110 protein-coding genes, 3 rRNA genes and 1 pseudogene (2 of these 114 only partly in view) are annotated in these 111,959 nt (G+C 64.9%); 60 read left to right on the top strand and 54 right to left on the bottom strand.

The window, feature by feature from the left end; genetic code table 11:
• The 4 genes in view from FBY30_RS01770 to FBY30_RS01755 are tightly spaced (at most 57 nt apart) and all read left to right on the top strand, a layout consistent with a single transcriptional unit that may run on beyond the window.
• Window positions 1-365: the final stretch of an ABC transporter substrate-binding protein gene (locus FBY30_RS01770; RefSeq protein WP_235009300.1), read on the top strand. Its footprint begins 889 nt before the window's first position; the window shows 365 of its 1,254 coding nt (coding positions 890-1,254); the start codon falls outside the window, past its left edge; it ends in the stop codon at window positions 363-365.
• 57 nt (window positions 366-422) lie between these two features.
• Window positions 423-1,343, top strand: coding sequence for a carbohydrate ABC transporter permease (locus FBY30_RS01765; protein ID WP_235009299.1), 921 nt, complete (start codon window positions 423-425; stop codon window positions 1,341-1,343).
• Window positions 1,333-2,229, top strand: a complete 897-nt coding sequence (locus FBY30_RS01760; RefSeq protein WP_142130900.1) for a carbohydrate ABC transporter permease — start codon at window positions 1,333-1,335, stop codon at window positions 2,227-2,229. Before FBY30_RS01765 ends, FBY30_RS01760 begins: the two co-directional genes overlap by 11 nt.
• 54 nt (window positions 2,230-2,283) lie before the next feature.
• On the top strand, window positions 2,284-3,630 hold the full coding sequence (locus FBY30_RS01755; protein WP_142130899.1) for an alpha-L-fucosidase: 1,347 nt from the start codon (window positions 2,284-2,286) through the stop codon (window positions 3,628-3,630).
• Window positions 3,631-3,709: 79 nt separating this feature from the next.
• On the opposite strand, the gene FBY30_RS01750 is transcribed toward FBY30_RS01755, so the two are convergent.
• The 3 genes from FBY30_RS01750 to FBY30_RS01740 all read right to left on the bottom strand — a co-directional run bounded on the left by FBY30_RS01750 (window position 3,710) and on the right by FBY30_RS01740 (window position 6,247).
• Complete coding sequence (locus FBY30_RS01750; RefSeq protein ID WP_142130898.1) at window positions 3,710-4,462, bottom strand: ArsR/SmtB family transcription factor; 753 nt, start codon at window positions 4,460-4,462, stop codon at window positions 3,710-3,712.
• A gap of 56 nt (window positions 4,463-4,518) precedes the next feature.
• Entirely contained in the window at window positions 4,519-5,766 is a 1,248-nt protein-coding gene (locus FBY30_RS01745; RefSeq protein WP_235009298.1) for a mechanosensitive ion channel family protein, read from the bottom strand.
• 73 nt (window positions 5,767-5,839) lie between these two features.
• On the bottom strand, window positions 5,840-6,247 hold the full coding sequence (locus FBY30_RS01740) for a DUF1304 family protein (protein ID WP_142130897.1): 408 nt from the start codon (window positions 6,245-6,247) through the stop codon (window positions 5,840-5,842).
• Window positions 6,248-6,386: 139 nt separating this feature from the next.
• Here FBY30_RS01740 and FBY30_RS01735 point away from each other — a divergent pair, with 139 nt between their 5' ends.
• A complete protein-coding gene (locus tag FBY30_RS01735; protein ID WP_142130896.1) occupies window positions 6,387-6,722 on the top strand; it encodes a cupin domain-containing protein in 336 nt (111 codons plus the stop codon).
• 72 nt (window positions 6,723-6,794) lie between these two features.
• Here FBY30_RS01735 and FBY30_RS01730 read toward each other — a convergent pair whose 3' ends face one another.
• The 12 genes from FBY30_RS01730 to FBY30_RS01675 all read right to left on the bottom strand — a co-directional run bounded on the left by FBY30_RS01730 (window position 6,795) and on the right by FBY30_RS01675 (window position 18,237).
• Window positions 6,795-7,094: a hypothetical protein gene (locus FBY30_RS01730; protein ID WP_142130895.1), complete on the bottom strand. Its 300-nt coding sequence runs from the start codon at window positions 7,092-7,094 to the stop codon at window positions 6,795-6,797.
• 200 nt (window positions 7,095-7,294) lie between these two features.
• Window positions 7,295-7,945, bottom strand: coding sequence for a hypothetical protein (locus FBY30_RS01725; RefSeq protein ID WP_142130894.1), 651 nt, complete (start codon window positions 7,943-7,945; stop codon window positions 7,295-7,297).
• Between the two features lie 166 nt (window positions 7,946-8,111).
• Complete coding sequence (locus FBY30_RS01720; RefSeq protein ID WP_142130893.1) at window positions 8,112-9,353, bottom strand: MFS transporter; 1,242 nt, start codon at window positions 9,351-9,353, stop codon at window positions 8,112-8,114.
• 166 nt (window positions 9,354-9,519) lie between these two features.
• Window positions 9,520-9,705, bottom strand: coding sequence for a hypothetical protein (locus tag FBY30_RS01715; protein ID WP_142130892.1), 186 nt, complete (start codon window positions 9,703-9,705; stop codon window positions 9,520-9,522).
• A 15-nt stretch (window positions 9,706-9,720) separates the two neighbouring features.
• Window positions 9,721-10,974 (bottom strand): AGE family epimerase/isomerase, encoded by a 1,254-nt coding sequence (locus FBY30_RS01710; RefSeq protein WP_142130891.1) that lies wholly within the window; start codon window positions 10,972-10,974, stop codon window positions 9,721-9,723.
• A gap of 37 nt (window positions 10,975-11,011) precedes the next feature.
• Window positions 11,012-11,755 (bottom strand): sulfite exporter TauE/SafE family protein, encoded by a 744-nt coding sequence (locus FBY30_RS01705; RefSeq protein WP_142130890.1) that lies wholly within the window; start codon window positions 11,753-11,755, stop codon window positions 11,012-11,014.
• Window positions 11,756-13,195: an NAD-dependent succinate-semialdehyde dehydrogenase gene (locus tag FBY30_RS01700; RefSeq protein WP_142130889.1), complete on the bottom strand. Its 1,440-nt coding sequence runs from the start codon at window positions 13,193-13,195 to the stop codon at window positions 11,756-11,758. It abuts the gene before it with no gap.
• Between the two features lie 64 nt (window positions 13,196-13,259).
• Entirely contained in the window at window positions 13,260-14,075 is an 816-nt protein-coding gene (locus tag FBY30_RS01695; protein ID WP_142130888.1) for a carbohydrate ABC transporter permease, read from the bottom strand.
• 4 nt (window positions 14,076-14,079) lie between these two features.
• Entirely contained in the window at window positions 14,080-15,036 is a 957-nt protein-coding gene (locus FBY30_RS01690; RefSeq protein ID WP_142130887.1) for a carbohydrate ABC transporter permease, read from the bottom strand.
• Window positions 15,033-16,322, bottom strand: coding sequence for an ABC transporter substrate-binding protein (locus FBY30_RS01685; RefSeq protein ID WP_142130886.1), 1,290 nt, complete (start codon window positions 16,320-16,322; stop codon window positions 15,033-15,035). The genes FBY30_RS01690 and FBY30_RS01685 overlap by 4 nt, the downstream gene beginning before the upstream one ends.
• 103 nt (window positions 16,323-16,425) lie before the next feature.
• Window positions 16,426-17,313, bottom strand: coding sequence for an aldolase (locus tag FBY30_RS01680; RefSeq protein WP_142130885.1), 888 nt, complete (start codon window positions 17,311-17,313; stop codon window positions 16,426-16,428).
• A 21-nt stretch (window positions 17,314-17,334) separates the two neighbouring features.
• Window positions 17,335-18,237 carry a PfkB family carbohydrate kinase gene (locus tag FBY30_RS01675; RefSeq protein ID WP_142130884.1) on the bottom strand — a complete coding sequence of 301 codons (903 nt, stop codon included), beginning with the start codon at window positions 18,235-18,237 and terminating at the stop codon, window positions 17,335-17,337.
• 138 nt (window positions 18,238-18,375) lie between these two features.
• Between FBY30_RS01675 and FBY30_RS01670 the strand changes: the two genes are divergently transcribed.
• From FBY30_RS01670 to FBY30_RS01625, 9 genes are all read left to right on the top strand, one after another.
• On the top strand, window positions 18,376-19,518 hold the full coding sequence (locus FBY30_RS01670; RefSeq protein ID WP_142130883.1) for a Gfo/Idh/MocA family protein: 1,143 nt from the start codon (window positions 18,376-18,378) through the stop codon (window positions 19,516-19,518).
• Window positions 19,519-19,590: 72 nt separating this feature from the next.
• Window positions 19,591-20,373, top strand: coding sequence for a DeoR/GlpR family DNA-binding transcription regulator (locus FBY30_RS01665; protein ID WP_142130882.1), 783 nt, complete (start codon window positions 19,591-19,593; stop codon window positions 20,371-20,373).
• Window positions 20,370-21,287, top strand: a complete 918-nt coding sequence (locus FBY30_RS01660) for a 2-hydroxyacid dehydrogenase (RefSeq protein ID WP_142130881.1) — start codon at window positions 20,370-20,372, stop codon at window positions 21,285-21,287. Before FBY30_RS01665 ends, FBY30_RS01660 begins: the two co-directional genes overlap by 4 nt.
• A 44-nt stretch (window positions 21,288-21,331) precedes the next feature.
• On the top strand, window positions 21,332-21,799 hold the full coding sequence (locus tag FBY30_RS01655) for an SRPBCC family protein (RefSeq protein ID WP_142130880.1): 468 nt from the start codon (window positions 21,332-21,334) through the stop codon (window positions 21,797-21,799).
• A gap of 8 nt (window positions 21,800-21,807) precedes the next feature.
• Entirely contained in the window at window positions 21,808-22,152 is a 345-nt protein-coding gene (locus tag FBY30_RS01650) for an iron chaperone (protein ID WP_142130879.1), read from the top strand.
• Between the two features lie 72 nt (window positions 22,153-22,224).
• Window positions 22,225-22,548 carry a hypothetical protein gene (locus FBY30_RS01645; protein ID WP_142130878.1) on the top strand — a complete coding sequence of 108 codons (324 nt, stop codon included), beginning with the start codon at window positions 22,225-22,227 and terminating at the stop codon, window positions 22,546-22,548.
• Window positions 22,549-22,786: 238 nt separating this feature from the next.
• Window positions 22,787-23,173, top strand: coding sequence for a VOC family protein (locus FBY30_RS01635; RefSeq protein ID WP_142130876.1), 387 nt, complete (start codon window positions 22,787-22,789; stop codon window positions 23,171-23,173).
• A gap of 154 nt (window positions 23,174-23,327) precedes the next feature.
• A complete protein-coding gene (locus tag FBY30_RS01630) occupies window positions 23,328-23,678 on the top strand; it encodes a cupin domain-containing protein (RefSeq protein WP_142130875.1) in 351 nt (116 codons plus the stop codon).
• A 107-nt stretch (window positions 23,679-23,785) separates the two neighbouring features.
• Complete coding sequence (locus tag FBY30_RS01625; protein ID WP_142130874.1) at window positions 23,786-24,052, top strand: hypothetical protein; 267 nt, start codon at window positions 23,786-23,788, stop codon at window positions 24,050-24,052.
• Window positions 24,053-24,169: 117 nt separating this feature from the next.
• On the opposite strand, the gene FBY30_RS01620 is transcribed toward FBY30_RS01625, so the two are convergent.
• Window positions 24,170-25,429, bottom strand: coding sequence for an MFS transporter (locus tag FBY30_RS01620; RefSeq protein ID WP_142130873.1), 1,260 nt, complete (start codon window positions 25,427-25,429; stop codon window positions 24,170-24,172).
• A complete protein-coding gene (locus FBY30_RS01615; protein WP_142130872.1) occupies window positions 25,426-25,887 on the bottom strand; it encodes a MarR family winged helix-turn-helix transcriptional regulator in 462 nt (153 codons plus the stop codon). Before FBY30_RS01615 ends, FBY30_RS01620 begins: the two co-directional genes overlap by 4 nt.
• Before the next feature lie 207 nt (window positions 25,888-26,094).
• Here FBY30_RS01615 and FBY30_RS01610 point away from each other — a divergent pair, with 207 nt between their 5' ends.
• Complete coding sequence (locus tag FBY30_RS01610; RefSeq protein ID WP_142130871.1) at window positions 26,095-26,691, top strand: SOUL family heme-binding protein; 597 nt, start codon at window positions 26,095-26,097, stop codon at window positions 26,689-26,691.
• On the opposite strand, the gene FBY30_RS01605 is transcribed toward FBY30_RS01610, so the two are convergent.
• Window positions 26,688-27,080 (bottom strand): VOC family protein, encoded by a 393-nt coding sequence (locus tag FBY30_RS01605; RefSeq protein WP_142130870.1) that lies wholly within the window; start codon window positions 27,078-27,080, stop codon window positions 26,688-26,690. The two genes, FBY30_RS01610 and FBY30_RS01605, sit on opposite strands and share 4 nt — an antisense overlap.
• A gap of 381 nt (window positions 27,081-27,461) precedes the next feature.
• Here FBY30_RS01605 and FBY30_RS01600 point away from each other — a divergent pair, with 381 nt between their 5' ends.
• From FBY30_RS01600 to FBY30_RS01590, 3 genes and pseudogenes are all read left to right on the top strand, one after another.
• Window positions 27,462-28,736, top strand: coding sequence for a GmrSD restriction endonuclease domain-containing protein (locus FBY30_RS01600; RefSeq protein ID WP_235009297.1), 1,275 nt, complete (start codon window positions 27,462-27,464; stop codon window positions 28,734-28,736).
• A gap of 12 nt (window positions 28,737-28,748) precedes the next feature.
• Window positions 28,749-28,808 (top strand): annotated as a pseudogene (locus FBY30_RS21215) (excalibur calcium-binding domain-containing protein); the annotation flags it as partial.
• A gap of 60 nt (window positions 28,809-28,868) precedes the next feature.
• The gene (locus tag FBY30_RS01590) at window positions 28,869-29,585 is read left to right on the top strand and encodes a PASTA domain-containing protein (protein ID WP_235009296.1); all 717 of its coding nucleotides are present in this window, start codon (window positions 28,869-28,871) and stop codon (window positions 29,583-29,585) included.
• 234 nt (window positions 29,586-29,819) lie between these two features.
• Here FBY30_RS01590 and FBY30_RS01585 read toward each other — a convergent pair whose 3' ends face one another.
• Window positions 29,820-30,290, bottom strand: coding sequence for a hypothetical protein (locus FBY30_RS01585; RefSeq protein WP_142130869.1), 471 nt, complete (start codon window positions 30,288-30,290; stop codon window positions 29,820-29,822).
• A 1,247-nt stretch (window positions 30,291-31,537) separates the two neighbouring features.
• Here FBY30_RS01585 and FBY30_RS01580 point away from each other — a divergent pair.
• The 6 genes from FBY30_RS01580 to FBY30_RS01555 all read left to right on the top strand — a co-directional run bounded on the left by FBY30_RS01580 (window position 31,538) and on the right by FBY30_RS01555 (window position 41,478).
• Window positions 31,538-33,060: ribosomal RNA gene (locus FBY30_RS01580) — 16S ribosomal RNA — on the top strand.
• Window positions 33,061-33,553: 493 nt separating this feature from the next.
• Window positions 33,554-36,679: ribosomal RNA gene (locus tag FBY30_RS01575) — 23S ribosomal RNA — on the top strand.
• Between the two features lie 159 nt (window positions 36,680-36,838).
• Window positions 36,839-36,955: ribosomal RNA gene (gene rrf, locus FBY30_RS01570) — 5S ribosomal RNA — on the top strand.
• The 16S, 23S and 5S rRNA genes sit together here, the layout of an rRNA operon.
• 335 nt (window positions 36,956-37,290) lie before the next feature.
• Window positions 37,291-38,049 carry a LamB/YcsF family protein gene (locus tag FBY30_RS01565; protein WP_142130868.1) on the top strand — a complete coding sequence of 253 codons (759 nt, stop codon included), beginning with the start codon at window positions 37,291-37,293 and terminating at the stop codon, window positions 38,047-38,049.
• Window positions 38,050-38,051: 2 nt separating this feature from the next.
• Complete coding sequence (locus FBY30_RS01560) at window positions 38,052-39,737, top strand: 5-oxoprolinase/urea amidolyase family protein (protein WP_142130867.1); 1,686 nt, start codon at window positions 38,052-38,054, stop codon at window positions 39,735-39,737.
• A complete protein-coding gene (locus FBY30_RS01555; protein WP_142130866.1) occupies window positions 39,730-41,478 on the top strand; it encodes an acetyl/propionyl/methylcrotonyl-CoA carboxylase subunit alpha in 1,749 nt (582 codons plus the stop codon). The genes FBY30_RS01560 and FBY30_RS01555 overlap by 8 nt, the downstream gene beginning before the upstream one ends.
• 6 nt (window positions 41,479-41,484) lie before the next feature.
• Here the strand turns inward: FBY30_RS01555 and FBY30_RS01550 are convergent, their stop codons facing one another.
• Window positions 41,485-42,468 (bottom strand): prenyltransferase/squalene oxidase repeat-containing protein, encoded by a 984-nt coding sequence (locus FBY30_RS01550; RefSeq protein WP_235009295.1) that lies wholly within the window; start codon window positions 42,466-42,468, stop codon window positions 41,485-41,487.
• Between the two features lie 70 nt (window positions 42,469-42,538).
• On the opposite strand from FBY30_RS01550, the gene FBY30_RS01545 reads away from it, so the two are divergent.
• The 5 genes from FBY30_RS01545 to FBY30_RS01525 all read left to right on the top strand — a co-directional run bounded on the left by FBY30_RS01545 (window position 42,539) and on the right by FBY30_RS01525 (window position 46,720).
• Window positions 42,539-43,216: a GntR family transcriptional regulator gene (locus FBY30_RS01545; RefSeq protein WP_142130865.1), complete on the top strand. Its 678-nt coding sequence runs from the start codon at window positions 42,539-42,541 to the stop codon at window positions 43,214-43,216.
• 212 nt (window positions 43,217-43,428) lie between these two features.
• A complete protein-coding gene (locus FBY30_RS01540; RefSeq protein WP_142130864.1) occupies window positions 43,429-44,142 on the top strand; it encodes a DUF969 domain-containing protein in 714 nt (237 codons plus the stop codon).
• Window positions 44,139-45,110 carry a DUF979 domain-containing protein gene (locus FBY30_RS01535; RefSeq protein ID WP_142130863.1) on the top strand — a complete coding sequence of 324 codons (972 nt, stop codon included), beginning with the start codon at window positions 44,139-44,141 and terminating at the stop codon, window positions 45,108-45,110. Before FBY30_RS01540 ends, FBY30_RS01535 begins: the two co-directional genes overlap by 4 nt.
• 22 nt (window positions 45,111-45,132) lie before the next feature.
• Entirely contained in the window at window positions 45,133-46,230 is a 1,098-nt protein-coding gene (locus tag FBY30_RS01530; protein WP_235009294.1) for a DUF2891 family protein, read from the top strand.
• Between the two features lie 187 nt (window positions 46,231-46,417).
• The gene (locus FBY30_RS01525) at window positions 46,418-46,720 is read left to right on the top strand and encodes a hypothetical protein (protein WP_142130861.1); all 303 of its coding nucleotides are present in this window, start codon (window positions 46,418-46,420) and stop codon (window positions 46,718-46,720) included.
• Between the two features lie 3 nt (window positions 46,721-46,723).
• Here FBY30_RS01525 and FBY30_RS20775 read toward each other — a convergent pair whose 3' ends face one another.
• The 5 genes from FBY30_RS20775 to FBY30_RS01505 form a co-directional block, all read right to left on the bottom strand.
• Window positions 46,724-46,885 carry a hypothetical protein gene (locus FBY30_RS20775; protein WP_200830615.1) on the bottom strand — a complete coding sequence of 54 codons (162 nt, stop codon included), beginning with the start codon at window positions 46,883-46,885 and terminating at the stop codon, window positions 46,724-46,726.
• Window positions 46,878-47,390, bottom strand: coding sequence for a hypothetical protein (locus tag FBY30_RS01520; RefSeq protein WP_235009293.1), 513 nt, complete (start codon window positions 47,388-47,390; stop codon window positions 46,878-46,880). The genes FBY30_RS20775 and FBY30_RS01520 overlap by 8 nt, the downstream gene beginning before the upstream one ends.
• A gap of 232 nt (window positions 47,391-47,622) precedes the next feature.
• Complete coding sequence (locus FBY30_RS01515) at window positions 47,623-50,451, bottom strand: FAD-binding and (Fe-S)-binding domain-containing protein (RefSeq protein ID WP_142130860.1); 2,829 nt, start codon at window positions 50,449-50,451, stop codon at window positions 47,623-47,625.
• 18 nt (window positions 50,452-50,469) lie between these two features.
• Entirely contained in the window at window positions 50,470-51,222 is a 753-nt protein-coding gene (locus tag FBY30_RS01510) for a FadR/GntR family transcriptional regulator (protein WP_142130859.1), read from the bottom strand.
• 82 nt (window positions 51,223-51,304) lie between these two features.
• Window positions 51,305-53,050, bottom strand: a complete 1,746-nt coding sequence (locus FBY30_RS01505) for an L-lactate permease (RefSeq protein WP_200830613.1) — start codon at window positions 53,048-53,050, stop codon at window positions 51,305-51,307.
• A 195-nt stretch (window positions 53,051-53,245) separates the two neighbouring features.
• Here FBY30_RS01505 and FBY30_RS01500 point away from each other — a divergent pair, with 195 nt between their 5' ends.
• The 5 genes from FBY30_RS01500 (at window position 53,246) to ppsA (ending at window position 59,622) form a co-directional block, all read left to right on the top strand.
• Entirely contained in the window at window positions 53,246-54,049 is an 804-nt protein-coding gene (locus tag FBY30_RS01500; RefSeq protein ID WP_142130857.1) for a (Fe-S)-binding protein, read from the top strand.
• Window positions 54,046-55,572, top strand: a complete 1,527-nt coding sequence (locus FBY30_RS01495; protein ID WP_142130856.1) for a LutB/LldF family L-lactate oxidation iron-sulfur protein — start codon at window positions 54,046-54,048, stop codon at window positions 55,570-55,572. The genes FBY30_RS01500 and FBY30_RS01495 overlap by 4 nt, the downstream gene beginning before the upstream one ends.
• Entirely contained in the window at window positions 55,569-56,207 is a 639-nt protein-coding gene (locus FBY30_RS01490; RefSeq protein WP_142130855.1) for a LutC/YkgG family protein, read from the top strand. The genes FBY30_RS01495 and FBY30_RS01490 overlap by 4 nt, the downstream gene beginning before the upstream one ends.
• Before the next feature lie 9 nt (window positions 56,208-56,216).
• Window positions 56,217-57,050 (top strand): pyruvate, water dikinase regulatory protein, encoded by an 834-nt coding sequence (locus FBY30_RS01485; protein WP_142130854.1) that lies wholly within the window; start codon window positions 56,217-56,219, stop codon window positions 57,048-57,050.
• A gap of 145 nt (window positions 57,051-57,195) precedes the next feature.
• Window positions 57,196-59,622 carry a phosphoenolpyruvate synthase gene (ppsA, locus tag FBY30_RS01480; RefSeq protein WP_142130853.1) on the top strand — a complete coding sequence of 809 codons (2,427 nt, stop codon included), beginning with the start codon at window positions 57,196-57,198 and terminating at the stop codon, window positions 59,620-59,622.
• A 77-nt stretch (window positions 59,623-59,699) separates the two neighbouring features.
• Here ppsA and FBY30_RS01475 read toward each other — a convergent pair whose 3' ends face one another.
• Window positions 59,700-59,972 carry an ester cyclase gene (locus FBY30_RS01475; protein ID WP_142130852.1) on the bottom strand — a complete coding sequence of 91 codons (273 nt, stop codon included), beginning with the start codon at window positions 59,970-59,972 and terminating at the stop codon, window positions 59,700-59,702.
• Between the two features lie 169 nt (window positions 59,973-60,141).
• Here FBY30_RS01475 and FBY30_RS01470 point away from each other — a divergent pair, with 169 nt between their 5' ends.
• Window positions 60,142-61,191: a helix-turn-helix transcriptional regulator gene (locus FBY30_RS01470; protein ID WP_142130851.1), complete on the top strand. Its 1,050-nt coding sequence runs from the start codon at window positions 60,142-60,144 to the stop codon at window positions 61,189-61,191.
• 17 nt (window positions 61,192-61,208) lie between these two features.
• The gene (locus FBY30_RS01465) at window positions 61,209-62,126 is read left to right on the top strand and encodes a CPBP family glutamic-type intramembrane protease (RefSeq protein ID WP_142130850.1); all 918 of its coding nucleotides are present in this window, start codon (window positions 61,209-61,211) and stop codon (window positions 62,124-62,126) included.
• A gap of 26 nt (window positions 62,127-62,152) precedes the next feature.
• Here the strand turns inward: FBY30_RS01465 and FBY30_RS01460 are convergent, their stop codons facing one another.
• Together FBY30_RS01460 and FBY30_RS01455 are read right to left on the bottom strand one after the other, a co-directional pair.
• Window positions 62,153-62,644, bottom strand: coding sequence for a DinB family protein (locus tag FBY30_RS01460; RefSeq protein WP_142130849.1), 492 nt, complete (start codon window positions 62,642-62,644; stop codon window positions 62,153-62,155).
• A gap of 41 nt (window positions 62,645-62,685) precedes the next feature.
• Window positions 62,686-63,576: a potassium channel family protein gene (locus tag FBY30_RS01455; protein WP_142130848.1), complete on the bottom strand. Its 891-nt coding sequence runs from the start codon at window positions 63,574-63,576 to the stop codon at window positions 62,686-62,688.
• 61 nt (window positions 63,577-63,637) lie between these two features.
• On the opposite strand from FBY30_RS01455, the gene FBY30_RS01450 reads away from it, so the two are divergent.
• Window positions 63,638-64,138, top strand: coding sequence for a GNAT family N-acetyltransferase (locus tag FBY30_RS01450; protein ID WP_142130847.1), 501 nt, complete (start codon window positions 63,638-63,640; stop codon window positions 64,136-64,138).
• 93 nt (window positions 64,139-64,231) lie between these two features.
• Here the strand turns inward: FBY30_RS01450 and FBY30_RS01445 are convergent, their stop codons facing one another.
• Window positions 64,232-65,908, bottom strand: a complete 1,677-nt coding sequence (locus FBY30_RS01445) for an FAD-binding dehydrogenase (protein WP_142130846.1) — start codon at window positions 65,906-65,908, stop codon at window positions 64,232-64,234.
• A 162-nt stretch (window positions 65,909-66,070) separates the two neighbouring features.
• On the opposite strand from FBY30_RS01445, the gene FBY30_RS01440 reads away from it, so the two are divergent.
• The 3 genes from FBY30_RS01440 (at window position 66,071) to FBY30_RS20770 (ending at window position 68,584) form a co-directional block, all read left to right on the top strand.
• Entirely contained in the window at window positions 66,071-66,880 is an 810-nt protein-coding gene (locus FBY30_RS01440; RefSeq protein WP_142130845.1) for a slipin family protein, read from the top strand.
• A gap of 173 nt (window positions 66,881-67,053) precedes the next feature.
• On the top strand, window positions 67,054-68,439 hold the full coding sequence (locus FBY30_RS01435) for an OFA family MFS transporter (protein ID WP_142130844.1): 1,386 nt from the start codon (window positions 67,054-67,056) through the stop codon (window positions 68,437-68,439).
• Between the two features lies 1 nt (window position 68,440).
• The gene (locus FBY30_RS20770; RefSeq protein ID WP_200830612.1) at window positions 68,441-68,584 is read left to right on the top strand and encodes an MFS transporter small subunit; all 144 of its coding nucleotides are present in this window, start codon (window positions 68,441-68,443) and stop codon (window positions 68,582-68,584) included.
• A gap of 227 nt (window positions 68,585-68,811) precedes the next feature.
• Here FBY30_RS20770 and FBY30_RS01430 read toward each other — a convergent pair whose 3' ends face one another.
• The 3 genes from FBY30_RS01430 to FBY30_RS01420 are packed head-to-tail and all read right to left on the bottom strand — an operon-like array spanning window position 68,812 to window position 71,563.
• Window positions 68,812-69,243, bottom strand: coding sequence for a DUF2177 family protein (locus FBY30_RS01430; protein ID WP_142130843.1), 432 nt, complete (start codon window positions 69,241-69,243; stop codon window positions 68,812-68,814).
• Window positions 69,240-71,108: an AMP-dependent synthetase/ligase gene (locus FBY30_RS01425; RefSeq protein WP_235009292.1), complete on the bottom strand. Its 1,869-nt coding sequence runs from the start codon at window positions 71,106-71,108 to the stop codon at window positions 69,240-69,242. The genes FBY30_RS01430 and FBY30_RS01425 overlap by 4 nt, the downstream gene beginning before the upstream one ends.
• Window positions 71,105-71,563, bottom strand: a complete 459-nt coding sequence (locus FBY30_RS01420) for a MarR family winged helix-turn-helix transcriptional regulator (protein WP_142130842.1) — start codon at window positions 71,561-71,563, stop codon at window positions 71,105-71,107. The genes FBY30_RS01425 and FBY30_RS01420 overlap by 4 nt, the downstream gene beginning before the upstream one ends.
• Window positions 71,564-71,699: 136 nt before the next feature.
• Between FBY30_RS01420 and FBY30_RS01415 the strand changes: the two genes are divergently transcribed.
• Both FBY30_RS01415 and FBY30_RS01410 read left to right on the top strand, forming a co-directional pair.
• Entirely contained in the window at window positions 71,700-72,569 is an 870-nt protein-coding gene (locus tag FBY30_RS01415) for a DUF1295 domain-containing protein (RefSeq protein ID WP_142130841.1), read from the top strand.
• 217 nt (window positions 72,570-72,786) lie between these two features.
• Window positions 72,787-73,821 (top strand): TerC family protein, encoded by a 1,035-nt coding sequence (locus FBY30_RS01410; RefSeq protein WP_142130840.1) that lies wholly within the window; start codon window positions 72,787-72,789, stop codon window positions 73,819-73,821.
• Between the two features lie 68 nt (window positions 73,822-73,889).
• On the opposite strand, the gene FBY30_RS01405 is transcribed toward FBY30_RS01410, so the two are convergent.
• On the bottom strand, window positions 73,890-74,333 hold the full coding sequence (locus tag FBY30_RS01405; protein WP_142130839.1) for a hypothetical protein: 444 nt from the start codon (window positions 74,331-74,333) through the stop codon (window positions 73,890-73,892).
• 23 nt (window positions 74,334-74,356) lie between these two features.
• Entirely contained in the window at window positions 74,357-74,836 is a 480-nt protein-coding gene (locus FBY30_RS01400; protein WP_160141444.1) for a DUF3592 domain-containing protein, read from the bottom strand.
• Window positions 74,837-75,052: 216 nt separating this feature from the next.
• Here FBY30_RS01400 and FBY30_RS01395 point away from each other — a divergent pair, with 216 nt between their 5' ends.
• The gene (locus FBY30_RS01395) at window positions 75,053-75,910 is read left to right on the top strand and encodes a GmrSD restriction endonuclease domain-containing protein (RefSeq protein WP_142130837.1); all 858 of its coding nucleotides are present in this window, start codon (window positions 75,053-75,055) and stop codon (window positions 75,908-75,910) included.
• Window positions 75,911-75,921: 11 nt separating this feature from the next.
• Here FBY30_RS01395 and FBY30_RS01390 read toward each other — a convergent pair whose 3' ends face one another.
• From FBY30_RS01390 to FBY30_RS01380, 3 genes are all read right to left on the bottom strand, one after another.
• On the bottom strand, window positions 75,922-76,692 hold the full coding sequence (locus FBY30_RS01390; RefSeq protein WP_142130836.1) for a YoaK family protein: 771 nt from the start codon (window positions 76,690-76,692) through the stop codon (window positions 75,922-75,924).
• A 157-nt stretch (window positions 76,693-76,849) separates the two neighbouring features.
• A complete protein-coding gene (locus tag FBY30_RS01385; RefSeq protein ID WP_142130835.1) occupies window positions 76,850-77,911 on the bottom strand; it encodes a glycerophosphodiester phosphodiesterase family protein in 1,062 nt (353 codons plus the stop codon).
• Between the two features lie 105 nt (window positions 77,912-78,016).
• A complete protein-coding gene (locus FBY30_RS01380; protein WP_142130834.1) occupies window positions 78,017-78,481 on the bottom strand; it encodes a hypothetical protein in 465 nt (154 codons plus the stop codon).
• A gap of 92 nt (window positions 78,482-78,573) precedes the next feature.
• On the opposite strand from FBY30_RS01380, the gene FBY30_RS01375 reads away from it, so the two are divergent.
• On the top strand, window positions 78,574-78,840 hold the full coding sequence (locus FBY30_RS01375) for a hypothetical protein (RefSeq protein ID WP_142130833.1): 267 nt from the start codon (window positions 78,574-78,576) through the stop codon (window positions 78,838-78,840).
• A 45-nt stretch (window positions 78,841-78,885) separates the two neighbouring features.
• Here FBY30_RS01375 and FBY30_RS01370 read toward each other — a convergent pair whose 3' ends face one another.
• Both FBY30_RS01370 and FBY30_RS21115 read right to left on the bottom strand, forming a co-directional pair.
• The gene (locus FBY30_RS01370) at window positions 78,886-79,167 is read right to left on the bottom strand and encodes a nuclear transport factor 2 family protein (RefSeq protein WP_235009291.1); all 282 of its coding nucleotides are present in this window, start codon (window positions 79,165-79,167) and stop codon (window positions 78,886-78,888) included.
• The gene (locus FBY30_RS21115) at window positions 79,164-79,286 is read right to left on the bottom strand and encodes a hypothetical protein (RefSeq protein WP_268815682.1); all 123 of its coding nucleotides are present in this window, start codon (window positions 79,284-79,286) and stop codon (window positions 79,164-79,166) included. The genes FBY30_RS01370 and FBY30_RS21115 overlap by 4 nt, the downstream gene beginning before the upstream one ends.
• Before the next feature lie 211 nt (window positions 79,287-79,497).
• Between FBY30_RS21115 and FBY30_RS01365 the strand changes: the two genes are divergently transcribed.
• Together FBY30_RS01365 and FBY30_RS01360 are read left to right on the top strand one after the other, a co-directional pair.
• Complete coding sequence (locus FBY30_RS01365; RefSeq protein WP_142130832.1) at window positions 79,498-79,890, top strand: nuclear transport factor 2 family protein; 393 nt, start codon at window positions 79,498-79,500, stop codon at window positions 79,888-79,890.
• 119 nt (window positions 79,891-80,009) lie between these two features.
• The gene (locus FBY30_RS01360) at window positions 80,010-80,306 is read left to right on the top strand and encodes a hypothetical protein (RefSeq protein WP_142130831.1); all 297 of its coding nucleotides are present in this window, start codon (window positions 80,010-80,012) and stop codon (window positions 80,304-80,306) included.
• Between the two features lie 28 nt (window positions 80,307-80,334).
• Here the strand turns inward: FBY30_RS01360 and FBY30_RS01355 are convergent, their stop codons facing one another.
• The 5 genes from FBY30_RS01355 to FBY30_RS01335 all read right to left on the bottom strand — a co-directional run bounded on the left by FBY30_RS01355 (window position 80,335) and on the right by FBY30_RS01335 (window position 85,334).
• Window positions 80,335-80,931, bottom strand: a complete 597-nt coding sequence (locus tag FBY30_RS01355; protein WP_142130830.1) for a TMEM175 family protein — start codon at window positions 80,929-80,931, stop codon at window positions 80,335-80,337.
• A gap of 52 nt (window positions 80,932-80,983) precedes the next feature.
• Window positions 80,984-83,617 (bottom strand): PEP/pyruvate-binding domain-containing protein, encoded by a 2,634-nt coding sequence (locus FBY30_RS01350; protein WP_142130829.1) that lies wholly within the window; start codon window positions 83,615-83,617, stop codon window positions 80,984-80,986.
• A complete protein-coding gene (locus FBY30_RS01345) occupies window positions 83,614-84,300 on the bottom strand; it encodes a DUF998 domain-containing protein (protein WP_142130828.1) in 687 nt (228 codons plus the stop codon). Before FBY30_RS01345 ends, FBY30_RS01350 begins: the two co-directional genes overlap by 4 nt.
• Before the next feature lie 345 nt (window positions 84,301-84,645).
• Complete coding sequence (locus tag FBY30_RS21110; protein ID WP_268815681.1) at window positions 84,646-85,053, bottom strand: PEP/pyruvate-binding domain-containing protein; 408 nt, start codon at window positions 85,051-85,053, stop codon at window positions 84,646-84,648.
• Entirely contained in the window at window positions 85,017-85,334 is a 318-nt protein-coding gene (locus FBY30_RS01335) for a hypothetical protein (RefSeq protein WP_142130826.1), read from the bottom strand. Before FBY30_RS01335 ends, FBY30_RS21110 begins: the two co-directional genes overlap by 37 nt.
• 204 nt (window positions 85,335-85,538) lie before the next feature.
• Here FBY30_RS01335 and FBY30_RS01330 point away from each other — a divergent pair, with 204 nt between their 5' ends.
• Window positions 85,539-85,859: a GYD domain-containing protein gene (locus FBY30_RS01330; RefSeq protein WP_142130825.1), complete on the top strand. Its 321-nt coding sequence runs from the start codon at window positions 85,539-85,541 to the stop codon at window positions 85,857-85,859.
• A 230-nt stretch (window positions 85,860-86,089) separates the two neighbouring features.
• Window positions 86,090-87,307, top strand: a complete 1,218-nt coding sequence (locus tag FBY30_RS01325) for a YncE family protein (protein WP_142130824.1) — start codon at window positions 86,090-86,092, stop codon at window positions 87,305-87,307.
• Window positions 87,308-87,394: 87 nt separating this feature from the next.
• On the opposite strand, the gene FBY30_RS01320 is transcribed toward FBY30_RS01325, so the two are convergent.
• The 3 genes from FBY30_RS01320 to FBY30_RS01310 form a co-directional block, all read right to left on the bottom strand.
• Complete coding sequence (locus FBY30_RS01320; RefSeq protein WP_142130823.1) at window positions 87,395-88,324, bottom strand: NADP-dependent oxidoreductase; 930 nt, start codon at window positions 88,322-88,324, stop codon at window positions 87,395-87,397.
• Window positions 88,325-88,654: 330 nt separating this feature from the next.
• Window positions 88,655-89,713, bottom strand: a complete 1,059-nt coding sequence (locus FBY30_RS20895) for a hypothetical protein (protein WP_235009290.1) — start codon at window positions 89,711-89,713, stop codon at window positions 88,655-88,657.
• Window positions 89,714-90,043: 330 nt separating this feature from the next.
• The gene (locus tag FBY30_RS01310; protein ID WP_142130822.1) at window positions 90,044-90,649 is read right to left on the bottom strand and encodes a DUF4190 domain-containing protein; all 606 of its coding nucleotides are present in this window, start codon (window positions 90,647-90,649) and stop codon (window positions 90,044-90,046) included.
• Between the two features lie 497 nt (window positions 90,650-91,146).
• Between FBY30_RS01310 and FBY30_RS01305 the strand changes: the two genes are divergently transcribed.
• Window positions 91,147-91,887, top strand: a complete 741-nt coding sequence (locus FBY30_RS01305; RefSeq protein WP_142130821.1) for a hypothetical protein — start codon at window positions 91,147-91,149, stop codon at window positions 91,885-91,887.
• 18 nt (window positions 91,888-91,905) lie between these two features.
• Window positions 91,906-92,484, top strand: a complete 579-nt coding sequence (locus FBY30_RS01300) for a hypothetical protein (RefSeq protein ID WP_142130820.1) — start codon at window positions 91,906-91,908, stop codon at window positions 92,482-92,484.
• A gap of 75 nt (window positions 92,485-92,559) precedes the next feature.
• Here the strand turns inward: FBY30_RS01300 and FBY30_RS01295 are convergent, their stop codons facing one another.
• The 6 genes from FBY30_RS01295 to FBY30_RS01270 form a co-directional block, all read right to left on the bottom strand.
• Window positions 92,560-94,107: an HD domain-containing phosphohydrolase gene (locus FBY30_RS01295; RefSeq protein ID WP_235009289.1), complete on the bottom strand. Its 1,548-nt coding sequence runs from the start codon at window positions 94,105-94,107 to the stop codon at window positions 92,560-92,562.
• Between the two features lie 72 nt (window positions 94,108-94,179).
• Window positions 94,180-94,935 (bottom strand): hypothetical protein, encoded by a 756-nt coding sequence (locus FBY30_RS01290; protein ID WP_142130818.1) that lies wholly within the window; start codon window positions 94,933-94,935, stop codon window positions 94,180-94,182.
• An 83-nt stretch (window positions 94,936-95,018) separates the two neighbouring features.
• Window positions 95,019-95,768, bottom strand: coding sequence for an SDR family oxidoreductase (locus FBY30_RS01285; protein WP_142130817.1), 750 nt, complete (start codon window positions 95,766-95,768; stop codon window positions 95,019-95,021).
• A gap of 61 nt (window positions 95,769-95,829) precedes the next feature.
• Window positions 95,830-96,717: a hypothetical protein gene (locus FBY30_RS01280; RefSeq protein WP_160141443.1), complete on the bottom strand. Its 888-nt coding sequence runs from the start codon at window positions 96,715-96,717 to the stop codon at window positions 95,830-95,832.
• A gap of 166 nt (window positions 96,718-96,883) precedes the next feature.
• Window positions 96,884-98,542: a thiamine pyrophosphate-binding protein gene (locus FBY30_RS01275; RefSeq protein ID WP_142130815.1), complete on the bottom strand. Its 1,659-nt coding sequence runs from the start codon at window positions 98,540-98,542 to the stop codon at window positions 96,884-96,886.
• A 120-nt stretch (window positions 98,543-98,662) separates the two neighbouring features.
• Complete coding sequence (locus FBY30_RS01270; protein ID WP_142130814.1) at window positions 98,663-99,166, bottom strand: Lrp/AsnC family transcriptional regulator; 504 nt, start codon at window positions 99,164-99,166, stop codon at window positions 98,663-98,665.
• A 93-nt stretch (window positions 99,167-99,259) separates the two neighbouring features.
• Here FBY30_RS01270 and hisC point away from each other — a divergent pair, with 93 nt between their 5' ends.
• The 5 genes from hisC (at window position 99,260) to FBY30_RS01245 (ending at window position 103,883) form a co-directional block, all read left to right on the top strand.
• Window positions 99,260-100,369, top strand: a complete 1,110-nt coding sequence (hisC, locus tag FBY30_RS01265; RefSeq protein ID WP_142130813.1) for a histidinol-phosphate transaminase — start codon at window positions 99,260-99,262, stop codon at window positions 100,367-100,369.
• 43 nt (window positions 100,370-100,412) lie between these two features.
• Window positions 100,413-101,825, top strand: a complete 1,413-nt coding sequence (locus FBY30_RS01260) for an amino acid permease (RefSeq protein ID WP_142130812.1) — start codon at window positions 100,413-100,415, stop codon at window positions 101,823-101,825.
• A 570-nt stretch (window positions 101,826-102,395) separates the two neighbouring features.
• The gene (locus tag FBY30_RS20760) at window positions 102,396-102,710 is read left to right on the top strand and encodes a hypothetical protein (RefSeq protein ID WP_200830611.1); all 315 of its coding nucleotides are present in this window, start codon (window positions 102,396-102,398) and stop codon (window positions 102,708-102,710) included.
• 70 nt (window positions 102,711-102,780) lie between these two features.
• The gene (locus FBY30_RS21150) at window positions 102,781-103,095 is read left to right on the top strand and encodes a DUF4230 domain-containing protein (protein WP_142130811.1); all 315 of its coding nucleotides are present in this window, start codon (window positions 102,781-102,783) and stop codon (window positions 103,093-103,095) included.
• A gap of 263 nt (window positions 103,096-103,358) precedes the next feature.
• On the top strand, window positions 103,359-103,883 hold the full coding sequence (locus FBY30_RS01245; RefSeq protein WP_142130810.1) for a hypothetical protein: 525 nt from the start codon (window positions 103,359-103,361) through the stop codon (window positions 103,881-103,883).
• Between the two features lie 6 nt (window positions 103,884-103,889).
• Here FBY30_RS01245 and FBY30_RS01240 read toward each other — a convergent pair whose 3' ends face one another.
• The gene (locus FBY30_RS01240; RefSeq protein WP_160141442.1) at window positions 103,890-104,363 is read right to left on the bottom strand and encodes a GNAT family N-acetyltransferase; all 474 of its coding nucleotides are present in this window, start codon (window positions 104,361-104,363) and stop codon (window positions 103,890-103,892) included.
• 683 nt (window positions 104,364-105,046) lie between these two features.
• Between FBY30_RS01240 and FBY30_RS01235 the strand changes: the two genes are divergently transcribed.
• The 5 genes from FBY30_RS01235 to FBY30_RS01215 all read left to right on the top strand — a co-directional run.
• Entirely contained in the window at window positions 105,047-105,463 is a 417-nt protein-coding gene (locus tag FBY30_RS01235) for a hypothetical protein (RefSeq protein ID WP_142130808.1), read from the top strand.
• A gap of 1,528 nt (window positions 105,464-106,991) precedes the next feature.
• A complete protein-coding gene (locus FBY30_RS01230) occupies window positions 106,992-107,192 on the top strand; it encodes an Lsr2 dimerization domain-containing protein (protein ID WP_142130807.1) in 201 nt (66 codons plus the stop codon).
• 88 nt (window positions 107,193-107,280) lie between these two features.
• A complete protein-coding gene (locus FBY30_RS01225; RefSeq protein ID WP_142130806.1) occupies window positions 107,281-108,468 on the top strand; it encodes a cysteine desulfurase family protein in 1,188 nt (395 codons plus the stop codon).
• Window positions 108,465-109,415, top strand: coding sequence for a DUF4007 family protein (locus FBY30_RS01220; RefSeq protein WP_142130805.1), 951 nt, complete (start codon window positions 108,465-108,467; stop codon window positions 109,413-109,415). Before FBY30_RS01225 ends, FBY30_RS01220 begins: the two co-directional genes overlap by 4 nt.
• Window positions 109,412-111,959, top strand: the 5' portion of a protein-coding gene (locus tag FBY30_RS01215) for a hypothetical protein (protein WP_142130804.1). The gene runs 989 nt beyond the window's last position; the window shows 2,548 of its 3,537 coding nt (coding positions 1-2,548); the start codon lies at window positions 109,412-109,414; its stop codon lies off the right edge, out of view. Before FBY30_RS01220 ends, FBY30_RS01215 begins: the two co-directional genes overlap by 4 nt.

Here is a 111,959-nt window from a genome sequence, read left to right as displayed (position 1 = left end):
CCACTTCGGGAAAGAGCGTCGGCATGATCCAGGGATCCGCCTTCGCCATCGCAGCGTCCTGCAAGGACAAGGAAGCGGCCTTCAAGAACATCATGAAGATTACGACGCCTGAGGTGGTTGGAGCCGTTGGGGCAGCCCGCGGGACGGTGCCGTCCGTGGAGTCCGCGGTCAAGGACTGGGCCGGCAACAAGCCTGCTGCCGACGTCGCCGTAGTTGAAGCATTGCTGAAGTCCGGGCGCCCCTTGGTTACTACGCCCACCTGGAACCAGGTGGAAACAAACTTCACTCAGTACTCCGGTGACGGGTTCCGCGGCAGCAAGTCCGCCCAGGAAATCCTCTCCACCATCGCGAACTCCGCCAAGTAATCCTCCCGGGGCAGGTTCCCCGCCCGGAGCCTGCCCCGCTCATGGAATAGGTCAACGATGACTGCTCTACCGACGCTCACCGTAAAGAACGCAAAGAAGCCTGCCAGGGTGACTGGCCACGGAAAGCTCGCCGCGGTTTACCTCGCTCCCGGCATGCTCGGGTTCCTGATCTTTATTGTGGTGCCGCTCGTCGCCTCCCTGGTGATCAGCCTGTTCGATTGGCCGTTGTTCGGCGCAGCAAAGTTCGTGGGGTTGGACAACTACGTCCGCATGCTTAGTGGGGACCCCGTTTTTTGGACCGTGTTGGGCAACACCCTGTTCTTCGCTGTCTGTTACACCGTGTTGAACCTGGTCCTGGCGCTGGCGTTGTCCACATGGCTGCACAACCTCGGCAGCTGGGGACCGTTCTTTCGTGTGCTGTTCTTCATCCCGGTAGTCACGCCAATGGTCGCCAACGCGCTCGTGTGGCGGCTGATGCTCACCGATGACGGTGTGGTCAACAGCTTCCTGGCAAACTTCGGCATCCACGGACCGTCCTGGCTCAGCAACAGCCAGCTGGCCATGGGCTCGCTGATCGCCATGTCCGTATGGCAGGGCATTGGCTACAACATCATCGTCCTGGGCGCGGGGCTCAACGGGATTTCACCAAACCTGCTGGAAGCAGCCCGCATTGACGGCGCCGGGGCGTGGCAGCGCTTCTTCCGGGTTGTGCTGCCGATGCTGTCGCCGTCGCTGTTCTTCTGCACGGTGATGACCATCATCGGATCCTTCAAGGTCTTCACCCAGCCGTACCTGCTCACGCTGGGCGGGCCCGGTGAATCCACCAACACCATCGTGCTCTACCTGTACCGCAACGGATTTTCCTTCGACAAGCTCGGCTACGCATCAGCGCTGGCTTGGGCGCTGTTTGTGATCGTCATGCTCATCACGGCACTTCAGTTCTCCCAGCAGAAGAGGTTGGTCAACTATGACAACTGAAACCATGGCCAAGGGCACCCTGAACACTGGAGTCCAGAAACGGCAACCCCTTGCCCGTCGCAGGAAGAAGCGGCCCGGTACATACATCAGCAGGGCAGCCATCATCCTTGCCGGTCTCATTTTCTTCTTCCCTTTCCTCTGGATGGTGGCCACTTCCCTGAAGCCGACCTCCGAAGTTTTCTCCACGGGTTCAAACTTCCTGGCTTCCCGCGTGGAATGGTCAAACTACGTCACCGCCTGGACTGCCATACCGTTCGCACAGGTGATCTTTAACAGCTTCCTGGTGTCCATTGCAGGAGCGGCCTTGACCACCGTGGTGTCGCTGCTGTCCGCATACGCTTTCGCGCGGTTGCAGTTCAAGCACCGCGACAAACTGTTCCTTGTCTTCCTTGGAACTTTGGTGCTGCCGCAGGAGGTCCTGGTGATCCCGCTGTACATCATGATGAACAAGCTGGATCTGGTGAATTCAATCCCAGCGCTCATCGTGCCGTTCGCTTTCGGTGCATTCGGAGCGTTCCTCATCCGACAATTCCTGCTTTCCCTCCCGGTCGAATTCGAGGAAGCTGCCCGGATAGACGGTGCGGGATCCATCCGGATCCTGTGGAGCGTCATACTGCCGCTGGTTCGCGCACCGCTAGCAGTAGTGGCTGTGTTCAGCTTCATCGATTACTGGAGCAGCTTCCTCTGGCCTCTGATCGTCATCAATGACGTTTCAAGGGCCACCATTCCGCTCGGCCTGTCAATGTTCTCCGGCGAGCGCGGGACGGACTGGGGACCCTTGATGGCCGCGGCCACCACGGCCGTGATTCCCAGCCTGCTCGTAGTGATCCTCCTGCAGCGTCAGCTGGTCAAAGGTGTCAGCATGGGCGGCTTCGGTGGCCGTTAGGCAACACCCCTTACGACTTTCAAAAAACAAATCCCAAAAGAACTGGAGTGAAGCATGACTGACAGTACGGCCACGCCTGAAGAATGGAACAAGTTGTCCCGGCCTGTGCCGGATTGGTTCCAGCACGCCCCGTTCGGCATCTTCATCCACTGGGGCGCCTACTCCGTCCCCGCCTGGGCAGAGCCGATCGGCGCGCTCGGCACAATAGACGACCACGAATGGTTCAAGCACAACCCCTACGCGGAGTGGTACTACAACACCATCCGCATTGACGGCAGCCCTGCCCAGCAGCACCACAAGGAAGAGTACGGCGGGGAGGACTATGACGCGTTCCTGGACCAATGGAAAGCCGAGCAGTTCGATCCGGCGGACTGGGTGGAGCTGTTCAAATCCGCCGGAGCGGATTACGTGGTTCCCACCACGAAACACCATGACGGCATCGCCCTCTGGGACGCCCCGGGTACGGGGGAGCGGAACACGGTCCACCGCGGACCGCGCAGGGACCTGATCGGTGAAATCGCGCGTGCCGTTGAGGACAAGGGGCTGAAGCTGGGCCTGTACTACTCGGGAGGTCTGGACTGGCACGTACGTCCCTTCCCGCCCCATACCACCAGCGAAAGCGTCCACGACACCTCCCGCCCCAAGGATGCCGGCTACGCTGAATACGCCTACAACCACGTGGTGGACCTGGTGGACAAGTACCGCCCCCACGTCCTGTGGAACGACATCGAATGGCCCGACGCCGGCAAGCACTTTGGCGAGCATGGGCTGGGAACGTTGTTCCAGCACTTCTACTCAGCAGTCCCGGACGGTGTGGTCAACGACCGCTGGGGCGCCACCCACCAGGATTACGGCACCAGCGAGTACGAAGCCGCCAGGGAAAACGAGTCCGAATCCGAGTGGGAGAACTGCAGGGGCATCGGGTTCTCCTTCGGATACAACCAGGTGGAAGGTCCGGAGCAGTCCTTGACCGGACAACAGTTGGCCCGCCACCTTACGGACGTCGTCTCGCGCGGCGGCCACTTCCTCCTGAATGTCGGTCCGCGGGCTGACGGGACCATCCCTGAAATCCAGCGGCAGGCCCTGACCGGCCTCGGGAAGTGGATGGCCGCCGCAAAGCAGTACCTCGTGGGGGCACGTCCTCTCCAGGACGGTACCGCGGCAAGCGGCGACGACCCCTGGATCCGCTGGGTTGACCGCGGAACGGAGATCGTGGCCTTTGTTGACTCGCTGGGCGATGGAGCGGAGGCCGCCTTGAAGCTGGACGCGGTTGGGTTCGACTTGGCGCAAGCATCGGTGGAGGGGCCCGGCGGAACTGTCGAGGCCGCCGCGGAAGGACTAAAAGTCACGCTGTCACCCGACCGGCCAGGCCCCGCCATCGTCCGCATCCCCCGGACGTAATCCCGCAAAGTACCTCAACGGCGGCGGCCGTGCCACCAAGGGCGGCCGCCGCCGTCGTGCCTTGCCTCCCGGCGGATGACTACGTGTACATCAGCGAACCCGGCGTGGTGAGCTTCTCGCCGGTTTCCAGCCACGTCTTGAGGCCGGACAGAATCATCGGCCAGCCGCCGTAGAGCTGTTCGTTGGCGCCTTCGCGCAGGTCGCTGTGGGTGACGGTGAGGTGGCAGGAGTCGCCCACCGGCTCAATTTCCCAGGTGATTTTGGATGTGCCCTCGGCCTTGACGTCCTCGCCCCACAGTGCGCGCATGGTCTGAACCAGCCGGCGGGGTGGGTCCACCTCCACATTTTCACCTTCGCCCAGCGGTGCCCCCGCCTTCGGGTTGCCCATGACAAACCGACCGCCGGGGGACCAGTCGGCCTCGAGGGTATTGCCGAACTGGTACTTGCTGCGGATGTCGCTGTCCGTGATGGCTTCCCAGAGCCGTTCGGGCGTGGTCTTGATGTAAATCTCGAAGATCTTTTCCATGGGACTTTCCAATCTGGATTTGAGGTCGCTTAGGGCAGCGGCCCATGGTTCTGCGTATTTGCTGACCCAGCGGTCGTGGACCAGCCGGATGGGAACCGGATTCAGGAAGTGCAGCTTTTCCCGTCCGCGACGACGGGTGACCACCAGGCCGGCGTCCTCCAGGATGCGGAGGTGCTTGGCGATCCCGAACCGGGTCATGTCGAACCGTGCCTCAAGTGCGCTCAGGGTCTGCCCGTCCTCGCGGAACAGCTCATCGAGCAGGTCCCGCCGGGTGGGGTCGGAGAGTGCCTTGAACACGTCGTCCATGGCAGCAATGATAGGTGACTAAATGGTCACCTATCAAGGGGTTTTTGCAGCAGGGTTCAGTTCCGGGACGCCAGGTTCCTGTCGCGCTCCTCGAACACCTCATCACCCGGGCCTGAGAAGGCGCGAGACCGCTCAACGGCCTCAATGGATCCCGTGAACAGCTGCGACTCATGCGGATCCGCGGCATGCGGGCCGGCGGCAGCGGGCGAACCCAGCCCCCGCAGTGGTGTCCGGCGCCGGGTGCCCATGCCGCCGTCGTCCGCTTGATTGCTGTCCGCCGCCTGCTCCCAGCGCTGGTGCGGAAGGGCCTCCGGGTGGTTCTGCTGGAGGAAGGTGACCATGGTTTCGCGCACCAGGCAGCGCAGGTCGAAGAGCGCGGCGCTGTCCGCAGCGCTCACCAGGATCCGGACCCGGACAAAGCCGCCGGTCGCGTCGGTGATCTGCAGGACTCCCACGCGTTCGTCCCACAGCTCGGTGCCGGCCAGGGCCCGGCGGAGCTCGGTGCGCATGTCCTCCACGGGGGCGCGCCAGTCGAGGTCGAACTCCACGGTGCCCATCACCTCCGACTGGCGGCGGGTCCAGTTCTCGAAGGGCGTGGTGGTGAAGTAGGTGGAGGGCAGGATCAGCCGGCGGTCGTCCCAAAGGTGCACCACCACATAGGTCAGGGTGATCTCCTCGATCCGGCCCCACTCCTTCTGCACCACCACCACGTCATCCACGCGGATGGCATCCGTGAACGCCAGCTGCATGCCCGCGAAGACGTTCACCAGGGACGTCTGCGCGGCCAGGCCGGCGACGATGGAGATCACGCCGGCGGACGCCAGCAGTCCGGCACCGAGGGCTTGGATGGCGGGGAAGGTCAGCATGGCAGTGCCGACGGCGAGCACCACCACCAGCGCCACCGCGATCCGGCGTGCCAGAATCATCTGCGTGCGCAGCCGCCGTGCCCTCCGGTTGTCCGCCACGTCCACGCTGTGCCTGTTCAGCACCACGGCCTCAATGATCAGCAGCACCGCAATCACCAGCCAGGCCACCGCACCGATGAGGGCAATCAGGAGGAAATGGTCGACGCCGGCATGCCAGCTTTCGCTGCCCGCCGTCAGCCCCAGCGCGGCGCGGACGCCCACCAGGCACAGTGCCAGCCGCAGCGGCTGGCGGGCCACTCGGGAGGTGGCCTGCAGCTCGGGCCGTTTCCGGTTCAGGCGGAGGACCACCTTGCGGAGCAGCCAGGACAGTGCGAGGCCGGCTACCACCGCCAGGGCCATGGCGATAAAGGGCAGGGCAGGATTCAGGACATCTAGCATCCTTTAAGGTTTATCAACCGGTGGCGGGGCCTTCGAAATCGGGCCGCCGGCCGTGGCGTGTCCGCACCCGCGCCTACGGCCCCAGGGGAAGGAGGAGCAGGGCCAGCAAGGCTGGAACCGTGGCTGCGAGGGTCCCTGGCACGCTCTCCCACTTCCTGGGGTAATGCCCCTGGAGGTCTGCCAGCAGCATGGTGGGGGCGGTGAGGACCATGTTGGCGCAGCAGTAGACCACCAGCGTGTAGCCAACCACAAGCTGTCCCGAGTTGGCGGTGACTACCCCGGCGAGCACGCCCAGCGCAATCACCAGGTTTTTGTACCCGGTGGGAATGGCCCACATCATCACGGCGGACACATTCTCAGGCGGTGTGCTCAGGAACTTCTGCGCCCACAGGTTGCGGCGAAGTAGGAAGCTCTCCAGCGGAAACACGAAGATATAGATGACCGCGGCAAGTACCGCGAAGACCTGCGATACAGCATTCATGCTTCGAAGATTAGGAGCGTCACGGCAGTTGCTCCATCCCCACGTAAGGGGATTGCGGAGCCGGGCCACCCGACGGCACCACCCAACTGCGCCACCCAGTCCGGTCCCCTGCGGGAAGAACGCGGGTAGCCTTGGGCGCATGCAGAAGATATCGATCGACGCGCTGGCCCGGCAGCAGCTCGAGGCTGCCCTTACCTCCACCAACGGCCGTGCTGCCGACACCGTCTACGGCGGCCATGAGAAGATCCTCCGGCAGACGGTCATGGCCATGAAGGCCGGAACGCAGCTGAGCGAGCACCAGAACCCGGGTGACGCCACGGTCTTCGTGGTCCAGGGCTGCGTGAGCCTCAAGGCCGGCGGGGAGACCTGGCAGGGCAAGACCGGCGACCTGCTGATTGTCCCGCCCGGCCTGCACAGCCTGCACGCCGAAGAGGACTCCACCTTCCTGTTCACGGTGGCCAAGTACCGCAACTGAGCCCGTGCTGACGGCGGTCAGCGCACTGTCAACGGGCAGGGACGCCGGGTGCTGGACCTGCAAACCATTCCGCTATCGTGCGGATGCGATACCGAACGAAGCGGCCACCGCCAGCATGGTGAACACCGTCTGCGTCTTTTTCAGGGGTGTGGCCGGCGCCACTCGAATGGCGCCGGCCGCCTCCGGCTCAGCCAACAGTGCCCTCAGCCGCGGCGACGGCGCCGGGATGTCGACCGTCCTGAGCTCCCGGACCTGCAGCAACAGATCCCAAAGAACTGGATCGTCCGTGCGGGCGGCCCCTTCCAGCAGTTCCTGGACAGCGCGCTCGTCATCCAGAATGCGTTCCTGCAGGGCCTTGTCTTCGCCTGTCATGAAAGTCCTCCAGTGATGAGGTGCGGAGCATGTGCAGCCGGCAGGGCGCGCAGTGCTGCAGTTGCTTAACAGCCCCGGGATCCGGCGCACGATCTCTCCCTTCAACTCCACCGAAAGGGTCCGACAATCTCCGGATGGTCGGCAGGTAGGCGCTGCGCCGGAACATTGGATGTCCCGGCGCAACCGCACGTCGCTGGCCGCTACCGCTGTCCGCCGTGCTTGGCGCCGTTGCCGGCGCCCTGGTGGGCGCCGCCATTGGAGGCGGGTGCACCCTGGCGCTGCTCCTTTACCTGCTGCTGTTGCACATGCCCCTGTTCGGAGGTGGCAGGGGCATCGCTGCCGTCGCCGCCTCCGGGTGCAGCAACAGTGGCGCAATAGGCGTCAACGCCGTCTTCCCCGCCGGCTGCGCGAACCAGGGCCGCGTAGGCAGTGGACGTGGTACCCAGGCCGCCATTGCTGAACGCGTTGCACAGTCCAAAGGCGGCAGGGCCGAATGCGTCTGGTCCTGCCGGAGTGGAAGTCTGCGATGGTTCAGGATCAGCCGTTTCCGTGGGCACGGGCTCCGGTGATTCGGTTTCCGTCGCCGTTGGTGTCGGATCCGGAGCCTCCGTCTCGGTTTCCGTGGGCACGGGCTCCGGTGATTCGGTTTCGGTCGCAGTGGGGCTTGGCGACGGTGACTCAGTTTCGGTTGCCGTGGGGCTCGGCGACGGCGATTCCGTTTCCGCAAGGACCGGTGGCGTGTCCGGCGATGACTCTGCCATTGCGGCAACGCCTGTGCCGCCGACCGCCAAGGCGCCTGCCGCGAGCACTGTCATGGCCAGCTTGTTACCTGAGAACGTGAAGAAAGACATGAGACCCTCCGTTGACGAATTTTCTCGATTGCGTTCAACATCCGCGGAGTTGCCCCCGCACTTAGTGAATCGAAATCCGGGTCACGGAGGTTACGGGTTTCCAAGAATCTTGTGACTGATTTGTCATATGTTCATCTCCGCCCGAGCTATTCGACGATGCCGTCGGCTAGGCGGGATCCTCCACCTTGTCGCTGACAGGGCGGGGCTCCAGCCAGATCCGCTCGCGCGGGCCCGGCGGGTAGGCGTACCTCTTCCCGGCCAGGGTGATGACGAACGCGGCGATCACCGGGATGGCCGCGGCGGCCGGAACCAGCAGCGGGCCGCCAACCACCAGGGCGGCGGAACCGTAGAGGGCGCCGACGGTGATGCCCAGCTGGATGGTGAGGACGGTGAGCCCGTTGGCCGCCTCGCTGTATTCGCCGCCGGCACGGAGGATCGCGGACTGGTTGTAGATGCCGATGGCACCCAGGCCGGCTCCCCAAACGGTCATCAGGACCAACGCGACGGGAAGGTTCCCCACCGCGAAGGGAAGGAGGAACATGGATGCGGCGATGGCCGCCGTCGTAATCAAGAGCGAACGCCGGGGCCGCGAATCCACGGTCATGCCGGCGATCCAGATGCCCAGCAGGCCGGAACCGCCCAGCACGGTGAGGGAGAGGCTGGTGGCGTAGTCCGGCAGGTTCGCTTCACGGATGAACGGCGCGATGTACGTGAACAGTGCGAAGTGGGCCAGAACCAGGAGCGGCCAGGCAATCGCCACCGACTTCACGCCGGGCTGGCCGATCGCCTTGCGCAGGGACGGACGGGCGGCGTCACTGATGCGCTGGACCCGGGGGAGCAGCCAGAACGCGAGAACGGTAAGCACCACACCAAATCCGGCGAGCACCATGAACGCGGCACGCCAGCCCAGGAACCCTCCCAGGGCCGTTCCCACCGGGGCCCCGATGGCCAGGCCCAGGCTGTTGCCGCTGAACACGATGGCCAGGGCCTTGCCCACCTTGTCCGCGGGCACCACCCGCGACACGAACGGCGCCATGGTGGTCCAGAGCAGGCCGTGGGCCAGGCCGCCCACCAGCCTGGCGATCATGGCGGAGGTGAAGTCCGGGGCCAGTCCCACCAAGGCGTTGCTGAGCGCAAATGTCAGGACCAGGCCCACCAGCAAGGCGTGCCGCGGGATCTTCCCCAGCAGCCGGGCCGCCGGAACCACCGTGACCACAATGACCGCGGCATAGGCTGCCGCCAGGTATCCGGCAACCGGCTCGGACACGCCCAGGCCGGTGCTGATCTGCGGCAGCAGCCCGGACGGGAGGAGCTCGGTGGTGATGGCAGTAAACGCGATGGTGGCCAGGACCACCATCGCGGCGTAGGGAAAACGGGTAGGGGACGGCGCGGAAATCGCGGAAGACATGGGGGTGCGGTCCATTCAAGGGGAGGGCTTGGAATGCGGCTCGGCTCGCCGGACAATTCCTCCATTAAATTTACCGGACCAAAGTGACTGTCACAGACGTGACACGGTCACCCGCGCACCCGCCCGCGGCGACCTGCCTTGCGCTTCATAACCGGCCCGAACATGGCTACCGGGTACCGAAATCGGTGTCCGTGTAGGCCCCGGGCCGGCGGGCGGCGCCTTGGCAGGTGCAGCTGCCCTGCACTTCGATGCGCACCGCGGCCGGTACACCCGCTTCGACACGCAGGTTCAGCGGTTCAGCATCAGCAGCGGCGATGCGCAGCACTGGTTCGTGGGAGGAGATGGCAGTCATGCGGTTGTCCTTTTCCTAGGTGAGGTTTTGGTTGAGGCGGGAATCGAGCAGGCCTGCTGCCAGTGCCGGAGCCAGCCCGGGGGCAAGCGGAAGGCGCGGGACCACCAGGCAGTGCCACAAGTGGTAGATGTCTGCCTTCCCGGACCAGACAGTCGAGCTGACGTTGCCGTTCTCGTCCAGTTCCTGCTTCCAGGATCCGTGCTCGTAATCGATGAACCAGTCGCGGGCATGGTCCCAGATCCGCTCATACCAGTCCGCGTACTTCTTCTCGCCGGTGGCAATGTAAAGCGCTGCCGCGCCTCCAATGGCCTCCGCGGGAACCCAGCGGATGCGGGTGGTGACAACAGGCTTGCCTTCCCAGTCCACTGTGTACACAAACCCCCGGTGGCCGTCCGGTTCCCACGCGTCGCGGATGGCGGCATCGAACAGGCCCCGGGCATCGTCGAGGAGCCAGGCCGGGACGTCCAGGCCGCGGGCCTCGAGCCCGGCGCGGAGGTGCAGGAGCAACCGCGCCCACTCCACCCAGTGGCCCGGGGTTCCGCCGTAGGCCCGGAACTGGCTGGCCTGGTCATCGGTGTTGTACTCCGGCATCGGGTTCCACTCCGGGTCGAAGTGCTCAAACACCCGGTAATTGTTGTTGCGCGCAAAATCGTGGATGAGCACCTCGGCGATGTGCAGCGCCCGCTCGATCCAGCGGTTCTCCCCGGTTACGTCCGCGACGATCAGATAGGCCTCCACGGAGTGCATGCTCGCGTTGCCGCCGCGGTAGGCCTCCGTTTCGGTGAAATCCCGGTTCCAGGAGTCGAAGCACATGTTGGCTTTGCGGTCCCAGAATTTCGTGTCGGCTATCCGGAGCGCTTCGTCGAGCAGTTCCCGGGCCCCCGGGCGTCCGGCGGCAACGGCGCTGGCGGCAGCCAGGAGCACGAAGGAGTGCTGGTAGCCGGACTTGGTGTCGTTGACCGGGCCGTTGGTGTCCACCTCGGCGTACCAGCCGCCGAATTCGTCATCGTGGAGGACCCCGTTGAGTGCGTTGATGCCGTGGTCCACGAGGGTGGCAGCACCCGGCCGTCCCATCAGTGCGGCGACCGCGAAGCTGTGCGTCATTCTGGCGGTGATCCACAGATGGGTCGGCTTGTCGGCGAACACCTTGCCATAGTTGTCCAGCCAGCCGAAGCCGGTGGATACCTTTGACGCCTCTGCGAAACGGATCAGCCGGTCGGTTTCCGCCTCAAGCCATCGTGCGTGGGCGGCACTGTCGAGCCAGGTCATGTCATGTCCTCTTTCTGGTGAGAATGTGAATGTCGGGTCAGGCGGCGGCGTCAAGCACGCCGCGGATGATGGTGGCCGCCGCTCCCAGGTAGGCCAGGATGATCAGCAGTATCTGTGCGGCGCGGGCGGGGACGAACTTCGAGGCGAGGTCGCCCAGCACCAGCCCGGCCAGGCACGCCACGGCGACAGCCGCCCACATGGCCAACGGCATCACGGGGAACGTCGCCGGGGCGGTAATTGCTTTGGAGATGAGCGAGAACGTGCCGATGGTGAAAAAGTACGGCTGCATGGTGGCCGCGAAGGACTTGTGCTGCCACCGGGTGGCGATGGAGTACATGCTGACCGCCGGACCGCCCACCCCAGCCGCCGTGTTCATGAACCCGCTGAGGCCGCCGGCAGTGAAGAGATAGCGGCGGCGCTCCGGCAGGGTGGCGGACTTCAGGACCAGCAGGACAGTCAGCCCGGCGGCCAGGAGCACGCCGATGGAGATTTCCAGGACCGGCGCCGGAATGAGGCGGATCAGGAACGCCGCCGGGATGATGCCCAGCAGTGCCGAGGCCGCGAGCAGCAGGTAGCGCTTCCAGTCGATGTCCTTGACCACCCGGAAGATGATGGCCCCCGCCGTCACGGCGCCGCATACGTTCACCAGCACCACGCCTTCCACCGGCCCCAGCAACAGGACCAGGAAGGGGGCGGCCACCAGGGCGAAGCCCATTCCGGTGATCCGTTGCATCCCTGCTCCCATGACGACGGCGCCCAGCACCAGCCCGGTGGTCAGCATTTACGGCCTCCAGGCCACGTACTGGACCTCCTCGAACTCCTCCAGGCCGAGGCTTGATCCTTCCCGGCCCAGGCCGGACTGTTTGGCACCGCCCATGGGGGCGAAGGCTACGGAGGGGAGGGGGTCGTTCACGCCGACGATTCCTGCTTCGAGCTGCTCCGGGATGTCCCAGCCGCGCTTGGGGCTGCCGCTCCAGACGTAGGCGGCCAGGCCCATCTCGGTGGCGTTGGCCTTCCGGACGGCTTCTTCCTCCGAGGAGAAGGTGACGACGCCGGCTGCCGGGCCAAAGACTTCCTCGGTCACCAGGAGTGCGTCGTCGGGGACGTCGGCCAGCAGCGTGGGTGCCATGAAGGCACCTTCGCCGGGTACGGAAGTGCGCTGGGTGACCTGGCGGGCGCCGCGCTCCAAGGCATCGTCCACCATGGCCTGTACCGCGGACACACGTTCGGCGTCGATGACCGGACCCAGGTCCGGGACCGGTGCGCCGCCGTCGGGAACGCCGTGGCCGATGCTCATGGCGTCAAAGCGTGCGCCCAGCTTCTGCGCGAACTCCTCCGCGATGCTGTCCTGGACCAGGAAGCGGTTGGCGGCCACGCAGGACTGGCCGGTGTTGCGGAGCCGCCCCAGGACGGCACCCTCCACGGCGGCGTCCAGGTCGGCGTCCTCGAACACGATGAACGGCGCGTTGCCGCCCAGCTCCAGCAGCGGCCGGACCACACGCTCCGAGGCGGATGCCATGATCTGCCGGCCCACCCCGGTGGACCCGGTGAAGCTGACGGCGCGGACCGCCGGGTGGGACATCAGGGCGCCGGTGATTTCGCGGGAGGGGCCGTGGACCAGGTTGACCACGCCGGCTGGGAAGCCGGCGTCGTGCAGGACTTCGAACAGTCCGGTGGCAGCCAGCGGGGCTTTCTCGGACACCCTGCCCACCACGGTGCAGCCGGCCGCCAGCATGGCGGCGAGCTTGCGGGCCTGGATGGAGACCGGGAAATTCCACGGCGTCAGGCTGAGGGCCACGCCGATGGGTTTCCTGGTGCTGAGGTGCCGCCGGCCCTGCAGCTCAGGCGGGCTGACGGTGCCGGTGGCCCGGCGGGCTTCCTCGGCGAACCAGCGGAAGTACTCCACCGAAAAGTCCACCTCGCCCTGTGCCTCCGGGAGCCGCTTGCCGGCTTCCAGCGCCAGGGTGTGAGCGAGTTCGTCCCGGCGTTCGGCCAGGAGCTCGGCTGCGTTGCGCAGCAGGTCCGCCCGCTGCCGCACCGTGGAGCGGGACCAGGAACCGAAGGCTTCCGCGGCGGCATCCGCGGCCTTGGTGGCGTCCCCGGCGGTTCCCCAGGCCACCTCGCCCACGGTGCTGCCGTTGCCCGGGTCAGTCACGTCCTTGGCGCTTCCGGCGGTGTGCCAGCTGCCGTTCACAAGGTGCCTGGCCGATTTGAGGTTCATCAGTGTTGCCTTTCGTTGGCTGGAAGGGGACTGCCGCCCGTGGAGCCGCGTGTCGTCGTCGTACTCATCCCTTGCTGGCTCCCGCCGTGATGCCGGCCACGAAGTAGCGCTGCAGGAAGACGTAGGCCACCACCACGGGCAGCGACGCCAGGATCACGCCGGCGAACAGGAGCGGGTAGTTGGTCTGGAACTCACCCTGGAAGCTCAGCAGTGCCAGCGGCAGGGTGCGGTTGCCGGGGGTCTGGATGAACAGCAGCGGGTACAGCAGCTCGTTCCAGTGGATGACGAACAGGAAGATCGCAGCAGCGGCGATGGAGGGTGCGGAGAGCGGCAGGGCGATGGAGGAGTAGGTCTTCCAGGGTCCGCTGCCGTCGATGGAGGATGCTTCGTAGAGTTCCTTGGGCAGCGTCCGCATGAACCCGCCCAGGATGAAGACGGCGATGGGCAGAGTGGACACGACGTTGGCCAGGATGAGCCCGGCCAGGTTGTCCAGCAGTCCGAGGCGGCCGAAGAGCACGTAGAGCGGCACCATGTTGGCCTGCGCGGGGATGGCCATGCCCAGGACCAGGAAACCGAAGATGGCCCAGGCCATGAAGCCCTTCAGGCGTGACACTGCGTAGCCTGCCAGGCTTGCCAGGAACAGGGTGAGCGGAACGGAGATGCCGGTGACGATCACGCTGTTCATGAAGGACGAGCCCAGGTTCTGGCCGCCCACCACCTCGGCGAAGTTGTCCGGGGCGAGGGAGCGCGGAAGGCTGAACGGCCCGGCGAAGAGTTCCTGCGTGGACTTGAAGCTGCCGAAGGCCACCACGGTCAGGGGAATGATGATGATGACCGCGTAGATGGCCAGGATGGCGCGGCGGCTGAGTGAGGCGAGCATGCTGCTAGTCCCCCTTCGGGGTCAGCCGGAGCAGGCGGCGCTGGAGCCAGGTGACCAGGGCGATCATCGCCATGAAGATGATCGACTGGGCGGCGGCGTAGCCGAACTCCGAGTTGGCAAAGGTGCTGTAAATACGGGTGGACAGGATGTCCAGGGAGCTCTTGGGCGGGTTGCCCGCGATGCCCAGGATCAGGTCGAAGGCCTTGAAGGACTGCACGGTGGTGTAAGCCACCACGATGGAGGTGGCCGGGGCCACGAACGGCCAGGTGATGGACTTGAACTGCTGCCACTTGTTGGCGCCGTCCATTTCCGCCGCTTCGTAGAGTTCCTTGGGGATGGCCTGCAGCCCCGCGATGTAGACCACCATCATCTGGCCGGAGTGGAACCACACCTGGGTGACGGCCACCCAGTACAGGGCCTGGGCGTCGTTGCCGAGGTAGGCGCCCCCGTCCACCCCAACGGTGCGGAGGACTGAATTGGCCAGCCCGAAGTTGGGGTCGTAGATGAACTTCCAGATGAAGGCCACCGACACCGAGGACAGGATGGTGGGGAAGAAGAACAGGGCGCGGAGCAGGATGCTGCCGCGAGAATTCTTCGTCAGGAGCAGTGCCAGCACCAGTGAGAACACGGTCTGGGCGATCACCACCAGCAGAACGAACTTCAGGTTGTTGGTCAGGGCGTTGGTGAACAGTGAGTCCTTGGTGAACGCCCGGATGAAGTTGTCAAGGCCCACGTAGTTGAACGCCGCGGAAAAACCGTTCCAGTCCGTGATGGCGTACTGGAACGCCTGCAGCGTGGGCATCACCAGGAAGAAGGCGACGACGGCGACGGCGGGCAGCGGGAAAAGGTACAGTGCCGGATTCACCCGGGTGGGGGAGCGGCGGCGGACCTTGGCAGGGTTTGCTGGTGCCGGGCTGTCCGTCGCTTTGCGTTTGGCAGCCGTTCCGGGATGGATGCTCATAGCCGTTCGTCAACAACCTTCTGGGCGGCAGCGGCTGCCTGCTCCGGGCTGGTGCCGGAGATGACGGCCGTGGCGCTGGCCTCCACCGCGTTGCGGACATCCAGGTTGTTGAACTGGAACCTGGCGGCGAGCGCGGTCTTCTTCTGCAGCCAGGGGCTCAGGCGCTTCAGGTCCGGGTTGGTGTACTCCACCTTGTCCACGGACACGTGCTGGGCCGTCTGGTTGGCGTAGTAGCCGGCGTTCTCCGGCTCGGAGAGGAAATCGATCCAGGCTGCCGCGGCCGCCTGGTTCTTGCTGGCCGAGTTGACGCCCAGGATGAACGTGGCGTTGTAGGCCCCCTCATACTTGCCCTTGCCGTCGGAGGTGGTGTTGGGGAACACCAGGTCGATGGGGAACTTGGCGCCCAGTCCGCGGACCGCGGCGAGGTGGTAGGAACCGGTGGCCAGCATGGCCGCCTTGCCCTGGGAGAACAGGTTCTGGGCCGGCTCCACCGCGGTGCCGGTGGCGTTGGGCTGCACGAACGGCTTCAGGTCCTTGTACTGGTTGAGCATCTTGATGAACCAGTCGTCGGTGCACTTGAGCTTGCCCTGCTCGATCTGGGCGCACATGTCGTCCACGGGGGCGTTGTTGGCAATCATGCAGTTGAAGAGCTGGCCGCCGTTTCCAACGTCGCCGCCGGGCCAGGAGATGGGGATGACACCGGCGGAAGCGAGTTTTTCACACATGGCAAGGAAGGCGTCCCAGTTCTTGGGGGCGATTTCCGCGCCGGCTTTGTCGAAGAGGTCCAGGTTGGCCATGGGCATGGGGAACACCACCTGGTAGGGCAGGCCCAGCTGGCTGTCACCGTTCTGGCCCGCCGAGAGCAGGCCCTTTTGGTAGTTCTTTACCGCCTGGCTGTCCTTCAGATCGGTGTAGATTCCTGCCTCGGTGAAGTTCTTGAACTGTGCGCCGCGGAAGGTGGCAAACGCGTCGCCAATGGAGCCGCCGCGCAGCTTCTGCAGTGCCTGGGCGTTGTAGTCGTTGGAGGTGGAGATGTCCTGGGCAACCTCAACGCCGTCGTGCTTTGCCGCAAAGCGCTTGATCAGCTCGTCAAACACGGCCTTGTCCTCGCCGCGCCAGTGCGCGAAGGACACCTTGCCGGTGACGGCACCGGCGGAGGGGGCCGCCGGTCCGGACGCGCCGGCCGGCTTGGTGGAACCGCCGGGGCCGGCGCACGCTGCCGCGCTGGCGCCCAAGCCGAGGGCTCCGAGAAGGGCCATGGCCTGCCTGCGTGAAATCTGACTCACAATAATCTCCTCGTTGAGTGTTTGCTATGCCTTGTTGCTTGACTGCAAAAATTGCTTGACTGCGAAAGGGTCACCGTCCGGTGACAGGAACTCCGGTGGCGGGCTAGGCGTGGCTCCTTTGGCTGGAGACGACGTCATCCACTACGGCACAAAGGCGCTGCAGCCGCCGGACGGCGTCAGTAGACAGGGATTCGACGACGTCGGGCGCGCCGATGCAGGACGCCCAGACGGCGCGTCCGGAGAGGAAGCCGCTGGCACCTTCCAGGCAGGCCCACCGGACGGCGTCCGGGAAGACATCCTCGGGAACACCGGAGGAAAGGACCACCCAGGGGCAGCCGTCGATGGCTTGGGTCAGTTCGGCGCAGGCCGCGCGGACCTCGTCTTCGGAAGCCTGCCCCTTGAAGGGGACCTCGGCCTTGTAAAGGTCGGCGCCAAGGCTGCCCAGTTCCTTGGCTGCGGCCAGGATTCCGGCGTTCCAGTCGAAGTCTCCGCCGGCGAGGGGCTTGCGGGAGACGGGTTCGATAATGCTGATCAGTCCGGCGGACCGGCAGCTTTCGACGAATTCCCGGACCATCGCCACGCGGCCCTCGGCGGGCTCATCCGGACGGTAGAGGACCAGGAGTTTCAGGGCCTTCGCACCCAGGGCCTTGTACTTGTGCGGGTCCACCAGTTTGTCGATGGTTACCTCGCCCACCAGCTCACCGTGCGCGGACTCGAAGTGGTCGGCGGAGGCGATGAGCCCGCAGCTGGGGTCGACCACACCCGCGTCGATGGCCTGGTCCAGGGCGAACTGGCGGTCGATCAGGATGCCTGACGCGTAGGGGCTGAGGATCCGGGCGGCTTCGAGCTTGAAGTTGCGCAGGTCCTCGTCGGTGACGGGCTGGTCGGTGTGCTCGGCGAACATGTTGCGCATTGCTTCACGCTGGTCCACGGCGAGCATCGCGAAGGCGCCTGACGGGCGCTGGAGGGGGGAAAGGTCTGTGGAGGTCATGGGCTGCTTCTTTCAGCTGGTTCAGATGGATGCTGGGACGGAATCGATGGTCTGGTGGGGGATGGCGGAGCGGCCGTCGAGTCCGCCGCAGGAGGCGGAAGCGGTGCGGCCGGCGAATGCTGCGGCCTCCACGAGGGGAAGTCCGGCGGCGACGGCGGCGAGCAGGGCGCCGTGGTACACATCTCCGGCGCCGAGGGTGGAGACGATGGTTGCTGGGGTGGCCGGGACGTGGACGGGTTCGCCGCCGCGTTCCAAGACCCAGGCACCGTCGGAGCCGGCGGTGGCGACGACGGCGGAGGCGCCGCCGTCGAGCGCTTTCTGCAGGAGCGCTGCAGGGGAGAGGTCTTCGCCGTACTCTGCACGGAGCCTTTCAATGGTTGGGACGTAGAGTGCGACGCCGCGGGGACTGAAGTCCGGAATCGGATTGCCGGCGTCGACACTGATGTTCAGTGTCCCGGGGCGGCCGGACGCGTTGGCCACGGCGTTCCAGCCCAGGTGGTCGGTGTGCACCCACGCCGCGGACCGCAGCAGGTCGGAGAAGCGGCTGCCTGCGGGGAAGCTGACCGGCGGTACCGGGCGGGTGACGATGGCCCGGCTCTCCGTGGCCCTGCTGACCACGATCACGCTGGCACCGGTCTTGACGCCGGCGTCCCGGATCACGGCGGACGTGTCCACGCCCTCGGCCTCCAGGCCGTGGATGATGCGGTCACCTTCCTCGTCGGTGCCCAGGACTCCCGCGAAGGCTGTCCGTGCCCCTGCCCGGGCTGCCGCCACAGCTGCGGTGGCCGCCGGGCCACCCCCTGCAGTCGCGAAGTCCATGGCGACCGTGCGGCTGTCCGCGGCCGGGTAATCCTGCACCAAGGCAATGGAGTCAAGAGTGGCGCATCCTACGAAGAGCAGGGTTCCAGTTGTCGGTTGGGGCACGATCCACCTCGTTGTAGTTCCGGCTGGTACTGAAGAAATATACACACGCTATGTTGGAAAAACAACACTTTCTGTATAGTTGTGTTTGGGATGCAACGCCGCGGTCCCCCCACTCAACGTAGAGAAACGGAGCAGCTCATGTCAGTGCCTACTGCGGAATCAGTACGGACTATCCGGTACGGCCTCATCGGAGCCGGCCACATGGCCCGCGAACACGTCAGGAATCTTGCCCTGATCCCGGGAAGCAAGATCACCGCAGTCTCGGATCCCACGCCGTCTTCCTTGGAGGAGACGGCCAGGGAGATCGGCTATGAGGTGCAGACCTTTCCCACCCACAACGAGCTGCTGGCCTCAGGGCTGGTGGATGCGCTGGTCATCGCCAGCCCCAACGACACGCACCTGGGAATCCTGAAGGACATCTTCGCCAGCGGAACCAACCTGCCCGTGCTCGTGGAGAAGCCCGTCTGCACCAGCGCCGAGCAGGCCGACGAACTGGAGGCGCTCGCCGCCAACTACCCCGCGCCGGTCTGGGTGGCCATGGAGTACCGCTACATGCCCCCGGTGCAGGAAATCATCCAGGCAGCGCACGGCGGCAAGTTGGGCAACATCCACATGCTCTCCATCGTGGAGCACCGGTTCCCGTTCCTGCACAAGGTGGACGCATGGAACCGCTTCGCCGAACGGACCGGCGGCACCCTGGTGGAAAAGTGCTGCCACTTCTTCGACCTGATGCGGCTCATCCTGCAGGACGAACCTGTCCGCGTTTACGCCAGCGGCGGGCACGACGTGAACCATATGGACGAGGTCTATGACGGCCGGGTCTCCGACATGGTGGACAATGCGTACGTCATCGTGGACTTCAAGGGCGGCCGCCGGGCCATGCTGGAGCTGTCGATGTTCGCTGAGGGGTCCAAGTTCCAGGAGCGGATCTCCATCGTGGGGGACGCCGCCAAGATCGAGACCCTGATCCCGGTTGCGGCCAACCACTGGATCCCCGGTGACGAGGCGGAAGCAACCGTTGAGTTCAGCCCGCGGTCCCCGCTGGGTCCGGAAAAGCATGAGGTTCCGGTGGATGAGGCCGTCCTCGCAGCGGGTGCCCACCACGGCTCCACCTACTATGAGCACCTGGGCTACCGGAAGGCCATCCTGGGCGAAGGGCCCGTGGAAGTCACCGTGGCGGACGGGCTCCAGTCCGTGCGGATGGGCCTGGCGGCCGAACGCTCTATTACGGAAGGACGCCCCGTGGAGCTTGGCAATGCCGCCGTCGGGGTACGTTCATAAGAAGATACCTGTTGGAATTGCAACATCCCGCCAGGCTGCGGCCCGGCACATTGGGGAAGGGAAGAAGGGGTTATGAGCACCGCACGGAAAGAGGGTGCGCTGACGCCCCGCCAGCGCACCATCCTGGACGAACTGGGCAGGCGCGGGTTCATTTCCACGACCGACCTGGCGGAGACGTTTGCAGTTTCGGACATGACGGTCCGGCGGGACACCCGCGTGTTGTCCAAACTGGGCCTGGCCAGGGTGGTCCATGGCGGCGTCAGCGCCGTTGACGGCCACGGCCAGAACGCGGACTTCGCGGCCCGCGTCCGGGAGGACTCGGACGCGAAGCTGAGGGTGGCGCGGGCCTGCGTGTCTTTGATCGGGGAGCGGGACGCGATCATCCTCGACGCCGGCACCACCACCTACCAGATCGCGCAGCAGCTCCCCACGGCCTTCACCGGCACCATCATCACGCACTCCGCGCCGGCCATCCAGCGCTGCCTGCAGCTGACGGCGGCACGTACCATCTGCCTGGGCGGGGAGTTGCTGCTGGACAGCCAGGCCTTCAACGGGCCCATGACAGTGAGCGCGGCGGCCGGCCTGCGCGCCAAGACAGCTTTCATCGGCGTATCCGGGATCCATGACGAGGCGTTTTATATTGAGCGGGACGTGGAGCGGGCTACTAAGATCGCCCTTATGAATTCGGCGGAACAGGTAGTGGTGGTGGCCACCCACCAGAAGATGCTGCGGTACGCGCTGGCACGGCTGGCAGCGTTCGATGCGGTGGACATACTGGTGACCGATGCGCCGCCGCCCCAGGAAATCGAGAACGCGCTGAGCGCCGCCAACGTGAAGCTGATGGTCGCCGCATGAGCGCCCGGCTGCGGGTGTGCCTGCCGGACCAAAGGCTCATCGATGCGCTCGAGCCGATGGACGGCGTCGAGTTTGTCCGCTGGGACCTGACGGGGCCCGCGCCGGAAGGGCGGTTTGACCTGTTGGTGCCCGCCTACATGGGCAAGCCAACGGCGCTCGCCGCGCTGGAGGGCGTTGAGGTCGGCCTGGTGCAGAGCCAGTCCATTGGGTACGACGGCGTTGCCTCGGTTTTGCCGGCGGGCGTCACCTTCGCCAACGCGGCGGGGGTCCATGAAACGTCGACGGCGGAACTCGCCGTGGGCATGATGGTGGCCTCCCAGCGCGGGATCCCGGACTTCGTCCGGAACCAGGAGGCCGGGACCTGGGACAACAGCCAGCGCCCCAGCCTGGCCGACCGGCGCGTGCTGCTGGTGGGCTATGGGGGAGTGGGCAAGGCCATCGAGGCGCGGCTCCTGCCGTTCGAAACGGAAGTCACCCGCATGGCCAACCGTGCCCGGGAAGACGAACGCGGCACCATCTACGGGATCGACTCGCTCTATGAACAGCTGCCGCTGCACGAGATCGTGGTGGTCAGCGTTCCCCTGAGTGAGCAGACCGAAAAGCTGGTGGATGCGAAGTTCCTGGCGGCCATGCCGGACGGGGCCTTGCTGGTCAACGTGGCCCGGGGCCCGGTGGCTGACACCGACGCGCTGCTCGCCGAGGCCTCATCCGGCCGCCTCCGGGTTGCCTTGGACGTGACCGATCCGGAACCGCTGCCTGCCGGCCATCCGTTGTGGACCACCCCCGGCGTGCTCATCACCCCGCACGTGGGCGGCGCCAGCTCCGCCATGTTCCCCCGGATGGTCCGGCTGCTCAGGAAGCAGATCGGGCTCCTGCTCGAGGGCAGGGACCCGGTGAACGTCGTCCTCCCGTAACCACGGCCCTTAACCCCGGCGGCTCCTGCCTCTATGCTGGGCGCATGTCCACATTCGAGGTCCGCCGCAGCGCCGTCATCCCTGCCACTCCGGAAGAAGTCTTTCCCTTGGTCAACGATTTCCACCAGTGGACAGCTTGGTCGCCGTGGGAGCAGATCGATCCCGGCATGAGCCGCCGTTACTTCGGCAGCGAATCCGGAGCAGGGGCGGGTTATGAGTGGAGCGGCAACCGGAAAGCCGGAAGCGGCACCATGGAGATCACCGAATCCGTACCCGCCAGCCTGATCCGGATCCGGCTCCAGTTCACCAGGCCGTTCAAGGCACTGAACCCCACCACGTTCAGTTTCACCCCGGTAGACACCGGTACGGAGGTGACCTGGCGGATGACAGGGGAAAACAAGGGCCTGGGCCGGGTCTTCGCGCTGTTCATGAACATGGACAAGATGGTGGGCGCCGACTTCGAGCGGGGGCTGGCAGCATTGGCATCCACCGTGGCGGCCAGGAAGAGCTGACGCTGTCCATGGGCGTCGTCGACGAAGCGCTGGCCGCGCTGCACGAACCGGACCGCGATTGCCTGCAGCATGTAGTTGAGCTTGCCCGGTCCCTGGCACCGGACGCCACGGAGGGCATGAGTTACGGAATGCCGGCACTGAAGCTGGACGGCAAACCCCTGATCGCCGCCGTGGCCGCTGCCAAGCATCTTTCCATTTTCCCGTTCTCCTCCGCAGTGGTCGAAGCGGTGGCCGGTCGCCTGGAAGGTTATTCGCTGTCCAAGGGAACCATCCGCTTTACGGCAGACCACCCGGTGCCTGAGGACGTGGTGAAGGACATCGTCCGGCTTCGGATGACGGAGATCCGCAAGTAAGGGTTCAAGCTACGGCGCCGGCGGGACTTATGGACCTTCTTCCCGCACCATGCCGTTGCCTAAGGTAAGGCCATGGCTGACACTTTCGCATCCCTTGCCGACACCTTCAAGAACATGGGCGTCGCCCGCGCCTACGGAAGCCCGGTGAACCTGGGCGGGGAGGACATCGTGCCCGTTGCGCTGGTGTCGTTTGGATTCGGCGGCGGCACGGAATCGGAAGACGGGGCGTCCGGCGGAGGAGGCGGCGGCTTCGTTGTCCCGCTCGGCATCTACCGGACGGTGAACGGCAGGCCGGCCTTTCGCCCCAACACCATCGCTGCCCTGGTATGCCTGGTACCCCTCGTCTCTGTCGCTGGTGCCGCTCTGCGTAAAGCAATCTGGGTAGCACGTAAGTAGCAGGCGGAAGCTGCTTCAGGGGTTTAAATCCCCTATTTCGCCGCGGGATTTTCAGTTCCATAATGGCCTCGTAGACTTCGGGGACCCCGCGTCGATGGCTGCTCCACACGGGCAAGCGGGATCCCAGGTGGCCGCCCCGGCAGTCGGCGGGAAGGACGGCCACATGGCCCGGCGGGGGACGGCCGGACCGGTTCGGGGGAGAGCGTCGCCATCACAATCGCACAGAGAGTTGTTCGTCATGCTCAAAGATTCGGAACTCATGGCCGTGCTGCCTGCCAAGGACATGGACCGCGCCAAGGAGTTCTACCGCGACAAGCTGGGCCTCGAACCGGCCCAGACCATCGAAAATGAGAACCTGATCTACCGGTGCGGCAAGGGAACCGGGTTCCTGCTCTACCGGACGGACAATGCCGGTTCCGCCAAGAACACCCAAATGTCCTGGGGCGTGGACGACGTCGAGAAGGAAGTGGAGGAACTCCGGGCCCGCGGCGTGGTTTTCGAAGAGTACGACATGCCGGGACTTAAGACTGAAAACGGCATCGCCACCATGGAAGGCATGGGCAAGGGTGCCTGGTTCCTGGATAGTGAGGGCAACATCCTCAACATCTCCTCGATCCCGTCCTGACGGCCAGGGCCCGGTACGCAGCCCAGCGAGTAAACGGGCTCAGCCAGTAGAAGTACGACGCCGGCACCTGCCGCCCGAAGCACCCGCACCCGGGTGCGTCGGCAGCGGCAGCCCGGCGCCGCCGTCGTACGTGGTCCAAAGGGAAGGAAAGGCGATGGGCAAGGAAGAAGCGGTGCCTGGGACGAAGGGCGTTTCAGTGGAGTTGTTGGCAACCGTCGATCTCGCCGGCGAGATCGATGGCATGCAAGGGCTGCAGATGCGGATGAGGATGGTGACCATCGAGCCCGGCGGCGTCTTCGGCCCACTCCATGACCACAAAGGCCGGCCCGGCACCGTGTACATCCTGCAGGGGACCATCACCGACCACCGTGACGGGGTGGCCACTGACTACGGGCCGGGAGTGGGATGGCCCGAGGACCGGACCACCAACCACTGGCTGGAGAACCGGGGGACGGTACCGGCGGTGGAAGTCTCGGTGGACATCGTCCGCAAAGCGCCGTCATAAATCCAAGCGCTATAGAAACCCGATGGCATACGGGCCCTGTTCTGGTTACCTTTTTCCTTACCGTGTTGAGCAGTCAGCTGGCTAGGCAGTCATGAGAGCCCGCCCTGATGAAATTCACAGCTCAGCAATTCACAACCCAAGAAGTTAGAGATCAAGGACCGCATTCCTGGTTCTATCGGCCCGGCGCTACGGCCCCGGGCCGGGTTTTCCATGCCTTCGACGGCTGGGACCTGGTTCCAGCCGCCGATCTGCTCATGCTGCGCCACGCCATCGAACGCTCCGGTGCCGATCTTCGCGATGCTGATGCCATCCTGCAGTTTGTGGAACAGGAGCTGCTGCGCCGGTCCGCAGTCCTGCCCCCGCCGGAGGCCTGATACCGTCTGCCGCCGTACCTCAAGTTGCAGCGGCAGATAGCGGCGGCCCATCACTGGCCGCCGCCACCGTGGGCCGGTGCCGGTATTGGGGGACCGGCCCACGGGTTAGCTGTCGTCTCAGCTAACGGCAGGCTCGCGGCGGCCCAGGGCAAGACGGATCGCGCCGCGAAGGGTGAGCCGGTTCCGCCTGGTGACCGCGACCACGGCGGCGATGCTCGCGAGCAGCACCACGATTCCGCCCACGGCGACGGACCACCGGGCGCCGAACTGGCTGCCGATCCAGCCCACCAGCGGTGAACCTATGGCGGTGCCGCCCTGGAGGATGGCCAGGTACAGGGCCAGCACCCGGCCACGGAACCGCGGCTCCACCGAAAGCTGGATGCTGGTGTTGCAGCTGTTCAGGAAGGTGATGGACGCCAGGCCCACCGGAATCAGGACGGCGGCGTAGACCCAGAACGTTGGCGCAATGCTGCCCAGGATGGTGGAGATTCCCAGTCCCAGTGCCCCGCCCAGCAGGAATCGCAGCCGGGGTCCGGAGCGCCGTGCCGCCAGGAGTGCACCGGCGAGCGTGCCTACGGCCATGATCGAGCCGAGGAGCCCGAATTCACTGGGTCCCATGCTGAATTCGGTGGTGGCCATCAGTGAGTTGATAACGGGAAAGTTCATTCCGAACGCGCCCAGAATGCCCACCAGGACCATGATCAGCATCAGGTCCGGCCTGCGGCGCACATACCTGATGCCTTCGGCCACCTGGTGCTTGTTCCGCTCGCCCTTTGCGGCGGGGGCGGGTTGGGTGACGCGGATCCGGAACAGCGAAATCAGGACGGCGGCGAAGCTGGCGGCGTTGAGCAGGAACACCGGGCCGGTGCCCACCCATGCGATGAGCACCCCGGCGATGGCCGGCCCGGTGAGCCTGGCGCTGTTGAAGGACGCCGAGTTCAGGGCCACTGCGTTGGAGATGTTTTCCTGGCCCACCAGCTCTGAAACGAACGCCTGCCGCGCCGGCGCGTCCACCGCGCTGGCCAGGCCGAGGCAGAACGCCGCCACATAGGCATGCCACAGCTGGGCGGTGCCGGTAACCACCAGGAGTCCGATGGCAAGGCCGGTGAGTCCCATAGCCAGCTGCGTCCACATGAGGATGATGCGCTTGCGGTAACGGTCCGCCAGCACGCCGCCGTAGGGGCCGAACAGCAGCATGGGCAGGAACTGCAGGCCCGTGGTGAGGCCGACGGCGGCACCCGAGTGATCAGTGAGGACGGTCAGGACCAGCCAGTCCTGTGCCACCCGCTGCATCCAGGTGCCGATGTTGGAGACGATCGCACCGCTTGCCCAAATGCGGTAGTTGGGGTTTTCGAGGGCCCGGAACATTGCGCTCATTTGCCGCTCATTTCCTGCATGATGCGGGCCGCGCGGCTGAGGATGAGCCGGTCTTCCTCGCTGAGGCCTGCCACGCGTTGGGCCAGCCAGGCAGTCCGCTGGCTCCGCGCCTCTGCCAAAACCGTCCTGCCGGCGTCGGTGATGTCCACGCGGACCTGCCGGCCGTCGTCGGGATCTGCGCTCCTGTTCACGAAGCCCTGGTCCGCCAGCGCGTTGACGATCCTGGTCATGGAAGGTGCCTGGACGTGCTCACTCTTGGCGAGATCCCGCAAGGTGCTGGGGCCGCTGCCATTCAGCAGGGCGAGGACCGTGTACTGGCCGGGGGTGATGGCGTCGCCGGTGGCCTCGACGCGGAGCCGGCGCGAAGTGCGCATCACGGCGGTGCGGAGATCGATGGCGAGGGTGTCGGGGGCTGCGGGGTCGGCAGTTGCCGTCTTTTTGGTTTGGGTGGCTGACATAAAAGCGGGTGCGCCTCCTGCTGGCATTCCTTAGCAGTGCTAATTAGTTCTGCTAACTATTATGCTTCGCTTGCTTATCAAAGGGCAATAGCGGGCAACGTGGGCTTGGCAACATGCTCGGGCCACGAAGCAAGTGGTGTGACCGCGGCGCGGTAGAGTCCTTCGGTCTGGCCGCGCCCGTCCGGCCGGCGTAGGCTCTGCTTCACCATGACCGAGCAGCAGCCTTATGAGTTGGTCCGGCGCTACCCGCACTTCGAATTGCGCCGGTATCCGGACTATGTCGTCGCCGAAGTGACGGTGACAGCCGGCTTTGACCGCGCGGGGAATGCCGCCTTCCGGTATCTCTTCAACTACATCAGCGGCAACAACATTGCCCGTCGGAAACTGGCCATGACCGCGCCCGTGCTCCAGGAGCCGCAGTCGGGCCCGCAGAAGTTGGCCATGACCGCCCCGGTGCTGCAAAGGGGTCCGCTGCCCGGTTCCAAACAGCCCGCTGAATTTACGGTGGCCTTTGTGCTCCCGGCTGACGTGACGGCTGAAACCGCCCCCGTACCCGCCGACCGCAAGGTCAGGGTGCGGGCGGTGCCGGGTTCGCTCGCCGCGGTAGTGGGATTTTCGGGCGGCGGTTCCGACTCTGCATTTGAGAAGCGCAACAACGGTTTGCAGGCCGCCCTCACGCTGGCCGGACTGACGCCCGTGGGCCCGCCCCGGTTCGCCCGCTTCGACCCGCCGTTCAAGCCGTGGTTCCTGCGGCACAACGAAGTCGTTCAGGACGTGCGGGAGCTTGGGGCAGGTTCTTCCTAGGGCTTGTGGGCGTCCCGGACGTGCTGCTGCGTCTGGCCCTGCATCACCCAGCGGTTGCCGTCCGGATCGCTGAAGTAGGCGAACAGCACACCGCCGAGGTCCTGGATCTCGCTGATGTCTGCCCCACGCCGGACCAGCTCGCTGCGGACCTCCGTGATGTCCGGGACCACCAGTTGCAGTCCCTCGAGGCTGCCAGGTGCCATGGTGGTCATCCCGGTGCCGATGACCACGGAAGCGGCGGAACCGGGAGGAGTCAGTTGGACCACGCGCATGCCGGGGAGGTGCTCCACATCATGGTCCAGGATGAAGCCCAGCTTTTCTGTGTAAAAGGCTTTCGACCTGTCGACGTCGGACACCGGGACCTGGACAACTTCAAGGCGCATCTGCATGCGGGCCACTTTATCCCTGGCATTTGCTTATGGGGAGTGGCAGCCACACAGACGGGTTGCCGTGTTGGTTCGCGGTGAATTGTGAAGCGCCGAATGCCCTTTGCGACGCCTTTTCCTCAAGGTCGCATCAAGACTGGCTGAATGTTCGCCGGGGATCACCGCGGCGCAGCTTTCCAGCCTCGCACCACGTTTAGGCTCCTCAATGATGAGTTTTGCCGGGCTTAGCAGCAGGCCTGGCAAATGCGGGGGCATCGGCAATCGGCGCCCCTTGTAAATGGGGAAAGAATGTCCGATTACGAAACCCTTCCCGGGTTTTCCTCTTTCGCGCCGGCACCGAAGCCGCCGCGGAAACCCCGCGCTTCAACGTTCATTGTTGGCGCAATGACCGTCCTGCTTATGCTCCTTGGTGCAGCAAGCGGCGGATTCGGCGGTGCCCTGGTCGTCCTGGCCATTTCACTTGCCCTCACCGGACTGTACGTCCTCCTGACGGGACGGCGCTCCTGGGCTTGGCTTCCTGCGAACCGGAAGGCCGGCGCCGTCGCTGTCGTTGCGTCGCTGGCCCTTTTCATTGGTGGTGCTGTCGCCCTGCCGCGTGTTGCAAGCGCGGACCTCAAGGCGGCCTCCTCGGAGAGCACTGCCAAGGCAACGCCCACGACGGCGAGCCCCACAGCAAAACCCAAGGTGTCGCCGTCGTCCACGCCAACTCCCACTGCGCAGGAAACCGGGGAACCGCTGGATCCGGAGAACCCGTACGTTCTTGCCGCCGGCGTCACTGCCACTGCGCCGAACGCGCAGCCTGCCTACGCCACCAAGGCGCTGGACCTGCTGGCAACCCTCCCCATCAAGGGCCGGGCGCCAAAGACGGGGTACGACAGGGCGCGGTTCGGCCAGGCGTGGGCGGACGTGGACCGGAACGGCTGCGATACCCGCAACGACATCCTCAAGCGCGACCTCACCGGCATCACCTACACGAACAGTGTGCCGTGCAAGGTGCAGTCGGGCACTCTCGCGGATCCTTACACGGGTACCACCATCAGCTTTGTGCGGGGCTCCGGCACCAGCACTGCTGTGCAGATTGATCATGTGGTGGCGCTCAGCGATGCGTGGCAGAAGGGCGCGCAGCAGCTCACCCCGGAACAGCGGACGGCGTTTGCGAATGACCCGCTGAACCTGCAGGCCACCGATGGGCCCACCAATATCAAGAAGGGCGACGGCGACGCGGCCACCTGGTTGCCGCCGAACAAGGCCTTCCGGTGCGAGTACGTCGCGCGCCAGATCTCCGTGAAGGCGACGTACTCGCTGTGGGTCACGCAGGCCGAACACGACGCAATGGCCGGGATCCTGGGCGACTGCGCAGGGCAGTTGGCCCCCACAAACCAGCAGGCTCCGGCTCCTGCGCCTGCCGCGGCTGAACCGGCACCAGCAGCAGTTGCTCCTGCTCCTGCTCCCGTTGCCCCGGCTCCGGCTCCGGCGCCGGGGGTCGTTGCTCCTGTCCCGGCCCCGGCGCCGGTTGCCCCCGCACCTGCTGCACCCGCTCCCGCACCTGCCGCTGGAGGAGGGGCTACGGCACTGTGTGTGGACGGCACGTTGTCCTATTCGGCTACACACCAAGGCACATGCTCACACCATAAGGGCGTAGCTGTCTGGTACAAGTGACCCTCCGTCGGGGGCCAACCCGGCTACCGCCCCGCGCTGGACCGCGACTCCGACGGCGTCGCCTGCGAGTAAGCCTTTTGCCCGCGGTCCGGGCAATTCCTACCACCATCACACGCATTCCTAGGGGGAAAAGTGAAAGAAAGTACAGTTCCTGCAGTTGGCAGGTTGAAGAAGACGCTGGCCCTGGCCGTGTTGGCCGGCCTCATGCTGACCGGTTGCGGCGGCAAGCAGGCAGCCACGCAGCCGACAGCAACGGCAACCGCAACGGCTGTTTCGCAAACAACGGAGACAGTCGTGGTCCCGGCCGTTGTGAACCTAACCCTGGACAAGGCCAAGGACCAGTTGGAAAAGCTGGGTTTCAAGGTTGAGGCCGTGGACAGCGCCAAGGGCAAGTCGATCATCGTCAAGAGCAATTGGCAGGTGGTCTCCCAGGACCCGGCCAACGGTGCACAGGCGGAGAAGGGATCCACGGTGCGTCTCGGCGTCAGGAACCTCGACGACGTTGCAGCGGAGAAGGCCGCCGCCGAAAAAGCAGCGGCTGATAAGGCTGCTGCAGAACAGGCCGCAGCCGCGAAGGCTGCAGCTGACAAGGCAGCTGCAGACAAGGCTGTTGCAGACAAGGCTGCGGCCGATCAGGCTGCGGCCGATCAGGCTGCCGCTGACAAGGCTGCGGCCGACCAGGCCGCGGCTGCAAAAGCTGCAGCGGATCAGGCGGCGCGGAATGCTGCGCAACCCCCCGCTGCCACTGTGCCCAACAGCGGGGGCGCGATTATTTGCAGTGACGGCTATGTCTGGCCTAGCACGACAAGGCAGGGCGCCTGCAGCAGGCATGGCGGCATCGCGAAGTAATGCCTTCACCACCAGAGAAGCTCTGGTATGTAACTCCTGAAAGGCGCTGCATAAGCCCCAAGTTGTATTCGTGAACAAATAAAGACGAGCCGCGGCTTCCAACGTAGAGGAATCCGCGGCTCGTCTGGTTTGAGTGATCATCGCCGGGATCGCTCGCTAAGTAACCCGTCGTCGGTGGTCTTTGTACCCATTCCGCGGGCCGCAGAGGTCCCCCGGCCGCCTCCGCAACCGCTTCTACATTCGTCCTGCGGTGAGGTCAGCGTCGACATTAGGATCCTTGCCGCCGCCTTCCTGTTCACTCGGTGGGGTCGGCTTCTGCTTCGACGCCTGTGTGGAGCGCCAGACGACTGCACCAGCGGCGAGGGCTGCGAGCCCGAGAATCCACAACCACACCTTGGGTGCGGCCCGACGGGCCTGGACGGGGGTCGGTGCGGTCACTTTCGGCCCGACGCGCTTCAGCTGTTCCTGGACCCGGGGCGTAAGGGTCTCTACGCCGCCGGCCAGTTCATCCGCCAACCGCCGCAACAAGGCTTGGAGGCGCGGGGAGGCAGTCTCAATGCCAGTATCCAGCCCGGCCACTGCTCTCTGGAGCGCAGCCTGGACACCCGGCGTGGCCCATTCCCTGCCCCTGGATAGTTGAGTCAGGAGGTTCTCGGAGAGACGGTGGATCCGTTCGGTCTCGGTCATTGGTTCTGCTGTGCGCATGAATGCCTCCTTGATGTGATCGGTGAGGCCAGACTAGGGCGGGCCAAAGTGCGGAAACAGGGTCTTTAGAACCGGGACACCGTGGACTGGAATGGCTTAGTACCTGCCCGGGCACCCAGCAGTTCCGGAACCGCGGTACTGGAACGGCTTTATGGAGTCTGGGGACGACGGGAGGCGGCAAGGGCCGCCAGGTCACGGATCAGGCGCTGCACCTCATGTTCCCTGCGCATGGAAGCCGAATTTTGCTGAATCACGCGGGGTCTTGCCAAGGGCTTCCTGGGCGGGGCAGGAACAGGAACGACACCCCTCACAGGCGCCGCGCTGGATACGTCCGCGTTGGCGTGCGAGATACCTGCGCCCATTTGTCCCCCTTGGCTTGGTCCTTCTAGGGGCGGTCCCCTAGCCATTGCCGTAGGGACACTCTAGGAACGCCAAGGATGGTGCGAAAGGCACTTTGTCCAATATCGGGACTAATTGCTGCAATCTTGAGGTTCGATCCGCGGAAAATTGTCCGGCTGCCACCTTGGGTGCGGAGCTGGCGGCGGCTGGGGGAGGCATTCGTGGTCTCGGGCGAACACCTTCGCCGCCAGCTCCGGTTCTGACTCTAGGGCCGAACAGTTTCCCTGAGCCCGAGTAATCGATACGCGTTTCCCACAGGACGGCTACTTGTTGGTGGGCACCGACGAAGGGGTAGTGCCGCCTGTGCCGGAGACCACACAGGGGAATTACGACGGCGTCAGCCGGCCTGGGTGCCTCAATGACCCGTCCTACCTCTAGATTCAGCGGATTCTGCCGATGAAACGTCCGATTTGCGGTGGGGGTTGTGTGCGGGTATTGTTTTCTGAGTCGCCGCCGCTGAAGCGGAAAAATAGCGGCCAACCCCCTTTGATGACAGCCTGGAAAATGGTTCGCTTTCGTGGCGTGCTGGTGATGGGTGGGGCCGGTTCTTTTGAAGTTTTGCCCGCTGGAAGGCGGATTTGCGAAGCTGTGGGGGATCGGGTAAGTTTGAAAAGTTGCTCCGGAGCGATCCTGAACGTTGGTTTGGGTGGTGCCGGGTGTGTCTGTTGTTTGAGAACTCAATAGTGTGCCAAGTTTGTTGATACCGATTATGTATGTAATTGGTTGATTGTGCCGAATCGTGCCGCCCCTGTGGTATTGGTTTGGTGTTTTTAGCTGGTTTCAAATTTTGTGCAGCCATTATGACCGTTATTTCCGGTGGTTTTGGTTGTGTCTGTTTTTGTTTTACTTCAACGGAGAGTTTGATCCTGGCTCAGGATGAACGCTGGCGGCGTGCTTAACACATGCAAGTCGAACGATGAAGCCCACTTGTGGGTGGATTAGTGGCGAACGGGTGAGTAACACGTGAGTAACCTGCCCTTGACTCTGGGATAAGCCTGGGAAACTGGGTCTAATACCGGATATGACCTTCCATCGCATGGTGGTTGGTGGAAAGCTTTTGTGGTTTTGGATGGACTCGCGGCCTATCAGCTTGTTGGTGGGGTAATGGCCTACCAAGGCGACGACGGGTAGCCGGCCTGAGAGGGTGACCGGCCACACTGGGACTGAGACACGGCCCAGACTCCTACGGGAGGCAGCAGTGGGGAATATTGCACAATGGGCGCAAGCCTGATGCAGCGACGCCGCGTGAGGGATGACGGCCTTCGGGTTGTAAACCTCTTTCAGTAGGGAAGAAGCGTAAGTGACGGTACCTGCAGAAGAAGCGCCGGCTAACTACGTGCCAGCAGCCGCGGTAATACGTAGGGCGCAAGCGTTATCCGGAATTATTGGGCGTAAAGAGCTCGTAGGCGGTTTGTCGCGTCTGCCGTGAAAGTCCGGGGCTCAACTCCGGATCTGCGGTGGGTACGGGCAGACTAGAGTGATGTAGGGGAGACTGGAATTCCTGGTGTAGCGGTGAAATGCGCAGATATCAGGAGGAACACCGATGGCGAAGGCAGGTCTCTGGGCATTAACTGACGCTGAGGAGCGAAAGCATGGGGAGCGAACAGGATTAGATACCCTGGTAGTCCATGCCGTAAACGTTGGGCACTAGGTGTGGGGGACATTCCACGTTTTCCGCGCCGTAGCTAACGCATTAAGTGCCCCGCCTGGGGAGTACGGCCGCAAGGCTAAAACTCAAAGGAATTGACGGGGGCCCGCACAAGCGGCGGAGCATGCGGATTAATTCGATGCAACGCGAAGAACCTTACCAAGGCTTGACATGAACCAGACCGGGCTGGAAACAGTTCTTCCCCTTTGGGGTTGGTTTACAGGTGGTGCATGGTTGTCGTCAGCTCGTGTCGTGAGATGTTGGGTTAAGTCCCGCAACGAGCGCAACCCTCGTTCCATGTTGCCAGCGGGTAGTGCCGGGGACTCATGGGAGACTGCCGGGGTCAACTCGGAGGAAGGTGGGGACGACGTCAAATCATCATGCCCCTTATGTCTTGGGCTTCACGCATGCTACAATGGCCGGTACAAAGGGTTGCGATACTGTGAGGTGGAGCTAATCCCAAAAAGCCGGTCTCAGTTCGGATTGGGGTCTGCAACTCGACCCCATGAAGTCGGAGTCGCTAGTAATCGCAGATCAGCAACGCTGCGGTGAATACGTTCCCGGGCCTTGTACACACCGCCCGTCAAGTCACGAAAGTTGGTAACACCCGAAGCCGGTGGCCTAACCCCTTGTGGGAGGGAGCTGTCGAAGGTGGGACTGGCGATTGGGACTAAGTCGTAACAAGGTAGCCGTACCGGAAGGTGCGGCTGGATCACCTCCTTTCTAAGGAGCACCTACAACAACCACCCGCTCAACGCATGTTGGTGGTGTGGTGTTGTCAGGAGTAAAGGCCCGTTGCACGGACGAATGTTCCGTGGCGGGTGCTCAAGGGTGGAATATCAACAAATAGCGGCTGTTTCTTCCTGCGCTCTGTCCTAGTACGAACCTTTGGTTCTGGAACGGTGGGTGCGGGGTGGGGATGGTTTAGTGTTTGGCACACTGTTGGGTCCTGAGGCAACAGGACCATGTGGTGGCTCTCCGTTTGTGGGGGTTGCCGGGTGGGTTTTGTTTGTTTCTGGTTTCCCTGCCATGACGGTTCACGCGCTTTGTGTGTGTGTGGTGTGGGGTTGTTGTTTGAGAACTACATAGTGGACGCGAGCATCTTGTATAAGAAGCAATTTCCAAGATATTTGAACCTGGATCTGGTTCGTGTGCCTTTTGGGTGTGCGGGACAGTTTCTGTGGTTCTCTCGAGTGAGCTTGTTTTTGATCTTTGTGGTCAAGTTTTTAAGAGCACATGGTGGATGCCTTGGCATTAGGAGCCGAAGAAGGACGTAGGAATCTGCGATAAGCCTGGGGGAGTCGATAACCGGACTGTGATCCCAGGGTGTCCGAATGGGGAAACCCCGCCAAGCGCGCGAGTGACTTGGTGACCCGTACCTGAACACATAGGGTGCGTGGGGGGAACGCGGGGAAGTGAAACATCTCAGTACCCGCAGGAAGAGAAAACAATAGTGATTCCGTTAGTAGTGGCGAGCGAACGCGGATCAGGCTAAACCGTTCCATGTGTGATAGCCGGCGGGCGTTGCATGGTCGGGGTTGTGGGACTTTCCATACCAGTTCTGCCGGGCTGGTGGGGTGTGATGTGCGCGCATAGGTGAACGGTTTTGAAAGGCCGGCCAGAGAGGGTGTTAGTCCCGTAACCGTAATGTGTTTGTACCGCCTGTGAGAGTATCCCAAGTAGTACGGGGCCCGAGAAATCCCGTGCGAATCTGTCAGGACCACCTGATAAGCCTAAATACTCCCTAATGACCGATAGCGGACCAGTACCGTGAGGGAAAGGTGAAAAGTACCCCGGGAGGGGAGTGAAACAGTACCTGAAACCGTGTGCTTACAATCCGTCGGAGCAGCCTTGTAGTTGTGACGGCGTGCCTTTTGAAGAATGAGCCTGCGAGTTAGTGTTACGTCGCGAGGTTAACCCGTGTGGGGCAGCCGTAGCGAAAGCGAGTCTGAATAGGGCGTGTGAGTGGCGTGATCTAGACCCGAAGCGAAGTGATCTACCCATGGCCAGGTTGAAGCGACGGTAAGACGTCGTGGAGGACCGAACCCACTTCAGTTGAAAATGGAGGGGATGAGCTGTGGGTAGGGGTGAAAGGCCAATCAAACTTCGTGATAGCTGGTTCTCCCCGAAATGCATTTAGGTGCAGCGTTGCGTGTTTCTTGCTGGAGGTAGAGCTACTGGATGGCTAATGGGCCCTACAAGGTTACTGACGTCAGCCAAACTCCGAATGCCGGTAAGTGAGAGCGCAGCAGTGAGACTGTGGGGGATAAGCTTCATAGTCGAGAGGGAAACAGCCCAGACCACCAACTAAGGCCCCTAAGCGTGTGCTAAGTGGGAAAGGATGTGGAGTTGCCCAGACAACCAGGAGGTTGGCTTAGAAGCAGCCACCCTTAAAAGAGTGCGTAATAGCTCACTGGTCAAGTGATTCCGCGCCGACAATGTAGCGGGGCTCAAGTACACCGCCGAAGTTGTGGCATTCACACATGTTCTAAGCCGTCATGGTTCAGGAGTGTGGATGGGTAGGGGAGCGTCGTGTGGGCGGTGAAGCTGCGGTGTAAACCAGTGGTGGAGCCTACACGAGTGAGAATGCAGGCATGAGTAGCGAAAGACGGGTGAGAAACCCGTCCGCCGAATGATCAAGGGTTCCAGGGTCAAGCTAATCTGCCCTGGGTAAGTCGGGACCTAAGGCGAGGCCGACAGGCGTAGTCGATGGACAACGGGTTGATATTCCCGTACCGGCGAAAAACCGCCCATGCTGAGCGGGGGATACTAACTGCCCGAAACCTGCCCGACACCCCTTGTGGGTGAAGGGTTTTGGTGGAGCGCAGGACCTGATCCCGGGAGGCAAGCGTATTAACAGGTGTGACGCAGGAAGGTAGCCGAGCCGGGCGATGGTTGTCCCGGTCTAAGGATGTAGGGCGAATGGTAGGCAAATCCGCCGTTCATGTGCCTGAGATCTGATGGGACCCCCGTTTGGGGGGATTTGGTGATCCTATGCTGCCGAGAAAAGCATCGACGCGAGGTTTTAGCCGCCCGTACCCCAAACCGACACAGGTGATCAGGTAGAGAATACCAAGGCGATCGAGAGAATTATGGTTAAGGAACTCGGCAAAATGCCCCCGTAACTTCGGGAGAAGGGGGGCCCCAACCTTGAACACCACTTGCTGGTGGGAGGGGATCGGGGCCGCAGAGACCAGGGGGAAGCGACTGTTTACTAAAAACACAGGTCCGTGCGAAGTCGCAAGACGATGTATACGGACTGACTCCTGCCCGGTGCTGGAAGGTTAAGAGGACCGGTTAGCCGTAAGGCGAAGCTGAGAATTTAAGCCCCAGTAAACGGCGGTGGTAACTATAACCATCCTAAGGTAGCGAAATTCCTTGTCGGGTAAGTTCCGACCTGCACGAATGGAGTAACGACTTCCCCGCTGTCTCAACCATAAACTCGGCGAAATTGCAGTACGAGTAAAGATGCTCGTTACGCGCAGCAGGACGGAAAGACCCCGAGACCTTTACTATAGTTTGGTATTGGTGTTCGGAGTGGCTTGTGTAGGATAGGTGGGAGACGTTGAAGCCCGGACGCCAGTTCGGGTGGAGTCATCGTTGAAATACCACTCTGGTCACTTTGGACATCTAACTTCGGCCCGTAATCCGGGTCAGGGACAGTGCCTGATGGGTAGTTTAACTGGGGCGGTTGCCTCCTAAAAAGTAACGGAGGCGCCCAAAGGTTCCCTCAGCCTGGTTGGCAATCAGGTGTCGAGTGTAAGTGCACAAGGGAGCTTGACTGTGAGAGAGACATCTCGAGCAGGGACGAAAGTCGGGACTAGTGATCCGGCGGTACATTGTGGAATGGCCGTCGCTCAACGGATAAAAGGTACCTCGGGGATAACAGGCTGATCTTGCCCAAGAGTCCATATCGACGGCATGGTTTGGCACCTCGATGTCGGCTCGTCGCATCCTGGGGCTGGAGTAGGTCCCAAGGGTTGGGCTGTTCGCCCATTAAAGCGGTACGCGAGCTGGGTTTAGAACGTCGTGAGACAGTTCGGTCCCTATCCGCTGCGCGCGCAGGAAATTTGAGAAGGGCTGTCCTTAGTACGAGAGGACCGGGACGGACGAACCTCTGGTGTGTCAGTTGTACTGCCAAGTGCACCGCTGATTAGCTACGTTCGGATGGGATAACCGCTGAAAGCATCTAAGCGGGAAGCTCGCTTCAAGATGAGATTTCCATACACCTAGCGTGTGAGAGGCCCCCAGCCAGACCACTGGGTTGATAGGCCGGATGTGGAAGCGAGGACTAACGACTCGTGAAGCTGACCGGTACTAATAGGCCAACAACTTACACCACACAGAAAAACAATCTGCTTGCGTCCACTATGTGGTTCCCAACCAACAACCCCCAACACGGGCTTGTCTGGCAGGAACCAACCAACTGAATAACAACACCACAATGTTGTAACCACTGGTTTTCCCACCCCCGGCACGCCGGGGGAGCGGGTGAAAGGGTTACGGCGGTCATAGCGTGGGGGAAACGCCCGGTCCCATTCCGAACCCGGAAGCTAAGACCCACAGCGCCGATGGTACTGCACCCGGGAGGGTGTGGGAGAGTAGGTCACCGCCGGAACACAATTACTGGTCGAGGCCCCAACCACCACGGTTGGGGCCTCCCACATTTAACAACCACAACGAGCACCAGGGACGCCCCCAAAACCCCCGCTCACCTCTGGCAGCCAGGGAACGAACCCCTGCTCACCTCTGACAGGAAAATCAGGAATCCTCGCTCACGTCCTTCTCGAGGCATATCCGCGGCCCCTCCAGCGAATCCTGCAGGATGTGAGCGGGCGTCGGGGGAGAAGCTGCTAGACGTGAGCGGGCGTCGGTAATAGGGGCTGTGGATTGTTGAACAATCTGAGTTTTTAGGGCATTCTTGAAGGACACCAATCCGAGACGGAGATCACAATGCCCAGCATCGACCTGAACAGCGACGTCGGCGAGTCCTTTGGGAACTGGTCCTTCGGCGATGACGCCGCAATTTTTGAGAGTGTTTCCAGTGCCAACGTAGCGTGCGGCTTCCACGCAGGCGACCCCGTGGGGATTATGGCCACGTGCCAGGCAGCCGTGAAGGCCGGCGTCACCGTGGGCGCCCACCCCGGCTACCGGGACCTGGCAGGGTTCGGCCGCCGCTATGTGGACATGACCCCCGCCGAACTGACGGCAGACGTCGTCTACCAGATCGGCGCCGTCCAGGCCGTGGCCCTCGCCGCCGGAACCGCCGTCCGCTACGTCAAGCCCCACGGCGCCCTGTACAACACCATCGTGAACCACCCGCAGCAGGCAGGCGCCGTGGTGGCCGCAATCCTGGCCGTGGACCCCACCCTTCCCCTCATGGTCCTTCCCAACTCCGAAATCCAGCGCCAGGCCGACGCCGCCGGACTGCGGACCGTTGCCGAGGCCTTCGCTGACCGCGCCTACAACCCCGACGGCACGCTGGTCTCCCGCCGTGAAGCCGGCTCCGTGCTGCACGAGGTGGATGACGTCGTCGAACACGTCCTGCGCCTGGCCGGCGACGGCGTGGTCCGCGCCACCGACGGATCCCTGGTCCCCGTCAAGGCGGAAAGCATCTGCCTGCACGGTGACACCCCCGGCGCCGTGGCCATGGCTGCCGCCGTCCGCTCCGCGCTGGAGAACGCCGGCATCCAGATCCAGAGCTTCGCGTAGCCATGACCGCCACGCAGCAGCAGTCGGACAATAAGTCCGTCCATGCGGAAGTGACCGGCATCCGCCCGGCCGGGGACCGTGCCATCCTGGTTGAGCTCTCATCCCTGGACGCCGTGCTCAGCCTCCAGGCCCAGCTCACTGCCCACCCGCAGCCGGGCCAGATCGACGTCATCGCTGCCGCGGCCACCGTCCTGGTGACCGCGGATTCGCCCCAGGCTGTCCGGGGACTGGCCGCGCACGTGCGCAGCCTTGACCTCGACGCGCCTGCTGAGATCGAGAGCGCGCTGGTCACCATTGACGTGGTGTACGACGGCGAGGACCTGGACGAGGTGGCGTCGCTCACCGGCCTGGGCCGGGAGGCGGTGGTGGCCGCCCACACGGGCCAGCTTTGGACTGCTGCCTTTGCCGGCTTTGCGCCAGGTTTCGCCTACCTCACCGGTGAAAATCCCAGCTTGGAGGTTCCCCGCCGCCGGTCACCGCGAACCGCTGTGCCCGCGGGCGCCGTCGCGCTTGGAGGCGCCTTCTCGGCGGTTTACCCACGGCAGTCGCCGGGCGGCTGGCAGCTGATCGGCCGCACCGATGCCGTGATGTGGGACCTCGGCCGGGAGAACCCCGCCCTGATCCGTCCCGGGGATACCGTCAGGTTCAAGGGCGTCCGGGCGCAGGCGACGGTGACAGTACCTCAGCAGGCAGAATCCAGGCGACCGGAAGAACTCCAGCCGGCAGATGATCTGTCAACGGCCGCACCCGGCGCGGGCCTTATCGTCCGCAAGCCTGGGCTTCAGGCCACTGTCCAGGACCTGGGCCGCCCCGGCTTCGCGTCCTTGGGCGTCAGCAGCGCCGGTGCCATGGACCGCGGGGCACTGCGCCGCGCCAACCGCCTGGTGGGCAACACCGAAGGCGAAGCGGGGATCGAACTCCTCTTCGGCGGACTCGAGCTGGAAGCCCTCACCGACCAGGTCCTCGCAGTGACCGGAGCAGAGGTCCCGCTGGAGATCGCGCCCGGCAGTAAAGCACAGAGCGCGACGGCGGCGCGGCACCCCGCGTGCGACGCCCCCTTCGCGCTGCTGGCCGGGGAGAAGCTCACAATCGGCAACGCCACCAGGGGCCTCCGTTCCTACCTGGGCGTCCGTGGCGGAATCGGCGGCCCCGAAGCCCTGGGCAGCCGGTCCACGGACACCATGTCAGGAGTTGGCCCCGAACCGCTTCAGGCCGGCACCGTCCTGCCCGTCCACGTCCCGAAGTCCGGCAGCGTGGTGGGCCACCCTGAGCTGTCTCCCCTCCCGGACCAGGACAACGCCACCGTACTGCGCGTGGTCCCCGGACCGCGGCAGGACTGGTTCAGCAACGACACCCTGCAGGACTTCCTGAACCAGGAGTGGACCGTCACGCCCCAGTCCAACCGGATCGGCCTGCGCCTCAACGGCCAGGCGCTGACCCGCAGCCGGGACGGCGAACTGTCCAGCGAAGGAACCGTCCGCGGCGCCGTCCAGGTGCCGCCCGAAGGCCAGCCCGTCCTCTTCCTCTCCGACCACCCGGTGACCGGCGGGTACCCGGTGATTGCCGTCGTCGTCCACGCGGACCTGGACAAGGCCGCCCAACTTCCCCCTGGCACCTCCGTGCGGTTCGCCGCTGCAGCGCCTCCGGCAGAACTGCCCGACACACTTAAGGAAAGCTCCCATGCGTAAAGTCCTCATTGCCAACCGCGGCGAAATCGCCGTCCGGATTGCCCGGGCCTGCGATGATGCAGGCCTGGAAAGCGTGGCCGTCTACGCAGACCCGGACGCCGACGCGCTCCACGTCCAGGCTGCCACCGAGGCCTACTCGCTGGCAGGAACCAGGCCCCAGGAAACCTACCTGGACATCGAGAAAATCCTCGCAATAGCCCAAAAGAGCGGTGCCGACGCCGTCCACCCCGGCTATGGCTTCCTGTCCGAAAACGCCTCCTTCGCCCAGGCCGTCACGGATGCCGGCCTGACCTGGATCGGCCCCTCCCCGGAGACCATCCGGCTGCTGGGCGACAAGGTCAGCGCCCGCGAGGTGGCAGTCCGCGCCGGAGCCCCGCTGGCCCCCGGCAGTGACGGCCCCGTGGACAGCGCCGAAGAAGTGCGCGCCTTCGCCGAACAGGTGGGCCTGCCCGTGGCCATCAAGGCTGCCTTCGGCGGCGGCGGTCGCGGCCTCAAGGTGGTCCGGAACCTGGCCGACATCGAGGAAAGCTTCGACTCCGCGGTGCGCGAATCCCTGGCCGCCTTTGGCCGCAGCGAATGCTACGTGGAGAAGTTCCTGGACCGGCCCCGCCATGTGGAGGCCCAGGTCATCGCGGACACGCACGGCAATGTGGTGGTGGTGGGCACCCGTGACTGCTCGCTGCAGCGCCGCCACCAGAAACTCGTGGAGGAGGCCCCCGCACCCTTCCTCACCCCCGAACAGCGGGCCGAAATCCACGCCTCCGCCAAGGCCATCTGCCGCGAGGCCGGCTACGTCGGCGCGGGCACGGTGGAGTACCTGCTCGACGGCAGCGGCTTCCTGAGCTTCCTGGAGGTCAACACCCGTCTGCAGGTGGAGCACCCCATCACCGAGGAGACCTCGGGCGTGGACCTGGTGGCCGCCCAGTTGGCCATTGCGGCGGGGGAGAAGCTTCCCGTCCTGGAGGATCCGGAACCGCGCGGCCACGCGTTTGAGTTCCGGATCAACGCTGAGGATCCGGGCCGCGGCTTCCTGCCGTCCCCGGGCGCGGTCACCGGGTTTGAGGTGCCCACCGGCCCCGGAATCCGCCTGGACACCGGGGTCCGCGCCGGCTCCGTGGTCCCCGGCCAGTTCGATTCCCTGCTGGCCAAGCTGGTGGTCACCGGCGCCGACCGGCAGCAGGCCCTCCGCCGAGCCCGCCGCGCCCTGCGCGAGTTCCGGATCGGCGGCCTGGCGACCGTGCTGCCCTTCCACCGCGCGGTGGTTGACGCCCCGGACTTCACCGGCACGGATGACCTGAACGTCTACACCACCTGGATCGAAAACGAGTTCACCACCGCCCTCGACGCGGATCCTGCGTTCAGCCCGGCCGCTCCGGAGGAGCCGCGCCGGACCATCGGCATCGAGGTGGACGGCAAACGGATGGAGCTTGGGCTCCCCAAGGCGCTGCTGGACTCCCTGCTCGACGGCGGCGGCCGGCGGGCTGCGGACGCTCAGGAGAGCCACGCTGAGAACCAGACAGAGAAGAACGACGGCGACCTGCTGGCAACCATGGCCGGCACCTTGGTCAAGTGGCTGGCTGCGCCCGGGGCCAGCGTTGAGGAAGGCGAGACGGTGCTGGTGCTCGAAGCCATGAAGATGGAGACCGCCGTCGCCGCCCACCGTGCCGGCACGCTGGGAGAGCAGTTCGCTGCTGCGGGAGACTCCGTGGGGCCCGGCCAGGTGCTCGCCACTATTTCCTGACGCGCCTCAGGAGCGCATACGCGCGAACACGCGGCTCACTGCGAGACTGAACCAGAGCTGGAGGTCGTGGAACCTGTCACGGAGCAGGTGGACGGTGAACAACCCGGAAGGTTCCTGGTGCGCGGCCAGCCAGTGGCGCGCCCGGTCGGTTTTTTCTGACCTGAAGCCGGGACGGATGATGCTGATGGCGTCCAGGGCGGAAACGAGGTCCGTCATCCAAAAGGGAAAGCTGAACTCGGTCCAGTCGACGGCACGGCCCTTGTCCGGATAGACGTCCGGCTCGAAGAAGCGGGCCGCCAGCAATTCCGCAGCCTTTTGGGCGGAGGTGCTGTCGCGGTGCTTGGGGTGGGCCGCGTACGCCCTGAGCACGATCCCGGTGACCAGGTGCGAAAACGGCTGAGCAGGGTCGCCGGTAATGGTGTGCGGGTCGTCGAGCGCGTCGAGTTTCCTGCCCCGGGTGCGGAGCGGAAGGGCCCAGCCGCCGTCGTCCTGCCGCGAGGCCTCAAGCCAGCTGAACGCCCGTTCCACGCGCGGATCCTCGCTGTACCCCGCTTTGCTGAGCAGTCCGATCAGGGCGGCCGTGTAGTTGGGAGACACCTGGTTGCCATAGATCCCTCGAAGATCACCTTGGCCGGTTTGGTGTGCGAGCACGTATTCAGCGGCTGCGGCGAGAGCCGGATGCGGGTGCGTGATCCCGAACATCTCCACGAGAAACCCAAGTTGCCGGTAGGTCTCCAGCAGGTCGTATTCCGTGCTGGCGCGGGGCCGTCGTCCCGGGTAGGTCCACGATCCGTTGGCCGCCTGGCGCCGCAGGATCCGGCGCACGGGCGGCAGGTCCCAGAGTTCCTCGCCCGGTGCACCGGCTGTGGCGGCGGGCAGCCCTGCCGATTCGGGGAGGAACCCGCGGATGGCCCAGAAGCGCACGGCGGGGTGTCCACTCGACAGCAACGGGGCGATCGGGTCGAAGCGGAGGCCGTCAAGCCACGTCATGGACACCATCATGGCGGAGTACGTCCGACGCGGACAGGGTCAACGGTCTCCTGCCCGATATCGTGGTGCCATGACGTTTGACGAGGTACTGGCCGATCTCCAAGCCCAAGCCAGGACCACCAAGCACGCCGAAACGGGCCTCTGGGTGGCCGCCCAGCTGCGCAGCCGCATCGAGGCCGGCCTGCTCAAGCCAGGTTCCAAGCTCGCGGAGGAAGCCCTCCGCGAGGCCCTCGGCGTGTCCCGCAACACCCTGCGCGAGGCGTTCACCGCGCTGCACGCCGAGCACATCGTCACCCGCATCCCCAACCGCGGCGTCTTCGTGGCCCACCCCACCGCGGACGACATCCGCGAGATCTACCGGGTGCGCCGCTTCCTGGAGCCGGCCGCGGTGCTGTGGTCCGGCGAAACCTCCATCGAGCCGCTGCCGGCCATCATCAAAGCCGCCAGGGCCGCCGCCGCGGAAGGAGACATTCCCGGCATGGCCGGCGCCAACCAACACTTCCACCGCGCCATCGTGGACCGCGCCGGCAGCGAACGGCTCAACAGCCTGATGGACCAGGTCCTGGCCGAGATGCGCCTGGTGTTCCACTCCATGGCTGCCAACCCGGCCTTCCACGAGCCCTACGTGGAGGACAACGCGCACATCGTGGAACTCCTGGAGTCGGGGGACAAAGCCGCGGCAGCGGACTTCCTGGCCACCTACCTGGACCGCGCCGAGGCCCAACTGCTGGACGCCGTCGGCCGCTAGGAACCAAACCCCTCCTACAGGGGGTTGCAGGATTGTTGAACAAAAAGCTATGCTTTAGATCACACCGTTGTTCTGCAGCTCACACAACCCTGCAGTCCCAACGCAACCGGGGCTCCCGCCCCTCGGCGCCGTCACACCCAACGACCAACCGCACAGACGCGCCGGCCCCCACTTTGAAAGACCCGTTACGGGTCCCCTGGGAAGGGATAGTCATGCTTGTACTCATCGGGGTGCTGCTGGTGATCGTTGGCTTCGCCATCCGCCTGAACCCCCTGATTGTCGTCACCGTCGCCGGCATCGTCACCGCACTGCTGGGCGGCATGAACCCCGCGCAGATCCTCGATGCGTTCGGCACCGGCTTTGCCAGCAGCCGCTCGGTCACCATCTTCGTGGCGGTGCTGCCGGTGGTGGGCATCATCGAATTCTTCGGGCTGCAGGAGCAGGCCAAGGTCCTCATCGGCCGCCTGGCCAAGCTGACCGCAGGCCGCGTGCTCATCGGTTACCTGGCCGTCCGCCAGATCACCGCCGCCGTGGGCCTGAACAGCATCGGCGGCCACGCCCAGACCGTCCGCCCGCTGGTGTTCCCCATGGCCGAGGGCGCCGCGCTGCGCCGCTACGGCCACGTGCCGGAAAAGATCAGCGAGAAGATCAAGGGCCACTCCGCCGGTGCGGACAACGTGGGCGTGTTCTTCGGCGAGGACGTGTTCGTCGCCGTCGGCTCCATCCTGCTGATCACCACGTTCGTTGACACCACGTACCACCTCCACCTGGAGCCGCTCCAGCTGGCCCTGTGGGCCATCCCCACCGCCATCGCAGCGTTCCTCATCCACGGCTTCCGGCTCCTGCGCCTGGACAAGCAACTGGACAAGGAATACCGCGAGTACGAGCTCACCGCCCCGAAGGAAGCCGCAGGAGAAGCCAAATGATCAACGTTGAAGCCGTCTACTGGCTGATCGGCATTCTGTTCGTCGCCTGGGCATCCCTGATTGCCGCCGACACCAACCACCCCCGCCGCTGGGGCAGCTCCGCCTTCTGGGGCATCCTGGGCCTGTGCTTCTTCTACAGCACCTGGGTCCAGGCAGGCACCGCACCGGGCTGGATCCTGGGCGTCGCCGTCCTGGTCCTGGTGGTGCTGGCCTCCACCGGCCTGCTGGGCCACGGCAAGCCCCGCACCTCCACCGGCCCCGAGCGTGAGTCCTACGCCAAGCGCTTTGGCAACAAGCTGTTCATCCCGGCCCTGACGCTGCCGCTGGTCACCGTGATCCTGGTGCTGGCCGCGCCCGTGCTGAACATCGGCGGCACCCCGCTGCTCGACCCCAAGAACACCACGCTGGTAGCCCTGGCCATCGGCGCCGTAGCCGCCGTCGTCGTCGCCCTTGTGATCCTGAAGCCGAAGAACCCGGCCACGCCCATCTTCGAAAGCCGCCGCATCCTGGAATCCATCGGCTGGGCCGCGCTGCTGCCCCAGATGCTCACCACGCTCGGCATCCTCTTCACCAAGGCCGGCGTGGGCACCGCCGTGGGCAACCTGGCCTCCGGGCTCCTGCCCAAGGGCTCGCTGATCGCCGGCGTGCTGGTCTACTGCATCGGCATGTTCCTCTTCACCGTGCTGATGGGCAACGGCTTCGCCGCCTTCCCGATCATGACCGCGGCCATCGGCTGGCCGGTGCTGGTGCAGACCTTCCACGGCGACCCCGCCATCATCTTCGCCATCGGCATGCTGGCCGGCTTCTGCGGCACGCTCTGCACCCCCATGGCTGCCAACTTCAACCTGGTGCCGTCCGCGCTGCTGGAGATGAAGAACAAGTACGGCGTCATCACGGCGCAGGTGGGCACGGCCATCCCGCTGCTGGCGGTCAACATCGCGCTGATGTACTTCCTGGCCTTCCACTAACCCTCTCCACAAAAGGAGCATGATGGACAACGATCTTCGCGTACAGGCGGCACCGGACTATGCTGCCGTGGTGCTGGGCAACCTCTCCGAGCCTTTCCCGCACTCGGCGCATCACACCCAGGTTTCCGCCGAGGACCGGCCCACGCCGGAGCAGATCCACCCGGCGTTCTACACCTCCTTTGACTGGCACTCCTGCGTGCACATGCACTGGCTGGGAGCCAGCCTGCTGGGCGGCACCCCCGGGTCACCCCTTGGTGGGGCTGCTCCAGAGGGAGCGTCCGACGGCGGCGCGGCGGCCTGGGTAGACGGCCCCACCGACGCGTCGCTGAGGGAAGCGCTGGGCGCCAACCTGACCCCGGCCAAGCTGGCGGTGGAGCGGGACTATCTGCTGGCCAACCCATCCTGGGAGCGGCCGTACGGCTGGGCGTGGCTGATGCGGTTGGCCGCCACCTGTTCCGCGTCCTCCGACGCGCAGTTGCGTGAGTGGGGCACCGCCCTGGAGCCACTGGTTGATGCCGTGGCGGACCTCAGCACCGCGTGGATGCAGAAGGCCCAGTACCCCGTACGGCACGGGCTGCACACCAATGCAGCCTTCGGTGTGGGCTACATGCTGGATGCGTTCCGGTCTTTGGGCCGGGCTGATGCTGCCGCGGCGTGCGAGGAGGCGGCCCGCACCTGGTTCGCGAACGACCGCGGATGGCCGGGTGACTGGGAACTGAGCGGCCAGGACTTCCTTTCCGCAGGACTCAGCGAGGCGGACCTGATGCGCCGCGTGCTGACCGCTGATGAGTTCGCTGCATGGTTCGCAAGGTTCCTTCCGGAGCTTTCCGCGGAGTCGCGCATCCTGCAGCCGGTCAGCGTCACGGATGAAACCGACGGGTACCTGGTACACCTCCACGGGCTGAACCTGACCCGCGCCGGACAGGTGGCCAGGATCATCGCCACGCTTCGGGAATCCGCCAGCCCGGAGGCCTCCACTGCTGCGGCTGTACTGAACGAGGCGCTGGACCCCCTGCTGAAGGCCGGACTCCACGGGCTGGAGAGCGGCGACTTCATGTCCACCCACTGGCTGGCCAGCTTCGCGTGGGACGCGCTGGGATCCGTGGCGGCGCTGGACTGAATTTCCTTTACGGCACCCAATCGGCCCCCTGGGAACGGAGCAGTCACATTCCGTTCCGAGGGGGCCGTTTGGGCATCCGGGAGCACCGCCGCGTTAGTCTTGCTGCACCACGCCGAAGTGCGTGACCTGGGAGCAGCGGGCAGGGTCGTAATGAGCTGACCGTCCGCACGCGAGCCAGAGGAAACCGATGCGCCAGCACACCAGCACCTGCCTGTCAGACCCTGCGATGGCAGGAAAAACAGCACCGCCCCGGCCTCGAAGGAAGCGGACCAGGCATCCGCGGCTGGCGGTGGGGGACAGGGTCCGTTTCGCCGAAGGAACCCTGGCCGGCACCGGCGTAGTGGATGCGGTGACCTCCGACTACTCCATCATCTGGGTGTGGACCGACGAAGGCCAGGGCCGGCGAATGTTCCTGCAGGGCTACGGCAGCATCGTGTCCGCGCTTTCGGACGAGGCTGCGGCACCGGAGCACGCCTCGGCCGCCTCCTGACCGTTAGCCGCCGAGCCGTTCCGGCTGTTCCGCAGCACGGCGCCTGCGCCGTTCGTCCGCCTGGAGGATGCCGTCGCGGACCGCGGCGCGGATTACGCCGTACAGGAGGTAGAAGAAGATCGCTCCGAAGAGCGCAAACAGGACAAGCCCAGTCAGGTCACCCATCAGTGTGCCCCTCCTCCGGCCAGTACGGCTGAACGGACGCCGCGGCGCTCCGCAAGGCGCCGCCGTCGAGCATGAGGGACGTTTCCTCCAAACCGAAATCCGTCCACTGGGCAACCAGCCGGAGATCCCCGGCCGGGGGAAGCGGCCACAGCCAGAGCGTCCCGCTGCCGGAGAACTCCTCATCGCCCCCGCCGCCCCCGCCGCCGTTCAGGGCCAGGACTGGAGGTTCCGGGTTGGTGCCCGGTTCCATCAATCCGTAGGGTAGCTGGCTGCCGGTGCTGGCCTTTGAACCGTCAGGGAATTCGACGCCGAACAGGAGTCCGCTCTGCCTCCCGCTGCCGCCGCGAAAGCCCCTGCCCTGATGAAAGAACAGGTGCTGCAGTTCGGCCCAGTCCTCCTCCGTCTGGTCCGCCCTCCGGAAGACCCAGGACAGGTTGAACAGGCAGCCAGTGGAGAATACGTCCGCGCTTTTGAGCGCCACGACGATACTGGGAGTCCGGCTCACGAACCTGCCCAAATGGACAACAGCCGGCACTTCATAAGCGGGAGCGGCTACCCATGGGGGCGGGACGTGCCTGGTGTTCCGAGGCCGGGGCGGCAGGGGAGGGACGGGAAAGTCCTGGAAGAAAGTCATCGGTGGTCCTGGGTCCGCTGGCTGCGACCGACCAGGCAAAACAGCGGCGCCACCGCCCTGCATCCCCCAATCCGTCCTTGCCCGGCCAGTCTAGCGAAATGCCTCAGGGCCTGGTGGCCTCCTCGAGGATTTCCAGCAGGTGGCGGTACGGGTGGCCGGTCGCCTTGGACATTCCCAGCTCGCAGGTGCGGTTGGTGGAGGCGTAGGCGTCGAACTCCCGCTCGTTGATCTCGCGGGCCTGCCGGTCGGTTGCGGAGTCCGTCAGTTCCGGATGAAGCAGGCCGCGGTCGCCCGCGAACGCGCAGCAACCCCAGTTCAGCGGCACGAACACGTCGTCCGTTACGGCCCCGGCGATCTCGAGCAGGGCCGGGTTTGTCCCCAGCTGGGTGGACGAGCACGTGGGGTGCAGGGCGATGGAATTCAGCGGGGCGGTCACCGTGAGCCGGCCCAGAACGTGCTGGTGCACGAACTCCACCGAGTCAACAAAGCGCAGCCCGGCGTACCGCTCTTCGCCAGCAGCCGCCAGGCGCTTCATGGTGTCCAGGCCTTCGGTGCAGGAGGCGGCATCGCATACCACTGGCAGGTTGCCCCGGCCGCTGGCCTCGTAGAGCCCGTCCAGGACTTTGGCGGCCATGGCGTCGTAGCCCTGGGAGAAGCCCTTGGACTTCCACGGCGTGCCGCAGCACAGGCTCTCGATCCCTTCCGGAACGCTGACCCGCACACCAGCCCGCTCGCAGAGGTCCAGGAAGGCCTGGGCCGAACCCTTCCCGGCGCCTCCGGCAGCATCCGCCGGGCCGAACATGGTGCCAATACAGGCGGGGAAGAACACGGCGATGCTGTCCGGGTCCGGGCGTGCGCTGCGCTTCGAACCGCCCCTGGGCAGTACGGCAGTGTAGGCGGGCACCGTCTCCGTCCCCAGCAGGGCACGGCCGACGGCGGTGGCGGCCTTGGGCAGCGGCGCCGGCAGGGTCTTGGCTACAGTGAGCGCCAGTCCGCCGCCGGCGGTCACGGCGCCCCAGTTTTCGGCGGCCTTGTTCCAGCCGGCCGCGGCGAGCGTGTTGGCGTTTTCCTTGCGCAGCCGCCGCACCAGGTCCCCGGTGTTGATCAGCACCGGGCAGGCGGTGACGCACATGCCGTCCGCCGCGCAGGTCTGCACGCCGTCGTAGTCGTAGTCCTTGCGCAGGTTGGCGGCGAGGGCGTGGTCGCCGCGTTGCTCAGCGGCAGCGATGTCGCGCCGAAGCACGATGCGTTGGCGCGGAGTAAGCGTGATGTCCTTGCTGGGGCACACCGGTTCGCAGTACCCGCACTCGACGCAGCGGTCCACTTCCTTCTCGACGGTGGGGGCCACCTTCAGGTTCTCGATGTAGGAGAGGGGCTCCTCGGCGAGCAGCACGCCCGGGTTCAGGAGGTTGGGCGGGTCGATCAGCCGCTTGATTTCCCGCATCACTGCATAGAGCTCGTCGCCGTACTGGCGGCGGACGAAGGGCGCCATGATGCGGCCGGTGCCGTGCTCGGCCTTGAGTGAACCGCCGGCGCCGAGGACCAGGTCCACCATTTCATCGGTGAAGGCCTGGTAGCGCAGCAGTTGGGCCGGATCATCGAAGCGCTCGTTGAGCATGAAGTGGACGTTTCCGTCCTTGGCGTGCCCGAAGATCACCGATTCCTTGTACTGGTGCTCTTGGAAGAGCCGCGTCAGTTCGCCGCACGTGCCCGCGAGGGCGGGAACCGGGACCACGATGTCCTCCAGCAGCGCATTGGTTCCCGACGGGCGGGCGCCGGCCACGGCCGTGTACAGGCCTTTGCGCACGTGCCAAAGGGCGGCCCGGTCTTTCGGGTCCGAGGTCAGTCCGAAGGGTGTGGCCAGGTCCAGCGAATCGAACAGCCGCTGCGACCCTGCGCGCTTGCCGGACAGCTCGGCGGCGTCCGAGCCCTGGTGTTCAACCAGCAGTGCGGCGTGCCCCTGGACCGGCAGGGTGCTGATGGCGGCGGGGGCGTCGGCGGCAGCCTGGGCCACCTTCAGCGCTGCCGCGTCCATGAGTTCGATGGTGGCGAGGCCGGTGGCCACCAGGTCCGGCAGGGCTCCCATCGCTGCGCCGAGGGTGTTGAAGACCAGCAGCCCGGTGGCGACGGCGGGTTTGACCTCGATGGTGCGGAAGACGGCCTCGGCCACGAAGCCGAGGGTTCCCTCGCTGCCGATCATGAGGTGCATCAGGATGTCGATGGGGCGTTCGTAGTCCAGGAAGGAGTTCACGCCGTAGCCCATGGTGTTCTTCATGGAGAACAGTGAACGGATGATGCGGACGGACTGATCGTTTCCCACCACCCGGCGGCGCAGCCTCAGCAGGCCCTCGTGGAGGTCCGGTTCCAGCTCACGCAGCCGCCGGTCGGCATCGGCATCAGCGGTGTCGATGACAGTGCCGGAAGGCAACACCAGCACCATTGATTCCAGTGTCCGGTAGGTGTTGAACTCGGTGCCGCAGGCCATCCCGGAGGAGTTGTTGGCGATGACGCCACCCACGGTGCAGGCGATTTCGCTGGCGGGATCCGGGCCGAGCTTGCGTCCAAACGCGGCCAGCCGGGCATTGACGCTGCGCACCGTGGCGCCGGGCTGCACGCGGACCCGGGTGCCGCCGTCGAGCACCTCAACGCCGCGGAAGTGCTGGCGGGTGTTGATCAATAAGCTGTCGCTCAGGGCCTGGCCGGACAGGCTGGTGCCGCCGGACCGGAAGGTGGCGGGAAGCCCGAGCTCCCGGCTGCGCCGCAGCAGGGCGCCGACGTCGGCAGCATCGCGTGGAGTGGCCACCCCCTGCGGGACCAGGAGGTAGTGCGAGGCGTCGTGTGCCATGGCGTGGCGGTCCAGGTCCCGCCTGCTGACGGTATCCAGCTCCAGCTGGTCGATAAGGGATTCGGCTCCTGCCGTTGCGGTTCGCATGCGTAACTCCAAGAAAACTTAGGTATTGGTGTGTGGCTGGGGCGGCTTGGCGTCCCCGGCCCGCTGGTAGAACCATTCGATGTGTTCGCGCAGCAGCCGCGCGGCGAGCTCGCCGTCGCGGGACTGGACGGCATCGAAGATCCCGTGGTGTTGGGTGCGCAGGACTTCCAGGACGTCCGGCCAGTCCTCCATGGCGTCCATGGATCCCTTGACATAGTCGACGATCGAACCGCTGAGGGACTCCATGATGGTGGCCATCACCTCGTTGCCTGCAAGCGAACTCAGTGCCACGTGGAACCGGGCATCCAGCTCGTGGAACGTTGCCCGGTCCAGCTGCGACTGGTCCATGGCCTCCAGCAGCTGGGCTGCCTGTTTCCGCTCCGCGTCGCCGCCTTCGCGTGCGGCGCCGGCACGGGCAGTCCAGGTTTCCAGGAGGATGCGCGTTTGGACGATGTCCTCGACCGGCAGGCGGTTGCTGGCGACGTGCAGCCGGAGCGCGGAGGAGAGCCCGGCCGACGGATCGGAAACGACGATGGCACCGGAGGTGGGGCCGGAGCCCACCGAGCTGCGGACCACGCCCATGGCGTCGAGGATCCGGATGGCTTCGCGGACGGACGCCCTGGAGATTCCATAGTTTTCCGCCAGGGTCCGTTCGCCGGGGAGCCGGTCGCCGACCTTGATCTTGCCGGCCCGCAGGTCCGCTTCGATGTCTTTCAGCAGCGCGTCATGGGTTCGACGGCGGGGGGCTGCTCCGGCTGCGGCGGTTGTCACGGGCGATCCTCCGGGGTGGGGGAGTGCGGGCCGGGGGACCCGCACTCCGGTTTTTCGCGGTTAGTGGACCGCGGGCAGTGGGCTAGGGGAGCATCCAGCCCAGGACTGGGGTGGACTGCAGGTAGACGATGGTGCACAGCACCAGAAGCAACCCCACGCTCCATCCGACTACCTTACGCAGAAGGACCGACTCCTGGCCGTCAAGGTTGACGGCGGTGGCGGCGATGGCGAGGTTTTGCGGGCTGATGAGTTTGCCCACCACGCCGCCGGCCGTGTTGCCGGCCACCAGCAGGTTGGGGTCGATTCCCGCATTCACGCCCGCGGTCTGCTGCAGCTTGGCAAAGAGTGCGTTCGCCGAGGTGTCCGAACCGGTCACGGCCGTGCCCAGCCAGCCGAGGACGGGGGAGAGGAATGCGAAGAAACTTCCGGTGCCGGCCAGCCACACGCCGATCGAGACCGTCTGGCCGGAGTTGTTCATGACGTAGGCAAGGGCAAGCACGGTAATGATGGTGAGGCCCGCCCAGCGCATCTTGAAGATGGTCCGCCCGATTTCGGCCACGGCGTTGCCCACGGTCATGGGGAAGCGGCCGCGGTCATCAAAGCGGGCGTAGACAACCGCCACAATCAGGCCGGTGATCAGCAGGAGCGTGCCGGGGCTGGAGAGCCACTGGAAGACGTAGACCGTGGAGGACAGTGGCTTGCCGTCGGCGCCCACCAGGGCGTCGTGGAGGATTGGCCACGGGACTTTGACGTCCGTGGCGGCGAGGGCGGCGGGAAGGTCGACGCCGAGCTTCCAGAGTTTGGCGATGCCGAACACCACAATGACCAGGAAGTAGGGAAACAGCGCGAGCCAGGTGCGTGCAGGGGTGAGGCGGTCGCCGTCGGCAGCCTCCATGGTGGCCACGCTGCCCGGGCCGGCGCTTCGAGTACCGTGGTTGCCCGGCGTTCCGGCGGCGGCAACGGCCTCCGTGGCCACGCCCAGCCGGTCGCGCGCTGCTGCGGTGCCCCGGGGCTTCCACATCCGGAAGAACAGGACTGCAGCGCCCAGGCCCACCAGTGAAGCCATGATGTCGGTGAGTTCGTACGAGAAGAAGTTGGAGCAGAGGAACTGCGCTGCGGCGAAGGAGAATCCCACCACCAAAGCGGCAGGCCAGCAGTCCTTCAGGCCTTTGCGGCCGTCCAGGATGAAGAGCAGGATCAGCGGGACGAAGGTTGCCAGCAGGGGTGCCTGGCGGCCCACCATGGCGCCGATGTCCGTGGCGTGCAGGCCGGTGAGTCCGGCGGCGGTAGTGATCGGGATGGCCATGGCGCCGAAGGCGACCGGAGCGGTGTTGGCCACCAGGACGGCGGCGGCGGCGCGCAGTGGAGGAAGGCCGAGGGCCAGCAGCATGGTGGCGGTAATGGCAACCGGCGCGCCGAAACCGGCAAGGGCTTCGAGCAGGCCGCCGAAGCAGAAGGCGATGAGGACACCCTGCAGGCGGACGTCGCCGCCGCCGATGACGTCGAAGACCCGGCGGAGATCTTCAAAGCGGCCGCTGAGCACCGTCACCTGGTACAGCCAGACGGCCATGACCACGATCCAGAGCACGGGGAAGGCGCCGAACACGCCGCCCTGGGTTGCGGACAGGAGCGCCAGGCCGGCCGGCATCTTGAACGCCAGGATGCCTACGACCAAAGCCACCAGCAGGGCAAACCCGCCGGCCACATGGGCTTTGGTCTTGGCGACGGCGAGCAGGAGAAAGAAGGTCAGCAGCGGCAGCAAGGCGACGATGGCCGACCAGGCGACGCTGTTCAGCACCGGGTCAGTGCTGGGGGTGAAGTGGTCCACAGAGTTCCTCCACATTGAGGGTGTTGGGGTTGTGTTTGGTCAGACCACAATGGTCCGACCACGGAAGTGTAGCCCACAATTTCTCTGGCCTGTGAGCCGCTTCACCATCCAGGCCGGGCTTGTAAGTGGCTGGGGTCACGTGGTCTACTGTGGTCAGACCATACGGTACTCATCCCCCATTCCCGGAAGGCCGCCATGAGAATTGCCTTGTTCGCCACCTGCATCGTGGATGCGATGTACCCGGCCACGGCGAAGGCCACCGTCAGGATTTTGGAGCGCCTGGGACACGAAGTGGTGTTCCCCGAGGGCCAGGCCTGCTGCGGCCAGATGCACGTCAACAGCGGCTACCTCAAGGAAGCCGTGCCCGTGGTGGCCAACCACGTGGCCGCCTTCGACACCGCGGATTACGACGTCGCCGTTGCCCCGTCCGGTTCCTGCGTTGCCTCGGTCAAGCACCAGCACCCCATGGTGGCCCGCTCCTGCGGCGATGCCGCGCTCGAAGCCCGCGCCACCGCCGTCGGAGCCAAAACCTATGAACTGTCCGAACTGCTGGTGGACGTGCTGGGCGTGACCGATGCCGGCGCCCAGCTGGGCTCCTACTTCCCGCACCGGGTCACCTACCACCCCAGCTGCCACGGCATGCGCCTGCTGCGGCTCGGGGACAGGCAGTCCCGTTTGCTGCGGACCGTGCAGGGGATTGACATCGCAGACCTGCCCGAGGCGGACCAGTGCTGCGGCTTCGGCGGCACGTTCTCCATGAAGAACGCCGACGTTTCCTCGGCCATGCTCCAGGACAAGGCGGCCAACGTCGAGGCCACCGGCGCCGAACTCTGCACCGGCGGGGACGCCTCCTGCCTCATGCACATCGGCGGCGGCCTGTCCCGCCAGGGCAGCTCCACCACCACCCTCCACCTGGCCGAAATCCTCGCCAGCACCATGGAAGAACCGGCGTCCGTCACCGGCGAAGTCCGCGTCTCTACCGGAAAGGCCCTCCGATGACCACCTTCTTGGGCATGCCCGCACTTCCGGCCTTCGGCTCCGGCAACCTGTTCGCGGGCGAGTCGTTTCCCAAGGCGGCCCACCGCGAACTGGGCAACGCCCAGCTGCGGGCCAACCTGGGCCACGCCACGCACACCATCCGCGACAAGCGCCAGGCCGTGGTCTCCGAACTGCCCGACTGGGAGCAGCTGCGCGATGCCGGCTCCGCCATCAAGGAGTCGGTGATGGCCAGGCTGCCCGACCTGCTGGAGGAATTCGAGAAGAACTTCACCGCACGCGGCGGCGTGATCCACTGGGCCCGCGACGCCAGGGAGGCCAACGAAATCGTGGCCGGGCTGGTCCGGGAGACCGGCGAAACCGAGGTGGTCAAGGTCAAGTCCATGGCCACGCAGGAGATCGGGCTTAACGAGTACCTCGAGGAGCAGGGAATCGAGGCCTTCGAAACGGACCTCGCCGAGCTCATCGTCCAGCTGGACCACGACAAGCCCAGCCATATCCTGGTTCCGGCCATCCATAAGAACCGCACCGAAATCCGGGACATCTTCCTCCGCGAAATGCCCGGCGCCGATCCGGCACTCACCAACGAGCCTCCCGTCCTGGCCATGGCGGCCCGCGAGCACCTGCGCCGCAAGTTCCTCACCGCCAAGGTTGCCGTGTCCGGGGCCAACTTCGCCCTTGCGGACTCCGGCACCCTGGCCGTCGTCGAATCCGAAGGCAACGGCCGCATGTGCCTCACCCTGCCGGAAACCCTGATCACCGTAATGGGCATCGAGAAGCTGCTGCCCACCTGGCAGGACCTTGAAGTGTTCATGCAGCTGCTCCCGCGTTCCTCCACGGGGGAGCGGATGAACCCGTACACCTCACTGTGGACCGGCGTCACCGAGGGTGACGGCCCGCAGAACGTGCACCTGGTACTCCTGGACAACGGCCGCAGCGCCGCGCTCGCGGATGAAATGGGCCGCTCCGCCCTGCACTGCATCCGCTGCAGCGCCTGCATGAACGTCTGCCCCGTGTACGAGCGGACCGGCGGGCATGCCTACGGCTCCACCTACCCGGGCCCCATCGGCGCGATCCTTTCTCCGCTGCTGACCGGCATCGAGGCGGAGGAAAACAGCTCCCTGCCCTACGCCTCGTCCCTGTGCGGGGCCTGCTACGACGCCTGCCCGGTGAAGATCAACATCCCGGACATCCTGGTGCACCTTCGCAGCGTGGACGTGGACAGCAAGCGCGGGACCAGGAAGGTTCCCAGCCAGATGGACGTGGGCATGAAAGCCGCGTCCTGGGCACTGTCTTCCGGCAAGCACCTCGGCCTGGTGGAGAAGGGACTGCCGCTGGGCCGCCTGGCCGCCGGACGGGACAAGAAGATCAAGAAGCTGCCCGGCATCGCCGGCGGCTGGACGCAGAGCCGCGACATCCCGGCGCCCCCCACCCAGTCCTTCCGGGACTGGTGGGCCAAGGAGCACAAGTCCGCCGCGCCGTCGCAAGCCGCGCCGTCTCGAGACGATAAGGAAACCCAGCAATGACCGCACGCGAAGACATCCTCTCGCGGATCCGCACAGCACTGCAGGACAGCCCAGAGGCGCCGCAGATCCCCAGGGAGTACCGTTCCGAGTCCGGGATGGAAACAGAAAAGCTGATCGAACTCCTGGTGGACCGGCTGGTGGACTACAAGGCGCAGGTGGCCGTGGTAGCCGAGGCCGAGGTGCCCGCCACGGTTGCGTCGCTCCTTGAGGGGGCGCGCAGCTACGTGGTCCCCGAAGGGCTCGACGGCGGCTGGCTGGCAGGGATGGACGACGCCGGCACCGGCGGGGCCCGGCGCCGCGTGGACTCCCCGGCGGAACCGCTCAGCGTCACCGACCTGGACGGGACCGACGCCGTGGTGACCGGCAGCGCCGTGGCCGTGGCCGAGACGGGAACCATCATTTTGGACGGCAGCGCCAGCCAGGGCCGCCGCGCCATCAGCCTGGTCCCTGACCACCACATTTGCGTGGTCAAGGCCGCGGACATCGCCGGCATCCTGCCCGAGGCGCTGCGCCGGATCGACGGGACCCGGCCCATCACCATGATCAGCGGACCGAGTGCCACCAGCGACATCGAGCTTGAGCGCGTGGAGGGGGTGCACGGCCCGCGGAGGCTTGACGTCATCATTGCCCGCTAAAGTTCTGCCATGACCAATGATGCTCTAACCACTGCTGCCCTGCGGCCTGTCTACTTCCTGTCGGACAGCACCGGCATCACCGCGGAAACGCTGGGCAATACGCTGCTGACCCAGTTCCCGGTGGACAACTTCGACCGCGTCACCATTCCCTTCATCATCACCGAGGAACAGGCGCGGTCCGTGGTGCGGACCATCGACAACCTGGCCGCCACCGGGCCGCAGCCGCTGGTCTTTTCCACCGCGGTGAGCAGCGAGATCCGGCAGATCCTGGCCGGCTGCAAGGGTGCCATGGTGGACCTGATCGGGACGCACGTGGGAGTCCTGGAGAAGGCACTGGGCACCCCGGCCAGCGGCGAACCGGGCAGGGCGCACGGGCTGGGGAACGCCGCGCGCTACCAGTCCCGGATGGCGGCGGTGGAGTACGCCATGGAGCACGACGACGGCCAGAGCCTGCGTGCGCTGGAAAAGGCCCAGGTCATCCTGGTGGCCCCCTCGCGGTGCGGCAAGACGCCCACCACCATGTACCTGGCCCTGCAGCACGGCATCTTCGCGGCGAACTTCCCCTTGGTGGATGAGGACTTCCAGCGGGACGGGCTGCCCAAGCCGCTGCGGCCTTTCGTGTCGAAGTGTTTCGGCCTGTCCTCCAACCCGCTGCGGCTGAGCCAGATCCGCACCGAACGGCGTCCCAGCTCGCCGTATGCGTCCCTGCGGCAGTGTGGGTTTGAGCTGCGCAGCGCCGAGCAGCTGTATGTATCGCACCGGATCCCGTACCTGAACTCGGCCACCGTCTCCGTGGAGGAGATGGCGGCCACCATCCTGCAGCGGATGAACCTCAAGCATTAGCCCCAATTTCACAAACGTGGCGTAGCCCACATGATGTGGAAAGTCCGCTGCAGACCTGAAACTGTTAGCTGGGTTTTCCTTCCGGCCGGCACTACCGTGAGCGGCCGGCCATGCCTACGCCACCCTCTGCAAAGGAGCAGTAAACATGACGACAGACGTTCTGTGGTTCTCTGAACTCGGACTCAAGGACCTGGACAAGGTGGGCGGCAAGAACGCCTCCCTGGGCGAGATGGTCCAGAACCTCACCTCCGCCGGAGTCCAGGTCCCGGACGGCTTCGCCACCACGGCCGACGCCTACCGCCGGTTCCTGTCCGATTCCGGGCTGGACCAGAAGATCGCCGACCGGCTGGTGGGGCTGGACACCGATGACGTGACCGCCCTGGCCGCAGCCGGCCAGGAGATCCGGACCCTGGTCCGCGAGACACCCTTCCTGCCGGACTTCGAGGCGCAGATCCGCGAGGCCTACCAGCAGCTGGTGGACAAGCACGCCGGCTCCGAGGACCTGTCCTGGGCCGTCCGCTCCAGCGCCACCGCCGAGGACCTTCCCGATGCCTCCTTCGCCGGGCAGCAGGAAACCTTCCTGAACGTGCGCGGCATCGAGAACATCCTGCAGGCCATCAAGGACGTCTTCGCCTCGCTCTACAACGACCGCGCCATCGCCTACCGCGTGCACCACAAGTTTGAACACGCCGAGGTGGCACTCTCTGCGGGCATCCAGCGCATGGTGCGTTCCGACGTCGGCGCTTCCGGCGTCATGTTCACCATGGACACCGAATCCGGCTTCAAGGACGCCGTCTTCGTCACCTCCTCCTATGGCCTGGGCGAAGCCGTGGTGCAGGGCGCCGTGAACCCGGACGAGTTCTACGTCTACAAGCCCGCCCTGGCGGCAGGCCGCCCCGCGATCCTCAAGCGCGGCCTGGGCGAAAAGGCCCTGCAGATGACGTACACCACCAGCAACGAGATCGGCCGCACCATCGACTTCGTGCCCGTGGAGGAGTCCCAGCGCAAGCGCTTCAGCCTGACGGACGACGACGTGGAGCAGCTTGCGCGCCACGCCGTCGCCATCGAGAAGCATTACGGCCGCCCGATGGACATTGAGTGGGGCAAGGACGGGATCGACGGCGGACTGTACATCCTGCAGGCACGTCCGGAGACTGTGCAGTCCCGGCGCGCTCCCGGCAGCATGAGCCGGTTCCGCCTGAACGAAAGCGGCCCCGTGCTGGTGGAAGGCCGCGCCATCGGCCAGCGGATCGGCGCCGGCAAGGTCCGGATCCTCACCGCCATCGACCAGATGGCCTCGTTCCAGACCGGCGACGTGCTGGTGGCGGACATGACCGACCCCGACTGGGAACCGATCATGAAGCGTGCCTCCGCCATCGTCACCAACCGCGGCGGACGCACCTGCCACGCAGCCATCATCGCCCGCGAACTGGGGATCCCCGCCGTCGTCGGCACCGGCAACGCCACCGACGCCCTGTCCGACGGCCAGGAAGTGACTGTCTCCTGCGCCGATGGCGAGACCGGCGCCATCTACCAGGGCCTGCTGGACTTCAGCGTGGAGGAAACCGGCATCACCAACCTGCCCGAGGCGCCGGTGAAGGTGATGATGAACGTGGGCACGCCCGAGCAGGCATTCACCTTCGCGCAGCTGCCCAACCACGGCGTGGGCCTGGCCCGACTGGAGTTCATCATCAACCGGCAGATCGGCATCCACCCCAAGGCCCTGCTGAACCTGGACAGCCAGCCGGAGGACGTGGCCGCCGAGATCCGGGGGCGGATCAGCGCCTACGCCAGCCCGCGCGAGTACTACATCAAGCGGCTGGCAGAGGGTGTGGCCACCATCGCCGCGGCGTTCGCGCCGGAGCCGGTGATCGTGCGCATGTCCGACTTCAAGTCCAACGAGTACGCCAACCTCATCGGCGGCCCGGCCTACGAGCCGCACGAAGAGAACCCGATGATCGGCTTCCGCGGGGCGTCCCGCTACCTGGAGCCGTCCTTCCGGGACTGCTTCGACCTCGAGTGCGAGGCCCTGTCCTTCGTGCGCAACGAGATGGGCCTGACCAACGTCAAGCTGATGATCCCGTTCGTGCGGACCCTGGACGAGGCGCAGGGCGTCATCGAACTGCTCGCCGAGAACGGCCTGCGCCGCGGTGAAAACGGCCTGGAAGTGATCATGATGTGCGAGCTGCCCTCCAACGCGCTGCTCGCGGACGAGTTCCTGGAGCACTTCGACGGCTTCTCCATCGGCTCCAACGACATGACCCAGTTGACCCTGGGCCTGGACCGGGACTCCGCAATCGTGGCCAACAGCTTCGACGAGCGGGACGCGGCCGTCAAGAAGCTGCTCAGCATGGCCATCAAGGCGTGCCGGGCCCGGGAGAAGTACGTGGGCATCTGCGGCCAGGGTCCCAGCGACCACCCGGACTTCGCTGAATGGCTGGTCAAGGAAGGCGTCAACTCCGTCTCCCTGAACCCGGACACCGTGGTGGACACCTGGATCCGGCTCGCCGGGGCCTCTGACGCTTCGGAAGCTGCCTCCAGCGGCACGGCTGTGGCCGCCGGCGCAGCCTGACCGGTAACCGCAGGGTTCCAGGGGCGGTTCCGCCACAGCCGAAAGGCCGTGACGGGGCCGCCCTTGCTGCTTGGTCCTCACTGAGTGGACAGTTCGGGGAGCAGCCCCAGCTGTCCCAGGAGTTCCATCTGGTCGAAGTAAGCGTGGTGCGTGGTGATCACGCCTGCCTCCACCCGGGCCACATCGCAGCTCCGGACCCGCACCTGCTTCCCGGTGGGCGGCAGGATCCCGCCGGTGGGCAGGCCCAGCTGCCCGGTGTTCGTGCCCGCCACGAAGCCCGCCAGGGCCTCCCTGTCCTTTGCCGCCATGGCAGCCATCAGCCGGTCCATGACGTCGCTTGCCTGTCCCATTGGAGCCTCCCACCTTGTCAGTCGCCGTGCGGTTGCGCACGGCGTTCATGGAGGAAAAGTACGACGGCGGCAGGCGCCGCTGCGATCCCCTTCCCGGGGGTTTCGGGGTGCTGGGGAAACCCCCAAATTAGGGGATTGCCGGACTGCCGGCCGGGACGATACTGGAGGTATGTGGGAGGAGCGCGCGGAGCGTGCCCGGCGGGACATCGCCGCCATGGCCGCCGGTGGGGTGGACCTGGCAGACCTGTACACCGCGGCGCTCGCCGTCGTGCAGCGGGAGGTGCCGTTCGAGCAGGGGTGCTGGGCCGGCGTCGACCCCGACTCGATGGCGATGACCACCATTACCAACTGGCAGCCGTGGCCTGTGGGCGAGCGCCAGTTTGAGGAGTACTTCCTCCGGTTTGCCCAGTCCGAGTACACGGGCCAGGAACCCAACACGTTCGTCGAGCTGATGCGGCGCCCGCGTCCCGTTGCCAGGATCTCGGATGTGCCGCACCGGGACGTGGTCCGCAGCGTCCGCATCAATGACCTGCTTAAGCCGCTGGGCCTGGAGCACGAGCTGCGTGCCGCCTTCCGCGTGGACGAGGCGTGCTGGGGAGTGGGCAGCATCTTCCGGGAGGGCGGCCGCGACTTCACGGACCGTGAGGTGGAGTTGCTCGGTGCAGTGACCGCCACCCTTGCTGCGGCGACCCGGGCTGTTGTCCGCGTGGCGCACCCAACGGGACCAGCCGCCGTCGGGCCCGTTATTGTCCTGGCCGGTCTGCACGGTGACTTGCGCGCGGCCACGCCCGCCGCCGCATCCTGGCTCGCCGGGGTGGAGGATGCCGCGCCCGGCCGCTTCAGCCAGACGCTCTATGCCGTGGTGGCGCAGGCGCATGCCGCGGTGTCCGGCACGGCGCGGGCCAGGATGCGCGACGCCGGGAACAACTGGGTGATGCTGCAGGCCAGCCGGCTGATCACCGGTGATGATCCGGAGCAGATGGTGGTCACCGTGGAGCCCGCCACCACGCACGAGCTCGCCGGCTTGCTGCTGATGGCGTATGGCGTGACCGCCCGCGAGCGGGACGTCTGCCTGGAGGTGCTGTCCGGAAACCCGACCGCGGAGATCGCCCGGCACCTGTTCATTTCCCCGCACACCGTGCACGACCACCTGAAGTCGGTCTTCGAGAAGGTCGGCGTCGGCAGCCGGGGGGAGTTGGTGGCCCGGCTCGTGGCCTGAAACGCGGGGAGGTTCGCATGCATGCCCTTACGGAATCGGTGCGGAGGCACCCGCTGCCGTGGTACTGCGGCGTGACCTTCTTCCTGTCATGGGGTGCCATTGTGCTGGCCGTGTGGGCGGTCACGGGAGGACTGTCGCCCACGCCGGAACAGTTCCAGCTCACCCTTCCCGTGACGGTGCCGGCCATGCTGCTGGGACCAGCCGTGGCCAGCCTGGTTCTCACCGGGGTCGTTTCGGGACGGTCAGGGTACCGGGACCTCCGGGCCCGGCTGCTCACCTGGCGGGTCGATGGGCGCTGGTACCTTTTCGCCTTGCTGGTGGCACCGGTGACGTTGGCCGTGCCCGTGCTGGTGCTGTGGCTTTCTTCCGTCAATTACGCTCCGCGGATTGTCACGGAGCCGGACCGGATCGGGACCCTGGTCATGGGACTGGTGCTGGGGCTGGTGGTCGGGCTGCTTGAGGAGATCGGCTGGACCGGGTTCGCCATTCCCAGGGCCAGGCAGCAGTACAGCGTTCTGTTAACCGGGCTGCTGGTGGGCGTGCTGTGGGGTGCCTGGCATTTCTTCGTGAACTACTGGGGCGGCGGCGGAACCAACGGCGGGGTGCCGCTGGCGGTCTTTCTGTCGCTGTGGGTGGTCTCGGTGTTCGTCGGCCAACTCACGGCATACCGGGTGCTCATGGCCTGGGTCTACGAACATACGGGGAGCGTCCTGGTCGCAGCGCTGATGCACGCGAGCCTGACGGCCTTCCAGTTCATCCTCAACCCGCTGACGCCTGGCATTCCCCAACAGATCTATCCGTGGGGCCAGGCTGCATCGATGTGGCTGCTGGTCGCCGCCGTCGCACTGACTAGCCGGGGCGAGATGACCGGCCCGCGCCGTTTCCTGCCCATTCACATCCGTTCGCATCACCGGTCACCGCACAGGCGGCGGTAGCCTGCCGCATCTCAGGCCGCACCCTCCTACGCCAGGATCTGTTCCCGCAGGATGTCCGCGTGGCCGCAGTGCTGGGCCAGTTCGCGCAGCATGTGCAGGTAGACCCAGCGGAGCGGGACGGGCCCGCGCCGGTTGCCGGTCACCACCGCGTCCAGGCTCAGTGGGGCGGCTGCGGCCCGGGAGGCGGCGCAGGCTTCCCGGTGGGCAGCCCGGACCGAGTCGATGGTGTCGCCGTCGGCCAGGATGAACGACTCGTCCGGCGTGGCCGGGATGCCGATCTCGCTGCGCGGGCGGCCGGTGAACGCCTCATCGAACCAGACCTGCTCCACGAAGGTTGCGTGCTTCACCAGTCCCAGCAGCGTGGTGCGGGAGGGGACCAGCCGGCGCCGGGCCTGCTCCTCGGTCAGGCCGTCCAGGCACTCGTTGAGCGCTGCCCGGTGCTCGTCCAGGAAGAACTCGAACTGCACGCGCTCGGGCTCATTGATGACGTCGTCCATGGAGTGGAAGTGGGATGCCATACGCAGACCCTAGCAAGCGGGCCAGGGCCAAGAACTGCACCTTACTTTCGCCGCTCCGGCGGCTGCCGGTGCCGGTGGTGGAGCTCGTAGTGGTCGAAGACATCGGAGGAGGTGCTTCCCTCGTGGCCGAACTTCCCGCGCAGTACCTCGGCCAGGTCATCCAAGGCCGCGTAGAGCATCCTGCCGGCGAAGCGAAGCTCGGCGTTGTCGCTGCCCTGGGCTTCCGACGCCAGCTGGTGCGCGTAGGCAAGGGTGGCCGGCAGGGAGCCCCGTTGCTCCACCTCGTGGAAGTAGTAGGTCTCATTGAAGGAGAGAAGGTCGATGCTCACGGAGGCCACGTTTTCCGCCATGGATTCCAGCAGGCCCGCCGCGTGCCGGGCCTCCAGCGAGGCGATGCCGGACGGCCCGGCCGCTTCGCGGAACAGGTTCAGCTGATGGGCAAGGGCGCGGCGCCTGCTCAGCGCCGGGTAGGTCTGCAGGATCCAGGAAACCGTTGCGGTCAGCAGGCCAAAACCGGCAACAGCCTGGAACGCCATCACCAGCCGAAGGACCGGGTGGACGGCCACGATTTCGCCGAAGCCCGCGGTGGAGAGGGCCACCAGCGAAATGTAGAGTGCTTCGGCAAAGTCGGCCTGCTGGGGGATGTCCGCGGAGTAGGAGAAGCCGCCCGGCAGGTGCGGAAGGTACAGCAACGCCCAGCCGACGGCAGCCAGGGCAGCCCATGCGGCGATGACGGCAGCCATGGCCAGCGGCGCGGCCACGGAGGAGGCCCCGCCCCGGACTTTCCTCGAGACCCGCCAGAACACCCGCATAATGGTCCGGCCCACCGGACCCGAGCCATGCGGGTACAGCAGCGTCAGGAAGACGTCGGCGATCATCAACAGGATCAGCGCTGCGCCCACCGCTGTGAAAAGCACGCCTTCGAAGTCCATGCCTCATCTTAAGTGCGGGGGATGGCACGCCGGACGCCGGTCCGCTGGCTAGGCTGGCGTCATGGACTTTCGACTTCGCCAGGCCACGTCGGAGGATGCCGAGGCGGTGGTGCTCATGCAGACGCTGGCGCACGAGGAGTGCTACCCCCACCTGCTCTCGGCCGACTTTTTTGAGCGGCGCAGGGCCACTATCCCGGAACGGGTGGCGAGGCGGCGTGCCTTCCTGGCCAGGGATGAGCCGCGGATCCTCGCCTTCGACGCCGACAACCAGCTGGTGGGCTACGCGGATGCCGGTCCCGGCCGCGAGGACGACGCCCCCGAGGCGGTGGAGCTCTACTCCATTTACACGCTCCGGCGCACCTACGGGACGGGGCTGGGGGCAGCCCTGGTGAGTGCCGCCGTCGGCTCCGGCCCCGCATACGTCTGGGTGCTGGAAAACAACCCCCGCGCCCTGGCCTTCTACCGGAAGCTGGGCTTCCGGCCGGACGGAAAGCGCAACACCCTGCCGCCCGAATGGGAGGCGCTGCCCGAATTCCGGCTGGTGCGGCGGGCGCAGCCTTAGCGGCAGGCCGCATCGGGAGCAGCGTACGACGGCGGCAGCGGGCCTTGAGCGATGACGTTCGGCTTGGGTGCTCGGCATGCCAGTCAGGGCGGGTCAGAGTGCGGCTGCCAGGCTGCGGCTCACCGTGAGGCCGGTGAAGATGCAGCCGCCCAGGAAGGTGCCTTCGAGGGCGTTGTAGCCGTGGGCGCCGCCACCCCCGAACCCTGCAGCCTCGCCTGCGGCGTAAAGGCCGGGAATGGGGGAGCCGTCGTGTCCCAGTGCCTGGCCGGACAGGTTCGTCTGGATCCCGCCGAGCGTTTTCCTGGTGACAACGTGCAGCTGCACGGCGATGAGTGGACCGGCCTTCGGGTCCAGGATCCGGTGCGGTTTCACCGTCCGGAAGAGCCTGTCGCCCAGGAAGCGGCGGCTGTTGCGGATGCCCGCCACCTGGGCGTCCTTGGAGTAGGGGTTCCGGACCTCGGCATCTCGCTCTTTGATCTGACGCCGGAGCTGCGCATAGTCCAGCAGCGGCTCCTCCGTCAGCCCGTTCATCCCGCAGACCAGGTCTGCCAGGTTGTCCGCCACCACGAAGTCCGCGCCGTGCTCCTTGAACGCCTCGATGGGGGCACCGGCGCCGCGGCCCAGCCGGCTCCGGAGCAGCAGCTTGAGGTCGCGGTTGGTGATGTCCGGGTTCTGCTCTGAGCCGGAGAGCGCGAACTCTTTTTCGATGATGCGCTGGTTGAGGATGAACCACGAATGGTCGTACTGCTGGATGTCCGGGGTGGTCCGCAGGAGGTTCAGGGTGCCCAGGGTGTCATAGCCGGGCAGGCCGGGGGAGGGGAGCCGCCGGCCCAGCGCATCGAACCACAGGGAGGACGGGCCGGGCAGGATCCGGATGGCGTGGTTTGGCCAAATGGGGTTCCAGTTCCGGATGCCCTCCGTGTAGTGCCACATGCGGTCCCGGTTCACCAGCCGGACGCCGGACTGGTCCGCGATGTCCAGCATCCGGCCGTCCACGTGCTGCGGCACGCCGGTGACCATCTTTGCCGGCGGCGTTCCCAGCCGTTCGGGCCACCAGCGCCGTACTTGGTCATGGTTGCCACCGATCCCGCCCGACGCGATCACCACCGCCTGTGCCCGCAGTTCGAACCCGGCAACGACATCCCGGTTGGAGGACACCCCGCGCGGGGACGCATCAGGTGCCAGTACCGAGCCCCGCACCCCGGTGACCGTGCCGCCGTCGTACGTTAAACCGTCCACCCGGTGCCTGAAGAAGAACCGGACGTTGCCCGCCGAGGCCGCCTCCCGGGCCTTGTCCGCGAACGGCCCGGACACCCCGGTGCCGGTGCCCCACGGGACGTGGAAGCGGGGGACCGAGTTGCCGTGGCCGCCGGCCCTGCCGTCTCCGCGCTCCGCCCAGCCCACCAGCGGCGTGAACCGGATGCCCTGCTGGTGCAGCCACGTGCGCTTCTCGCCGGCGGCGAACTCCACGTACGCGCGGCCCCACTGCCGCGCCCACTCGTCCTCGGGATGCGTACCGGAAAGCCGGTCCCACTGCGCCGATCCCTGCCAGTCCTGCCACGCCAGCTCGAAGGAATCCTTCACACCCAGGCGGCGCTGCATGGGGGTGTCCACCAGGAAGAGCCCGCCCAGGGACCAGAACGCCTGCCCGCCCAGGTTGGCTTCATTTTCCTGCTCCACGATGGCAACGCGCTTGCCGGCGCGGACCAGCTCGTTGCAGGCCACCAGCCCTGCCAGGCCGCCGCCGATGATGATGACGTCCGCGTCCATGCGATCCCTGCCCCGGTTGTTGGTAAGTGAGAGTCCAGCATCAAACTACAGCAGGTTTGAAGCTCCCTCCTTCATGGTTGGTGGGAGAATGGAGCCGCGACATCTGTCACGGCGCCGGCCCGGTTCCGGCAGGTCCCGCCAGCAATCCAGGAGGGGATCCTGATGGACCCCACCACATTGGTTGTCATCGTCGTGGTCATCCTGCTGCTCATCCTGGCGAGGATGGCGGTGCGGATTGTGCGCCAGTTCGAGAAGGGCGTGCTCTTCCGGCTCGGCAGGGTGGTTGGCGTGCGGGAGCCAGGCCTGCAGCTGATCATCCCGGTGATCGACCGGCTGCAGTTGGTCAGCCTGCGGATCGTCACCATGCCCATCCAGTCCCAGGGCATCATCACCCAGGACAACGTCAGCGTGGACGTCTCCGCGGTGGCGTACTACCGGGTGGTGGACGCCGTGAAGTCGGTCATCGCCATCGAGAACGTGGCCGCGGCCATCGACCAGATCGCCCAGACCACGCTGCGGAAAGTCGTAGGCCAGCACACCCTGGACCAGACCCTGTCGGAGACCGCGCGGATCAACGCCGATATCCGCCAAATCCTCGACGTGCTCACCGTCGAGTGGGGCGTCGAAGTCACGCTGGTGGAACTGAAGGACATCCAGCTGCCCGAAAGCATGAAGCGCGCCATGGCCCGCCAGGCCGAAGCGGAACGCGAGAAGAGGGCCAAGATCATCGCCGCCGAAGGCGAAGCGATCGCCGCAACAGCCCTCGGCGACGCCTCCGACACCATGATGGCCCACCCGCTGGCACTGCAGCTTCGAAACCTGCAGTCCCTGGTGGAGATCGGCGTGGACAAGAACACCACCGTCGTCTTCCCCGCCCCGCTCATGAGCACCATCGGCGAACTGTCCGCCTTCCTGGCCCGCGAAGGCCAGGCTGCATCCTCCGGCAGCGCTTCACCCATCAAGGCGGCCTGACCGCCGCCTGCGCGCCGCTCGGCACAAAAAACCCACCGTTCGGCGCGCCAACAGTACGTTTGCTGATGATTTGCATCATGATTGCCGAAGGCAACGGGCCGGGCTAAACCAAGGCCTTTGGCCTCTGGCTCGATCAGACATTGACGTCTTCCACAAGCAAAGGGAATCAAACCATGGGCTTCCTGGACCGTGACCACTCCATCGCCCCGCCGGGCTTCAACCGCTGGCTGGTGCCGCCGGCCGCGCTCGCAGTCCACCTGTGCATCGGGCAGGCCTACGCCACCAGCGTGTACAAGACCGCGCTGGTCAAGCACTTCGGCGCCAGCCTCACCGAGGTGGGCGTGATCTTCTCCATCGCCATCGTGATGCTGGGCCTCTCCGCCGCGATCATGGGTACCTGGGTGGACACCAACGGCCCGCGCAAGGCTATGTTCACCGCCGCCATGTTCTGGGTGGGCGGCTTCCTGATCGGCTCGCTGGGCATCTTCACCCGCCAGCTCTGGCTGGTGTACCTGGGCTACGGCGTGGTGGGCGGCATCGGCCTGGGCATCGGCTACATCTCGCCGGTGTCCACGCTGATCAAGTGGTTCCCGGACCGTCCCGGCCTGGCCACCGGCATGGCGATCATGGGCTTCGGCGGCGGCGCGCTGATCGCCAGCCCGGTATCCCAGGCCCTGCTCAAGGCGTACGACCCCAACTCCGGCGCGCAGGGCTGGGTGGCCAGCGGCGATGCCGTGGGCAAGCTCTTCCTGACCCTCGCCGCCGTCTACCTCGTGTACATGCTCTTCGGTGCGTTCACCATCCGGGTCCCCGCGGCAGGATGGCGGCCCGCCGGGTTCGACCCCGCCAAGGTCAAGGCGGCAAAACTGGTGACCACGGAGAACGTGTCAGCGAAGAACGCCATCAAGACTCCGCAGTTCTGGCTGGTGTGGGTGGCGCTGTTCTGCAACGTCACCGCCGGCATCGGCATCTTGGAGCAGGCAGCGCCCATGATCCAGGACTTCTTCCGCCAGTCCGACGGCAAGTCCCTGGTCACCGCCGGCGTCGCCGCGGGCTTCGTTGGCCTGCTGTCCATCGGCAACATGACAGGCCGCTTCGCCTGGTCAGCCACGTCCGACGTCACCGGCCGCAAGCGGATCTACATGATGTACCTGGGCGTCGGCGCGGTGCTGTACATCATCCTGGCGCTGGCCGGCTCCACCACCACCATCCTGTACGTTGCACTGGCGTTCGTCATCATCTCCTTCTACGGCGGCGGCTTCGCTACAGCTCCGGCCTACCTGCGGGACCTCTTCGGCACCTTCCAGGTGGGCGCCATCCACGGCCGGCTGCTCACCGCATGGTCCGCCGCGGGCGTTGCCGGGCCCCTGATCGTCAACTCGATCCTCGATGCGCAGGGCAAGCCGGGCCAGCTGAACGGCGCGTCCTATCAGCCCGCGCTGCTGACAATGGTGGCGCTGCTGGTTATCGGCTTCATCGCCAACCTGCTGGTCAAACCCGTCGACGCACGATTCCACGAATCCCGCCCCGAGCGGCACACATCATCCATGGAGGCCTGACATGAGCAGCACTGCACACACCCCCGACGCCCAGCCCGTCAAGCGGTCCACCGGCAGGCTGGTCCTGGGCTGGGTCCTGGTGGGGATCCCGCTGGCCTACGGAGTCTTCCAGACGCTGACGCAGGTGGCGGCGCTGTTCGGATAGCCCGCTTCGCTTTCCTTGCACGCCACACTGGCCCAGTTTTCAGGGACTAACGTCCGCGGGACCGCTCGGTTTCCGCGGTACCGCCCTGAAAACTGGGCCAGTCTGTGCCCGGGGCGTCACGCCGGGCACGCTTTCGCGCCAACGGACGACGCCGGCCCCCGGGTTTCCGGGGTTTCGTTGCCGCCAGTGCGCGTAAAACATGGCCGGGGTGACGCGGGTGCCCCGGTTCAGGCGGCCGCAGGTTTCGTAATCCGCCGACGCAGGACCGTTGCGGTCACCCACGTGACCAGGCTGCAGGCCGCGGCACCCCAGAGGATGTCTGTCACGGCCACCAGCGCGGTGAAGTCCTTCAGCACGGCAAACCCGGTCAGCGCCCAGGTGGCGTAGGTGAAGAACCCGAACAGCGCGGCGCCCGTGACACGCTGCCGCAGCGGGACCTCAGCAGCATTTGGCCGGACGCCGTAGTGCACCATCCCCGCCACGAAAACGGCGTAGAACAGCACCGCGCCCAGCAGGTTGGCCTTGGGCGCCAGCAGCCCGCCGATCTGGCTCCGATACAGCGGATTGGCCACCAGCAGGATCCACGCGACGTCCAGCACGGCGAAGATCAGGGCCGTGACAACGTAGGCGGTCAGCCAGTTCCTGGTGCGGGGGTTCATGCTCTGCTCCTTGCGTCGGTGTAGAGGTTTTCCACGAAGTGGCGGGCGCGCTCCGTGAACACGGCGCGTTTGAGCTTCATGGTGGGGGTGACCATGCCGTGGGACTCGCTGAGATCGGCCAGCAGCAGCACGAATTTGCGTACCTGCTCCGACCGGGCCAGCCGGGCGTTCGCGGCACTAACCACTTTGCCCACCACGCCCAGCAGCCGCTCGTCCTCAATCTGCACCGCGCTGCCGTCGTCGGGGATCCGCAGCCCGGCGAGATCGGCGATGCCCTCCCGCTCGGCCCAGGCTGCCACGGACTCGGGATCCAGCAACACAAGCCCGCCCAGGTACGGCTTGCCCTCGCCCACCATGACGGCGTGTGCCACCAGCGGATCGCCCTCCACCAGGCCTTCCCAGATGGCGGGGGTCACGGTCTTGCCGCCGGCGGTGACGATCACGTCCTTGATCCGGCCCTTGAGCGTGAGCCGGCCGTCCGGATCCAGGGAGCCCAGGTCGCCGGTGCGGAAGAACCCGTCCACGAAAGCATCGGCGTTGTCGGGCGCACGGCGGTAGCCGGCGAAGACGCCCACGCCGCGGGCCAGCACCTCGCCCTGCTCCGAGATCCGCACGGTGGTACCGGGCATTGGCACGCCCACCGACCCGGAGCGGATGGCGCCGGGAAGGTTGCCGGTGAGCGGGGCGGTGGTTTCCGTAAGCCCATAGCCCTCGATGACCGGCAGGTGCAGGCCACGGAAGAAGAGGGACAGTTCGGCGTCCAACGCCCCCGCTCCGGAGAGCAGGCAGTCCAGCCGGTCGCCCACCAGCGCGCGGAGGCGGGCGTAGAAAAGCCGGTCGAACAGGGCCCGCCGCGCATGCAGCTCAAGCGGCGCACTCAGGGAAGCATCGGCGTCGTGCGCTTCCGCGAACCTGCCCCACTCCACGGCCGTGCGCTGCGCCAACCCCCACACCCGCCCGAGGTTCTTCTGGGCGGCCGCGGCGGCAGCGGAAGCCTGGATTTTCTGCAGGACGCGGGGGACCACCACCAGGAACGTGGGCCTCAGCGCACCCAAAGCGGGCACCACGTCGCGGGGGTCGGACAGATGGGCGATGCGCATACCGTTGGCCAGGCAGATCAGTTGCAGGCCGCGGGCCAGGACGTGTGCCATGGGCAGGAAGATGATGGTGTTGCCGCCCTCGCGGACCACGCTGGTGTAGGCGGCGCCCACGTTGAGGATCTGGCCCACGAAGTTGCGGTGCGTGATCAGGGCACCCTTCGGGGCCGAGGTGGTGCCGGAGGTGTAGACGATGGTGGCCACGGAGTCGAGGTCGTGCAGCAGGCGGCGTTCCTCCACGTCCCCGTCCGGCACGTCCGCGCCGCGCTGGACCAGGGCTGCCAGGTCGGCGTCCGGTCGGGTGTCCATGGTCCAGACGCCCAGGTGCGCCATGCCCGCATCGGCGAATCCCTGTTCCAGCAGGGCGGCGTGGGCGGCGGTGCCGGCGATGGCCAGGCGGGCGGCGGCGTCTTCAAGGACGGCGGTCACCTGCGGCTGGGCGGAGGTTTCGTAGATGGGAACCACGACGGCGGCGGCGAACCAGGCTGCCATGTCCGCCACCGCCCATTCGTAGCGAGTGGGGGACATGATGGCCACCGAGTCGCCGGGCTGCAGGCCGGCGGCGATCAGGCCCTTGGCCAGGGCCCGGACCTCGTCCACGAACTGCCCGGCGGTCACCTGTCGCCAGGGGTCGGTGACGGAAGCCCCATCGGCCCGGACCTCGAAGGCGATGTGGTCCGGGGAGGTGCGGAAGCGCTGCATCAGCAGGTCCGTGGCGTTGCGGTGTCCGGAAAGGTCGGCCAGCGGTGCGGAGGTGAACTCTCTCAAGGGGTGTCTTTCTCGGAAAGGGAGTGCAGGTGGTCCTGCATGAGGTTCAGCGCGACATTGAGGAAGTCCGCGACGGCGTCCTGCCGGGCGCGTGGGAGGGCTTCGATGTGCTGGTTGGTGGCGTCCATGAGGGGGCGCATCAGGCCCATGATGTCCTTGGTGGCCGCGGGCGTGGCGTTGACGTGCACGTGCCGCCGGTCCTCCTCCGAACGGAGCCGTTCGGCGTAGCCGCGCGCTTCCAGCCGGCTCACGATGGCGGTGGTGGTGGCAGCAGTTGCACCCAGCTTCTGGGCAAGCGTGCCGACGGTGACCGGACCGGACTGGGCCAGCGCCGAGAGGGCGCGGTAGTCGGTGAGGTTCAGCTGCAGGCAGCGGGCCACTTCCCGCTCGGTTTCATTGGCGAGGTCGAACAGGGCCTGCAGCGCGAATGCGGCGGGGTGATACGGCGGCGTCATGGTTCCTCCTCCGCAGGCTTATAGTAGTTATTGTCCTCTAGTCATCAAATTAATTTGAATACAAGAAAGACTAGCAGGACTATTTGGGACCGGCCGTGCAGCAGCGCGCGGCCGGCCAGGGGAAAGGAACCTGTCCGTGAACGACAAGAGCCGCAAGGCCCTCATCAGTACCGTTATCGCCGTGGTGGTGGCGGTGCTCATCGCCCTCGCAGGAAGCCAGGGCGGCTCCAGGATCGGCGGGTGGCCCGTCTTTGCGCTGGGAGTTGCCATCGCGTTCGTGATCCAGTGGCTGGTGTTCATTCCGTCCTTCAAGGCGCAGACGGAGAAGTTCTACGACCTCACCGGCGCCCTCACCTACATCTCCATCACCGTGTTCCTGGTCCTGGCCTCGCCGGGGGTGGACGCGCGCGGAATGCTGCTGGCGGCCATGGTGGTGCTGTGGGCCGCGCGGCTGGGCAGCTTCCTGTTCCTGCGGATCAGCAAGCACGGCAAGGACGACCGGTTCGATGAGCTCAAGCCGGACTTCTTCCGCTTCCTGAACACCTGGACCCTGCAGGGCCTGTGGGTGGTGCTCACCGCGGCGCTCGCCTGGGTTGCCATCACCTCGGACAAGAAGGTGGGCCTGGATTGGTTCTTCTGGGTGGGCCTGGTGGTGTGGGCTGTCGGCATCACCATCGAGACCATGGCCGACCTGCAGAAGACCCGCTTCAAGGACGACCCCGCCAACAAGGGCCGCTTCATCAGCACCGGCCTGTGGTCCAAGTCCCGCCACCCCAACTACTTCGGCGAGATCACCCTGTGGGTGGGCGTGGCCGTCATCGCCCTGCCGGTGCTGCAGGGCTGGCAGTGGGCGGCGCTGGTTTCCCCGGTGTTCGTGGCCCTGCTGCTCATCATGGGCAGCGGCGTGCCGCCCCTGGAGAAGAAAGCGGACAAGAAGTGGGGCGGCCAGGCCGACTACGAGGCTTACAAGAAGAACACGCCCGTGCTGGTGCCCAAACTGAAGTAGGGCTTTCCCAAGCAGGGATTGACGACGGCGGCCTCCGGAACCGGGTGCCGCCGTCGCCCGTTGTTCAGTTACGATTTAACCCATCAAGGGGAGTACTCCCGTCTGTGGTTGGCCCGTCAATACGGATGCAGCGATGCATCCCGGGCCACCGGCTCCGGTTTCACCGGGCGGAGGAGACCTTGGCGTCAATGTCAACGCCTACCCTTGGAGTATCCACATGCAGGTCACACCGCTCGTCTGGATCATCACCATTGCCGTGACGATCCTGTTCTTCGTCTACGAGTTTTTCGCCCACGTCCGCAAGCCACACGAACCGTCCATCGGTGAATCCGCCCGCTGGTCGGCTTTCTACATCGGCCTCGCGCTGGTGTTCGGCGTCGGGATCGGGGTGGTCTCGGGCTGGACCTTCGGCGGGGAGTACTTCGCCGGCTACCTCACGGAGAAGGCTCTCTCGGTGGACAACCTGTTCGTCTTCCTCATTGTGATGACCGGGTTCGCCGTTCCCAAGAAGTACCAGCAGAAGGTGCTGATGGTGGGCATCATCATCGCCCTTATCCTGCGCGGCGGGTTCATCGCCATCGGAGCCACACTGATTGAGAACTTCTCCTGGGTGTTCTACATCTTTGGCGCCCTGCTGCTCTTCCTCGCGTACAAGCAGGCGTTCGGCGGCCACGACGCCAACCCGGCTGACGGCAAATTCATGCAGCTGGTGCGCCGCGTCCTCCCGGTCACCCCCGACTACCACCGGGACCGGCTCACCGTGAAGCTGGACGGCAAGCGGTTCGTGACGCCCATGATGCTCACCATCATCGCCATCGGCTTCGTGGACCTGATCTTCGCCGTCGACTCGATTCCCGCGATCTACGGCCTGACCAGCGAGGCATACATCGTCTTCACCGCCAACGCCTTCGCACTGATGGGTTTGCGGCAGCTGTTCTTCCTGATCGGCGGACTGCTGGAACGGCTGGTTTACTTGGCCCAGGGGCTGGCCGTGATCCTCGCGTTCATCGGCGTGAAGCTGGTGTTCCACGCCCTGCACGTCAACGAGCTGCCCTTCATCAACGGCGGCCAGCCGCTGCTGTGGGTGCCGGAAATCCCCATCTGGCTCTCGCTGGTCTTTATCGCCGCCACCATCCTGGTGGCCACGGTGGCCAGCCTGGCCAAAACCCGCCGCGGGCTTGGTGGCGGCGGGGCCGCCCACCAGGAAGTGACGCAGGAGGACACGGACTCCACAGCGGGCACTCCGCGCTAGCCGCTGGCCGGCTGGCCGGCAGGACGGACGACGGCGGCACCCAGGTTGGGTGCCGCTGTCGTTGGCTGTTAGTCGTGCATCCGGAGGACCACTTCATAGGAGCGGACGCAGAGGGAGATGTTCAAGTTCTCATGCACTGTCCCGAAGGCACAGTCCGGGTTGGCGAACGTCTTGAGGCTGTAGCCGGTCGAAGCACGCAGATCGTCCACGGTGACCTGCACCGGGGTGGACCAGGTTCTGTCCAGGCTGTGGCAGGGGTTCTCCAGCGGGACACATCCGGGATCGTTCTTCGGATCGCTTGCCGCAGTCACCTCCCAGCCGTCTCCGGTGGGGATTCCATCCGCGATGGAGACCATCTCCTCGATCCGTGCCGTTTCACGGGCGGGACCTCCGTTGATCATCGGCATCAGCGACGCCACCATGATTCCAATACAGAGCACCACGATCGCCGCTCCGCCCACCACCCACGGCCACACCTTGGGCTTTTGAGGCGGCATGACATAGGGATGCATCCAGTCCCCTCCTCCCTGCGGCATCACCGGCGCGACCTGCGTTTTCTGGACACCCTGGTGACGAGGGCGATCAGCCCTATGCCCGTCGCCACGAGGGTCAGGACCGTTCCGACTCCGCGCAGGGTGACTCCGCTGCTTTCAAAGCCCAGCACAACGGCGCGGGATGGCTGCTGACTGTCATAGGCGACCGTGACGGGGTCGCCGACCGTAGGGTGCTGGTCGTGCTCGACGCTTGCCGAGACAACGTGGTCAGTCCCGTCCGTGGACGTGTAGCGGACTTTGATGTCCCGGTTGGAGGCGCGCTGGGTGTCATTGAAGTCCGTGACGGTGCCGGGGCTCCGCACCCCTGTCCGGGAAAGTTCGGCATCGGCATCGATCATGACGGTCCCCACCACCATGAGGCCGGGACCAACGAGCAGTACGATCAGGACCACCGCCAACGCGCCAAGGCGGCCTCTCGTCTTTTTCGGGTTTCTCGCGCAGGGTGCTCCGGGGGTGCTCACCCGGCCATTCTGCCGGATTGCCAGCCCACTTCGTGTCAGGTTGGAGGCCCGTCGCTGGCCGCCGTCGCAGCTTAAGCGCAGGAGTCGGGAAGGATTGCCCCAGTTCCGATGAAACCGGCAATTCGGGCGGTTTGCCGCCGTTAGGCTTTTCCCTGGCGTCAGCAGGTATGGGGGGCTGACGCCCCCAACTTTTCGTGCACAACCCGGGGGAACTGCATGTCCAGCCACACGTCCTTGCCCGAGACCACGCCTGCGTCCGGCACCCGGTGGACGGCCGCCGTCGTCCTTTCCGCCTTGCTGGCCCTCTTCGGCGCAAGCCTACCGGCGGTGGCAGCGGACAGCACCACCACGGCAACGGTCCAGGCGGCTGACCTGCTGGAGACCCTCCCTGTGAAGGGCCGCGCGCCCAAGACGGGGTATGAGCGGTCGCTGTTCGGGCCAACGTGGGCGGACGTGGACCAGAACGGCTGCGACACCCGCAATGACATCCTCAACCGGGACCTGACCGACATCACCTACGTCAACAGCGTCCCCTGCACGGTCAAGACCGGGGTGCTCGCGGATCCCTACACGGGCACCGTCATCGACTTCGTCCGCGGCACCACCACCAGCAGCGCGGTGCAGATCGACCACGTGGTGGCGCTCAGCGACGCCTGGCAGAAGGGCGCCCAGCAGCTGACCACGGAGCAGCGGACGGCGTTCGCCAATGACCCGCTGAACCTGCAGGCCACGGACGGGCCCACCAACCAGCAGAAGGGCGACGGCGACGCCGCGACCTGGCTGCCGCCGGCCAAGGCCTTCCGCTGCGAGTACGTGGCGCGGCAGGTTTCCGTGAAGGCCCGGTACAGCCTGTGGGTCACGCAGGCCGAGCACGACGCGATCGCCGGCATCCTCGCCACCTGCCCCGGCCAGCCGGCACCGACCACCATTACGCCCGCCTCCGCGTCCACCACCGTCTACTACGCCAACTGCGCCGAGGCCGTGGCCGCGGGGGCAGCCCCGCTCTACGCAGGTTCGCCGGGGTACCGCTCGGGGCTGGACGGCGACGGCGACGGGGTGGCCTGCGAGGGCTGAGCGGCCAGCGCCTACCGTTCGGCGCGCGGGTCAGGGCTTACGACGGCGCCGCCTGTTCCGGGTGCCGACGTCGGCGACTCCTGGGAGTGCCGGAGCGCATGCCTATTGGTGGCGCTCATGCCCAGCAGTGCGACGCAAAGGGTGAGCACCGCGGTCAGCAGCACCCCAAGTCCAAGATGAAGCTGCACGAACCCGGCGCCCACTGCCGCGCCGGCCATGATGAGTCCGATCGCCGCGAGCCGCCGGCCCCAGAACGGGTGGGTGCCGGCACCAAGGCGTGAATCCGCGGCCAGGCCGGTGATGGTGGAGGTGACCACCACGGTGGGGACGTCCCTGACGTTGAGGTGCCGGGCCGTGGCGGCCTGCAGGCCCATGGCCACCGCCAGCGTGCCCGTGATGGCCACCGTCAGTGCCTCGCTGCTCCTTGGGTTAACACCGCTGAGGAGAAGTGTGGCCACAACGGCCATCACCGCGCTGACACCCACCAGCAGGACCGTGGTGCGGTGGTTCCAGCCCGACGTGCTGGGCCGCAGGACCCGCCCGGAAATCATGGCGCCGGTCATGAACCCGGCCAGGGCCACGATGGGTCCGAGGACTGGAAGGTTGTCGCCGCCCATCAGTGCCATGCCCAGGATCACCACGTTGCCGGTCATGTTCGCCGTGAACACGCGGTCCAGGCCCAGGTAGCCCACGGCGTCCAGCACGCCGGTGGAGAACGTCAACACCAGCATGAGCACCAGGTGCAGCTTGGGCGGATGGGCGGGGAGGAAACGGGCGGGCATATGCATACCTTTCGGCAGTCCCGGAAACGGTTGTGCTGGCGGTGGTGCCTTTTCCAGTATCCTCCGGTCCCTGCCCGGCTGAGGGGCAGGACGGTCGACGGCGGCACCCACGGTGAGTGCCGCCGTCGACCGTGTGCCCAAAAGAGGCGGGACGGGCTCAGCCCTGGTACGCCTTCGGCAGCTTCAGGCCGCGTTCCTCCATGACGGTGCGCAGGCGGGTGGGGTAGTCGGTGATGATGCCGTCCACGCCCAGGTCCATCAGGCGCGTCATGTCGGCGGTGGTGTTCACGGTCCACGGGATGACGGCCAGGCCCAACTCGTGGGCCTCGGCGATCATCGTGGGGGTGACCGAACTGAACGTGGGGGAGACGACGTCGTACCCCTGGGCGGCGGCCGCCTTGGGAAGGGAACCGTCGTAGTCGTCGATGTCGATGCCGCCCAGGTTGGGGCTGGCGCCCGGCTTGCCGACGCCCATCCAGGCATCGCCGCTGGACAGCGCTACGAGTGTCAGGTCCGGCGCGATCTGCTTGGTCAGGTTCAGCGAGGACCAGTCGAAGGACTGCAGGGTGGTGCGGTCCGCCATGCCGGAGGCCTCGATCTCCGCTACGACGGCGCGGGTGAGCGACTCCATGCCGGCGCCGCCGATTTCGCTGTCGTTGACCTTGGTTTCGACGTTGAAGCGGACCTTGTCCGCCTTGCGGTCGCGGGCCAGCTGGTAGACGTCCTTGAGTTCGGCAATCCGGTTGCCCTCGATGACGTCCTGCTCCGGGAAACCGGGCAGCTGCTTGAAGCCGCAGTTGAGAGTCTTCAGCTGGGCAAGGGACAGGTCCGCCACGCGGCGCCCCACGTAGGGAAATTCGGGGTCGCCGGCGGTGGCAGGGGCGGTGTCGGTGCACTTGTTGGCCTGGATGGTGTCGTCGTGCCAGACCACCACCTTCCCGTCCTGGGTCAGGTGCGTGTCCAGTTCGAGCGTGCTCACGCCCAGGGCCAGGGAGTTGCCGAACGCCGCGAGCGACTCCTCGGTCCACTGGCCGCGGCCGCCGCGGTGGCTTTGCAGGTCGAAGGAGCCGTTGCGCTCGTTGGTCTTGATGGCCGAGGTGGCGGTTCCGGCCGCGTTCGACGACGGCGTGCCGGCCTGGGTGCCGTCGGCGGCGACGGCGGGTCCTGCCATGGAGGCGATGAGGGCGGCGGCTGCCGCGGCAGTCAGGACGTGGCGCATGGGTGTTCCTCCAAAGGGGGTGCGGGGGCCGGCGGGCGGGCCGGGTGACCCGTCCACGCTAGGGCGGGCAGGTTGCGCGATGGGTGCGGCGAGTTGGAGGGGAGGTTAACGGGGCGTGCCCGGCTGCGTCCGTGGAGGGGCGTCGTTCTGCAGGGCGGCACCTGCGATGATCGCCCCGGCCAGGAAGAGTACAAACGGCGATTGGAGAATCGAGCCAAAAACCGCGAACCCTGAGTCCGCAATGGGTTTCGAGGCTGCGATGAGGCATGCAACGTCAACTGCCAGGGCCACCACGTAGCCGGCGATGAAGACGACCATCACCGCCGGCGGCCTGTAGCCCTTGGTGAAGGACCGCACTGCGGAGTCGTACCACAGGAACTTGAGCCCGATAATGGTGGGCGTGAACGTCAGGACGAAGAAGACGTCGACGTCCTCCGGGAATCTGCGGAGTGGGACGTTCGCGCCGCCTTGGTAAACGCCCTCGGAAAAGTACCACGCGGTGACCAGCTGGATCCCGATCAGCAGGACCGAGAGCAGTCCGTACCGCAGCCATGTTCCACGCCGTGTCATCCCCATGGCACAGTATGGCAATGGCAGCCAAGGGGTTTTCAAGGCAGTTGCGGCAAACTTGAGTCTGCCCCCACGAACGAAAGCAGGATTCCGTGATCACCCTCCAGCAGGACGCCGACGGCTTTGTCCGCATGAACCGGCACTACCCGGCCGGCGTCCGCATCCGGATTGCCTTCAACGACGGCAGCACCGGTGACTTTTCGGGCCGGACCCTCAACAACGCCTACGATGCTGCGCTCGCCGAGTTCCGGGCCAAGAACGGCCTCGACGCGAAGGGGTTCAGCCGGGCTCCGGCCAGCAGGACCAACCCGGGCAACAAGGTGGACTTTGTTCCCGTGCACCCGGGCATGCGGGAGTAGCCGGAGCGGCTGGCCGACCCGCCGGAGCCCCTATTGGCGCAGTGGTCACACCCCAACTGAGTCGGCGTGCCGGTGGGCCACCTTCCACTGGCCGTCCTCGCGCCGGTAAACCTGGGTGGCCCGGAGGGTGAGGTTGGTGGGCATGCCGTTCCGATGGAAGGAGATGCGCTCGATACCTGCCGTGTAGGCCATGTTTCCAATCACGTCGCACGCCTGCAGCTCCAGCTCCCATGATGTGCAGTTGGAGAATCTGTCTTCCAGGAACCGGAAGGTCTGCTCCACTTCTTCCAGCCCGTAGGCATTGCGCAGCGCTCCGAGAATGCTCACCGGCTCCGTGCGCGACCAGAGGGCGCGCGCCGGGGGTTGGCGTCGCCGTTGTGCAGGGCAACTTCCGCGTCATGCAGGGTGGTCCTGACCCACTGAAGAAAGTCATCGCGGTCGCTCATGGCGTCAAGCTACCCGCGTGGTGTGGGCCCGCAAAGGGCGAAAAGTCCCTACGCGCGCGGGCTTTCAGTTCGAGAAACCCCGCTCCCGCTGCTAGGTAAGGCCCGACCAAAAAGTGGGGGTAACGTCGGGGGCTGCACCCCCTCGACTGGTCCCCAGCCCGGGCCTACTGTTTCCTCGCAAGCATCCGCGAGGAGGATTGAGGTGCCCGAAATGGGAGCACAGGAAGACGCCGCACTGGTTCGGCGGGGCTATGAAGCGTTCAGTGCAGGCGACATGAATACGCTCAGTGATCTGTTTGCTGAAGATGCGGTCTGGCATGTGGGCGGCACAGGTCCGTTGTCCGGTGACAAGAAGGGCCGGGAGGCGATTCTTGCCTACTTCGGCGAACTTTTTACACGGTCCAACGGTTCGATGAAGGTCACGGTGGAGGACGTAGCCGCAGGCGACAGGTACACGGTTGGCGTCCAGTTTTCGCACGCGGAGCGCGACGGCAAGACTATGGACCAACGGCAGGTCATCGTGTTCAGCATTGTGGACGGCAAAGTCACTGAGGGCACGGAAATGCAGCAGGAAACCACCTTGGTTTCTGATTTCTGGTCCTGAATGCCCATCGGTTTGCCCATGAAGGGGCAATGCAGGGGCCATTCCCGCTCGGCCGCACGCGCGCGCCGACCGGATCTTTCTTCGCGGGAATCGGACACCTATGAACAAGGGGAGCGATCATGGCGGTAGCAATAATCATGGAGTTCGATGGTTCAACGCTCGAACAATATGACGAGATCAATAAGAGAATGGGGCTAACCCCGGGAGGCCCTGGACCGGAGGGATCCATTTCCCACTGGGCCACAGCAACCGATAACGGCTTCCAGGTGACAGATGTATGGGAAAGCCGTGAGCAGTTCGATGCATTCGCCCGGGACACGATGGGGCCGCTGAGTATGGAACTGGGATTCGCCGCGCCACCAAAGATGACCTACTGCGACGTGCACAACTACTTCACGCCCAACGCCGGAATCTGAAATCTCTAGACCTCCCGTTGTTGGAACCCTAGCCGGCGGTCTCCTCGTGGGCCCTGACGACGAATTGTTCCACCCGCCGGTCCGGTACCAGCCAGATGAGCGCCACGACGGTGAAGGCTGCGACTCCCAGCAGCGGCTGGACGAAGGTAAGGGCGATTCCGGTGAGGTAGATCAGCGGTGAGGCCTTGCCCTTCCAGTCTTTCCCGACTGCCCGGGCGAGGGCGCCGTCCCTGCCCTGCACCGCGATCAGCCGCCGTTCCAGGATGAAGTAGGCGATCGCGGCGCACAGCAAGTTGATCCCGTACAGCAGCACGGGCACCTGGAGGAAGCCGGACTCATCCATCCACCGCGTGGTGAACGGGAACAGCGACAGCCAGAACAGCAGGTGCAGGTTGGCCCAGAGGATGGCGCCGTTTACCCGGCTGGCGAGGTGGATCATGTGGTGGTGGTTGTTCCAGTAGATCCCCACGTACACGAAGCTCAGGAGGTAGGTGAAAAGCGTGGGCAGGATGGCGGCGACGCCGGCCCACGTGGGTTCCTCCGGCGTGTGCAGTTCCAGCACCATGATGGTGATGATGATCGCCAGTACGCCGTCGCTGAAGGCTTCGAGCCGGTTCTTGTTCACCCGAATATTCTGCCCTCAAAGTCCTTCGGCCGGGACGTCAAGCGAGGGGACATCAGACGACAGTGACCGTCCCTGCATCGCCGTCCACGGTCACCTTCGGGGCGTCGGCCAGCCGTTGCGTCGCCACTCCCGTTCCCAGGACTGCGGGAATGCCATACTCGCGGGCCACGATGGAGCTGTGACTCAGCGGTCCGCCCACATCCGTCACCACCGCGGACGCCATGGCGAACAACGGTGTCCACGCGGGAGTGGTCATGCGGGCCACCAGTACCTCGCCGGGCTGCATCCGGCCGAAGTCCTCCGGACCCCGCAGGACCCGGGCCGGCGCGGTCACCCGGCCGGCGCTCGCGCCCGTCCCCTTGATCACGTCCCCGGCCTGCTGCTGCGGGCCTCCCGGCATCATCGAACCGAACGCCTTTTCCATCCAAGCCTTCTGCGGCAGCATCTGCGGAGCCGCGGCCTTTGCCTGACCCCGCCACAGCATCCGGCGTTCCTCGACGGCGGCGGCCCGGACGGGACGGGACGCTCCGGCGAGGGCCACGCCGGCTTCCGGTTCCGCCAGCCCGAACTCCACCGCGCTCTGCAGCTCTGCGAACCGCAACCAGAACACGTCGTCCGCCGCAGCGATAACAGAAGAGGAGACCAGCCGGCGCCCCAGTTCCAGCAGCATCCGCCGCAGCAAGGGCCAGGCGAGTCCGACGTCGGTCAGCGCGTCTTCGCGGGCCGGCGCCGTCTCCTGCGCCCACTTCAGCAGACGGAAGAATAGTGCCCGCCGTCGGGGACCCAGCCGGCCGGCCACTTCACGGGTCAGCGACTCCCGCCGCTCGGTCAGCAGCCGCTGCCGCTCGTGCGGGTCGGTGCCCTGCCCGCGGAGGTAGAACTTCACCGTCTCCAGCTGCGCGGTCGGGTCGTCGGCGGGCACGGGGCTGGCGAAGTCCAGGTTGTAGACCGCGTGCCCGTAACGGGCCAGATGCTCCTGGAAGGTGAACCGCCATTCCTGCCAGATGGCGCCGTCCACCCCGGCCGGCGCGGAACCTGTGCGCAGGCACCCGGCGAGTTCCGCCGTCGTACTTTCCAGCAAAGCCTTCACCAGCGAGGGATCGCTGCGCGCCCACCCGGCCAGGTCGTACAGCGACTTTTCCGCGCGGATGGGTTCGCTGTCGAAGCCCAACAGGAACTCCTGGGCTGGGGGATCGCCCTCCCGCCGGACGGTTCTGTAGAAGCCGCGGAAGGCGAGTTCGCTCATGTCGGCCATCGGGATGACGGACTGAACCGCAGTGTAGTAGACGGTTCCCGCGTCCAGGAGGGCCTGCACGCCTGCCAGCAACCGCTCGCCCGGAAGCTCCGCCGGCGGTTTCACGGACCAGTCCTTGATGATCCGTTCGTAGCGTGGATGCGAGTAGTCGCGCCAGCCGTTGATGCCCATGTGCGCCTCGCCGCCGAACAGCGCGCGCATCGCAGGGACCGTCCGGGCCGTCATCCGCAGCATGGGCCAGGTGCGGTAGTAGTAATAGGCATAGCCGTTGACGGTGGGGAAGCGGACGTCGCCCTCGCGCAGGGAGTGCTGGCCCAGCGCGTCGTTCATCAGGGCGGAGATGGAGCGGGACACCGAGCCGTCGACGAGGTCGGCGAAGAGCGGGGAGAGCGGCTCCGGCATCTGCTCCACGATGCTCGCCCGGAAGTAAAGGCCCTTGGGGTAGGGGACGGGCCATTCGGTGGGGACGTCCGCGGCGGGTTCGGGGAGCGCGGTGATGGGCCGGGACTGGAGGAGGAAGAACTGGCCGTCGGCGCGCGCCCATTCGATGTCCTGCGGCGCGCCGAAGTGGTCGGCGATCCTTTGCCCGTAGCCGGCAAGCTCGGTAGCTGCCTGGTCATCCAGGACAGGCGCACGACGGCGGGCTTCCGCCACCTTTTGCTCCGACGTTCCGTTTTCCGTCAGAACGGTCATGAGTTCCTTGTCGGCCGTCTGCCGGGTGAGGACCTTCCCGGTGGCGGCGTCCACGGTCAGGTCGTCGGTGGTGACCGCCCCGCTGACCACGGCCTCACCCAGGCCCCAGGCTGCGCTGATCACCGTCTGGTCGCGCCGGCCGTTGGCGGGGTTGGCGGTGAACATCACCCCGGCTGCCTGGGCCTCCACCATTTGCTGGACCACGACGGCGAGGCGCACCTGGTCCGGCAGCACGCCTTCCCGGGCGCGGTAGGACATGGCGCGGGCCGTCCAGAGCGAGGCCCAGCAGTTGATGACGGCTGTGCTTAGCGCTTTGAGGCCGCGGACGTTCAGGAAGGTTTCCTGCTGGCCGGCGAAGCTGGCGGAGGCGAGGTCCTCGGCGGTGGCGGAGGAGCGGACGGACACCGCCGTGTTTCCACCGCCGAGGAGTTGGTAGGCGTCCTTCAGTTCGGCTTCGATGGCCGGGGGCATGACGCCTTTGGTAAACAGGGTCCGGATCAGTGCGGAGGCGTGCTCATAGTCCTCCGGTGATGCGTCGGACGGGAGAGCGGCCAACTCCTGGATGGCTGAGTCGAGGTTGTTTTCCGTGACGAATTCGGCGTACGCGTCCGTGGTGAGGACGAACCCCGGCGGGACCGGAAGCCCGGCCTGGATGAGGCCGCTGAGCCCCACGGCCTTGCCGCCGGCGGTGGCGATGTCGCCGCGCCGCACGTCGCCTAAGCCGTTGACGTATGTCATGACGCTCCCGCCTTGCCGCCCGCCGCCGTCGTCCGCTTCCACAGCACGAACGCGAGGATTGCCACCCACAGAAGGAATGCCCCGATGCTGATGCGCTCGCTGATGCCGAGTACCAGGTTCGGTCCCGGGGCTGCCATGAACGCGATGATGCCCAGGAGCGCGGAGGCGGCGAGCGAGACGATGGAGTAGACGCGCATCCCGCTGTGGAACCCTGCCGCGACGAAGCACATGGCGGCGACCATGAGGGCGAGCTGGATGTTGGTGACCACGATGTGCATGGGGATGGAGGAGTCGTCGCCGATCCGGAGCGGGAAGATGGCGCCCATGATGTTCCACAGCCCGTAGGCGATGAGCAGTCCGGCGCCGATGCGGAGGGCTCGGCTGCCGCGGACCGAAAGCCAGGCGCCCACGCCGAAGGCCGTGAACACCACCGTGTAGAGCCAGGTGAACGGGGCCGTGACGCTGTAGCCGGGGGAGCCGACGGCAAAGAGTTCGCTCACCATCTGTTCGGTGCGGCGGTACCCGGCCCACTGGGATGCCGCGATGCCGTCGGTGAACACCACGTAGAGCAACGAGGACAGCGGCCCGGCGGCGAGGAGGCCGGTTAGCAGAGCGTCGCTGTGCTGGCCTTCGAGCGCCGGCGCCCGACGGCGGCGGGGGAGCCGTCCTCCGGCAACAGACATGATCGGAAGTCCTTTGAGCCCGCGCTCAAGAAAGCGGATCAGCGCCGGGCACGCGGGCGAAAGCCCCGACGCCTACCTGTTCCAGCGTCGGTCCCGGCCCCGGTCCCTTGCTAGGGCCGAACGGCCTTGGCTGCCTGCAACAGTGGGTGGCACAAACAGGGGAAGCCCCACCAGCAATACTGATGGGGCGGCCGTGTGGGTTGCACACACAAAACCTGCAGGTACCTTCGCGATCTCGCTAAGAGAAGGCTCGGACATTCGCATGTCCTGAACAACCCGGCGTCATCTGATGGTTACCTGCAGGCGCTTTAAGTTTAGGACCGGACCTTCCGGTCGAAACAGGGCTTAAGTCCCGTCCCGGAGCGAGACCCAGCAGTTCCGGACGGCCTGCACGACGGCGTCGGGTCCCGCGAGGTCCATGAACGAGTCCTGCTGTCCGGCGAAGCTGGCGAAAGGGAGATTCTCGGAGGTGGCGGAAGACCGCCCCGCCGCCGGCCCGCCGCCCATTGCGGCGTAGGCGTCCCGGACGGCGGGGTCGACCTCGTGCGGAACCGGCGCTGCCTGCATCGTCTCCCGGGCCGGCCGCGCGAGCTGGTTGCGTTCTTCGTCTGGGAGTCCGCTGCCGCCGTCGTGCGTTTCTTCCTGGCATCGGCAACAAGGCCTGTTCCGGCTCCACCCTGTCCACGTACGGGAGTTGTGGAAGCCATGCCCTGCCCTCAGCCGTTGCCCGTTCCGTCTCCGCTGTCCTCCCACATGACGTCCAGGTTGTGGAAGGTCACCGGCCCGTCGCACAATGCGGCCATCTTGGCGGCGAACTCGGACGTTTCCGGCCGGCCGGAATTCTCCATGGCGGAGTCGAAGGAATCGAAGTCGACGATGGTGAAGTAGTGCCCTGGATGGTCCCGGTCCGCCGTGGCGACGATGCGGCGGAACGTGGGCGCCGTGCTCCCCTCGGTTCGTGAGGGGCGGCCCAGCTCTTCGATCTCCTTGATGCGGGAGGACGTGAATTCGATGATCTGCACAAACCCGGCCATGACAACTCCTCGACGGCAGTGAACGATGATGCGGGTCAGGCTAGCCCTGACGGCAGGTGGGGGACAGGGGAGAAGTGCCCTACTTTATGCGGTGCTTCAGCGGGGGAGAACATTGGGTATTCCGGCGTATTGACTGCCCCTAGGCGCCGGAATAGCTTCAGCGGTGTCGGGGCCACCCGCCCCGTTGCCAGGGAGGGAAAGACCATGCCGAAGTATCTGTTTGAAGCAACGTACGTGGGCCAAGGCATCAAGGGGCTCATGCAGGAGGGCGGCACTGCACGGCGGGATGCGCTGGCGGAGGCCCTGAAATCCGTGGGCGGAACGCTGGACAGTTTCTACTACGCCTTTGGGTACTACGACGTCCTGGGCGTCTTCGACGCACCGGACGATGCAAGCGCTGCAGCGCTGTCGCTGCTGATCAACTCGACGGGAAACGTCAACGTCCGGCTGAAGCCGCTCCTCACGTTGGAGGACCTGGACGAAGCCGTGAAGAAGACGCCGTCATACCGGGCCCCCGGACAGTAGGGGAGTAAGGCGCCTTCGCCCGCGCACCGCCGTCGTGAATTACGACGGCGGTGCGTTGGCTTTGGCGCGGAAGCTCCGTGACCGTATGGAGGGGCTAAGCCACCGGAACCAGTCCAGCGGCAACCACAGGGTCCAACGCCACCGAGGGGAGAACTGGAACGTCCAGCCTGGAGCGCAGGTAGGATCGGAGCATTGCCGAGGGGGATCGGCGCCAATTTGGGGGAAATTTCATGACATCCACACCGTCACACGTGCGCGCCGTGCTGCTGCTGACTGCCCGCCGGGCACTGCTGGCCAGCGCCGCGCTCGTCCTGGCCAAAGCCGTAGCTGCTGTCCCTGCCTCCGCCGGCGATACCCGGACTATCAGCGTTTCAGGCGAGCCGGTGGGCGTTGCTTCCGGACCTGACGGCATCATGTATGTCAGCGATTACCGGTACGACGGCGGCGTGAGCGTCTACAAGCCGGGGGAGACCGCGCCGTCCCGCACCATCAAGACCGGGACCTCTCCCACCTCCGTGGCCGTGACACCGAACGGGACCCTTTACGTTGCGCAATACGACGGCGCGCAGTCCGGGATCGGGATGGTGGCCCCGGGCGCGGACGAGGCCTCCCTGGTCCTGAAGGTGTCCCGCGGAACGCATTGGCTGACGGTGGGTCCGGAGGGATCGCTCTATGTGGTCAACCCGGAAGAGAATTCGGTGTCCGTGGTGGAGCAGGGCAACGCGTGGGTGCAACGGACCATCCAGGCTGGGCCATATCCGGTGCGGTTTGCCTTGGGTAATGACGGAACGGCATACGCTGCCAACGAGCTTGCCGGCACTGTTAGCGTCATTCCCGCCGGTGCGCCGTCGCCGTCGCACACCGTGGACGTGGGATTGCAGGGCCATCCGCACGGGATTGCCGTGGCGCCGGACGGAACCGTCTACGTGGCCAACATCAAGACCAACGACGTTGCGGTGATCGAGCCCGGCGGCACCGCGGTGGCGCGGCGGATTCCGGTGGGCGAGGCGCCGCAGGAGGTGCTGGCCGCCGCAGACGGGACGGTCTACGTGACCAACGGCCTGGGCGATTCAGTCTCGGTAATCCGGCCCGGCGCGGCAGTTAAGACCGTCGCGGTGGGTGACGATCCCGGGCGCCTTGCCGAGCGGGCGGACGGGTCCGTGGTGGTGGTGAACAGGCACAGCAAGTCACTGACAGTGCTCGACGGCGGGAAGGCCACTCCTGCACCGGCAGTTGCGCAAGGTGGTGGAGACGCGGAAGTAGGAGCCGACGCCGATGCTTCAGATAGTGCCGTCGTCGCCGAAGGCTCCTTTGACGTTGCACTTCCGGCCGTTGCAGCTGGGTCAGGCGGTCTGCTTCTGGTCGGCGCTGCCTTCCTGGTCGTTGTTCTGCGCCGCCGGAGGAAGGCCGCCGGGGCTGGGGCGGATCAGGCTTGGGTGCTGGACTGATGCTCCGTAGGGCAACGGCGTAGGCAATGACTTATACGGCGAAGGCTCCGTCCCATGGGACGGAGCCTTCGTTGTTCAGCTACCGGATCAGGATGCCTGGTCGACGGAAACCACGATCTTGCCCCGGGTATGGCCTTCCATGTTGGATCGGAAGGCATCCGCGGCTTTGTCCAGGGGGAAGACCTCGGCAACCTCAACGCGGAGCTTGCCGCTGTCCGCCATGTCGGCGAGTGCCTGCAGGTCGGAGCCCACGGGGGTGACCCACATCCACTGGCCGCCGTGCTCTTCCACGTCGCTGTCGGCGATGGAAGCGTGGCGTCCGTTTTCAGCCAAGACCGCCAGTGTGGCTTCAAGGTTCCCGCCCACGAAGTCGGCAACAACTTCCACGCCGCCGGGGCGCAGCGCGCGTACGCGGTCCGCGAGGCCGTCACCGTAAGCGACCGGCTCGGCGCTGAGGGCGCGGAGGAATTCATGGTTCTTCTCCGAGGCGGTGGCGATGACGCTGGCGCCCATGGCCACCGCTATCTGGATGCCAAGAGAACCAACGCCTCCGGAACCGCCGTGGATCAGCACGGTTTCGCCGGACTTCAGGCCCAGCCGGTTGAGCACCTGGTAGGCGGTGAGGCCGGCCAGCGGCAGGCCGGCGGCTTCGTTCCAATCAAGCGCGGCGGGCTTTTTCGCCAGGACCCGCTCCGGCAGGGCGATGTATTCGGCAAAGCTTCCGCCGTGGACGTAGTCCTTGCGGCCGTAGGCGATAACCTCGTCGCCGGGCTGGAACTGCCGGGAGTCGATTCCCACAGATTCCACAACGCCTGCCACGTCCCAGCCAGGAACGGCGGGAAACTGCAGGTCCATGACCTGGTCCAGTCCGCCCGCCATGATCTTCCAGTCAACAGGGTTCACTGCGGCTGCCTTGACCTTGACCAGGACCATGCCGGGCCCGACCTTCGGCATCGGCTGCTCGCCGTACTTGAGGACGTCAGGGTTTCCGTATTCGCTGTAAGTGATTGCCTTCATGGTTGCGACAACGGCGTGGCCAAGCTGGGCTATTCCGGATCCGGCAGTGAAGTGGCGTATCGCACGGGCTGGCAGGCCGGCACCCCTCGGGGCGATGGCTTGCTTCTTGCTTTGGGTCCACTTCAATGACGTGAGCTGCACCTACCTCCGCTCACCAGGAGATGGCACTTAGTGCCGCCCACGACTTGTTCCGGCGCCCCGCAAGACCGCGGCGTCGACAAGGCATCCTCCATGCTGACAGCCACGAACCGAGTTCCCGTTCCGGGCGCTGCCCGGGCTACCAAGTTCTTTTTCCTTCGGGCCCGAAGCTTTCCCTGAAGATGTTTCTCCCTACTTCAGGGTCGCGGACCAATTTCCGTCCGCCGTGATGGTGTAAACGCCAGGGGCCCACACTACCGTCCCACTGTAGGGGCCTATCTCGTTGACAAGCAGGTCGGCTCGGCTGCCGTAGGAGTGCACAGCGATATTCGAGGATCCGTCATGAGTGAAAACGGCAGCCTTGGCCGGACCGGTGTAAACAAGGACATCGTCGCCTGTGCCTGTCATTGGCGTTGTGCCGTCGAGCTTCCTTACGCTTTTCAAGGAAACGAGCTTTACTGTCCAAGCGCCATCGGCGGTGATCTTGAATGCTGTCGTCTCACCGTTGCGACTGCTGCCATCGAACAAAACGGTTCCACTGTAGTTGCCAATTTCGTTTACAAGCAGATCCGTAGACTCCAGTTTGGCGTCTAGCGTGTGCACTGCGAAGTTGCTTCGCCCAGTGTGCTGGATAAAAGCGACTTCCGGCCCAGTGCTGTGCTTGGTGATGTTGAGAACGTCGTCCCCAACCCCGGAATACTCCTTGGGTGCAGCAGCAGCCTCTGCGGCAGCCTTTGCCGCCGCCTCGTCGGCTGTCTTCTTTGCCGCTGCGTCAGCGGCCGCTTTTTTGGCGGCTTCTTTCTTATTCTTTTCGTCGCCGTAAGCTTCCGCCTGAGCAGGGCACGCATTGATGATCTTCGTTCCGGCAGCCTTGAAGGGGTCGGCGTCAATGCTTACTTTGGTGGTCTCGGCTGTTCCGAAGTCGCTCAGGGTTTTTGCCATGTCCAAGATGAGCGGCTTCAACTCGTCGTTTGCTGTGTCAGCTACGTACTCTAGGTCGCTGGCAAAGATTTTAGCTTTAGTCTGGTCGCTTTTAGTGACCGGATCGGGCAAATTGGTCAGAAAAGCCACTGCTCCGAACATGCGGCCTTCGTCGCCCTTGTCGAAGAGCTGATCGCATGTCTGTTTCACAGTAAAAACGGCCTTGGCGGTGGCGGATGCCGAGGCGCCCCCGGCGTCCGGCGATGCTCCGCCGCAGCCCGAAAGAGTAACTGCGGTTGCAACAGCTACAACAGATAAAAGCTTGTTCAATTGGTCCCCATTAATTCGATAAAATACTGCCGAATCGTACGCGATGACACCGCATGTCACTTGCAGGGCATGTCACGATCCAATGGAATTCTCAGTCCCGAGTTTTTCGCTGAACGCAGCCGCGTGAGAGGGCGGCCAGTATGGTTCCCGTCATTTTGCATGGCGAGGGCACCCAGAGGGTGTGCGCTCAGCTGTGCAAGGAACCCGTCAAGTGGGTTGTGAGCAACTCCGCTGCTCTTAATAACTATGGCTGGCACAACTCACGGATATTTGGTCAACAAAAGAACGTCGAGGTAGCTGCCTACCTCGACGTTCCTGTGGAATCACTTGCTACTTTGCGCTGGAGTTTCCGGAGCAGGAAGCCATGGCAGCCGTGCCAGAGCCGCTGTTCTTGGAGACGCTCGCACCATCAACCAGAATCTCGCAGGTAACAGAAGTGGCAGCGCTGAAGTCTCCAGTAACACTGAGCGTGCTGAAGCTGATGCCCTTCGCGGTCACGTCTTTCTTCCAGTTGGCCGTAATGTCCTCGTTTGAGGATCCATCGCCATTCCAGTACGTGACCTTCGCAGGGCCCGTAGTGGTCACGACGTACTCGATCTTGTGTTCCTTGTTCAGTGCGTCATTAACGCCATTTGCGGCTGCAGCGACCATCGACGTGACAATGATGGCAATGATGACTGCGACCGCACCCAGGACAAGGCCAGTGATGGAAGTGCCCTTTTTAGTGAATTTCCGCGTCAGGCCAATACCGCCAAAGATGATGGCAAGCGGGCCAAGAATGAATGCAACGAATCCCAGGATAGGAATGATTGCGAAAACGACGGCGACAATGCCGAGAACCAGGGCCGTGGTCCCAAATCCGTTACCCTTCTGCGGCTGGTAGTTGCCCTGCGCGGAAGATCCTTGGGCAAGGGGAGGGGAGTACGGTTCACTCATGACTGTCCTTTGTGTGATGCGGTCTAAATAATGCCGCTGTTAACCAGTTCAGGTGGAGTGACAAGTTGGGCTCGTTCCCCCAAGCAACGGCGATCTAAGTGTATGCGGATTTTGAACGTACGGCATGCTTTTTCACTAGCTTATGGAATTGTGTCGAATCGACCATTTGAAAATAGGTGCGACGGTAGCGCAGTTGATTCAATCCTGCGGTAAACCTGTGCCGAGACTTATCCAAAGTTGAGGTAAGGGACGCTATACTCTCCGGACGGATTGGTAGTTCATTCCGTTTTCCAGGGGGAGATTTGAAAGTTTATAACTCGCCGGACAACTGGCCTCGACCGCCAGCTGGCTGGCAGCCACACGAGGGCTGGCATCCGGATCCTGCGTGGGGTCCCGCTCCTCCCGGACATGAATTTTGGGTTGACATCCCCGCGGCGCCTTTTTCTTCGGAACCTCGTGATCAGGCGCTCACAACCACAGCACTCGTACTGGCCGCTGTGGCAATCGTGTTGTGTTGGATTCCGCTTCTCAATTTGCTGGCTTTCCTCCTGGGCATCAGTGCTGTTGTCCTGGGAGTTATCGCCTTGGTTGCTGGCCGACGAGCCGACATGTGGATGCGCGGTGGGACCGTAACCGCCCTCGTTATGGGTGCGTTATCCGTCGTTGGCGTTATTTTGTTTCAAGCCGCATATTCGTCGGGGCCAAAGGAAAGCACCAATCCACGCGGTGTTTCGGCCGCCGCGGAGGCATCGATTCCGTCGCCTAGCCAAACACCGACTGTAGCTCGCAGCCCCGAGGCCGCGGAGGGGTCCGCTGAAAATCCCCGTCCGGTTGGCGCCGCAGCCGTTGTAGGAAACGAGTATCAAGTTCAAGTTGCTAGCGTGAAGCTAGATGCCACTGAAGAGGTAGTCGCCAACAACATGTTCAACAAGCCTCCGAAGGGGAGGTATATCCTCGTCGATCTCGCGGTCACCTACGCAGGGGCAAAAGAGGGAAATCCCTGGCTGGATTTGTCGCCGACGTTTGTAGGCACAGACGCGAGGCAATACGATGCCAGCGCGTGCGGAGCCTCTCTCGACAATGGGGCAATGAATGTTCCAACCCTTGAAAAGGGCGGTCAGGCGAACTATCAGGTTTGCATGGACGTGCCCACCGGGGCGATTGAGGGCGGCAAAATCTTCATCCAAAAGAGCTTTTCCACGAATAGCAAGTCCAGAGTTTACTGGGGACTGAGATAGCACAATGATGGGGGACCAATGACTGAGAACATCCCGCCGATTCCGCCGGCTCCCAGGCCCGGCCCGAGCTACCCTTCGCATGCGCCCTCTGGCTCCTTTCGAAGCAAGGAGCAGGCCTATGGGACGCCGCAGTCCCTAAACCAGTCGCCGCCGGTTCTTAGTGGCCACCAGCCCGAATATTCGCATTCCCCGCACGGCCAGGCGCCGCTCCAGTATGCGTCGCAGTGGTACCCGGCGGCACCACAGAGCAAGTCCTCGGGCTTGCGGGTCTCCGCCGGCATAGTCGACATCGTGCTTGGAGCATTCCTCCTGTTCGCGTCCATGGCGGGATTCGCCTCCAACGCGATCGCTGGCCTCCTCCTGCTGGTGGCTGCGCTGGGCAACGTCACCACAGGAATCGTGCTCTTGGCCAGCCAGCGCAGCCGGACCCGCGGTGCGCCGATCACGACAATCAGCTTCGCGGGATTCGCCCTGCTGGTGGCCCTTCTGGCGGTGCCGTTTCTCGGCGGGGCTGTGCTCTTCTTCGGGGTCCTTTTGGCGGCTCCGGTCGTAATTCTCCTGAGCCTTGGGCTCGCCCGGGAGAAGAACGGCGCATAATCAGTGTGGTTAGGAAGGTCCGAACCATCGGGTTCGGGCCTTCGCCGTGCCGCGATGGCTGGAGCGACAGAAGAGTCACTGCTCGATCAGGCCGTTCCTCACCGCGAACAAGGTTGCACCCACCCGGTTGGTTGCACCGATCTTGGCGTAGATGTGCTCCACGTGGTTGCGGACGGTCTTGCGTGAGAGGAACAAGCTGCCGGCTATCTCGGCCGGGGCCATTCCGCGGCAGAGCATGCCGAGGATCTCCATCTCCCTTGGGGTGAGCCCAGCCGGAGCGGCGGGCCGGTGATGCGGTTGCTGGCCGACCGCCGTGAGTACGGAGTCCGCAGCCTCGTGGCTGATCCGCCCAGCTGTAACTTCATGCCGCAGCCTGGCAGCTGCACCGGCTGGCGTCAACGCGGCCCGGTGCGGACGGGGCTCCAGGGAGGAATGGTAGGAGTCCGCGGCCGCCAGGATCCGCTGCTTGATCCCCAACTCGGCTCCACCAATCCCGCGTGGGTAGCCGGACCCGTCCAGCAGCTCGTGGTGCAGGCCGGTCAGGGCAGCTTCGCCCTTCAGGCCCGGCACTCGGCTGAGGATGCGTTCTCCCAGGTACGGATGCATGTGAATACGTTCCAAGTCCGACTGGGAGAGCGGCTCTTTCTTGTCCCACACCTGGTTGGATACTCCCAGCCGGCCCAGGTCGTGAACCCATCCGGCACGGCGGAGCTCAGTCACGTCGTCGGCCGGCAGCCCGTGCTCCTCGCCCGCGGCGGCTGCGAGGGCGGCCACGGCGCGGGAGTGCCCGGCGGTGTAGGGAGATTTGAGGTCGGCGAAGTCACCCACGGCGCACAGCACCGCGTCCAGCTGGGTTCCGGACAGGGGAGCGTCGTTGGGAGCCAGGTCAAGTGCCGCCTGCCAGCAGTCGACGTCGAGCAGTCCTTCGGTGAGCGCTTCAGCCTGTTCGATGAACAGCCCGGCCAGGGCCGGATCGAACTGGGTGCCGCGGCGCGCCCGCACCATCGCCACCGCACCCGCCACGCCCTCCTGCCGCAGGAACACCTCCGCCGTATCCGCGAGGTGCATGATCCGCATTTCCAGTGGAATGTCCTGCCCAGCGACGCCCTCCGGCAGGCCCTTGCCGTCCCACCGCTCAAAGGTGTGGGCAAGCAGTCCCGCCACGCCGCCGTCGAGCCCTACATTGTTGGCCAGCACCCCGGCGGAGGTGCAGTTCGAGGCAATCATGTTCCGCACCGCAGCGCCGCCCGTCGCCGCGAAACGCGTCCAATACGCAACGCGGGCGAGTGGCGGCAGGCCCGCGCCGGCATGGCTGAACATGCCGGCGTACATGGGCAGTCCGTGCTGGTCGCGGTTGTAGTAATCGGCGCGGAAGGCGATATCGTCCGTGAACAGCGCCGCCAGTTCAAAGGAATCCGCGTGGCAGCCGATCCACGCCACCTGGTTGGCGTAGTAGAGCCTGCCCTGGCCGGCGGCGTCGACGCCCGCGGCCTCGGCGATCCGCAACGCCAGCAGGCAGGACCGCAGCATGTGCTCCATCGGCTGCCCGAGGCCCAGGTCAATGGCGAGCGACAGCGCAGCCAGGACTTCACTGCGTCGGGGTCCAGCCGGTGGCTGCTTCACACGTGCCATTCTAGGGACGCCATCACCTCCGACAGTAGGGGTCGGCGGGCCGGAGGGACTGGCCCGCCGCCGTTACGCTGCCTGTTTCTTCCCGGCTCGTGGGCCGGCGGATTCGCGGTTGCCGGGCTGGGCTGTGGACGGGAACCTGACGCCCACCCGTGCTCCGAACAGTCCGCGCTGCGGAAGCCAGAAGTCCGCCAGGTGGTCCTGCACCTCCAGCGGGCCGGGCTGTCCGGCGTCCTCGCCCATGATGGTGGCCTGGGAGCCCGTGACCAGCCACAGTTGCCGGGGCTGGGCCTGGAATGTCTGCCCGTTGGGCACCACGCCGGAGACCTTCATTTTGCCCGCGTTCATCAGCGGCCCGGCGAATGCTCCCATGGCGCGGAGCACCAGCTCGTTGCGCCACAGGCTCTCGGGCATCCGGACGGCCATGGCGGTCAGCATCGACGTCGCTGGGGAGGTGCCCAGCTGCAGGTGCCAGTCAACGATGCCCGGGACCGTGATCAGGGCGGTGAACGGTCCGCTCCACCGGATGTCGACGTCGGTCTCCACCGTATGCTGCACGGCCGCCCCGAAGTAGCGTGCGCAGCTGAACTCCGGCGCCGTGTTGGCGTAAATGGTCCACTCGCCGCCGGGCGTGCGGTGCCCGACGGAGCGGTAACCGGGGCCAACAGAGCTCACCGGGAAATCCCGGAACGCCAGGTAATGGCCGCTGCTGAAAGGTAATCCCAGGACGGCGTAGCCGGCGAAATGCTCCGCTGCGTCCTCCGGAAGTTCGGCAAGTGTCGGCGTTGCCTGTGCTGATGATTGCGGCTGGTAGGTGGTCATGGCCGCCTCCTTTTCTCTATGCGATGAGATTAGGACCGGGCCGCAGCAGGGGCATGGGGCAAGTGCCCCATTTATGACCGGCTTTACGCGGCGTCGTCGGCGTCGAGCCACTCCAGAAATGTCTGGCGTCCGACGGCGGAGCCCGGCGCCGGGATCAGCGCGCCTTTACGCCAGGCCTTGCCTATGGGACCGGGAACGTGCAGGGGCACGATCCGTTTCTTCTGCTGCGTCTTGGCCAGATAGGCCGCGACCAGGCCTTTAAGCTGTTCGGGCCGCGGGCCACCGAGGTCCGGAATGCGTCCCTTCGGTCCGGCCTCGGCCGCATCCACCAGGGCCCCGGCCACCTCCTTTGCCGACACCGGCTGGGTGAACATCGTGGGTACGAGGACCAACGGGCCCACCGAGGCGGCCTTGACAGACATCGGCACGAACTCGTGGAACTGGGTGGACCGGAGCAGGGTCCAGGGAATGCCGCCGTGCCTGACTTCGTCCTCCTGCACCAGCTTCCCGGCATATAGTCCCGAGTTCGCGTTGTCGATGCCCACGATGGACAGCGCCACGTGGTGCTTGACGCCGGCCTTCTTCTCGGCCGCCAGCAGGTTCTGGGTGGCGTTGGTGAAGAAATCCACGGCTTTCTTGGTGGACATGGTTTCGATGCCGGCGACGTCGATGACGGTTTCGACATTCTGGAGTGCCTGGTCGAGGCCGCGCCCGTTAACGAGGTCCACTCCTTCGGCCCGGCTCAGGCTCACCACGTGGTGCCCCCGTTCCCTGGCGATGGCCACAACGTGGCGGCCTACTGTACCGGTTCCCCCTGCAACGGCAATCCTCATGGAAGAAATCCTAGGCCCGTCCTACGACAAGACCAGAGCAGGGGCGCGCCTGCACGAATAATCAGGTTGCCTTCGCCGTTGGTTCTTCTTCGTAGTTGTCACCTGGAATTGCGTCCAGTCGAGAAATCATCTGGGATTCAATAGTGCCAATTTCTAGTGCCGTAACGACGACGTTGACTGAGCTGAAGCGCTTTTGGAATCCCTTCACAACAAGCGCGACGACGGCAACAAGTCCAAGGTATCCAGCCCAAGGCCACAGCAGTAATGGCTTGTCCATCCCGAGTGTCACGAATTGAAGCGAGAGGACGGCAAGTGGGGGAGCGATACTGAGTCGAAACTCTGACTCTGACTTGTCTCGGTCATAGCTTCCGAACAGAAGTGCGTTCTTATCTTGAAGCTTGATGGCCAGGGACGGAACCGACGCGATGACCTCTTCGACCATCCGATCCTTCAGCTCGTTGAGCGAATACTCACGATACGCATGGTTCATAGCTCGCTCATCGTAGTCGTGGTCCATGCGGAACTCGTTGTAATGCTCCTCGGAAGGGAGCAGCTCATCGAGCTTGAACTCTTGCTGGATCTTGTAACCGCTTGCCTGACGTATTCGTGCTCTATGGAACGCGGACTCGACGTGGGTCTCGATGATCGATCGGTCACTCTTCGAAACGTAGGGAAGCTTGAGCTTTGGCCAAAGGCGGACAGTGGAACCTGGCTTGATGTCCACCATAACGAGCATGCCGATGACGTAAGCCAGGAAACTCAAAATCGCCACATAGACCGTCGGAGTAAAGAATTCTCCAAGGGCGTTGATGGCACCCATGAGGCCGTCCTTGGCGTTCTTATCAGGCAAAGGCCTGTCGACGGACATCCAGAGGACCACCAACCACAGGTAGCCGGTGACAAGGGGCGTCCGGAAGTCCCTGAACCCCGGCAAAAGTTGTGCGAGCAAAGATCCCCCTACTAAACGAAAAGGCGCCTTCGTAGCCTAACTGCACTATCAAGTGGGACGAGAACACGCGCGTGCTTCAGCCGTACAAGGTGCTCGATGACACGACGGGTAGCTGTCTAAGTGTCGCTAGGACCAGCAGTGACGGAAGATCTCTGGTAGTGGCCAGCTACCCCGCCACTGCGGTCCTCGCTGCTCGTGTCGCCGCCATCCACTCTGTCAGCCAGGGAGCCCGGACAGCGGACGAGATCCGGCAGTCGGCGACGAACGTCCCACGGGCTCCGGCATCGATCCAGTCCTGAAGCGCCGACAGATCAGAAAGCGTGCGGATGACGGCAGACTCAGCGCCCAAAGCCAGGGCGACCCCGCTGAAGTCCACCTCGGGAATCAGCATCGGTTTCTCATTCAGGCCTTGGGAACCGTACTGATGGATCTCGGCACCGTAGGCGGCGTCGTTGTAGATCACCACGATCGCGCTGCGGGCGGCAGCGATCAGCGATTCCAAGTCGGACAGGCCCATCAGGAAGCCGCCGTCGCCGGAGGCCAGCACCAGGGTGCGGCCGTCCTCCACGGCACGGGCTGCCCCAACTGCACTCGCAAGCCCAAGCCCGATGGACTGGAACGCCGTCCCCACCATCACCAGGTCCTGCGGCCGCGGGATGTTCCAGTACATGGGCGCCCAGCCGATGAAGTGGCCGCCGTCCTGGACCACCGTGCGGCGCTCCGGCAGCACGGCGTCCAACGCGGCGGCGAGAGAACGCGGATCCAGCCGGCCGTCCACAGTCTCAGCGGTTCCAGCGGCATGCCCCGGTTTAGAGGCAAGACGCCGGACAGCCTCCGCCCGCCATGCGCCGGCAGCAGCCTGACCATCCAGCAGTGACAGAAGCCGCGCAGCAGCAACCTTCACATCCGCCTGAACAAACACATCCACCCGCGGATTCGTCGGCTCCACAGCAGTGTCGATCTGGATGACCGTGGCATTCGGGCCGAGCAGGTGCCCGAACCGCATGGTGAACGGGCTCAGGCTCGCCCCGGCCACCAGGACCACGTCGGCCTCGCCCATGAGGCCGGCCGCGGTGTCGGTGCCGAAACCGCCGGCCACGCCCAGGTACCCCTCGCCATTGAGGAGGTTGAGCGCCAGGGCGGTTCCGGCAGTCAGTGCGCCGAGCCGGTCGGCGAGTTCGCGGAGCGCCGGGCCGGCGCTGGCGAGGTGCGCACCCCGGCCGGCCAGGATCAGCGGCCGCCGTGCACCAGCCAAAAGGCGGGCCACCCGCGCAAGGTCCGTGCCGCCGTCGTCCGTCACCTCCAAAGCTGTCCGCTCCGGAAGGTCCTCGTCCGCAGCCTCCAGTGCGGCGAGATCGTAGGGGATCGCCAGCACGACGGCGGTGCGCCGGGTGAGTGCGTACTCCACCGCCTGCCGGGTGACGGCGCCCGCGGCATCGCGGGTGACGGTGAAAGTGGCAGCACCAAGGCCCGCGGCGATGGCGGTCTGGTCCACGTCCCAGGGCCGGGCGCCGCTGGTGGGGGCGTCGCCGGTGACCAGCACGACGGGGATCTGCGCCTGGACGGCCTCGGCCAGGGCGGTGAGCGCGTTGGTGTAGCCGGGGCCGTAGGTGGTGGTGCCTGCGGCGAGCCGTCCCGAGGTGCGGTAGTAGGCGTCGGCCGCGGCGATGGCGGCGCCCTCATGCCGCACCGGGGTGAAGCGCAGGCCCTGCTGCTCCGCGGCGTCCAGGAAGTAGACGTTGCCGTTGCCCATGACGCCGAAGACGTCGCTGACATAGCTGCTGAGAACCTGTGCCACGCGGCCGGAGACGGTAAGTGAAGTCATGCAGGAATCCTGCGGCCCGGTATCGAGATCGGCAACACACGGAAACGCGGTTGGGACTTTTGGCAGCAGCGAAGCAGGAGAACTGCCAATTCGCCCACTTGTGGCGCGCATCACCCTAAGTTAGCTTGAAGCGGCGGTCTCCTCCTTCGACAGCCGGCTGATCAGCCCGTCGTACCGGGGCGGCATGAGTTCCAGGATGGAGATGGCCGTGCTGGTCCGCTCGATTCCTTCGATCTCAAGGATCTCGTTGGTGATGCGGTAGAGGTCGGCGGTGCCGCGCGCCACCACCTTGGCCATGAGGTCCGCGTCGCCGGTGGTGGCATGCACCTCGATGACCTCCGGGATCGCGGCGAGCCCGTCCTCCACCGAGCCCGTCCGGGTCTGGCTGATCGACAGGGAGAGGAAGGCCATCAGTTCGTAGCCGAGCGCGGCAGGGTCCAGCCTGCGGCTGAAGGAGCGGAGCGCGCCGCTGCGCTCCAGCCGCGCCAGCCGGGCGTGGACAGTGTTGCGGGCGACGCCGAGCGTCCGGGAGAGTGCCAGGGCGCTGGCTTCGGGGTCCTTGTCCAAGGCAAGGATGATCCTGCCGTCGAGTGAATCGAGTGTCCGGGATGTTGTGATGGTCATATTTTCACCAGAGGTACTAGAAGTTGAGCAGAAGTCCCAAGCACAAAAGAGTATCTTGCATTGTGGTCCGGGTCACTTCCATGATCGGTCTCCATGACCCGTGAACAACTCCTGGCCGAACCCGAGACAGCGCTGCCCACCCTGCGCGCCGCGGTCACCGGCCTTCCGGCCTACGTCCCTGGCCGGCGCAGCCTCGGCGCGGACATCGCCGCCCTCGCCAGCAACGAAAGCCACTACGAGCCCCTGCCCGCTGCCACCGCCGCGGTGGCCGAGGCGGCCGGCAGGATGAACCGCTACCCGGACATGGCCGCCGTCGAACTCCGCGAACGGATCGCCCGGCACCTGGGCGTCACCGCGGACGAGGTGGCGGTGGGGCCCGGCAGCGTGGGCGTCCTGCAGCAGATCATCACCGGACTGTGCGACGCCGGGGATGAAGTGGTGTTCGCGTGGCGCTCCTTTGAGGCGTACCCCATCCTGGTGGAGCTGGCCGGCGCCCGGCCGGTCCGCGTCCCGCTGGATGACGCCGAGGGCCACGACCTTGACGCCATGGCCGCCGCCGTCACCGAGCGCACCAGGGTGATCCTGCTCTGCACCCCCAACAACCCCACCGGCGTGCCGATCAACCACGGCCGCCTCGAGGCCTTCCTGCAGTCCGTCGGCTCCGACATCCTGGTGGTGATCGACGAGGCCTACGTGGAGTACGCCGACGCCGGCAGCGGCCCCGACTCCCTGGCGCTCTACCGCAGGCACCCGAACGTCTGCATCCTGCGCACCTTCTCCAAGGCGTACGGGCTCGCCGGCCTGCGCGTCGGGTATGCCATTACGACGGCGGCAATCGCCGAGGGTCTGCGGCGCACCGCCCTGCCGTTCGCCGTGAGCGCGCTGGCGCAGAAGGCGGCCATCGCGTCGCTGGACGCGGGGGAGGAGATGGCAGCGAGGGTTTCCCTGGTGAAGCAGGAGCGTGCCCGGAGGGCGGCGGAGCTGGAGGCCCAGGGCTGGACGCTGCAGCCGAGCCAGGGTAACTTCCTCTGGATTCGCGCCGACGCCCCGCTTCTGGCCTTGCTCGTGGATGCGTTCGACGCCGCAGGCATCCTGGTCCGCGCGTACCAGGGCGACGGCCTGCGGATCACCGTGGCCGACCCTGCCTCCAACGACCGCGTGCTCAGGCTCCTCGCAGCATACGCGCCTCTGACAACTTCCTGACCTTTTCTCCTTCCGTTCCACCTAACAAGTAAGAGGAATCCCCATGGAACACCAGACAACGACGTCTGCCCGCGCGCTCGGCGCGGCCCTCAAACCCCGGCAGCTGACCATGATGGGCCTGGGCAGCGCCATCGGCGCGGGCCTGTTCATCGGCTCCGGTGCCGGCATCCAGGCCGCCGGTCCGGCGGTGCTGATCTCCTACCTTTTGGCCGGCACGCTCATCATCCTGGTGATGTGGGCGCTGGGCGAGATGGCCGCCGCCAACCCGGACAGCGGCGCCTTCTCCGTCTACACCGCCAAGGCCTACGGGCCGGTGGCCGGCGCCACGGTCGGCTGGCTCTGGTGGATCCAGCTCGTGGTGGTCATCGCCGCCGAGGCACTCGGTGCGGCCGGCCTGCTGGCCACCATCTTCCCGGCGCTGCCGGTGTGGCTGATGGCCTTCGTGTTCATCGTGGTGCTCACCGCCGTGAATCTCACCAGCGTGAAGAACTTTGGCGAGTTCGAGTTCTGGTTCGCGCTGCTGAAGGTAGCGGCGATCGTCGGGTTCCTCCTGGTGGGCTTCGCGCTGCTGTTCGGCTGGCTGCCGGGCGTGCGGTCGCCGGGCCTGGCCAACTTCATGGGGGAGGGCTTCGCGCCGAGCGGTTTTGCCGGGATTGCGACGGCGCTGTTCGTTGTGGCGTTTGCGTTCGGCGGCACCGAGATTGTGTCCGTGGCGGCGGCCGAGACGGCTGAGCCTGCACGCAGCGTGAAGAAGGCGGTCCGGACGGTTCTGTGGCGCATCCTGGTGTTCTACATTGGTGCCATCTTCGTCATCGCCGCGGTGGTTCCTGTGGGTTCGGCGGGGCTGAAGAGCCCGTTCGCCGCGGTGCTGGATGCTGCAGGCATGCCGGGTGCGGCCACCGCCATCACCCTGGTTGCTGTCGCGGCACTGCTCTCCGCATTGAACGCAAACCTCTACGGTGCCTCCCGCATGGCGTTCTCGCTTGCGGAGCGCGGCGAAGCGCCGAGTTGGCTCGCTTTGGTATCGACGGCTCGGGTGCCGGTGGTTGCGGTACTGGCTAGCGTTGCGTTCGGCGTTGTCACGGTGGTGCTGGAGCTGGCCTTCCCTGAGATGGTTCTTCCTGTTCTGCTCAATATTGTCGGCTCGACGTGCCTGCTGGTGTGGACGTCCGCGCTCCTGGCCCAGCTGGCGCTCCGCCTCCGCGCAGACCGCGAGGGCACGGCGCTTCCCCTGCGGATGCCCGGCTTCCCTTGGCTGACGGGCCTTGGCCTGCTGATCCTCGCGGCGATCTTCACGGTGGGCTTCCTCGGGGAGGATTCCCGTCCGCAGCTGCTCAGCACGTTCGGACTTGTGGTGCTGCTGGCGGTGGGGTGCTGGGTGAACCACAGGTCCAGGAAGACCGCGGCTACTATGCAGGCATCGGACGCTGACAAACAGTCCGTGCTCGTCGAGTGAAAAAGAATCCGTTGACCACTCGCATGTTGATTGACGGAAGGGGTGCGTCTGGCATTAGCCGGACACACCCCTTGCCGGCGGCGGACTGCCGGTGAGTCATGGAGGCCTTCAGCTTCTTAGCTGCTGGACACCTATTACGTCCATGCCAGTACAGGGCCAAATCAACGTCCCTAGCCGTCCAATCATGTCCGTTCTGTCTCGCCGTTTCTTGCATGTTTTCGACCAGTCCCATGAAGCGGGCGTATCTTCCGCGAGCTGCCAACAGTACGAGACCCAGTTTCTCCAAACCGCTCTGGGCACGCTGGTCGTAAACGGCCATTCTCGCCGTACTCTACTGCGTCCCGCTGGACCTCTCAGATCCCGACGACATGTGGAAGCTTATCCGGGTTGCCTTTACCATCAAGAGCGGCGAGATGATCCGTGAAGGCGTAACTAAAGCAGTCCCTGCCGTGAGGCGACCTCTGATCGAGCGCTTCTATTCGGGTGGGGTCCTCACTCGCGGCTAAGAGCTTGCCCGTGGTGGGTATATTTCTCCTCCAACGCAAACACATAGAGATCAGGATCACTTTGGTGGGCGTCCCACTTGCAGTCGTCATCGAAATCGCTCTAGGTCTAAGCGCCCGTAGCCAGCACCCGCAGTTAGCCGACGATGAAGCCTTATTGATACGTCACTTGGTAAAGCGAGTCCGTGATGAGCATGACGTAGTTGATGAAGGATTGACTCGGGTCGTGGACGTGGATCCGGAGGATATTGGCGCCGGCTGGCAGCCGCGCCGCTCGCTGAACAAGGAAAATTTAGTGCCGACATCAAAAGTAGTGAAGCCGCTTGGTCTCATGGCATTGGTTGCGCTGGCCGGACTCAGTGTAGCCGGCGCAGCCCGATAAAATCCGTTGTCGGACCGGGACGACAGTTAGACTGTGCTCCTCAAATCGGTCCAGGCCGTTGGCGAGTACCATGCTGCAGCCGGAACTTTTGAGACGGCCGTCGACACGGACGATGCTGACGGTGCCATGGCAGACTTCATGGCGGCCGCCGGACACTATACGTCGCGGCTGGCGTCCTCGACGCTACGTCGACATGTCAAGTCCGTGGGAAGACGATTTCACCGTTTCATCGGATGGAATATTGGTGGAACTCACGCTCCCGGCGGCTGAGCTGGGTAAGCCTAACCTCGACTTCGACCGCTCGCATGTGTATAGCGACGATCGTGGCGTCGTTGACCGGCTCGTGGACGTGTTTGAACCGCCGCAGCAGGCCGAGCACTACTAGCTGGCCGAACTACGGATGATGACTGCCGCCGAAGAGTCGGAGCTTCGCAGACGCGCTGTAGAGAACACAGAGTCCATGCTTCCGAGTGACGTAGAAGTAAGTCGTGTCGGCTGCGTTTTGATGCTCTGCCGCCATGACCTGTGCCGTGGCATAGGGATTCGATAAGCCCTTCATACGGTGAAGTCCTCGTTAGCAAAAGCCCCGCTCCGTGCCAGGGCCAGAGGGTGCTAAGTATGGTGCTGGGGCCGGGTAAGAATGAGCCTATGGCGGCTCAGGATGATTTCAGTATGCTGGGGCTGCGGCAGGCTGGCTTTAGTGCGCCTCGGCCGCTTAAGAATATCGAGCGTCCCGATGTGCTTGGACCGCGAGGAGCAGCCGACGTCCATGGAGTATACGTTGTCACACACGAGCCGTGCCCCCTACCCAGATTCCTCAAGCCTGATCACCCAAAGCGCAGTACCTTCACCACCGTAGATGAGATGGCCGCTAGGTGGATTCCGGCCGCCACCGTCCTGTACATCGGCAAAGCGCCCCTCCGGAAAGCGGATGATGTTACCGGAAAGCGGGATGGACTGTGGCAGCGGATCAAAGAGTTCCGCGGCTTTATCTACCGGGCACGAACGAACCATGCTGGCGGCGAAGACCTCCGTCGGCTTCCGGACCGGGACGAGTTCTTGGTGTGCTGGAAGCAGGTTGCCGACCCGGGCCTAGAAGAGCGCCGGATGATAGCCGGCTTCCGTGAAGCGCATGGTGGCATGCGCCCCTTCGGCAATCGCCAGGACCATTAAACTTCCTTATGCCCACCCCAGGTGCTTCCCCATTAGATGTTTGTGACTCCCTGCCTGATGCCCGGCCTCAAAGTAGTGCTGCTTTCGATAGAAGCCATGGACGGGCCGTTCGTAGGCGCCCGCGCTAGGGTCTAGACAGATAAAGTCGTTTCCGTTTTGTGCAGCCTCAATTTCGAACTCTGCGAGTAGAGCCTTTCCCAAGCCTCCTTCCCTTTGGAGGCGACAAACATAAAGGTAGGTCACGAATGAGCAGTACGGCCCCTCCGGGGGATCCGGGCGAAAGTGGAACTGCTCCCAAAGTTTGGAGTTGTGGCATCCCTGGATCCAGCCAACCAGGCGGTCTTGCTCCGTGAGGACGAGATTGCGAAGATCCCGGCTGAATCCCTTGTACTCTAAGTCTCTTGCCACTGTCGGCTTCCATTCGTGGATGAGGTCGGCCAGAGCAGGGTGGTCGGCGGGACGTAGTTCGCGGATCTGCATGTCCACATTCTCGTCTACATCGTCCCCTTTGTGCAGAACATAGGGCACGCAGCTTCCATGCCCGCAACCCAGCAGTCGCGAACGTCCCCGTAACGGCCCTGCCATTAACCCGTGCCGGGCCGACTGAGGCCGACGGTCGTTCTAAGGACTGTCGCATGCAAGGGTTGCCCCCCACCCCTGAAGGGGTCAGGAGGTCGGTTGGTGCGCCTCCCGTCCTGCCGGTGCGCGGTTGCATCTGTTGGCGTGCTCGGGGGCGTTGTACTTGCTGCGGTCGTTGTCATCGTCGCTTAAGTCCCAGCGTTCGCCAGGTTGGACGGTGTCTCCGCACCTGGTGCAGATGACGGAACCAGGCTCGTACCTTTGGTACCCACTCTCGTCGGAGTTGTTGTTGCACGGATCCGTAGCCGCTCTGGCTAGAGTTACCACGTGCTCGTTCAGCTTCGGCGTTGTGCGCGGGGCATCGGCTGCCAATCTCAGCAGCGTCGGGGCAGTCTGGCCTGGCGCAGATGCCCTTGGCTTTTGGCATGTGACCTCCGACGGGTTGAGCTCACCCTTCAGGCCATGCTCGCCATCGGACAGTCTATGTAGCACCAGTCTGCTCTTCTTATGATTGCTCGGTGTGTAAGAAATGTTCGGCTTGGAAATCTTCCGGTCAACTATGGATACCCCTGACGGAGGTTCGAATGGCTGAGAGATTCGCGCTCCTAAAAGCTGGCCTGCCGGCCGTTACGATCATTGTTGTCTTGGGAGCGGTGACAATGTCGGGACAGGGACCAGCTTTGGCAGGTGCTGCTTTGCTTCTCATCGGAGCTCTCGGCCAGGCGATGACCGCGTCCACCTCTCGAGGAGATGCCGAGCCCTCTGGCTCACCCAGCAAACTTCGCGACGCACTGATCCTTGCCGGGTGGGTCGTCATCGCCTTTGGTGCACTGTTTTCATTCCTTGGGGCGTTGCCCATTCCGCCGCATAAAGAGGGAAAGCCAGCATCTGACGGATGGTGGATATTTACACAAGAGTGGATGTTGCAGTTGTTCAGCGGCACCATCGGCGCGCTCATCGGAGCGGGGGGCGCCGCTGCGGCAGCGGTCTGGGTTTTTTAACAGGACCAACGAGAAGCAGCAGGGCTTGTGGGACGCCTCCAAGCGCGATGAGGAAGCCAGAACTTCTAAAGCCCACCATGCTCAATCAGCAGTTGAGCTATCGGAAGGTGTATTAAAACTACGCGAAGCCATTTTCGTGAATGAGCAAGCAGTGATTGACACTGCCTATCTTCCATCCAGGGCTCACATTCGGTGGAAAGTTGCCCTCTATGGCGAGCATGAAGGTTTCGATTCAGAAATCGGTCGCTGGGTCACCGCCTTATGTCTCGATGCGAGAGCGCTTCGGAATCTAAAGGACCATGAGCCTGCTACAGACGAGACAGTGAAGGATTTCGAGAAGTTGCGAAGTCGATTCGACGACAACATGGTCGATTTCGTGAAAACTATAACCCGTTGGGTTGCGGAAGAAGAGTTCTCGTGCCAAGCACGTCCTTGCGTTAGCGGCAGGGAATCCTGGAGATATTGCCACCCATATTCGCGAGGACCTAAAAATCCCAGCAACCTGGCTTTCCTCGCCAGAACTATGAAACCTCGGAGCCGGAGACTTGGAGGCCTCGTCGAGTTTTGGTTATGCCTGTGGCCTGTGGCTCCAGTCTTCCTCATTGTTGATTTATATTCGACGACCAGCAGCTCCGCACGCTCGCTGGCTTCCAGCCAATCCAGCACACTTCTTGCACTATCGCATCGATGTCCGTGACCACCTCGCCCACCATGACCGGAACACGTTCGGGCTTGTACTCTTCGAAAATCTGTGTCGGCGCACCAACGTTTGGGTCCGGAAGCAGATCGAGACCTTCCGGCCGGATTCGTCCTCGACTTTTCAGCTGCCGCAGGTCACGGGCCAGATCAAGCAGATCTCGAAGGAAATCAACCGAGTCGTGTGCCGTTGCTAACTGGCGTTCCCGCAGCCGTTCCAGCCGCTCAGCGAGGGTCTTATAGATACGGTGCCCGCCGTTCTCTCCGGCAAGACGCTCCGTCCATTTCTAACGCATTTGCGCCTGAACTGTACTAATTTTTAACCCGGGGGGTGCCGTGTTCGCTCTACTGCCACCGGCAGCCACGGGTCGTCCTGAAGACACAACCCGAGAGCGTTTTCCAAGGTTCGGCCTTAGAACGGCATGCCCCGGCAAGATTGGTTCCCCCTGCGGAGGACGCTATTACTTGGATAAGCCTTTCAAGCTCCTCATCGAAAGCCGGCCAAGCATCAGGCAAGGGATCCTCCGCTCGGACATTCAGGATCCGTGCTTGTTTAGAAGCCAGAATTTTGCGGCCAAGGCGGATAATGTCACCAGAAATCTTGGGTATACAGGAGCGTGCTTTATGCCTAACGCCCAAGCCGGGAATCGGCACCTAATGTAAATTAGCGCATATTTGTATTTAGAACCGATCACATTCTTATCGACGTGCGGCTTTTAGAGATGTGCTGGCGCTCTATTCTGACTCAGGGAATGCAACTACAGCACTCCTGGATGGAGCTAGCTTCGCGTGTCGGTTTCGTCCCAGGCGTTGAGCCGGGGGATACTGAGGCGTGACTTATTGTGTACTGACTACTCTCGTGGACGACCTCGACAGGTCGAGTGCTGCTGACGAGACAGTGCGCTTCGCGCTCGACGGAATTGACTACGAGATTGACCTAACGGCAGTTCATGCGGCCGAGCTCAGATCCACCTTGTACATCTATGTAGGAGGGGCTCGGCGCATACGATCTCGTCATCTGTCATCGGGCTGAGGACGAACGCGCTCCGATTCTGTCGGTGCTCGAACTTAGCATTTGATTCGTGGGCCACAACGGGCTCGCAGCTGACAGAGGAAGCGACATGGCTAACCTGATTTACTTGGACGCTGCGGCGTCGACCCCGATCGCTCCAGAAGCCTTGGAGGCGACGGTTCGGGCGTTGAAGCAGACCGGCAATGCCGGTGCATCACATGCCGCCGGGTTGGCCGCGGCAGCCTTGCTCGACAGTGCTCGGGAGGCAGTTGCCGAGCTGTTACGCGTGGGGCCCGCCGGCGTCACCTTCGTCGCAAGTGCAACTGAAGCGAACAACCTCGCGCTAAGGGGATTGGTCCGTCGATCCGGTAGGTGCGATATCGTCACATCGGTGGCTGATCACCCGTCAGTGCTTGCAACCGTTGAGCAACTCGCCTCCGAACATGGCACTTCGCACGCTCTTGGTGTAGGGAAGACTGGGGAAATCGACGTCGATCAGCTGGAGGCGGTCCTCTCATCGAACACAGCTCTCGTGTCGGTCCACGCAGCCAATAACGAGACGGGCGTCATTCAGCCGCTCGACAAGATCGTTGAGCGCGCGCATGAGGTTGGAGCGCTCGTCCATGCGGATGCGAGTCAACTCATGGCTTGGGGAGCGCACTCCATCCTTGACGAATGCGACATGGTGACAGTCAGCTCACACAAGATGCATGGGCCGCAGGGAGCTGCGGCACTGATCGTGCGTCCGACGGCCCGAAATCGTCTTCGCCCGCAATTGACGGGCGGAGGTCAGGAGCGGGGTCTTCGGAGCGGTTCAGCTAACTCCGCGGCCATTGCGGGGTTTGGCGCCGCGGCGGAACTTGCCTTGTCATCGGGGTACGAGTCCGCCGAGGCGGTGCGAGCCTTGCGCCGGAAATTGCTTGTTGGCCTCAAATCGAGCGTGGGTGATCTTGTCGAACACGGTGCCGATGCGGTTCGGCGTCTTCCTGGGATATTGAACGTGGCAGTCGGTATCAACTGGTCGGAGAGTGTCGAGTCCGAGGCGTTGCTGGCGCGTCTGCCTCGGTTGGCAGCGTCAACTGGTAGTGCCTGTCATGCTGGTGCGCCGGGACCGTCTCCAGTCCTCCTTGCTATGGGTGTATCCGATTGGGAGGCCTCACGTTCGATTCGCTTGAGTTTGAGTCGGTACACAACAAACGAGGACGTCGAGGCCGCAATTGGAGAGTTGGGGCGTGGTTACGTTGAGCTGGTCCACCTGCTTGGTGGTCCTAAGTCCGAAGAAAGGTTCTTATCATGAGTGGGGCACTGCTGGGAGCAGCGGCCGAGCCAGCCTTCGCGCGGCACGAGACTTTTCACCTGCGGTTCGGATGGCTTAGAAAAGGATTCACTGCTGCCCTAGCGGATCCCGAGGCTTTCTCGAAGCCGAACGCCACAGTTGATCTTGGGGTCGGTAAGAACATGGTCAACGCCATCCGGTACTGGTGTCAGGCGTACAAGATTTTGGAGACTACTCCAAATGAAAAACGTCCTCGTACGCCGCATCTCACGCCCTCAGTCTTCGGGCGACAGCTACTGGGGGAGGACGGGTGGGATCCGTGGCTGGAAGATCCTGCCAGCTTGTGGCTCCTGCACTGGAAGCTGCTCGGCCCTACGTGCATGGCGCCGGTCTGGTGGACCGCCTTCAATCTTTTTGCTCACGAGCAGTTCGAGGAGTACCAGCTGACGGACCATGTCGTCGAGCTAACGGCCGCCGCAGGCTGGAAGAGCGTGATGGAGTCGTCGGTTAAGAAGGATGTGGACTGCTTGCTGCGTACCTTTGGGGTGCGGCGTACTGGTCGTCAGAGCATGGACGACATACTCGACTGCCCTACGCGGCAGCTAGGACTGATCTCTCCCGCAGCCGGGGAGGCCAGGAGCTGGCGTTTTGTTACCGGCCCGAAGCCGTCTCTCCCGGCAGCGATCGTCGCATACGCCTGCCTCGACTTTCTGACCGCTGTCGGGACAAAGGAGCGCACGATCAGCGTGGCACGCCTGGCCGGTGACCCGGGTGCTCCGGGGCGGGCTTTCCGACTGACCGAGAGCAACTTGTATGACGTCCTAATTGAGGCGGTGAAGTCCGTACCGCAGATGCGTGTGGCCGAACCCGCTGGCCTTCGACAACTAATTGTTGATGGCGACGTCGAATCTCTTCGTGACCAGATCATCAATAACTACTACCGCGCGAGCCAGGAGCAGGCAGTATGACCGCCGAATCGAGGCTGGGTGACCAAATTCGCCCCAAGGAGCGATACCTCCGAGCTGCCAACTTGGAAGCCCACCAGGAGCAGGCAGGGCACTACATTCCTACGAGTCGCGCGCTTGAGGTTTTGCGTCGTCTCGTTCACTCAATGAACGACGCAGCCGCGGGGCGGGCGTGGTCTCTCACGGGACCGTACGGGGCGGGCAAGAGTTCGTTCGCCCTTTTTCTACGGACACTGCTTGGTCCTTCGGGGGCACTGCGGGACACCGCCGAGTGCTCTCTACGGGACGCAGACCAGGCATTGCACCGCGCGCTGGTCGATGCTCGTGCGGCGCTAGGCGCCACCGATGGCTTTGTTCTGGCCACGATCACCTGTCAAAAGGAGCCGTTGGCTGACAGCCTGCTGAGGGCACTTGTCAAGGGGACGCAGGCCCGGTGGCCGAAACGCAAGCCGAGCGGCATCTCCGAAGCGCTGGCGTCGGCGCATGCGTCGAAGTCTGCCCGGTCGATTGCTGCGGCTGCTCGCGTTATTGCCGACGCAGCACCTCTTCTCCTAGTGTTGGACGAGTTTGGCAAGACGCTTGAGCACTTCGCTTCGCGAGCAACTGATGACTCCGATGCGTCGGCTGACCTCTTTGTTCTTCAGGAACTTGCCGAACAGGCGACGGGTGAAAGCGGGGCCCCGATCTTCACCTTCACGCTGCAGCATTTGGCATTCGATGACTACGTGCGTCAAGCCTCTGCTCAGCAGCGACGTGAGTGGGGAAAAGTGCAGGGGCGCTTCGAGGACGTGTCGTTTCTTGAGTCTGCTGAGCAATCGCTGCGCTTAGTGGCCGGTGCCTTGGATGGCAGCGGACTCTCACCAGCACTCGCCGACCGTCGTCGAGATTGGGCTGAAGCGGCGTTCGCTTCGGCTCGGGAGGTAGGCATCGCCAACCATCTTCCCGGTGGCGCAGACACCGTAAAGCAATGCTATCCACTTCACCCTATCGCGTTGCTGGCCTTGCCTGAGCTATGCGGTCAGCTGGGTCAGCACGGCCGAACCCTTTTCACTTTCCTCGCCAGCGCAGAACCAGGGACGGCGAGGAATTTCCTTGAGTCTCGGCCAATTCCACACGAATCTGAGCCGCTTCCAGCTATCGCGCTCAGCGACTTGTTCGACTTTTTTGCTGGCTCCGGCCAGGCGATGGCACTCAGCGTCGGTGGGAGCCGTTGGCGAGAGATTCACGAACGCGTACGTGAGGCAGCGAACCTGGATGAGCAGGATATTGCGGTCCTAAAGACCGTCGGCCTTCTCAACCTGATGGGTAGCGCCCTTGGGTTGCGTGCGTCGCCGGACCTGGTGTCCTTCGCTCTGAGCGACCCGTCAGGCCCAGCGCATCCGCGTTGGCGGACTCGTTTGGATGACCTGGAGAGTCGCGGCTTCCTGACCTTCCGATCATTCGCTGATGAGTACAGACTTTGGCAAGGAAGCGATGTCGACCTGCGCGGGAGGGTGGCTGACGCGCGGGAACAACTACGCAGTATCAATGCCGCTGATCTGCTAGCTCGTCTCCACTCCGACACCCCAATAATCGCGGCAAGACACAGTCAGCACGTGGGCATGCTCCGGTACTTCTCTGTCAGCTACACGGACGATGGTTCGCGCTCAATGCCGGTCTTGTCGAAGGACAACCCCGCAGATGGCGTAGTTGTTTATCACCTTGGAACGGCCACGTCTGCGGCTCAGTTGGAGGTAGGCTCCGATCCCCGTCCGACGGTGTTGGTGACCAGCGCGCGCGCCGACCGCGTTCGGAACGCCGCAATTGAGGTGGCGGCCGCGCTTTCCGTTTTAGATCAGCAGGAGGTGATGGACGACTACGTCGCCCGGCGCGAGCTCCAGGACCGCGTCGCCGATGCACGAAACCGGCTCTCCGGGGCGTTGGCGGATACTTTCCGGCCCGGAGCAGATGACGTCGAATTCCGTGTGATTTCGCACGGCAGTACTGGCGACCCGCTGCCTTGCCCGCACGGACTTTCGCGTCTCCTTTCCGATGTCTGCGATGAGGCCTACAGCCAAAGTCCACACATTCGCAACGAAATGATCGGTCGTCGGGAGCTGACCAGTCAAGGAGCTAGGGCTCGCCGAGAGCTGATCGAGGCCATGATTGAGCGCAGCGACCAGGAGCGACTCGGCCTTGAGGGGTATGGGCCAGAGCGTGCAATGTATGAGGCGGTTCTCAGGCACACTGGGTTGCACTCCGAGCGCGAGGCTGGCTGGGCGTTCGGCCGGCCGGGCTTCAACGGCTCGCTACAGCACGTGTGGGGTTCGATTGCTCAGTTCATCGACGCAGCGAGCGATTCACCAGTGACGATCGACCATCTGTATGGGCGTCTGATGGCGCCTCCCATAGGGTTGAAGGAAGGCCCCATTCCCGTCCTACTCGTCGCCTACCTGCTTCAGCGAAGTGACGACGTGGCTATCTATGAAGATGGCTCTTTCCAGCCGAACCTTACTGCTGACCTCGTCGAACGCCTCGTAAAGGGACCACGGCGGTTTGCTCTCAAAT

The organism is Arthrobacter sp. SLBN-83, assembly GCF_006715285.1.
Taxonomy (GTDB): domain Bacteria; phylum Actinomycetota; class Actinomycetes; order Actinomycetales; family Micrococcaceae; genus Arthrobacter.
Note: the sequence above shows the minus strand (reverse complement) of the source record. Positions and strands in the feature narration are given on the sequence as shown.

Bases quoted from the DNA above. Each gene is read 5' to 3' on its own strand.
- FBY30_RS01765 (WP_235009299.1), top strand. From the start codon at position 423: ATGACTGCTCTACCGACGCTCACCGTAAAGAACGCAAAGAAGCCTGCC.
- FBY30_RS01760 (WP_142130900.1), top strand. From the start codon at position 1,333: ATGACAACTGAAACCATGGCCAAGGGCACCCTGAACACTGGAGTCCAG.
- FBY30_RS01755 (WP_142130899.1), top strand. From the start codon at position 2,284: ATGACTGACAGTACGGCCACGCCTGAAGAATGGAACAAGTTGTCCCGG.
- FBY30_RS01750 (WP_142130898.1), bottom strand. From the start codon at position 4,462: ATGGACGACGTGTTCAAGGCACTCTCCGACCCCACCCGGCGGGACCTG.
- FBY30_RS01745 (WP_235009298.1), bottom strand. From the start codon at position 5,766: ATGCTAGATGTCCTGAATCCTGCCCTGCCCTTTATCGCCATGGCCCTG.
- FBY30_RS01740 (WP_142130897.1), bottom strand. From the start codon at position 6,247: ATGAATGCTGTATCGCAGGTCTTCGCGGTACTTGCCGCGGTCATCTAT.
- FBY30_RS01735 (WP_142130896.1), top strand. From the start codon at position 6,387: ATGCAGAAGATATCGATCGACGCGCTGGCCCGGCAGCAGCTCGAGGCT.
- FBY30_RS01730 (WP_142130895.1), bottom strand. From the start codon at position 7,094: ATGACAGGCGAAGACAAGGCCCTGCAGGAACGCATTCTGGATGACGAG.
- FBY30_RS01725 (WP_142130894.1), bottom strand. From the start codon at position 7,945: ATGTCTTTCTTCACGTTCTCAGGTAACAAGCTGGCCATGACAGTGCTC.
- FBY30_RS01720 (WP_142130893.1), bottom strand. From the start codon at position 9,353: ATGTCTTCCGCGATTTCCGCGCCGTCCCCTACCCGTTTTCCCTACGCC.
- FBY30_RS01715 (WP_142130892.1), bottom strand. From the start codon at position 9,705: ATGACTGCCATCTCCTCCCACGAACCAGTGCTGCGCATCGCCGCTGCT.
- FBY30_RS01710 (WP_142130891.1), bottom strand. From the start codon at position 10,974: ATGACCTGGCTCGACAGTGCCGCCCACGCACGATGGCTTGAGGCGGAA.
- FBY30_RS01705 (WP_142130890.1), bottom strand. From the start codon at position 11,755: ATGCTGACCACCGGGCTGGTGCTGGGCGCCGTCGTCATGGGAGCAGGG.
- FBY30_RS01700 (WP_142130889.1), bottom strand. From the start codon at position 13,195: ATGAACCTCAAATCGGCCAGGCACCTTGTGAACGGCAGCTGGCACACC.
- FBY30_RS01695 (WP_142130888.1), bottom strand. From the start codon at position 14,075: ATGCTCGCCTCACTCAGCCGCCGCGCCATCCTGGCCATCTACGCGGTC.
- FBY30_RS01690 (WP_142130887.1), bottom strand. From the start codon at position 15,036: ATGAGCATCCATCCCGGAACGGCTGCCAAACGCAAAGCGACGGACAGC.
- FBY30_RS01680 (WP_142130885.1), bottom strand. From the start codon at position 17,313: ATGACCTCCACAGACCTTTCCCCCCTCCAGCGCCCGTCAGGCGCCTTC.
- FBY30_RS01670 (WP_142130883.1), top strand. From the start codon at position 18,376: ATGTCAGTGCCTACTGCGGAATCAGTACGGACTATCCGGTACGGCCTC.
- FBY30_RS01665 (WP_142130882.1), top strand. From the start codon at position 19,591: ATGAGCACCGCACGGAAAGAGGGTGCGCTGACGCCCCGCCAGCGCACC.
- FBY30_RS01660 (WP_142130881.1), top strand. From the start codon at position 20,370: ATGAGCGCCCGGCTGCGGGTGTGCCTGCCGGACCAAAGGCTCATCGAT.
- FBY30_RS01655 (WP_142130880.1), top strand. From the start codon at position 21,332: ATGTCCACATTCGAGGTCCGCCGCAGCGCCGTCATCCCTGCCACTCCG.
- FBY30_RS01650 (WP_142130879.1), top strand. From the start codon at position 21,808: ATGGGCGTCGTCGACGAAGCGCTGGCCGCGCTGCACGAACCGGACCGC.
- FBY30_RS01645 (WP_142130878.1), top strand. From the start codon at position 22,225: ATGGCTGACACTTTCGCATCCCTTGCCGACACCTTCAAGAACATGGGC.
- FBY30_RS01635 (WP_142130876.1), top strand. From the start codon at position 22,787: ATGCTCAAAGATTCGGAACTCATGGCCGTGCTGCCTGCCAAGGACATG.
- FBY30_RS01630 (WP_142130875.1), top strand. From the start codon at position 23,328: ATGGGCAAGGAAGAAGCGGTGCCTGGGACGAAGGGCGTTTCAGTGGAG.
- FBY30_RS01625 (WP_142130874.1), top strand. From the start codon at position 23,786: ATGAAATTCACAGCTCAGCAATTCACAACCCAAGAAGTTAGAGATCAA.
- FBY30_RS01620 (WP_142130873.1), bottom strand. From the start codon at position 25,429: ATGAGCGCAATGTTCCGGGCCCTCGAAAACCCCAACTACCGCATTTGG.
- FBY30_RS01615 (WP_142130872.1), bottom strand. From the start codon at position 25,887: ATGTCAGCCACCCAAACCAAAAAGACGGCAACTGCCGACCCCGCAGCC.
- FBY30_RS01610 (WP_142130871.1), top strand. From the start codon at position 26,095: ATGACCGAGCAGCAGCCTTATGAGTTGGTCCGGCGCTACCCGCACTTC.
- FBY30_RS01605 (WP_142130870.1), bottom strand. From the start codon at position 27,080: ATGCAGATGCGCCTTGAAGTTGTCCAGGTCCCGGTGTCCGACGTCGAC.
- FBY30_RS01600 (WP_235009297.1), top strand. From the start codon at position 27,462: ATGACCGTCCTGCTTATGCTCCTTGGTGCAGCAAGCGGCGGATTCGGC.
- FBY30_RS01585 (WP_142130869.1), bottom strand. From the start codon at position 30,290: ATGCGCACAGCAGAACCAATGACCGAGACCGAACGGATCCACCGTCTC.
- FBY30_RS01565 (WP_142130868.1), top strand. From the start codon at position 37,291: ATGCCCAGCATCGACCTGAACAGCGACGTCGGCGAGTCCTTTGGGAAC.
- FBY30_RS01560 (WP_142130867.1), top strand. From the start codon at position 38,052: ATGACCGCCACGCAGCAGCAGTCGGACAATAAGTCCGTCCATGCGGAA.
- FBY30_RS01555 (WP_142130866.1), top strand. From the start codon at position 39,730: ATGCGTAAAGTCCTCATTGCCAACCGCGGCGAAATCGCCGTCCGGATT.
- FBY30_RS01550 (WP_235009295.1), bottom strand. From the start codon at position 42,468: ATGACGTGGCTTGACGGCCTCCGCTTCGACCCGATCGCCCCGTTGCTG.
- FBY30_RS01545 (WP_142130865.1), top strand. From the start codon at position 42,539: ATGACGTTTGACGAGGTACTGGCCGATCTCCAAGCCCAAGCCAGGACC.
- FBY30_RS01540 (WP_142130864.1), top strand. From the start codon at position 43,429: ATGCTTGTACTCATCGGGGTGCTGCTGGTGATCGTTGGCTTCGCCATC.
- FBY30_RS01535 (WP_142130863.1), top strand. From the start codon at position 44,139: ATGATCAACGTTGAAGCCGTCTACTGGCTGATCGGCATTCTGTTCGTC.
- FBY30_RS01530 (WP_235009294.1), top strand. From the start codon at position 45,133: ATGGACAACGATCTTCGCGTACAGGCGGCACCGGACTATGCTGCCGTG.
- FBY30_RS01525 (WP_142130861.1), top strand. From the start codon at position 46,418: ATGCGCCAGCACACCAGCACCTGCCTGTCAGACCCTGCGATGGCAGGA.
- FBY30_RS20775 (WP_200830615.1), bottom strand. From the start codon at position 46,885: ATGGGTGACCTGACTGGGCTTGTCCTGTTTGCGCTCTTCGGAGCGATC.
- FBY30_RS01515 (WP_142130860.1), bottom strand. From the start codon at position 50,451: ATGCGAACCGCAACGGCAGGAGCCGAATCCCTTATCGACCAGCTGGAG.
- FBY30_RS01500 (WP_142130857.1), top strand. From the start codon at position 53,246: ATGAGAATTGCCTTGTTCGCCACCTGCATCGTGGATGCGATGTACCCG.
- FBY30_RS01495 (WP_142130856.1), top strand. From the start codon at position 54,046: ATGACCACCTTCTTGGGCATGCCCGCACTTCCGGCCTTCGGCTCCGGC.
- FBY30_RS01490 (WP_142130855.1), top strand. From the start codon at position 55,569: ATGACCGCACGCGAAGACATCCTCTCGCGGATCCGCACAGCACTGCAG.
- FBY30_RS01485 (WP_142130854.1), top strand. From the start codon at position 56,217: ATGACCAATGATGCTCTAACCACTGCTGCCCTGCGGCCTGTCTACTTC.
- ppsA (WP_142130853.1), top strand. From the start codon at position 57,196: ATGACGACAGACGTTCTGTGGTTCTCTGAACTCGGACTCAAGGACCTG.
- FBY30_RS01475 (WP_142130852.1), bottom strand. From the start codon at position 59,972: ATGGGACAGGCAAGCGACGTCATGGACCGGCTGATGGCTGCCATGGCG.
- FBY30_RS01470 (WP_142130851.1), top strand. From the start codon at position 60,142: ATGTGGGAGGAGCGCGCGGAGCGTGCCCGGCGGGACATCGCCGCCATG.
- FBY30_RS01465 (WP_142130850.1), top strand. From the start codon at position 61,209: ATGCATGCCCTTACGGAATCGGTGCGGAGGCACCCGCTGCCGTGGTAC.
- FBY30_RS01460 (WP_142130849.1), bottom strand. From the start codon at position 62,644: ATGGCATCCCACTTCCACTCCATGGACGACGTCATCAATGAGCCCGAG.
- FBY30_RS01455 (WP_142130848.1), bottom strand. From the start codon at position 63,576: ATGGACTTCGAAGGCGTGCTTTTCACAGCGGTGGGCGCAGCGCTGATC.
- FBY30_RS01450 (WP_142130847.1), top strand. From the start codon at position 63,638: ATGGACTTTCGACTTCGCCAGGCCACGTCGGAGGATGCCGAGGCGGTG.
- FBY30_RS01445 (WP_142130846.1), bottom strand. From the start codon at position 65,908: ATGGACGCGGACGTCATCATCATCGGCGGCGGCCTGGCAGGGCTGGTG.
- FBY30_RS01440 (WP_142130845.1), top strand. From the start codon at position 66,071: ATGGACCCCACCACATTGGTTGTCATCGTCGTGGTCATCCTGCTGCTC.
- FBY30_RS01435 (WP_142130844.1), top strand. From the start codon at position 67,054: ATGGGCTTCCTGGACCGTGACCACTCCATCGCCCCGCCGGGCTTCAAC.
- FBY30_RS20770 (WP_200830612.1), top strand. From the start codon at position 68,441: ATGAGCAGCACTGCACACACCCCCGACGCCCAGCCCGTCAAGCGGTCC.
- FBY30_RS01430 (WP_142130843.1), bottom strand. From the start codon at position 69,243: ATGAACCCCCGCACCAGGAACTGGCTGACCGCCTACGTTGTCACGGCC.
- FBY30_RS01420 (WP_142130842.1), bottom strand. From the start codon at position 71,563: ATGACGCCGCCGTATCACCCCGCCGCATTCGCGCTGCAGGCCCTGTTC.
- FBY30_RS01410 (WP_142130840.1), top strand. From the start codon at position 72,787: ATGCAGGTCACACCGCTCGTCTGGATCATCACCATTGCCGTGACGATC.
- FBY30_RS01405 (WP_142130839.1), bottom strand. From the start codon at position 74,333: ATGCATCCCTATGTCATGCCGCCTCAAAAGCCCAAGGTGTGGCCGTGG.
- FBY30_RS01395 (WP_142130837.1), top strand. From the start codon at position 75,053: ATGTCCAGCCACACGTCCTTGCCCGAGACCACGCCTGCGTCCGGCACC.
- FBY30_RS01390 (WP_142130836.1), bottom strand. From the start codon at position 76,692: ATGCCCGCCCGTTTCCTCCCCGCCCATCCGCCCAAGCTGCACCTGGTG.
- FBY30_RS01385 (WP_142130835.1), bottom strand. From the start codon at position 77,911: ATGCGCCACGTCCTGACTGCCGCGGCAGCCGCCGCCCTCATCGCCTCC.
- FBY30_RS01380 (WP_142130834.1), bottom strand. From the start codon at position 78,481: ATGACACGGCGTGGAACATGGCTGCGGTACGGACTGCTCTCGGTCCTG.
- FBY30_RS21115 (WP_268815682.1), bottom strand. From the start codon at position 79,286: ATGAGCGACCGCGATGACTTTCTTCAGTGGGTCAGGACCACCCTGCAT.
- FBY30_RS01365 (WP_142130832.1), top strand. From the start codon at position 79,498: ATGGGAGCACAGGAAGACGCCGCACTGGTTCGGCGGGGCTATGAAGCG.
- FBY30_RS01360 (WP_142130831.1), top strand. From the start codon at position 80,010: ATGGCGGTAGCAATAATCATGGAGTTCGATGGTTCAACGCTCGAACAA.
- FBY30_RS01350 (WP_142130829.1), bottom strand. From the start codon at position 83,617: ATGACATACGTCAACGGCTTAGGCGACGTGCGGCGCGGCGACATCGCC.
- FBY30_RS01345 (WP_142130828.1), bottom strand. From the start codon at position 84,300: ATGTCTGTTGCCGGAGGACGGCTCCCCCGCCGCCGTCGGGCGCCGGCG.
- FBY30_RS01335 (WP_142130826.1), bottom strand. From the start codon at position 85,334: ATGGCCGGGTTTGTGCAGATCATCGAATTCACGTCCTCCCGCATCAAG.
- FBY30_RS01330 (WP_142130825.1), top strand. From the start codon at position 85,539: ATGCCGAAGTATCTGTTTGAAGCAACGTACGTGGGCCAAGGCATCAAG.
- FBY30_RS01325 (WP_142130824.1), top strand. From the start codon at position 86,090: ATGACATCCACACCGTCACACGTGCGCGCCGTGCTGCTGCTGACTGCC.
- FBY30_RS01320 (WP_142130823.1), bottom strand. From the start codon at position 88,324: ATGAAGGCAATCACTTACAGCGAATACGGAAACCCTGACGTCCTCAAG.
- FBY30_RS01310 (WP_142130822.1), bottom strand. From the start codon at position 90,649: ATGAGTGAACCGTACTCCCCTCCCCTTGCCCAAGGATCTTCCGCGCAG.
- FBY30_RS01300 (WP_142130820.1), top strand. From the start codon at position 91,906: ATGACTGAGAACATCCCGCCGATTCCGCCGGCTCCCAGGCCCGGCCCG.
- FBY30_RS01290 (WP_142130818.1), bottom strand. From the start codon at position 94,935: ATGACCACCTACCAGCCGCAATCATCAGCACAGGCAACGCCGACACTT.
- FBY30_RS01285 (WP_142130817.1), bottom strand. From the start codon at position 95,768: ATGAGGATTGCCGTTGCAGGGGGAACCGGTACAGTAGGCCGCCACGTT.
- FBY30_RS01275 (WP_142130815.1), bottom strand. From the start codon at position 98,542: ATGACTTCACTTACCGTCTCCGGCCGCGTGGCACAGGTTCTCAGCAGC.
- FBY30_RS01270 (WP_142130814.1), bottom strand. From the start codon at position 99,166: ATGACCATCACAACATCCCGGACACTCGATTCACTCGACGGCAGGATC.
- hisC (WP_142130813.1), top strand. From the start codon at position 99,260: ATGACCCGTGAACAACTCCTGGCCGAACCCGAGACAGCGCTGCCCACC.
- FBY30_RS01260 (WP_142130812.1), top strand. From the start codon at position 100,413: ATGGAACACCAGACAACGACGTCTGCCCGCGCGCTCGGCGCGGCCCTC.
- FBY30_RS21150 (WP_142130811.1), top strand. From the start codon at position 102,781: ATGCTGCAGCCGGAACTTTTGAGACGGCCGTCGACACGGACGATGCTG.
- FBY30_RS01245 (WP_142130810.1), top strand. From the start codon at position 103,359: ATGGCGGCTCAGGATGATTTCAGTATGCTGGGGCTGCGGCAGGCTGGC.
- FBY30_RS01240 (WP_160141442.1), bottom strand. From the start codon at position 104,363: ATGCAGATCCGCGAACTACGTCCCGCCGACCACCCTGCTCTGGCCGAC.
- FBY30_RS01235 (WP_142130808.1), top strand. From the start codon at position 105,047: ATGGCTGAGAGATTCGCGCTCCTAAAAGCTGGCCTGCCGGCCGTTACG.
- FBY30_RS01225 (WP_142130806.1), top strand. From the start codon at position 107,281: ATGGCTAACCTGATTTACTTGGACGCTGCGGCGTCGACCCCGATCGCT.
- FBY30_RS01220 (WP_142130805.1), top strand. From the start codon at position 108,465: ATGAGTGGGGCACTGCTGGGAGCAGCGGCCGAGCCAGCCTTCGCGCGG.